At 70.3% G+C, this 112,663-nt stretch carries 109 protein-coding genes and 2 pseudogenes (1 of these 111 only partly in view); 47 read left to right on the forward strand and 64 right to left on the reverse strand.

Annotated features, from left to right (window positions below):
• A protein-coding gene (locus EAS64_RS13075; RefSeq protein ID WP_145853173.1) for a site-2 protease family protein crosses the window boundary here: on the reverse strand, positions 1-972 show its 5' portion. It extends 681 nt beyond the left edge of the window; only the first 972 of its 1,653 coding nucleotides appear in the window; it begins with the start codon at positions 970-972; the stop codon falls past the left edge of the window.
• 20 nt (positions 973-992) lie between these two features.
• On the opposite strand from EAS64_RS13075, the pseudogene EAS64_RS47430 reads away from it, so the two are divergent.
• A pseudogene (locus tag EAS64_RS47430) lies at positions 993-1,334 on the forward strand (hypothetical protein); the annotation flags it as partial.
• A 90-nt stretch (positions 1,335-1,424) separates the two neighbouring features.
• On the opposite strand, the pseudogene EAS64_RS47435 reads toward EAS64_RS47430, so the two are convergent.
• Positions 1,425-1,664 (reverse strand): annotated as a pseudogene (locus EAS64_RS47435) (FtsX-like permease family protein); the annotation flags it as partial.
• Positions 1,665-2,015: 351 nt separating this feature from the next.
• Between EAS64_RS47435 and EAS64_RS13085 the strand changes: the two are divergent.
• The 3 genes from EAS64_RS13085 to EAS64_RS13095 are packed head-to-tail and all read left to right on the forward strand — an operon-like array spanning position 2,016 to position 6,603.
• Complete coding sequence (locus EAS64_RS13085) at positions 2,016-3,641, forward strand: adenylate/guanylate cyclase domain-containing protein (protein WP_145853175.1); 1,626 nt, start codon at positions 2,016-2,018, stop codon at positions 3,639-3,641.
• Positions 3,614-4,351, forward strand: a complete 738-nt coding sequence (locus tag EAS64_RS13090) for an ABC transporter ATP-binding protein (protein ID WP_145853557.1) — start codon at positions 3,614-3,616, stop codon at positions 4,349-4,351. The genes EAS64_RS13085 and EAS64_RS13090 overlap by 28 nt, the downstream gene beginning before the upstream one ends.
• Positions 4,348-6,603, forward strand: a complete 2,256-nt coding sequence (locus EAS64_RS13095) for a sensor histidine kinase (RefSeq protein WP_222849272.1) — start codon at positions 4,348-4,350, stop codon at positions 6,601-6,603. Before EAS64_RS13090 ends, EAS64_RS13095 begins: the two co-directional genes overlap by 4 nt.
• 209 nt (positions 6,604-6,812) lie before the next feature.
• On the opposite strand, the gene EAS64_RS13100 is transcribed toward EAS64_RS13095, so the two are convergent.
• From EAS64_RS13100 to EAS64_RS13135, 9 genes are all read right to left on the reverse strand, one after another.
• Complete coding sequence (locus tag EAS64_RS13100; RefSeq protein WP_145853176.1) at positions 6,813-7,154, reverse strand: hydrogenase maturation nickel metallochaperone HypA; 342 nt, start codon at positions 7,152-7,154, stop codon at positions 6,813-6,815.
• A gap of 84 nt (positions 7,155-7,238) precedes the next feature.
• Positions 7,239-7,343 carry a DUF6893 family small protein gene (locus EAS64_RS47945; RefSeq protein ID WP_439333590.1) on the reverse strand — a complete coding sequence of 35 codons (105 nt, stop codon included), beginning with the start codon at positions 7,341-7,343 and terminating at the stop codon, positions 7,239-7,241.
• Positions 7,336-7,827, reverse strand: coding sequence for a hydrogenase maturation protease (locus tag EAS64_RS13105; protein WP_145853177.1), 492 nt, complete (start codon positions 7,825-7,827; stop codon positions 7,336-7,338). The genes EAS64_RS47945 and EAS64_RS13105 overlap by 8 nt, the downstream gene beginning before the upstream one ends.
• Positions 7,824-9,236 (reverse strand): hypothetical protein, encoded by a 1,413-nt coding sequence (locus EAS64_RS13110; RefSeq protein ID WP_145853178.1) that lies wholly within the window; start codon positions 9,234-9,236, stop codon positions 7,824-7,826. The genes EAS64_RS13105 and EAS64_RS13110 overlap by 4 nt, the downstream gene beginning before the upstream one ends.
• Complete coding sequence (locus EAS64_RS13115; RefSeq protein ID WP_145853179.1) at positions 9,233-9,931, reverse strand: DUF6084 family protein; 699 nt, start codon at positions 9,929-9,931, stop codon at positions 9,233-9,235. Before EAS64_RS13115 ends, EAS64_RS13110 begins: the two co-directional genes overlap by 4 nt.
• Positions 9,932-10,627 carry a DUF5947 family protein gene (locus EAS64_RS13120; protein ID WP_187365882.1) on the reverse strand — a complete coding sequence of 232 codons (696 nt, stop codon included), beginning with the start codon at positions 10,625-10,627 and terminating at the stop codon, positions 9,932-9,934.
• A complete protein-coding gene (locus tag EAS64_RS13125; RefSeq protein WP_145853180.1) occupies positions 10,624-11,139 on the reverse strand; it encodes a NifU-related iron-sulfur-binding protein in 516 nt (171 codons plus the stop codon). The genes EAS64_RS13120 and EAS64_RS13125 overlap by 4 nt, the downstream gene beginning before the upstream one ends.
• Before the next feature lies 1 nt (position 11,140).
• Entirely contained in the window at positions 11,141-12,952 is a 1,812-nt protein-coding gene (locus EAS64_RS13130) for a nickel-dependent hydrogenase large subunit (protein ID WP_145853181.1), read from the reverse strand.
• A gap of 6 nt (positions 12,953-12,958) precedes the next feature.
• Positions 12,959-14,002: an NADH-quinone oxidoreductase subunit B family protein gene (locus EAS64_RS13135; protein WP_145853182.1), complete on the reverse strand. Its 1,044-nt coding sequence runs from the start codon at positions 14,000-14,002 to the stop codon at positions 12,959-12,961.
• 361 nt (positions 14,003-14,363) lie between these two features.
• On the opposite strand from EAS64_RS13135, the gene EAS64_RS13140 reads away from it, so the two are divergent.
• From EAS64_RS13140 to hypF, 3 genes are all read left to right on the forward strand, one after another.
• On the forward strand, positions 14,364-14,969 hold the full coding sequence (locus tag EAS64_RS13140) for a helix-turn-helix domain-containing protein (protein ID WP_145853183.1): 606 nt from the start codon (positions 14,364-14,366) through the stop codon (positions 14,967-14,969).
• 95 nt (positions 14,970-15,064) lie between these two features.
• A complete protein-coding gene (locus tag EAS64_RS13145; protein WP_187365883.1) occupies positions 15,065-15,667 on the forward strand; it encodes a YceI family protein in 603 nt (200 codons plus the stop codon).
• Between the two features lie 13 nt (positions 15,668-15,680).
• Positions 15,681-18,086, forward strand: coding sequence for a carbamoyltransferase HypF (hypF, locus tag EAS64_RS13150; protein ID WP_187365884.1), 2,406 nt, complete (start codon positions 15,681-15,683; stop codon positions 18,084-18,086).
• Here hypF and hypE read toward each other — a convergent pair.
• The 10 genes from hypE to EAS64_RS13200 all read right to left on the reverse strand — a co-directional run bounded on the left by hypE (position 17,996) and on the right by EAS64_RS13200 (position 27,191).
• Positions 17,996-19,162 carry a hydrogenase expression/formation protein HypE gene (gene hypE / locus EAS64_RS13155; RefSeq protein WP_145853185.1) on the reverse strand — a complete coding sequence of 389 codons (1,167 nt, stop codon included), beginning with the start codon at positions 19,160-19,162 and terminating at the stop codon, positions 17,996-17,998. The two genes, hypF and hypE, sit on opposite strands and share 91 nt — an antisense overlap.
• A complete protein-coding gene (gene hypD, locus EAS64_RS13160) occupies positions 19,159-20,304 on the reverse strand; it encodes a hydrogenase formation protein HypD (protein ID WP_145853560.1) in 1,146 nt (381 codons plus the stop codon). Before hypD ends, hypE begins: the two co-directional genes overlap by 4 nt.
• Before the next feature lie 31 nt (positions 20,305-20,335).
• The gene (locus EAS64_RS13165; RefSeq protein WP_145853186.1) at positions 20,336-20,608 is read right to left on the reverse strand and encodes a HypC/HybG/HupF family hydrogenase formation chaperone; all 273 of its coding nucleotides are present in this window, start codon (positions 20,606-20,608) and stop codon (positions 20,336-20,338) included.
• Entirely contained in the window at positions 20,586-21,275 is a 690-nt protein-coding gene (locus tag EAS64_RS13170) for a D-sedoheptulose-7-phosphate isomerase (RefSeq protein WP_246115652.1), read from the reverse strand. The genes EAS64_RS13165 and EAS64_RS13170 overlap by 23 nt, the downstream gene beginning before the upstream one ends.
• Positions 21,276-21,279: 4 nt before the next feature.
• A complete protein-coding gene (locus EAS64_RS13175; protein ID WP_145853187.1) occupies positions 21,280-21,504 on the reverse strand; it encodes a HypC/HybG/HupF family hydrogenase formation chaperone in 225 nt (74 codons plus the stop codon).
• Positions 21,501-22,130: a D-sedoheptulose-7-phosphate isomerase gene (locus tag EAS64_RS13180; protein ID WP_246115653.1), complete on the reverse strand. Its 630-nt coding sequence runs from the start codon at positions 22,128-22,130 to the stop codon at positions 21,501-21,503. Before EAS64_RS13180 ends, EAS64_RS13175 begins: the two co-directional genes overlap by 4 nt.
• Positions 22,131-22,308: 178 nt before the next feature.
• A complete protein-coding gene (locus tag EAS64_RS13185) occupies positions 22,309-23,991 on the reverse strand; it encodes a serine/threonine-protein kinase (protein ID WP_145853188.1) in 1,683 nt (560 codons plus the stop codon).
• A 156-nt stretch (positions 23,992-24,147) separates the two neighbouring features.
• Entirely contained in the window at positions 24,148-25,863 is a 1,716-nt protein-coding gene (locus EAS64_RS13190) for an endo-1,4-beta-xylanase (protein ID WP_222849273.1), read from the reverse strand.
• 157 nt (positions 25,864-26,020) lie between these two features.
• The gene (locus EAS64_RS13195) at positions 26,021-26,422 is read right to left on the reverse strand and encodes a response regulator transcription factor (protein WP_145853189.1); all 402 of its coding nucleotides are present in this window, start codon (positions 26,420-26,422) and stop codon (positions 26,021-26,023) included.
• Between the two features lie 103 nt (positions 26,423-26,525).
• The gene (locus EAS64_RS13200) at positions 26,526-27,191 is read right to left on the reverse strand and encodes a response regulator transcription factor (protein ID WP_145853190.1); all 666 of its coding nucleotides are present in this window, start codon (positions 27,189-27,191) and stop codon (positions 26,526-26,528) included.
• 99 nt (positions 27,192-27,290) lie between these two features.
• Between EAS64_RS13200 and EAS64_RS13205 the strand changes: the two genes are divergently transcribed.
• Together EAS64_RS13205 and EAS64_RS13210 are read left to right on the forward strand one after the other, a co-directional pair.
• A complete protein-coding gene (locus EAS64_RS13205; RefSeq protein WP_145853191.1) occupies positions 27,291-28,310 on the forward strand; it encodes a cyclic nucleotide-binding domain-containing protein in 1,020 nt (339 codons plus the stop codon).
• Between the two features lie 33 nt (positions 28,311-28,343).
• Entirely contained in the window at positions 28,344-29,207 is an 864-nt protein-coding gene (locus EAS64_RS13210) for an MBL fold metallo-hydrolase (RefSeq protein ID WP_145853192.1), read from the forward strand.
• Positions 29,208-29,286: 79 nt separating this feature from the next.
• On the opposite strand, the gene EAS64_RS13215 is transcribed toward EAS64_RS13210, so the two are convergent.
• The 7 genes from EAS64_RS13215 to EAS64_RS13245 all read right to left on the reverse strand — a co-directional run bounded on the left by EAS64_RS13215 (position 29,287) and on the right by EAS64_RS13245 (position 37,987).
• Positions 29,287-30,498 carry an MGDG synthase family glycosyltransferase gene (locus EAS64_RS13215; protein WP_145853193.1) on the reverse strand — a complete coding sequence of 404 codons (1,212 nt, stop codon included), beginning with the start codon at positions 30,496-30,498 and terminating at the stop codon, positions 29,287-29,289.
• Entirely contained in the window at positions 30,491-31,822 is a 1,332-nt protein-coding gene (locus EAS64_RS13220; RefSeq protein WP_187365885.1) for a glycosyltransferase, read from the reverse strand. The genes EAS64_RS13215 and EAS64_RS13220 overlap by 8 nt, the downstream gene beginning before the upstream one ends.
• Positions 31,823-32,087: 265 nt before the next feature.
• Complete coding sequence (locus tag EAS64_RS13225; RefSeq protein ID WP_145853195.1) at positions 32,088-32,645, reverse strand: hypothetical protein; 558 nt, start codon at positions 32,643-32,645, stop codon at positions 32,088-32,090.
• An 81-nt stretch (positions 32,646-32,726) separates the two neighbouring features.
• Positions 32,727-33,755 (reverse strand): ester cyclase, encoded by a 1,029-nt coding sequence (locus tag EAS64_RS13230; RefSeq protein ID WP_187365886.1) that lies wholly within the window; start codon positions 33,753-33,755, stop codon positions 32,727-32,729.
• Between the two features lie 340 nt (positions 33,756-34,095).
• Complete coding sequence (locus EAS64_RS13235) at positions 34,096-36,666, reverse strand: FtsX-like permease family protein (protein ID WP_145853196.1); 2,571 nt, start codon at positions 36,664-36,666, stop codon at positions 34,096-34,098.
• The gene (locus tag EAS64_RS13240) at positions 36,663-37,379 is read right to left on the reverse strand and encodes an ABC transporter ATP-binding protein (RefSeq protein WP_145853197.1); all 717 of its coding nucleotides are present in this window, start codon (positions 37,377-37,379) and stop codon (positions 36,663-36,665) included. Before EAS64_RS13240 ends, EAS64_RS13235 begins: the two co-directional genes overlap by 4 nt.
• On the reverse strand, positions 37,376-37,987 hold the full coding sequence (locus EAS64_RS13245; protein WP_145853198.1) for a PadR family transcriptional regulator: 612 nt from the start codon (positions 37,985-37,987) through the stop codon (positions 37,376-37,378). The genes EAS64_RS13240 and EAS64_RS13245 overlap by 4 nt, the downstream gene beginning before the upstream one ends.
• 170 nt (positions 37,988-38,157) lie before the next feature.
• Here EAS64_RS13245 and EAS64_RS13250 point away from each other — a divergent pair, with 170 nt between their 5' ends.
• On the forward strand, positions 38,158-38,784 hold the full coding sequence (locus tag EAS64_RS13250) for a mycothiol-dependent nitroreductase Rv2466c family protein (RefSeq protein WP_145853199.1): 627 nt from the start codon (positions 38,158-38,160) through the stop codon (positions 38,782-38,784).
• Here EAS64_RS13250 and EAS64_RS13255 read toward each other — a convergent pair.
• Positions 38,744-39,355, reverse strand: a complete 612-nt coding sequence (locus tag EAS64_RS13255) for a GNAT family N-acetyltransferase (protein ID WP_145853200.1) — start codon at positions 39,353-39,355, stop codon at positions 38,744-38,746. The genes EAS64_RS13250 and EAS64_RS13255 overlap by 41 nt on opposite strands.
• Positions 39,352-40,212, reverse strand: a complete 861-nt coding sequence (locus EAS64_RS13260) for an SCO6745 family protein (protein WP_145853201.1) — start codon at positions 40,210-40,212, stop codon at positions 39,352-39,354. Before EAS64_RS13260 ends, EAS64_RS13255 begins: the two co-directional genes overlap by 4 nt.
• Positions 40,213-40,265: 53 nt before the next feature.
• Here EAS64_RS13260 and EAS64_RS13265 point away from each other — a divergent pair, with 53 nt between their 5' ends.
• Complete coding sequence (locus EAS64_RS13265) at positions 40,266-41,708, forward strand: aminotransferase-like domain-containing protein (RefSeq protein ID WP_145853202.1); 1,443 nt, start codon at positions 40,266-40,268, stop codon at positions 41,706-41,708.
• Between the two features lie 85 nt (positions 41,709-41,793).
• Positions 41,794-42,828, forward strand: coding sequence for a YdcF family protein (locus EAS64_RS13270; protein WP_145853203.1), 1,035 nt, complete (start codon positions 41,794-41,796; stop codon positions 42,826-42,828).
• A 216-nt stretch (positions 42,829-43,044) separates the two neighbouring features.
• On the opposite strand, the gene EAS64_RS13280 is transcribed toward EAS64_RS13270, so the two are convergent.
• A complete protein-coding gene (locus EAS64_RS13280) occupies positions 43,045-44,466 on the reverse strand; it encodes a phenylacetate--CoA ligase family protein (RefSeq protein ID WP_187365887.1) in 1,422 nt (473 codons plus the stop codon).
• A gap of 137 nt (positions 44,467-44,603) precedes the next feature.
• Between EAS64_RS13280 and EAS64_RS13285 the strand changes: the two genes are divergently transcribed.
• From EAS64_RS13285 to EAS64_RS13295, 3 genes are all read left to right on the forward strand, one after another.
• Entirely contained in the window at positions 44,604-45,104 is a 501-nt protein-coding gene (locus EAS64_RS13285) for a hypothetical protein (RefSeq protein WP_145853204.1), read from the forward strand.
• A 104-nt stretch (positions 45,105-45,208) separates the two neighbouring features.
• Positions 45,209-46,090 carry an alpha/beta fold hydrolase gene (locus tag EAS64_RS13290; protein WP_222849274.1) on the forward strand — a complete coding sequence of 294 codons (882 nt, stop codon included), beginning with the start codon at positions 45,209-45,211 and terminating at the stop codon, positions 46,088-46,090.
• A complete protein-coding gene (locus EAS64_RS13295) occupies positions 46,087-47,007 on the forward strand; it encodes a leucine-rich repeat domain-containing protein (RefSeq protein ID WP_145853206.1) in 921 nt (306 codons plus the stop codon). The genes EAS64_RS13290 and EAS64_RS13295 overlap by 4 nt, the downstream gene beginning before the upstream one ends.
• Positions 47,008-47,087: 80 nt before the next feature.
• Here EAS64_RS13295 and EAS64_RS13300 read toward each other — a convergent pair whose 3' ends face one another.
• A complete protein-coding gene (locus EAS64_RS13300) occupies positions 47,088-49,109 on the reverse strand; it encodes a DUF222 domain-containing protein (RefSeq protein WP_187365888.1) in 2,022 nt (673 codons plus the stop codon).
• A gap of 266 nt (positions 49,110-49,375) precedes the next feature.
• Here EAS64_RS13300 and EAS64_RS13305 point away from each other — a divergent pair, with 266 nt between their 5' ends.
• On the forward strand, positions 49,376-49,570 hold the full coding sequence (locus EAS64_RS13305) for a Rid family hydrolase (RefSeq protein WP_246115654.1): 195 nt from the start codon (positions 49,376-49,378) through the stop codon (positions 49,568-49,570).
• Positions 49,571-49,580: 10 nt separating this feature from the next.
• On the opposite strand, the gene EAS64_RS46700 is transcribed toward EAS64_RS13305, so the two are convergent.
• Complete coding sequence (locus EAS64_RS46700) at positions 49,581-51,170, reverse strand: ABC-F family ATP-binding cassette domain-containing protein (RefSeq protein WP_145853208.1); 1,590 nt, start codon at positions 51,168-51,170, stop codon at positions 49,581-49,583.
• 53 nt (positions 51,171-51,223) lie between these two features.
• The gene (locus tag EAS64_RS13315; protein ID WP_187365889.1) at positions 51,224-51,694 is read right to left on the reverse strand and encodes a hypothetical protein; all 471 of its coding nucleotides are present in this window, start codon (positions 51,692-51,694) and stop codon (positions 51,224-51,226) included.
• 76 nt (positions 51,695-51,770) lie between these two features.
• Here EAS64_RS13315 and EAS64_RS13320 point away from each other — a divergent pair, with 76 nt between their 5' ends.
• A complete protein-coding gene (locus tag EAS64_RS13320) occupies positions 51,771-52,577 on the forward strand; it encodes a class I SAM-dependent methyltransferase (protein WP_187365890.1) in 807 nt (268 codons plus the stop codon).
• A complete protein-coding gene (locus tag EAS64_RS13325) occupies positions 52,570-53,025 on the forward strand; it encodes an NUDIX domain-containing protein (protein ID WP_145853211.1) in 456 nt (151 codons plus the stop codon). Before EAS64_RS13320 ends, EAS64_RS13325 begins: the two co-directional genes overlap by 8 nt.
• Before the next feature lie 58 nt (positions 53,026-53,083).
• Here EAS64_RS13325 and EAS64_RS13330 read toward each other — a convergent pair whose 3' ends face one another.
• Positions 53,084-54,250, reverse strand: coding sequence for an oxidoreductase (locus tag EAS64_RS13330; RefSeq protein WP_246115655.1), 1,167 nt, complete (start codon positions 54,248-54,250; stop codon positions 53,084-53,086).
• 205 nt (positions 54,251-54,455) lie between these two features.
• Positions 54,456-55,397, reverse strand: coding sequence for an NAD(P)-dependent oxidoreductase (locus EAS64_RS13335; RefSeq protein ID WP_187365891.1), 942 nt, complete (start codon positions 55,395-55,397; stop codon positions 54,456-54,458).
• A gap of 298 nt (positions 55,398-55,695) precedes the next feature.
• On the opposite strand from EAS64_RS13335, the gene EAS64_RS13340 reads away from it, so the two are divergent.
• The 3 genes from EAS64_RS13340 (at position 55,696) to EAS64_RS13350 (ending at position 59,394) form a co-directional block, all read left to right on the forward strand.
• Entirely contained in the window at positions 55,696-56,772 is a 1,077-nt protein-coding gene (locus tag EAS64_RS13340; protein WP_187365892.1) for an expansin EXLX1 family cellulose-binding protein, read from the forward strand.
• Positions 56,773-56,877: 105 nt separating this feature from the next.
• Complete coding sequence (locus EAS64_RS13345; protein WP_222849275.1) at positions 56,878-58,563, forward strand: class I adenylate-forming enzyme family protein; 1,686 nt, start codon at positions 56,878-56,880, stop codon at positions 58,561-58,563.
• Between the two features lie 30 nt (positions 58,564-58,593).
• The gene (locus EAS64_RS13350) at positions 58,594-59,394 is read left to right on the forward strand and encodes a rhomboid family intramembrane serine protease (RefSeq protein WP_145853214.1); all 801 of its coding nucleotides are present in this window, start codon (positions 58,594-58,596) and stop codon (positions 59,392-59,394) included.
• 9 nt (positions 59,395-59,403) lie between these two features.
• On the opposite strand, the gene EAS64_RS13355 is transcribed toward EAS64_RS13350, so the two are convergent.
• From EAS64_RS13355 to EAS64_RS13365, 3 genes are read right to left on the reverse strand one after another with little or no spacing between them, the layout of a single operon-like run.
• A complete protein-coding gene (locus tag EAS64_RS13355) occupies positions 59,404-59,916 on the reverse strand; it encodes a DUF1003 domain-containing protein (protein WP_145853215.1) in 513 nt (170 codons plus the stop codon).
• Positions 59,916-61,157 (reverse strand): magnesium transporter MgtE N-terminal domain-containing protein, encoded by a 1,242-nt coding sequence (locus EAS64_RS13360; RefSeq protein WP_145853216.1) that lies wholly within the window; start codon positions 61,155-61,157, stop codon positions 59,916-59,918. The genes EAS64_RS13355 and EAS64_RS13360 overlap by 1 nt, the downstream gene beginning before the upstream one ends.
• Positions 61,158-61,210: 53 nt before the next feature.
• The gene (locus EAS64_RS13365) at positions 61,211-61,702 is read right to left on the reverse strand and encodes a hypothetical protein (protein ID WP_187365893.1); all 492 of its coding nucleotides are present in this window, start codon (positions 61,700-61,702) and stop codon (positions 61,211-61,213) included.
• 76 nt (positions 61,703-61,778) lie between these two features.
• Between EAS64_RS13365 and EAS64_RS13370 the strand changes: the two genes are divergently transcribed.
• From EAS64_RS13370 to EAS64_RS13410, 9 genes are all read left to right on the forward strand, one after another.
• Positions 61,779-63,191: an aminotransferase-like domain-containing protein gene (locus EAS64_RS13370; RefSeq protein ID WP_187365894.1), complete on the forward strand. Its 1,413-nt coding sequence runs from the start codon at positions 61,779-61,781 to the stop codon at positions 63,189-63,191.
• A gap of 106 nt (positions 63,192-63,297) precedes the next feature.
• Entirely contained in the window at positions 63,298-64,449 is a 1,152-nt protein-coding gene (locus tag EAS64_RS13375; protein WP_145853219.1) for an FHA domain-containing protein, read from the forward strand.
• Positions 64,450-64,532: 83 nt separating this feature from the next.
• On the forward strand, positions 64,533-65,729 hold the full coding sequence (locus EAS64_RS13380) for an acyl-CoA dehydrogenase family protein (protein WP_145853220.1): 1,197 nt from the start codon (positions 64,533-64,535) through the stop codon (positions 65,727-65,729).
• Between the two features lie 139 nt (positions 65,730-65,868).
• Entirely contained in the window at positions 65,869-66,441 is a 573-nt protein-coding gene (locus tag EAS64_RS13385; RefSeq protein WP_145853221.1) for a YbhB/YbcL family Raf kinase inhibitor-like protein, read from the forward strand.
• A gap of 232 nt (positions 66,442-66,673) precedes the next feature.
• Positions 66,674-68,989: a hypothetical protein gene (locus tag EAS64_RS13390; RefSeq protein ID WP_145853222.1), complete on the forward strand. Its 2,316-nt coding sequence runs from the start codon at positions 66,674-66,676 to the stop codon at positions 68,987-68,989.
• Between the two features lie 38 nt (positions 68,990-69,027).
• A complete protein-coding gene (locus EAS64_RS13395) occupies positions 69,028-69,816 on the forward strand; it encodes a DNA-formamidopyrimidine glycosylase family protein (protein ID WP_145853223.1) in 789 nt (262 codons plus the stop codon).
• Between the two features lie 134 nt (positions 69,817-69,950).
• Entirely contained in the window at positions 69,951-71,063 is a 1,113-nt protein-coding gene (locus EAS64_RS13400) for an undecaprenyl-diphosphate phosphatase (protein WP_187365895.1), read from the forward strand.
• A gap of 54 nt (positions 71,064-71,117) precedes the next feature.
• A complete protein-coding gene (locus EAS64_RS13405; protein WP_145853225.1) occupies positions 71,118-73,538 on the forward strand; it encodes a M1 family aminopeptidase in 2,421 nt (806 codons plus the stop codon).
• 36 nt (positions 73,539-73,574) lie between these two features.
• Positions 73,575-74,306 carry a haloacid dehalogenase type II gene (locus EAS64_RS13410; RefSeq protein WP_222849276.1) on the forward strand — a complete coding sequence of 244 codons (732 nt, stop codon included), beginning with the start codon at positions 73,575-73,577 and terminating at the stop codon, positions 74,304-74,306.
• A 35-nt stretch (positions 74,307-74,341) separates the two neighbouring features.
• On the opposite strand, the gene EAS64_RS13415 is transcribed toward EAS64_RS13410, so the two are convergent.
• The 3 genes from EAS64_RS13415 to EAS64_RS13425 all read right to left on the reverse strand — a co-directional run bounded on the left by EAS64_RS13415 (position 74,342) and on the right by EAS64_RS13425 (position 76,258).
• On the reverse strand, positions 74,342-75,460 hold the full coding sequence (locus EAS64_RS13415; RefSeq protein ID WP_145853226.1) for a hypothetical protein: 1,119 nt from the start codon (positions 75,458-75,460) through the stop codon (positions 74,342-74,344).
• Between the two features lie 146 nt (positions 75,461-75,606).
• Positions 75,607-75,972, reverse strand: a complete 366-nt coding sequence (locus tag EAS64_RS13420) for a CBS domain-containing protein (RefSeq protein WP_246115689.1) — start codon at positions 75,970-75,972, stop codon at positions 75,607-75,609.
• Positions 75,973-76,015: 43 nt separating this feature from the next.
• Positions 76,016-76,258, reverse strand: coding sequence for a hypothetical protein (locus EAS64_RS13425; protein WP_145853228.1), 243 nt, complete (start codon positions 76,256-76,258; stop codon positions 76,016-76,018).
• Positions 76,259-76,482: 224 nt separating this feature from the next.
• Here EAS64_RS13425 and EAS64_RS13430 point away from each other — a divergent pair, with 224 nt between their 5' ends.
• Complete coding sequence (locus EAS64_RS13430) at positions 76,483-77,163, forward strand: phosphatase PAP2 family protein (RefSeq protein ID WP_145853229.1); 681 nt, start codon at positions 76,483-76,485, stop codon at positions 77,161-77,163.
• Here the strand turns inward: EAS64_RS13430 and EAS64_RS13435 are convergent.
• Positions 77,160-78,230 (reverse strand): nitrilase-related carbon-nitrogen hydrolase, encoded by a 1,071-nt coding sequence (locus EAS64_RS13435; RefSeq protein ID WP_145853230.1) that lies wholly within the window; start codon positions 78,228-78,230, stop codon positions 77,160-77,162. The genes EAS64_RS13430 and EAS64_RS13435 overlap by 4 nt on opposite strands.
• A gap of 107 nt (positions 78,231-78,337) precedes the next feature.
• On the opposite strand from EAS64_RS13435, the gene EAS64_RS13440 reads away from it, so the two are divergent.
• On the forward strand, positions 78,338-78,961 hold the full coding sequence (locus EAS64_RS13440) for a hypothetical protein (RefSeq protein ID WP_145853231.1): 624 nt from the start codon (positions 78,338-78,340) through the stop codon (positions 78,959-78,961).
• Between the two features lie 9 nt (positions 78,962-78,970).
• Here EAS64_RS13440 and EAS64_RS44730 read toward each other — a convergent pair whose 3' ends face one another.
• Genes EAS64_RS44730 through EAS64_RS13450 form a run of 3 tightly spaced genes read right to left on the reverse strand, consistent with a single transcriptional unit; the run spans position 78,971 to position 79,736 of the window.
• Positions 78,971-79,162 carry a hypothetical protein gene (locus tag EAS64_RS44730; RefSeq protein ID WP_222849277.1) on the reverse strand — a complete coding sequence of 64 codons (192 nt, stop codon included), beginning with the start codon at positions 79,160-79,162 and terminating at the stop codon, positions 78,971-78,973.
• On the reverse strand, positions 79,159-79,425 hold the full coding sequence (locus EAS64_RS44735) for a hypothetical protein (protein ID WP_222849278.1): 267 nt from the start codon (positions 79,423-79,425) through the stop codon (positions 79,159-79,161). The genes EAS64_RS44730 and EAS64_RS44735 overlap by 4 nt, the downstream gene beginning before the upstream one ends.
• Complete coding sequence (locus EAS64_RS13450; RefSeq protein ID WP_145853232.1) at positions 79,422-79,736, reverse strand: hypothetical protein; 315 nt, start codon at positions 79,734-79,736, stop codon at positions 79,422-79,424. Before EAS64_RS13450 ends, EAS64_RS44735 begins: the two co-directional genes overlap by 4 nt.
• 55 nt (positions 79,737-79,791) lie before the next feature.
• On the opposite strand from EAS64_RS13450, the gene EAS64_RS13455 reads away from it, so the two are divergent.
• Positions 79,792-80,322, forward strand: coding sequence for a helix-turn-helix transcriptional regulator (locus EAS64_RS13455; protein ID WP_145853233.1), 531 nt, complete (start codon positions 79,792-79,794; stop codon positions 80,320-80,322).
• 19 nt (positions 80,323-80,341) lie between these two features.
• Here EAS64_RS13455 and EAS64_RS13460 read toward each other — a convergent pair whose 3' ends face one another.
• The 4 genes from EAS64_RS13460 to EAS64_RS13475 form a co-directional block, all read right to left on the reverse strand.
• Positions 80,342-82,162 (reverse strand): heparinase II/III domain-containing protein, encoded by a 1,821-nt coding sequence (locus tag EAS64_RS13460; protein ID WP_145853234.1) that lies wholly within the window; start codon positions 82,160-82,162, stop codon positions 80,342-80,344.
• Between the two features lie 4 nt (positions 82,163-82,166).
• On the reverse strand, positions 82,167-83,270 hold the full coding sequence (locus tag EAS64_RS13465; RefSeq protein WP_187365896.1) for a glycoside hydrolase family 27 protein: 1,104 nt from the start codon (positions 83,268-83,270) through the stop codon (positions 82,167-82,169).
• A gap of 102 nt (positions 83,271-83,372) precedes the next feature.
• Positions 83,373-84,356, reverse strand: coding sequence for a sigma-70 family RNA polymerase sigma factor (locus EAS64_RS13470; protein WP_145853236.1), 984 nt, complete (start codon positions 84,354-84,356; stop codon positions 83,373-83,375).
• Positions 84,357-84,379: 23 nt separating this feature from the next.
• The gene (locus EAS64_RS13475) at positions 84,380-85,378 is read right to left on the reverse strand and encodes a zinc-binding dehydrogenase (protein ID WP_145853237.1); all 999 of its coding nucleotides are present in this window, start codon (positions 85,376-85,378) and stop codon (positions 84,380-84,382) included.
• A 150-nt stretch (positions 85,379-85,528) separates the two neighbouring features.
• Here EAS64_RS13475 and EAS64_RS13480 point away from each other — a divergent pair, with 150 nt between their 5' ends.
• Positions 85,529-86,179 (forward strand): ATP-dependent endonuclease, encoded by a 651-nt coding sequence (locus EAS64_RS13480; protein WP_246115656.1) that lies wholly within the window; start codon positions 85,529-85,531, stop codon positions 86,177-86,179.
• Positions 86,180-86,286: 107 nt separating this feature from the next.
• On the forward strand, positions 86,287-86,694 hold the full coding sequence (locus tag EAS64_RS13485) for a nuclear transport factor 2 family protein (RefSeq protein ID WP_145853238.1): 408 nt from the start codon (positions 86,287-86,289) through the stop codon (positions 86,692-86,694).
• 8 nt (positions 86,695-86,702) lie between these two features.
• Here the strand turns inward: EAS64_RS13485 and EAS64_RS13490 are convergent, their stop codons facing one another.
• The 5 genes from EAS64_RS13490 to EAS64_RS13510 all read right to left on the reverse strand — a co-directional run bounded on the left by EAS64_RS13490 (position 86,703) and on the right by EAS64_RS13510 (position 94,999).
• Positions 86,703-87,077: a VOC family protein gene (locus EAS64_RS13490; protein WP_145853239.1), complete on the reverse strand. Its 375-nt coding sequence runs from the start codon at positions 87,075-87,077 to the stop codon at positions 86,703-86,705.
• A 17-nt stretch (positions 87,078-87,094) separates the two neighbouring features.
• Positions 87,095-88,468: an L-serine ammonia-lyase gene (locus EAS64_RS13495; RefSeq protein ID WP_145853240.1), complete on the reverse strand. Its 1,374-nt coding sequence runs from the start codon at positions 88,466-88,468 to the stop codon at positions 87,095-87,097.
• Between the two features lie 3 nt (positions 88,469-88,471).
• Positions 88,472-90,922, reverse strand: a complete 2,451-nt coding sequence (locus EAS64_RS13500; RefSeq protein WP_187365927.1) for a GcvT family protein — start codon at positions 90,920-90,922, stop codon at positions 88,472-88,474.
• A 2-nt stretch (positions 90,923-90,924) separates the two neighbouring features.
• Positions 90,925-92,496: an APC family permease gene (locus tag EAS64_RS13505; protein ID WP_145853242.1), complete on the reverse strand. Its 1,572-nt coding sequence runs from the start codon at positions 92,494-92,496 to the stop codon at positions 90,925-90,927.
• A gap of 88 nt (positions 92,497-92,584) precedes the next feature.
• On the reverse strand, positions 92,585-94,999 hold the full coding sequence (locus EAS64_RS13510) for a GcvT family protein (RefSeq protein ID WP_145853243.1): 2,415 nt from the start codon (positions 94,997-94,999) through the stop codon (positions 92,585-92,587).
• A 114-nt stretch (positions 95,000-95,113) separates the two neighbouring features.
• On the opposite strand from EAS64_RS13510, the gene EAS64_RS13515 reads away from it, so the two are divergent.
• Both EAS64_RS13515 and EAS64_RS13520 read left to right on the forward strand, forming a co-directional pair.
• Positions 95,114-95,851 (forward strand): gamma-glutamyl-gamma-aminobutyrate hydrolase family protein, encoded by a 738-nt coding sequence (locus tag EAS64_RS13515; protein ID WP_145853570.1) that lies wholly within the window; start codon positions 95,114-95,116, stop codon positions 95,849-95,851.
• A complete protein-coding gene (locus EAS64_RS13520; protein WP_145853244.1) occupies positions 95,848-97,218 on the forward strand; it encodes an aldehyde dehydrogenase family protein in 1,371 nt (456 codons plus the stop codon). The genes EAS64_RS13515 and EAS64_RS13520 overlap by 4 nt, the downstream gene beginning before the upstream one ends.
• A gap of 10 nt (positions 97,219-97,228) precedes the next feature.
• On the opposite strand, the gene EAS64_RS13525 is transcribed toward EAS64_RS13520, so the two are convergent.
• From EAS64_RS13525 to EAS64_RS13535, 3 genes are all read right to left on the reverse strand, one after another.
• Complete coding sequence (locus EAS64_RS13525; RefSeq protein WP_145853245.1) at positions 97,229-98,059, reverse strand: GntR family transcriptional regulator; 831 nt, start codon at positions 98,057-98,059, stop codon at positions 97,229-97,231.
• Entirely contained in the window at positions 98,056-99,033 is a 978-nt protein-coding gene (locus tag EAS64_RS13530) for a choline kinase family protein (protein ID WP_145853246.1), read from the reverse strand. Before EAS64_RS13530 ends, EAS64_RS13525 begins: the two co-directional genes overlap by 4 nt.
• A gap of 114 nt (positions 99,034-99,147) precedes the next feature.
• Complete coding sequence (locus tag EAS64_RS13535) at positions 99,148-99,840, reverse strand: DUF899 domain-containing protein (protein ID WP_145853247.1); 693 nt, start codon at positions 99,838-99,840, stop codon at positions 99,148-99,150.
• A 155-nt stretch (positions 99,841-99,995) separates the two neighbouring features.
• On the opposite strand from EAS64_RS13535, the gene EAS64_RS13540 reads away from it, so the two are divergent.
• Positions 99,996-100,907, forward strand: a complete 912-nt coding sequence (locus EAS64_RS13540; protein ID WP_145853248.1) for a class II glutamine amidotransferase — start codon at positions 99,996-99,998, stop codon at positions 100,905-100,907.
• 24 nt (positions 100,908-100,931) lie between these two features.
• Here EAS64_RS13540 and EAS64_RS13545 read toward each other — a convergent pair whose 3' ends face one another.
• A complete protein-coding gene (locus tag EAS64_RS13545) occupies positions 100,932-101,705 on the reverse strand; it encodes a DUF2127 domain-containing protein (RefSeq protein ID WP_145853249.1) in 774 nt (257 codons plus the stop codon).
• 295 nt (positions 101,706-102,000) lie between these two features.
• Between EAS64_RS13545 and EAS64_RS13550 the strand changes: the two genes are divergently transcribed.
• From EAS64_RS13550 to EAS64_RS13570, 5 genes are all read left to right on the forward strand, one after another.
• Positions 102,001-103,113, forward strand: a complete 1,113-nt coding sequence (locus tag EAS64_RS13550) for an NDMA-dependent alcohol dehydrogenase (RefSeq protein ID WP_145853250.1) — start codon at positions 102,001-102,003, stop codon at positions 103,111-103,113.
• Between the two features lie 16 nt (positions 103,114-103,129).
• Positions 103,130-104,263 carry an NDMA-dependent alcohol dehydrogenase gene (locus tag EAS64_RS13555; RefSeq protein ID WP_145853251.1) on the forward strand — a complete coding sequence of 378 codons (1,134 nt, stop codon included), beginning with the start codon at positions 103,130-103,132 and terminating at the stop codon, positions 104,261-104,263.
• A 194-nt stretch (positions 104,264-104,457) separates the two neighbouring features.
• Positions 104,458-105,135 carry a hypothetical protein gene (locus tag EAS64_RS13560; protein ID WP_145853252.1) on the forward strand — a complete coding sequence of 226 codons (678 nt, stop codon included), beginning with the start codon at positions 104,458-104,460 and terminating at the stop codon, positions 105,133-105,135.
• Between the two features lie 33 nt (positions 105,136-105,168).
• Entirely contained in the window at positions 105,169-105,756 is a 588-nt protein-coding gene (locus EAS64_RS13565; RefSeq protein ID WP_222849279.1) for a DUF6529 family protein, read from the forward strand.
• Complete coding sequence (locus EAS64_RS13570) at positions 105,753-106,262, forward strand: Rieske (2Fe-2S) protein (protein WP_145853253.1); 510 nt, start codon at positions 105,753-105,755, stop codon at positions 106,260-106,262. Before EAS64_RS13565 ends, EAS64_RS13570 begins: the two co-directional genes overlap by 4 nt.
• Before the next feature lie 26 nt (positions 106,263-106,288).
• Here EAS64_RS13570 and EAS64_RS13575 read toward each other — a convergent pair whose 3' ends face one another.
• From EAS64_RS13575 to EAS64_RS44740, 4 genes are all read right to left on the reverse strand, one after another.
• Positions 106,289-106,555, reverse strand: a complete 267-nt coding sequence (locus EAS64_RS13575; protein WP_222849280.1) for a hypothetical protein — start codon at positions 106,553-106,555, stop codon at positions 106,289-106,291.
• Between the two features lie 39 nt (positions 106,556-106,594).
• A complete protein-coding gene (locus EAS64_RS13580; protein ID WP_145853254.1) occupies positions 106,595-107,359 on the reverse strand; it encodes a class I SAM-dependent methyltransferase in 765 nt (254 codons plus the stop codon).
• Between the two features lie 91 nt (positions 107,360-107,450).
• Positions 107,451-108,011 (reverse strand): dihydrofolate reductase family protein, encoded by a 561-nt coding sequence (locus EAS64_RS13585; protein WP_145853255.1) that lies wholly within the window; start codon positions 108,009-108,011, stop codon positions 107,451-107,453.
• A 252-nt stretch (positions 108,012-108,263) separates the two neighbouring features.
• Positions 108,264-108,425 (reverse strand): Fic family protein, encoded by a 162-nt coding sequence (locus EAS64_RS44740; protein WP_222849281.1) that lies wholly within the window; start codon positions 108,423-108,425, stop codon positions 108,264-108,266.
• 664 nt (positions 108,426-109,089) lie between these two features.
• On the opposite strand from EAS64_RS44740, the gene EAS64_RS44745 reads away from it, so the two are divergent.
• Positions 109,090-109,317 carry a hypothetical protein gene (locus tag EAS64_RS44745; protein WP_222849282.1) on the forward strand — a complete coding sequence of 76 codons (228 nt, stop codon included), beginning with the start codon at positions 109,090-109,092 and terminating at the stop codon, positions 109,315-109,317.
• A gap of 469 nt (positions 109,318-109,786) precedes the next feature.
• Here the strand turns inward: EAS64_RS44745 and EAS64_RS13600 are convergent, their stop codons facing one another.
• Entirely contained in the window at positions 109,787-110,134 is a 348-nt protein-coding gene (locus EAS64_RS13600; RefSeq protein WP_145853256.1) for a GntR family transcriptional regulator, read from the reverse strand.
• 47 nt (positions 110,135-110,181) lie between these two features.
• Here EAS64_RS13600 and EAS64_RS13605 point away from each other — a divergent pair, with 47 nt between their 5' ends.
• The 3 genes from EAS64_RS13605 to EAS64_RS13615 all read left to right on the forward strand — a co-directional run bounded on the left by EAS64_RS13605 (position 110,182) and on the right by EAS64_RS13615 (position 112,556).
• Positions 110,182-111,402, forward strand: coding sequence for a hypothetical protein (locus EAS64_RS13605; protein ID WP_145853257.1), 1,221 nt, complete (start codon positions 110,182-110,184; stop codon positions 111,400-111,402).
• A 236-nt stretch (positions 111,403-111,638) separates the two neighbouring features.
• Complete coding sequence (locus EAS64_RS13610; RefSeq protein ID WP_145853258.1) at positions 111,639-112,022, forward strand: hypothetical protein; 384 nt, start codon at positions 111,639-111,641, stop codon at positions 112,020-112,022.
• Positions 112,023-112,178: 156 nt separating this feature from the next.
• Positions 112,179-112,556: a hypothetical protein gene (locus tag EAS64_RS13615; protein WP_145853259.1), complete on the forward strand. Its 378-nt coding sequence runs from the start codon at positions 112,179-112,181 to the stop codon at positions 112,554-112,556.
• The last annotated feature ends 107 nt before the right edge of the window (positions 112,557-112,663 follow it).

Consider the following 112,663-nt stretch of genomic DNA (forward strand, 5'->3'; position numbering starts at 1 on the left):
CTGCCTGGACATGATGACCGCGGCGAGGGCGGTGTGGCGGACGCCGTCGGTCAAGTCTTTCCTTGCCAGCACTCGCTCGCAGAGCCGTTCGGCCTCCTCCTGGCCATGCGCGTCGCCCTGCCTGAGCCGCAGCAGTGCCAGCGTTAGGCACGCGATTACTGCCGCAGGCTCCAGGTCTTGCCGCTGTGCCAGGGGCGAGACGCGGCGTTCGATCAGCCGCACCGCGTCATCGGGCAGTCGCCCGGGCAGCAGAGCCACACTGTGTTCAAGCGAGACGAGCTGGGCGGCCTGCGGCTCGGTCAGCCGCCCGCCAGGAACGTCCAGCCCTGCGTGCAGCTCAAGCAACTCCACCGTTCGTCCTGTGTTTAGCAGCTGGGATACGGTGAGCCGCGCCGCCTGCAACCTCGCCGCGCCAATGCCGGAACGCAGTTCAAGCAGCCGAGCGCCGTCGGTCGGTCTTCCAGAACGGGACCGGTATGGCAGCAGGCTAAGGAACCCCCCAAGCGCGAGCCCGTCGGCTGCGGAAACCGCCAGCGGCGGTGTGCCGTGTCTCGAAGCCACCGCCGAGCCCGCAAGCACCAGGCCGGCGAGCAGCAAGTCCACGAGCCCGCCGGCCAGCGTGATCACCGCCCGGCGCCACACGGAGTACGCGCCCGTATACGTGACCCGGCCCTGGTTCGGCCAGCCGAGCGACACCTGGACTGTCCCGGCGCGGAATCGGATCAAGGCCCGATTGCCCCCGATCCGGAACGCCGTCACCTGCGCGCCAAGTGCCCGGCAGGCCAGCAGGTGCCCGAACTCGTGCGCGATAACGCCGGCCATCCAGGCCAGGTAAATCGTCCCGAACAGCGCCGGGGGCTGCTCCTGCGCCCCGGATTCCCCGCCGTACGCCAGCACCGGCAAGCCGATTGCGACGAACGCGACGAGCACCGCAAGTGCTCGGCCGGCGGCGTACAGCGCGGACTTCAACACGCCCTAGATCATGACATGGAATGACATGGTCCGGCCCGGGTGAGCGACAAGCCGTCATAGTCCGTTATCCGCCTGCGGTGCCGGCTGACGCCGCGCGCCGGGAGACGCTGGGCCATACTGCTCCGGTGGACGACAAGACCGATGAGCTGCGGGCCGCGCACGATGTGCTCGCCGAGTTCTACGCGGAACGGCTGGCCGGCGATCTTGAGCGGTCGCCCGTGGACCGGGCGGTGCTCGGGGTGTTCTGCGACCTGGTCCTCGACGCCGGGGCCGGCGTCGAAGTCGCGGACGTCGGGTGCGGGACCGGGCGGCTCGAGCCGTTCCTCGCGGCACGCGGTCTTGAGCCGCGCGGCGCGGACCTGTCGCCCGCCATGATCCGGGTGGCGCGGCGCGACAATCCAGGCTTCGACTACCAGTGCCTGGGACGCGAACGCCTGCCAGGCCCAGCGGCCGGCCACCGCACCGAACGGTATCCCGATCACCAGGGCGGCGACAGTGACTGCCGAGGCCTGCCCGAGCGCCACCGCGCGCAGCTGCGCGCGGCGCAGGCCGAGGACCTTGAGTACCGCGTAGTCACGGCGCCTGCTACGGGCCGAGGCGACGGTGAACTGGGCGAGCACGCCGAGACCGAGCACCGCGAGCACACCGGCGAGCACGGCGGGCGTGCCATCGATGGCCGCGTAGTTGTTCACTGTGTTCGGCCGCTGGCTGGTGACCAGGCAGGTGGACTGCTGGATGCTGGCGCAGAACGAAGCCCAGCGGCGCTCCAGGGTCGCGAGCCCTGTCTGCTTCGCGGCGCCCGGGCCGAATGAGATCAATGCGAAGTTGTAGCCCGCGCCAGCCGGCGCGGAGCTTGTGCGTGGCGAGCCGGATCACCGGGCTCATGGGGCCGCCAGGACAAACATCATGGCGGCCAACGTTAGAGCAGGTGCACGCCCGGCCGCTAGGGAGGTGGCGCGCGGCCCCGGGTGTGCTAGTACCACCACGGTTCCGGGTGGCTCGCCCACTGGCGCCCACGTCTCCCATATAGGAAAACTTGGACCGTGGAGACGGGACATGCCATCGACGTCTTCCTCGCCGATGACAACCTGATCGTCCGCGAGGGAGTACGAGCGCTCATCGAGCGCAATACCGAACTGCGCGTGGTTGGCGTCGCTGCGGACTACGACGGCGTGGTTGACGGATGCGCCAAGTTCGAGCCCCATGTGCTGGTGACCGACGTGCGGATGCCGCCGTCGTTCCGCCGGGAGGGGATCGACGCCGCCCGCGAGGTGCGCTCGCGGCTGCCCGGCACCGGCGTGGTGGTGCTCTCGCAGTACGACGACCCGGAGTACGCGGTCTCGCTGCTCGCGTCCGGGTCGGCCGGCTACGGGTACCTGCTCAAGGACCGGGTCGCCGAGGGCACACAGCTGGCCGACGCGATCAGGTCGGTGGCGACCGGCGGCACCGCACTAGACCCGGCCATCGTGGAGGCGCTCGTCCGCCCGGTGGTGGCGCCCGGCGGCCTGACGCAGGACGAGGAACGGCTGCTCGGCCTAGTCGCGGAGGGCCGGACGATCAAGGCGATCGCGGCGTTGCGCGGCATACCGCCGTCGGTGGTGGACACGGCGGTCCAGGCGGTCTTCGTGAAGCTGGCCGCCGGGGTGTCCGCGGGCGACCAGCTGGCGCTGAACCGGCTCCGCCAGCTGCACCAGGCGATCGTCGACCGCGAGGAGCAGGGCGAGACCCTCTCCCGGCTGCTGCCGTCGGGCCTGGCGTCCAAGCTGCGCGAGTCCGCGCTGAGCATCGGGGAGACCGAACGGGTCGTCGTCACCGTGCTGATGAGCGACATCAGGTCCTACTCGACGATCGCCGAGCATGCCGATCCGACGCAGCTCGCCGGTCAGCTCAACACCCACCGGGCCGCGATGAACAAGGCGATACTCGGCGAGGGCGGCACGGTGATGCAGTTCGTCGGCGACGCGGTGATGGCCGTGTTCGGCGCGCCGTTCCCGCAGGCCGACCACGCCGACCGCGCGGTCGCCGCGGCGGCGGGCATGCACGCGCTGCAGGCGGAGATCAACGCAGCGTGGCTCGCGGCGGGGCTGCCCGAGTTCGGACTCGGCCTCGGGCTGTCCACCGGCGAGGCGGCGGCGGCGCTGCTCGGCTCGGCGGAACGCCTGGAGTACACGCTGGTCGGTGACACGGTCAACATGTCGCAGCGGCTGCAGCAGTTCGCCTCGGCCGGTGAGACTGTTATCTCTTCTGGCACCAGAAACGCCCTCACCACGCCTGTCCCGCTGACCGCGCTGCCTCCGCAGCTTGTCAAGGGTCGCGAAACCCCGGTGCTGTCCTTCAAGATTGACCCGGCCGGCACGCCCTGGCCGCCGGAAGGCGGCCAGCCGGAGCCGACGCAGGCGCCGTCGGCTCATGCGCTACCAGCGGAGCCGCCGGCAGCGGAGGTGCCGGCGGTGAAACCGCCGTCGGCGGGGAGCGGGACAGGAACGGGGGTAGCGGAGACGACAACGCCGGCACTAGTGACGGCGGCGGAAACACCGAACGCGGAGACTCCGCGGGCGAGCAGGGCGGCGGGGACGGCGGAACGCGAGTTCGCGCCGGCTGAGGCACCACAGAAGGCTGAAGGTAATCGGAAGTGGAAGATATGGAAATCACGGAGCGGGACGCGCTGACCGTCACCGGCCTGCGCAAGACCTTCGAGGCGGAGAACGCGCCGGTGCGGGCGCTGCGCGGCATTGACCTGACGGTGCGCGCCGGGGAGTTCGTCGCCGTGATGGGCCCGTCGGGCTGCGGCAAGTCGACGCTGCTTAACCTGGTGGCCGGCCTCGACGTGCCCGACGAGGGCACGATCACGGTGGCCGGCGAAACGGTGACCGGCCGCACCGAGGACGACCTGGCCCGGATGCGCCGCAAGCACATGGGCATTGTGTTCCAGTTCTTCAACCTGCTCGAGGGCATGACCGTGCTGGAGAACGTGGTGCTCCCCTCGGTCATCGCCGGGCGGCGCAGGAAGATGGCGGAAACGCGCGCCCGTGACCTGCTCGACCTGCTTGGCATCGGCGACAAGGCCGCGGCGGTGCCCGGCGTGCTTTCCGGCGGCCAGCGGCAGCGGCTCGCGATCGCCCGCGCGCTCGCCAACCAGCCCACGCTGCTGCTCGCCGACGAGCCGACAGGCGCGCTCGACTCGGCGGGCGGCGCGGAGATCATCGAGCTGCTGCGCCGGCTGCACCAGGCAGGCCAGACGATCATCCTGGTCACCCACGACCAGGCCGTCGCCGACGCCGCCAGCCGCATCGTCACGATGCGCGACGGCCGGATCGAGACCTCGACCGTCACCGCGGCCGGCACGCCGGCCAGCACCGCGCCCGCGCCAGCGCGATGAGCGAGCCCGCTGGGACCGGCGCGGTCGACAGGGTGCTCGGGGCCTACCTGGGCGCGACGGCGGACGGCCCGGTTGCCGCCTCCCGTCCCGCCCCGGCCAGCCCTGCCGGTAGCCGGACGCGCCTGGTCCTCGCGGGACTGCTCCTTCCGCTCGCCGCGACCGGGCTCGCCGTCGTCGGGCTCATGGTCCAGGCGCCCAGCGGCATCACCGGCACCGCCTGGGTAACGGCCGCGCTGATCGCCGTCTGGTCGGCGTGCTGCGCGGCGGCGGCGCTGGCTCCCGAGCGGACGCCGCTGTGGCCGCAGGCGGCCGGGGTGGCGCTCGGCGCGGTCGCGTTCGCCACCGACCGGCTCAGCGCTCGGTTCAATGCCGAGGCAGGTCACAAAGCGCTGCGCAGCGGAGCCCTGTCTCCGCAGGCCGCGCAGCACCTGGCGGTCGCGGTCGGCATGATCGCGGCCGGGCTCATGGTCGCGGTCTCTGTCCACCTGATGCTGTCGCCGCCCGACGGCAGGCTCCGCAGCCGGAGCAGGCGGGTGTGCGCGCTTGCCGCCTACGGGATCGGGCTCGCCGTCGGCGGGGCGCTGGGTGCTGCGGGCCAGGAGTTGCCTGCCTGGCTCGCCGTCGCGATCTGGGCGGGCGCGCTCCTCGTCGTCTTTCCCGCCACGCGAATGCGCTACGAGACCGCGTCGTCCAGGGACAGGGAGCGGATGCGGTGGGCGGCGATCGGCGGCGCCGCCGGCTGCAGCCTGGCGCTCGCGATCACCGTGCTTTCGCTGCTCATCGGCTGGCCGACGCCAACCGGGCCGATCGCGGAGGGCTTCCTGGTGTGCTTCCCGCTCGGCCTGGCCGCCGGAAACGTGCCGCGGCTCGGCGGGTACGGCGGCCGGCTGCTCGTGCAGGTCCTCGCCGTCGCCGGGTTCGCCGCCACGGTGTCGGTCATCTACCTGGTCGTCATCCTCGGCCTCGGCAGGCAGGCGTCCGACGCCGCCGACCAGCGGCTGCTCGGGCTGTCCATGGTCGCCGCGGCCGTCGCCGCGATCAGCTTCGCTCCCGCCAGGGAACGGCTCATCGACTGGGCCAACCGGCAGGTGTTCGGCGCGCGGCAGGCGCCAGACGAGGTACTGCGCACCTTCGGGTCCCGGATGACGCGCGCCATCGCCATGGACGAGCTGCTGCTGCAACTCGCCGAGTCGCTGCGCAAGACGATGACGCTGACCTCCGCCGAGGTGTACACCGGCCTCGGCGACGTGCTCGAGCGAACGGCCGCCGTGCCGGACACCGGTGCCAGATCGCTGATCATCGGCGAGCGGGAACGCCCGGTGATCGCGCGGGCCGGGGTGTCCGGCCACGCCTGGGCGTCGGTGTGGCTGCCCGCACTCCTCGAAGCCGAGGCGGGGGGCGCGGCCGCGGCCGGCGCGGCAGTGCTGCTGCGCGTCGCGCCGGTCAGCCACGCCGGCGAGCTGCTCGGCCTCATCGTGGTGCGCCGCCCGGCCACCGGCGACCCGTTCTCCGCCGAGGACGACCGGGTGCTCACCGAGCTTGCCCGTCAGGTCGGCCTCGCGCTGCACAACGCCCGGCTGGACACCGCGCTGCAGACCACCCTCGACGAGCTGCGCAAGCAGGCCGAAGAACTGCGCAAGTCCCGGGCCAGGATCGTGGCCAGCGCCGACGCGGAGCGGCGCAGGGTCGAGCGCGACCTGCACGACGGCGCGCAGCAGCACCTGGTCGCCCTCGCGGTCAACCTGCGGCTCACCAAGGAACTGCTCGCCGACGACCCGGAGACGGCGAGTGCGATGATCGACGAGCTCGCCGAGGAGGTCAAGGCCACCATCCAGGAGCTGCGCGACCTCGCGCACGGCATCTACCCGCCGCTGCTCGCCGACAGCGGCCTCGCGGAGGCGCTGCGGGCCGCGGGCCGGCGCTCGCCGCTTCCTGTCACCGTCAGCGCTCCTGGCATCGGCAGGTACCACCTGGACGTCGAGACCGCGGTGTACTTCTGCTGCCTTGAGGCGCTGCAGAACGCGGCCAAGCACGCCGCGGGCGCGGCGGTGGATGTGCGGCTGTGGGAGGAGTCCGGCGGGCTGCTGTTCTCCGTCTGCGACGACGGGCCCGGCTTCGACCCGGCCCCGGCCCGCGGCGGCCACGGCTACACGAACATGGCCGACCGGCTCGGCGCGATCGGCGGCACCGTCCGCTGGGATTCCGTCCCCGGCCAGGGCACCGTGATCGCCGGCTCGGTTCCGCTGCTGTAAGCCGCCCGGCTGCGTGGGTACGCCGTCCCGCCGGTACTGATGCCCAGGGTTCACGCCGGTGGATCTCAGCCGGCCACGCTGACCCCTGCGCTCTTCAGCGCCTGCAACAAGGGCTGAAGTTGTTCGTAGGCTGGCTCATCGACGGGGAGGGAATTGTCTGTCTCAGCCTGCGCGAAGGTACCAGGGACAGGAGGAGTTGCCAGGGCGGCTCAGCCGCCAGGCCCGTAACGGACCGACTCAAGCACCAGCTCGTCGCCGCCGCTTATGTCGACGTCGCTGCCCTTGCAGCGCGGGCACACGGCCAGGACGTCGTTGCTTTCGCTGGCGGTGCCGCAGTCGCGGCAGTGCACGGTGACCGGCACCGTCACGACTTCCACGGCGGCGCCGTCCGCCTCCGTCCCAGCCGCGACGAAGCTGAACGCCTGCGCCATCGACTCGGGATCCACCGCGTGCCTGACCCCGCAACGCACCCGTATCCCGCTGACCGGCCGCCCGGCCGCCCGGGTCCTAACCGCCTCAAGCACGCCCTCACACAAACCAAACTCGTGCACGTGGTCCTCCCATCCTGAGGCCGCGCCGCTGCCGTGTACCGCCCCAGTAACCGACCGCGAATCCGACGAGCGCTTTCATGGCGGCTACATCGCCCTCATTTTCAGGTAGCGCTTGATTTCCGGCAGCGAGGTGATCACCGCTGCCAGGATCGCCGCCACGATCGCCGCCTTAATCAGCCTGCTAACCATCGCGTGCACCTTCTTCCTGCTGGATTCGGTCAAGAATTTCCTCCACCGCGCGAACCGCCTGCGGCAAGGCGTTGCGCACCGGGTCCGACAGACCCATCCCCGCGCTCACGTCGGCGGGTTCGCACGCGACGACGAGGCTGCGGCCGGGGCGGCTGCCCATCGAGGCGAGCATCGCGAAGATCTCGTCCGGTGCCAGCCCGTGCGCGTCCATGACCGCCGCACGTGGTGCCGTATCCCCGGGCTCGACCTCGAGCACCGTGACGGTGCCCGGCTCGCACCCGCGCCGCGCGGCGTCGACGAGCACCAACAGGTCGCAGCCGTTGAGCAGCTCGTAGACGAGGTGAACGCCGCGGATGCCGAAGTCCGCGATCTCGACGCCGGCCGGCCGGGGCCGGTCCGCGAGGAGCCTTATCACCTCGACGCCAAACGCGTCGTCCCGCTGGAAGACGTTGCCGACCCCGGCAACCAGCGTCCGCCCAGTCATTGGCTCGCACCGCCCGGTTCGGTATCGGGAGCGGGTCGGGTATGACCAGCGGCAGGCTCCGCCTCGCAGGGCTCGACCTCATCCGGTGCAAAGTAGCGGAACCGGCCGTGCGCGGACTGGAGGTCCGCCGCTGGGTCGTCGGCGAGCGTCACCGCCAGGTAGACCGTGTCGTCGACGTCGAGCAGGACCGCCTCGACGAGCGCGGGCCGCCCAGCGAGGAACATGTCCTGAGCATCCGCGCGGCGGGAACCTGGGCGCAGTATCACCCGGCTGCCGCGGGCCACCCGCTGGCCGGCCACCAGGACGGCGTCAGTGGCCGGCGACACGGATGCGTCCGCGCCGGGATCCCACCACGGAACGTCCAGGCCGCCGGCACCGGGCCCGTCAGCAGCCCCGGCGCCCGACCCTGCCGAGGGAGGCCCAGCCGCGGAACGGGGTTTTCTCATGGCGCGGATAGTGCCGTGCAGCCGTTGCATGGTCGGCGCGTCCATCGCGTCCACCCGGTCGATCAACGCCGCGGCGCGCGGGTCGGTGGCCCGGGCGGCGGCCTTCTCCTCGTCAGAAAGGGCGAGCGTGCGGAGGGTGAGAATCTCGTCGATCTCGGTCCCGTCATATAGTTCGCCCGGGCTTTCCCGCGCGACCTCTGGATGATCAGGCAGGATGATCGGCGCGGCCAGCATGACCTGGCGGCCATCCCCCGGGGCGGCGAGCACAGGCCAGCAGCCGGTGTTCTGGCACGCGCCGACCTCCTGGCTGGCCCACTCCGGCGGATCGGTCATCGAGAGGAACGCGCCGCCGGACACCGTGATGATCATGTGGGCCGCGACCAGGGCCGCGGGCAGCGCCTCGTCTCTGCTCTGCGCAGCATCACTTCCTGCCGCGCTGTCGGATTCGTTGGTCACCCGCACGGTCAGCCTGGCGGCCTGCCAGGGACCAGGCAAGGGCGTCGCGTGCACCGATACGGACCCGGCCAGTGGCGCACGGCGGCGGACGACGCGCGCGCCGCGCACCGTCTCGGTCTCTTCGCCGCCCGGGATGCTGAAGGGGGCGACGATGCCGTCGCCGAGCAGCGCCTGGCTTGCCGCGGTCACCGCGACTTCCCGCTCGACGGCCTCGTCCCACACGGACGGTACCGCTGGGACGGACGCGAGGGAGCCTGCCGTATGCCGGCGCTGCACTTGAAGGAAGCGGACGGTGACCTCCACCGCGGGCCCGCCGTCGTGCTCGAAGACGCATTCCGCTTGCAGCGTCGCGGGTTCCGACGGGTCCGCCGCGGCGTAGCCGGGCGGCATCAGCACGCCGAACTGCCAGCGGCTGCGGTTCTTCTGCGCGGACGCCCGGTAGGGGTAAAGGATGTAGCCCTCGTAGAGCACCGCGTCGGCGATGCGGCGCACCTCGTCGAGGCTCATGACTCCCCCGCCCGCCAAGCCGGGGCAGAGGGTGCGGGCCCGGCCTGAGCTCCGCTGGCCTCGGCTGAGCGGGCCGCCGCAAGCAGCGCGGACAACGTGGCGTCCCACGTCGGCAGCGCGTGTTCCGCCTTGAAGACGGACAGCGCGTCGAGGGTCTCCCTGGTGCACCGCAGCCAGGCACTGCCGGGGAAGTGCTCGTTGACCACGTCCTGCCAGACGCGCACCGGCATCCGGTAGGAAGCCTCGGAGCTCCACGGGATCAGCTGCACGCTGTACGACTCGCCCTTGGCAACGAAGACCGTGCCGCTGAACAGCAACAGCAGCGGGATAGTGCCGTCGTCAAGCCCTTGGAGATAGCGAGCCGACGCGACCTCGAGGTCGTAGGTGCACGGCACCTGGAGCTCGGTCTCGGTTACCGACGTGAACCCCTTCACCATGGTGGACACCGTGGCGAGCTGGATGGGCTTGACCGTTTCCGCCCAGCGCGAGGTTTCGCCGAACAGGTCGTTCAGCCGCCGCGCCTCGTCGGCCGAGTACCTGCGGCGGTGCGGCTCAATGCGAATCTGGCAGCGCAGTGCGATGGCGTGCACGCGCACGCCGGTGCTCTCGGTGATGGTCAGCGCGAACGACAGCGTCGGTGTCGCGGCGTACCGCTGCGCGTGCGCTTCGGTGCAGCCAAAGGTCAGTTCCGCCATCTATGCCTCCGGACCGGTCATCGCGGGAGCGGCCTGCGCGGCAGGCAACGTGCGAGCGCGCTCGCGGAGGCCTTCGAGTAGCTCCTCCAGGATGCGCCTCACCTCGGCCCCGCCGTCGAATCCGTGCCATTCCAGCCGCAGAGCGCCGGCTAGCGAATAGCAGATGTCGATGGGAACAAGGAACGTCTCGATGGGCCTGGCCTCCCGCGGTGCGCCCCCAACCACAAGGATCGCCTCCACGTCGGGTTCCGGAGCGCGCAGCAGCGGGTGGCGGGCGGCGAGGCTGTCCCAGGCGGCGAGGTCGAGCTCGCATTCGGTCACCCCGGCGGGGCTGGGATAGCTCGCGATGACGCGGCCGAGCGCCGAGTTGACGAACAAGAACGCGATCGCGACGGGGATCTGGAGCTCTGCCCACTCGGCACTGGTCAGCGGTGAGCGCGGATCATGGCACACCCGGTCGGGCACCGTGCGATAGCGGCCGCCTGGCCGGGTGAACAGCAGCGCGCACGCCCGGCATGCGCAGGCGATCGACCGGCGTTGCAGGTCCACCATGTGCGAGTGCTGGCTCCCGATCTGCTCGCCGCACAGTTCGCAGCGCTCGTCCGCTGTCCCGCTCCCTGCTGTCCCGCCCGGCCGCCGAGCCGGACGGGCGAAGCGGCGCAGCCCGGATGACGGGCCGTTAGCAGTGCCTGTCATGTCGTTCCTGCCTGGCTCGTTCCGGCTGGCCGGCTGATGATCTGCAGCAGCGGTGCCTCGCGCGGCGCGAACTCCACTCCGGTCGTTTCCGGCGCGGCGTCGGTGATCGCCTGCTCCACGACTTCGGTGGTGGAGCCGCAGCCGTGGCCGAGGCGGACATGCACGACGCCCGCGCTGTCGACGCCGAGGAACTCGGCGCCCGTCCCCATCCGGCCCAGGGCGCGCTTGATCCTGGCGCTCGGATCGAGCGGGTGCAGGTCATGGACCAGCAGCAGGCTCTCCACGAGCGGGTCGGCGATGAGCAGTGCCTGCAGGCGGGAGTCGTCGCCGATGGTGCGCATGATCGTCTCAAGCCCGGCACCGTACAGCCGGACAAGGCAGCTGACGAGCTCCTCGGCGGCACCGGCCGCCTCAGGGCCCGCTCGGGCCCTGAGTTCGGCCAGCAGCGCCTCGACCCGCTCCCCGGTTTCGCGGGCGTCGCTGGTTGCCCCGTAGTTCGCGACAGGGCCCACGTCAGATCGCCAGCGTCACGCCGGTCGGCGAGTGCGCCGTGTTGAGAACCCGGCCACCGCCCAGGTACATGTGCACGCCGCAGGGCAGGCACGGGTCGAAGCTGCGCACCGCCCGCATGATGTCGATGCCCTTGAAGCGCTCAGGCGGGTTCTCCTCGAAGATCGGCGTGTTCTGCACCGCGTCCTCGTAAGGCCCAGGCGTTCCGTACACGTCACGCACGCTGCCGTTCCATGGCGTTGGTGGATACGGGTGATAGTTCGCGATCTTCCCGCCCCTGACGACCATGTGGTGGGACAGCACGCCGCGCACCGCCTCGGTGAAGCCGCAGCTCACCGACTCGTCAGGCACCTTGAAGGACTCCCATGTCTTGGTCCGGCCCGCGCGCACCTCCGCCAGCGCCTGCTCGGTGAAGTACAGGGCACACGCGGCGGCGTACGCCTGGAAGTAGGTCCTGGCGCGATCCCGCTCGATCGCGTTGGACAGCGGCTTCCCTTCCTTGTCCGCCGGCGGCTTCCATTCGAACGTGACCGCGGGCCGGGACACGGTTCTCGGCAGATTGATCTGCACGCTGTGCCCGGTGGACTTCACGTAGCCGCAGTCCACCAGGCCCGCCAGCGCGGTCGCCCAGAGCCGGGCGATGGGGCCGCCGCCGGTGTCGAGCGGCAGGTAGTCCTTGCCGTCGAACCAGCGCGGTGACATCGTCCAGCTGTACTTGTCGTCAAAGTCCCGCTTGGCGGGGCGCGGGATGGTGTGCTGATTCCACGGATGCCTGCGGTCGACCGGGTTGCCGAGCGGGTCGTGGGTGACGAACATCTCCTGGTCTTCCCAGTCCTCGTAGAACGAGTGGCCGAGCAGGATCCTGATGCCGAGGTTGATGTCGAGGAGGCTGGTAGTGACGAGCTTGCCGTCGACCACCACGCCGGGGGTGACGAACATCTTGCGGCCCCAGTCGGCCATGTTGCGGTAGGTGAAGTCGCAGTACTCCGGATTGTTCAGGCTGCCCCAGCAGCCGAGCAGCACCCGTCGCCTGCCGACCTCCTCGTACCCGGGCAGCGCCTCATAGAAGAAGTCGAACAGGTCATCGTGCATCGGCACGACGCGCTTCATGAACTCCACGTAGCGCATCAGCCGGGTGAGGTAGTCGGTGAAAAGTTGCACGGTGGCGACCGTGCCCACGCCGCCGGGGTACAGCGTGGAGGGGTGCACGTGGCGCCCTTCCATCAGGCAGAACATCTCGCGCGTCGACCGGGACACCTGGAGTGCCTCGCGGTAGAACTCGCCCTCAAGGGGGTTGAGCGAGCGCATGATGTCACCGATAGTCCGGTAGCCGTGCTCGGCCGCGTGCGGCGCCTCGGTGGCGTTGGCGCGTTCAAGCACGCCCGGGTTGGTCTCGCCGACCATCTTCTCGCAGAAGTCGACCCCGACCAGGTTCTCCTGGAAGATGTTGTGGTCGAACATGTACTCGGCGGCCTCGCCGAGGTTGATGATCCACTCGCCGAGGTGCGGCGGCCGGACGCCATAGGCCATGTTCTGGTTGTAGACCGAGCACGTCGCGTGGTTGTCACCGCATATGCCGCAAATACGGCTGGTGATGAAGTGCGCGTCGCGCGGGTCCTTGCCCTTCATGAAGATGCTGTAGCCGCGGAAGATCGACGAGGTGCTGTGGCATTCGGCGACCCGCTTGGCCTTAAAGTCGATCTTCGTGTAGATGCCGAGACTGCCCACGATTCTGGTGATCGGGTCCCAGGCCATCTCGGTGAGCTCGGTGTCCTTGGCCGATGCCCTCGCGGGGCCCTTGTCGGTCGCTGTCATCTCAGATCACCACGTCTTCTGGTAGCCGGTACGCAGCTGGCTGCCCTTGACACGCCACTTGGGCTCCTTGTCGGCCGTGCGCTGGGTGAAGCCGCGCAGCGTGCGGATGACCGTGCCGTAGGCGCCACTGGCCGACGTAGACACCCGGGCGCCCGGCGGCTCGTCCATGAACGGCATGAACTTGTCGGGGAATCCCGGCATCGTGCAGGCGATGCAGATGCCGCCCACGTTGGGGCAGCCGCCGACCCCGTTGATCCAGCCCCGCTTCGGGACGTTGCACTTGACGACCGGTCCCCAGCAGCCCAGCTTGACCAGGCACTCGGGGGTACCGTACTCGCTCGCGAAGGTGCCTTCCTCGTAGTAGCCGGCCCGGTCGCAGCCCTGGTGCACCGTGGCCTCGAACAGCCAGCGTGGCCGCAGGGCCTCATCGAGCGGAATCATCGGCGCCTGGCCCGCCACCTGGTAGAGCAGGTAAAGGATTGTCTCTGACAGGTTGTCGGGGTGGATCGGGCAGCCGGGCACGCAGACGATCGGCAGGCCTGCCTTGGACGTCCAGTCCCAGCCCAGGTAGTCGGGCACGCCCATCGCGCCGGTCGGGTTGCCCGCCATCGCGTGGATGCCGCCGTAGGTGGCGCAGGTGCCGACGGCCAAGATCGCGGTGGCCTTCGGCGCGAGCCGGTCGAGCCATTCGCTGGTGGTCATCGGCTGGCCCGTCGCCGGATTGTTGCCGAAGCCGCACCAGTAGCCCTCCGACTTGATCGCCTCGTTGGGGATAGACCCCTCGACGACCAGGACGAACGGGTCCAGTTCCCCGCGGTCGGCCTTGTGCCACCACTCGATGAACGTGTCCGCCCCCTGCTCGGGCCCGCACTCGAAGTCGATCAGCGGCCAGTGCACGGCCACCTTGGGCAGTCCGGGCAGTGCGCCGAGCACTATCTCCTCGATGCTCGGCTGGGTCGCGGCGGTCAGCGCCACCGAGTCCCCGTCGCAGCCGAGCCCGCCGTTCATCCAGAGAATGTGTACAGCAGGATCCTCGTCGGCGTGTGTCATGGAACGCCACCCTTCGGTTGGCAGCCCGAAGCCGTGGCGGCGTGCCACCAGATCCGGGCCGGACGGTACCTGGGGGTGGAGGCGAGTTCCTGCTCGCCCAGCCCCGGGCTGTGCCGGACGCAGACGCCGGCTTGCTCACCGCTCATCGTTGATACCCGCCCGGCTCCTGGCCCCGTGGGCTGCGCCGGTTTCCCCAGCGTATTCCCGCCCTGAACCGAGTACAAGACAGAAGAGTCGTCCAGTTGGACATATCTGTCCGCTCGCTCCACTCGCCAGGCATCGATTTGTCCACGTACTCTGATGCATAGGGTGATGGCGTTGCGCTGTCCTGATTTGCGGATTTACCTCAGGAAAAGGTGCGATGGACACAGCTGACGACACGATCAGCGACAACATCGAAGTCGTACCGGTCGTGGTCGTGTCGCAGACATTTCCCGCCAGGCCTTCGGCGATTCCTGACATCCGCGACTTCGTCCGCAGATGCCTGGCGCATTCACCGCTGTCCGAGCAGGACACCCGCGAGGTAGGCGAGACCGTTTCCCGCGCGCTGCTCGACGCGGCGGGACCCACCGGGGCCATCAGCGTCTCGTTCCGCATCTTCCCCGATCACGTCGAGGTGGACGTGCTCAAGTCAGGCGCGCAGATCACCGAGCCCGCCGGGATCGACGCGCTGACATCGCTACTGCGTGCGCACGGCGCGACTGGGGCGGTCGGGCAGCCGTCCGTGACGGTAGACCCCGTAACCGGGAGCCCGGAGCGCCAGCTCACCCCGGGCGGGGACGCGGAGTCGTTCGCCGACTGGATGGCCGGAGTGCTGCGCAGGGAAGGCCTGACGATGGAGGCCGCCGCGAAACAGCTCGGCGTGTCGGTCAAGACCGTGAGCCGCTGGGTCGGCGGCGCCACTGAGCCGCGACTGCGTGACCTGCGCCGGATACGCGATTTGTTCGGCGAGATCCCGTTCGACTAACGCGCCTCTGCTGACCGCTCCCCCTGACGGGCCCCCCTGACCGCGGGCCTGCCGGGACGCTAGACCTCGCCCAGGTTCGTGCATACGGTGGTGCCGTGGCTGACTTCACTGGGACGCACGAGCTACGCCCGGGATCCGGCCGGGTCCTCGTTAAGACAGGGCGCGCGGGACTCGCCGCCAGGGCGGGCCACGACCTGACGCTTGAGATCGTCCGGTGGTCGGCGCGGGTCACGGTCCCGGACGCGGAAGGCGGCGGCCTCTCGGCGGCGACGGTGACCGCCGAGCTCGACCTCGGCTCGCTGGCCGTCCGCGAGGGCACTGGAGGCGCCAAACCGCTCACCGAGCGGGACCGCAGGGACATCCAGGGCACCGCAGGCAAGATCCTGGGCGAGGCGGCGAAGGCGACCTTCACCTCCTCCCGGGTGATCCCTTCATCCTCCGCTTCCGCTGCGCCCGCCGGGGGTACGCCTGCCGGGGGGGCGATCGAGGGCATGCTCACCATGCGCGGCACGTCGCGGCCGTTGCGCCTCCAGGTGGTCAGCCCTGCCCCTGGCCAGTACCGAGGGAGCGCCACCGTCAAGCAGACGGACTTCGGCATCACGCCGTACTCGGGGTTCTTCGGCACGCTCAAGCTCAAGGACGAGATCGGCGTCGAGTTCGAAGTCACGATCGAGGAGATCCCGAACGGAAGCGCCTGACTCCGCCGCCTCCATGGCACCCGTCGTCCGGGTGGCCATCCGGGTCGAGGGCATCGTCCAGGGAGTGGGCTTCCGGCCCTTCGTGTACTCGCTGGCGACCAGGCTCGGCCTCGCGGGGCTGGTCGGTAATGATGTCGACGGAGTTTTCGCCGAGGCAGAAGGCCCTCCGGCAGCGGTGCGCGAGTTCCTTGGAGCGCTGCAGCGGGACGCGCCGCCACTGGCCAGAGTCGAGCGGGTCACCGCGACCGCCAAAGCACCCATCGGGACGGCGACCTTCGCGATCGTCGCCAGTGACCCCGCCGGGCGGCGCAGCACCCTGATCGCCGCGGACACCGCGACCTGCGCCGACTGCCTGCGCGAGCTCGCCCACCCGGCCGACAGGAGATTCCAGTATCCGTTCATCAACTGCACCAACTGCGGGCCGCGGTTCACCATCATCCGCGACGTGCCCTATGACCGGCCGCTGACGACCATGGCCGGGTTCCCGATGTGCGACCCGTGCGCCGCCGAGTACCACGACCCAGGCAACCGCCGCTTCCACGCCCAGCCAACCTGCTGCCCGGCCTGCGGTCCCCGGCTGACGCTGCTCGACCGGACGGGAAAGCCACTGTCCGATCCGGCACTCGACGAGGCAGCCGCGCTGCTGCGGCGGGGTGCGATCGTCGCGGTCAAGGGCCTTGGCGGATATCACCTAGCGGCGGACGCGACCTGCGAGCCGGCGGTCGCCGCGCTGCGCGCCCGCAAGCACCGGGCGGACAAGCCGTTCGCGGTGATGACTTCCGACCTGGCGGCCGTAGCGCAGCTCTGCCGGGTGAGTGCTGCTGAGGCGGCCCTGCTGACCAGCCAGGCAAGACCGGTTGTCCTGCTCACGCGTTTGCCGGGAGCGGCTGTCGCCTCGTCGGCGGCACCAGGCAACCGCCAGCTTGGCGTCATGCTGCCGTACACACCGCTGCACCACATGCTGCTCGCCGCGGCGAGCCGCCCGCTGGTCCTGACCAGCGGCAACGTCTCCGACGAGCCGATTGCCTACCGTGACGAGGACGCCCTGGAGCGGCTGGGCGAGATCGCCGACGCGTTCGTCGTCCACGATCGGGCGATCCACATCAGGACCGACGACTCGGTGGCCCGCGCCTTCGCCGGCCGCCCGATGCTGGTCCGCCGCTCGCGCGGCTACGTTCCGGAACCCATGACAGTGCGGGGCGGCTTCGCACGCCCGGTCCTGGCCTGCGGCGCCGAACTGAAGAACACGTTCTGCCTGGCTAAGGACCGGTACGCGTTCGTCTCCCACCACATCGGCGACCTGGAGAACGCGGAAACCCTCCGCTCGTTCGCTGAGGGCATCGCGCACTTCAGCCGCCTCTTCGACATCGCCCCGCAGGTCGTCGCCCATGACCTGCACCCGGAATATCTGTCGACGAAGTACGCGGTCGAACTCGACGGCGTGGACCTGGTGGGCGTGCAGCACCACCACGCCCACATCGCCTCCTGCCTCGCCGACAACGGGGCCGACGGCCCGGTGATCGGCGTCGCGTTCGACGGCACGGGCTACGGCACCGACGGCACGATCTGGGGCGGCGAGTTCCTGATCGCGGATGTGGCTGGCTTCGCGCGCGGCGGCCACCTCGCCACGGTTCGGATGCCGGGCGGTGCCGCCGCGATCAGGCAGCCCTGGCGGATGGCGGCGGCCCACCTGCACGAGGCCGGCTTGGATGTGGCAGGCCTCGGTGTCGTACGGCGTAACGCCGCCCGCTGGGATGCGATCGTCAGCATGGTCCGCCGCCAGGTCAACGCCCCGCTCACGTCAAGCGCGGGCCGCTTGTTCGACGCCATCGCCGCGATCCTGGACGTGCGGGACGAGATCAGCTATGAGGGCCAGGCGGCAATCGAGCTTGAACAACGCGCCGATCCGGCAGAAGGTGGCGCGTACCGCGCGGGCATCGAGTCCGGCGCACCCTTCCGCGCGAACGGTTCCGACCTGATCGCCGCGGCCGTCGGGGACCTCATGGCAGGCGTCCCGACGGAGCTCATCGCGGCCCGCTTCCACCACGGCATGGCCATATTGATCCTGGATGGCTGCGTCCTGCTGCGCGAGCGGCACGGCCTGAACACGGTGGCCCTCTCGGGCGGCGTCTTCCAGAATCTCCTGCTGCTGGGCAGCACAGTCACCCGTTTGGAGGCGCACGGCTTTACTGTCCTGACGCACTCTCGGGTACCTTGCAACGACGCAGGCATCAGCCTCGGTCAGGCGGTCGTGGCAGCCGCGGGACAACGGGGGCCCGCTGTCTCGAGCGAACCCGGCTTATGGGCGGCTAAAGCCACGGCTCAGTTTCAGCAGATGCGGGGAAGCGGATCGCCAACAAGCAGGTCCACGATCCGCGTCCCGCCGAACGCCGTCTTCAGCCGGACGATCCCCGGCTGATCAGCGACAACCTCGCCAATAACCGCCGCCCCGGCACCGAGCGGATGCCCGCGCATCGCCCGTACCGCCGCCTCAGCGCTTTCACCGGGGACCACGGCTACAAGCCGCCCCTCGCACGCGACGTACATGGGATCGATGCCGAGCAACTCGGATGCCCCGCGCACCTCGTCCCGCACCGGAATGTCATCCTCGCTGGCCAGCACCCCCACGTCGGCAGCCTTGGCGATCTCGTTGAGAATCGTCGCCACTCCGCCCCGGGTGGCGTCGCGCATTGCGCGTACTCCGGGAACGGCGGCCAGCAAGGATGCGACCAGCCCGTTCAGCGGCGCGGTGTCCGAAATAATGTCAGCCTCGATGTCAAGCTCACCCCGCGCCAGCATGATCGTGATGCCGTGGTCCCCGATCGGCCCGGACACGATGATCGCGTCCCCCGGCTGGGCGCACGCGACGCTCAGGGAGATATCACCCAAGAGAACCCCGACCCCGGCGGTGTTGATGTAGCACCCGTCAGCCTTGCCCCGCTGGACGACCTTCGTGTCCCCGGTGACGATGCTGACCCCCGCAGCCACGGCAGCCTCTTGCATGGACGAAACGACCCGCGTTAGGTCGGCGACAGGGAAACCCTCCTCCAGGATGAACCCGGCCGTCAGGTACAGCGGTGTCGCGCCAGACACCGACAGGTCGTTGACCGTCCCGTTCACCGCCAGGTCCCCGATGTTCCCGCCGGGGAAGAACAGTGGCGACACCACGTACGAGTCGGTGGTCAGCGCAACCCGCGGCCCGGCCACCGAAAAGAGGGCGGCATCCTCCAGCGGCTCAAGCAGCGGATTGCGGAACGCGTCGAGGAACACCGCCTCGATCAGCGTCTGGGTCGCCTTCCCCCCGGCGCCGTGCGACATGGTGATGCGCTCTTCCCGCACCCGCGGGCGCCGCCGCCGAGCCCGGTCGATGCGGTCGAGGACCTGCTGCTCCCGGTCGGTAACCGGGAGTTCCGTCCGCCCGCCCGGCACTTCCGGCCGGTCAGCGTGCTCATGTTCCCGCAGCGCGTCGGAGATCCACCCCGACCCCGCGGTCATGCCCGCCCCGCAGACCCCGCCGCACTAGCCTCAGCAACCCGGGTCCGGTTCATCCGCCCGTAGTTGTAGTAGGCCGCGCAGGCCCCCTCCGGTGACACCATGCAGGTCCCGATCGGCGTCTCCGGCGTGCAGGCGGTGCCGAACACCTTGCATTCCCAGGGCTTCAGCACGCCCTTGAGCACCTCGCCGCACTGGCAGGCCTTCGGGTCGGCGACCCGGACCCCCGGCACGGAGAACAGCCGCTCGGCGTCCATCGCCGCGTACTCGTCTCGCACCCGAAGCGCGGAGTGCGAGATGAAGCCGAGTCCGCGCCACTCGAAGTAGGGCCGCAGTTCCATCGTCTGCCCGATGGCCCTCAGCGCGACCAGGTTCCCGTCCCAGGGCACCACGCGCGAGTACTGGTTCTCCACCTCGGACCGGCGCTGCGAGAGCTGGAGCATGAGCATGTAGATGGACTGGAGGATGTCTAGCGGCTCGAACCCGGCCACCACGACCGGCTTGCCGTAGTCGCGGGCGATGAACTCATACGGCCGGCAGCCGATCACGGTGGACACGTGCCCCGGTCCGATGAACCCGTCGAGCCGCAGGTCGGGTGAGTCGAGGATGGCCTTGATCGCCGGGATGATCGTGACGTGGTTGCAGAACACCGAGAAGTTCGAAAGCCCCTCCGCGGCCGCGCGCAGCATCGTCATCGCGGTGGACGGCGCCGTGGTCTCGAAGCCGATGGCCATAAACACGACCTGGCGGTCGGGGTTCTGCCGGGCGATCTTCAGCGAGTCGAGCGGCGAGTACACCATGCGGATGTCGGTGCCGGCCGCCTTCGCGTCGAAGAACGACCCGCTGCTGCCCGGCACCCGCATCATGTCGCCGAACGAGGTCATGATCACCTCCGGCCGCGACGCCAGGTGCATGGCGTCGTCGACGCGCCCCATCGGGATCACGCACACCGGGCAGCCCGGGCCATGTACCAGCGTGACCGCCTCGGGAAGGTAGTCCTCGAGGCCGTGCTTGTAGATCGTGTGGGTGTGGCCGCCGCACACCTCCATGAACTTGTACTCGCGGCCCGGCTCGCACAGCGCCGCGATCTTCGCGGCGAGCGCGTGTGCCTTGTCCGCGTCACGGAATTCGTCGACGAACCGCATCGTCCACACGCCTCTCTCCGGTGGAGCCGGGTTATTCGATCAATGACTCGCGCATTGCCGCGATCTCGTCCTCGTAGGCCTGGCCGATGCTCTCCAGGAACTCCATCGCCGCGGCCGCCTCGTGCTCGTCGATCTTGGATAGGGCGAAGCCGACATGGATAAGCACCCACTCGCCCGGCTTCGGCGGATCGTCGGACAGCAGGCCGATGTTGATCAGCCGACGGACGCCGCTCACGTTGACCTTGGCGAGGTCCGGAGTTTCGGCGTGGATCTCGACAACCTCACCCGGTATACCGAGGCACACGGGACACCTCCTGAACGGTAAGTTCCCAGAGCACCTGGTAGATGGTGGTCTGGGCTTCCTGTATCCGGTGGATCGAGGCCGATGGGGCCACGAAGAGGTAGTCGATGGTGTCGAGCTCGGCCATCTTCCCGCCCTCGTAGCCGGCCAGGCCGATGGTCAGCATCCCGCGAGGGCCGGCCTCACCGAAGGCGCGCACCAGGTTCGCGGAGTTGCCGCTCGTGGACAGCCCCACGGCGATGTCACGGGAATGTCCGAACGCGCCGAGCTGCCGCGAGAACACCACCTCGACACCGATGTCGTTGCACAGCGCCGTCACCACGGACGTGTCGTTTGCCAGGCCGAAGGCCGGCAACGGCCGGAACCCGCCGCCGGGATGCAGGAACAGCGTGGCGATCTGCTGGGCGTCGGTGGCGCTGCCTCCGTTACCGAACGCGAACAGCCGCCCTCCTGCCGCGAACCTGGCCGCCATCTCGCGCGCGCACTGCGCCAGCCGCGCCCCGTCGCGCCTGGCGATCACGCGCCTGAGCTCACGGATCTCCGCGGCCTTGGCGACCGTGGACGTGCGGACCTGCTCAAGCACGGCGGGCAGGTCGCTCGTGTCGGCATAAAGGAATGGGTACAGCGACTCCATCGCCCCCGCGCCGCCGTCATCGGGCCGACTGGTCACCAGATCACTTCCCCACGACGGCGATCGCCTCGCCAGCGTGCACCAGGAGGGTGTCGCCCGCCGCGGCGCTCACCAGGGCGACGCTGACCTGCTCCTGGCCCGCGCCGGTGTCCACGACGGCCAGCTCATCGGGCAGCAGCCGCACGACCCGCACCTCGACCGCGACATCCCCGCACGTTATGCACTGATGGCTGGCGCAGGCCTGGCCCGACGGCTGCTCCGGAGTCATGTCACGATTCCGGGGTCAAGCACACCCGGCTGCTCGAAGAACACGTGCACCAGTTCCCAGAGGATGTGGTACGTGGTCACATGTATTTCCTTGACCACGCGCGGGTCATCCGACGTCGCGGCCAGCAGGTGGTCCACCGCGTTGCTCGTCGCGATTCGGCCGCCGCGCCCGCCGACCAAGGCGATGGTGAGCAGGCCGAGCGACTTGGCCGTCTCCAGGCCAGCGAGCACACTGCCGCTATCGCCGTCGGCGGAGATCCCGAGCGCGATGTCCGCGGGCCCGGCCAGATAGCGGAGCTGGTGGGCGAAGATCGCGTCGATGCCTTCGCGCTCGGCTATGCCGGTCACCGTGGCCACGTCAGCCGTCAGCGAGATGGCCGGCAGCGCGCGCTTGCCGACGATCACCGGGTGGACGAACTCGACCGCCACATGCTGGGCGTCGGCACTAGGGCCACCGGCACCGAACACCACGAGCGTGCCTCCGCGGTGGAACCGGACCGCCATGGCGTGGCACGCGTGAGCGACTGCGCCGGCCTGGTTGGCCAGCTCACGGACGGGATCGCTGCGCAGCTCGAACAGGCGGGTGACCTCCGGGCTGTCGCGCGCGACCTGCCCCGGCACGGTCACCGGCCGCAGCCAAGCCGGGCTATAGGCGTCACCATCGAGGCCATAGCAGCACCGTAGGACAGTTATGGGGGGGTGTCCAGGCCTGACCGGACAGTTTTGGTCAGCCGAGCCTCGCTCAGCCTAGCCAACCTGTCTGCGGTGCTCAGCCAGCGACGCGTCCCTGAGGCTCCCGGGAGGATTACTGCGCGGGACGGAATGTGGCCGCGAAAGCCTGGAAGACGTGGTAGTAGGAGTTCCAGCTGCTTTCCGGTACAGACCAGTAGAGCGCGTAGGCGTGGTGCGCGTTCGCGAGCACGTTCCTGTTCAGGATGTGTACCAGGATGCCGTCTCTGACGTAGGTGAACTCCCAGTCTGCGGCTTTCTCGGCCTGCGGGTAGGACACGGACTCCAGGCGGATCAGGTGGTAGCCCGGGTACGAGCTCGCGCGGTTGGCCGCCTGTTGCCGCCAGTCCGCGAGCGGGTCCGGCTGCGGGGTGTCTGACTGGTCGATGAGCAGGAAGATGCCGCTGTTGGCGGGGTCGGTGATGTAGACGTAGTGACCAACGTGGGAGATCGGCCAGCCGTCGGGAACGCCGATCGAGAAGCCCGTGGAGTTCGTGAAGCGGTGGTAACCGGCGGGCAGTGCACCGTATCCGGCGCTTCCGCTGCTGGTGGAGCCACCCGCCGAACCGGACGATGCCGGGGCACTCGCAGCACCGCTTGCGGGCGTTGGCGCGGGCGACGCTGACGAGTTGGCCGCTGCTGTGGCACCGGATGACGCGGCGCTTGGCGTGCCGGGCGAGGCGGCCGGATGGCTGGCGGAGCGCGAGCTTACTGCGGGCGAGGCGGCTGGGCGGCCGGGCGAGTTGGTCAGGGCGAGCGCCACGACGGTGACGACCGCGGACACCCCGGCTAGCGCGGCCAGCGCGATCGCCGAGCGGCGAGGCCGGCGCGGGCGTCGAGAGGCGGGCGCAGCGAAATAACCAGGCTCGCGGGGTGCGGTCGTGTCAGGTTCCCTGGGCGCGACGGCCGCGCCCGGAGCCGTGGGCGCCGCCTCGTCGTTGCCAGCGACCTCGCGCAGCAGCCGCTCGGTCTGCGCCGCGTCGAGCCGCTCGTCCGGATCCTTGCGAAGCAGCGCGCTGATGACCGGCCATAGCGGTCCCGCGTGTACGGCTTCTTCTGGGTCGTCGGCGACCACGGCGGTGAGAGTCGCGAGCGGTGCGTCCCGCTCGAACGGCGGGTGCCCCTCCACCGCCGCGTACAGGCAGGCGCCGAGCCCCCACAGGTCCCCTGCGGGGGTCGACTGCCCGCCTCTTGCCCGTTCCGGCGCGATGTACGACGGCGATCCGACCAGGGTGCCGAGGGTGGTGAACGTCGGGCTGTCGACGGCCCTGGCGATGCCGAAGTCCGTGAGGACGACCCGGCCGTCGGGCGCCACGAGGATGTTCGCCGGCTTTACGTCCCTGTGCAGCACGCCGCGCGCGTGCGCGGCACCAAGCGCCGCGAGGACACCGAGACCGACTCGCGCCGCCCGGGCCGGGGTCAACGGTCCCTCCTCCCGCACCAGGTCACGCAGCGACTGGTACGGCAGCAGCTCCATGATGATCCACGGGTGGCCGTCTTCCTCGAGTATGTCGTAGATGCGCACCACATTCGGGTGAGCAAGGCGGCCGGCCATCTGGGCTTCCCTGACGGCCCGCTGGCAGGCGACCTGCTGCTCGGCCTCGGTGAAGTGCGGCGGCCAGACCACCTCCTTCACCGCTACGTCGCGGTTGAGCAGCTCGTCGCGAGCCTGCCAGACCACACCCATCCCGCCGCGGCCGATGTCGGCACTGAGCCGGTAGCGCCCGGAGAGCAGACGTCCCGCTTCAGTCAGCTCCATGCCGCTGCGGCTACCCGCGGAACATGAAGTCTAACGATTTATCGCGTTATGGCCTGTGGCACCGGACGCCCGGATGACCCGGGGCTTTACTGGCCCCGGGCCATCCGGATCGTCGCGGCCGCCAGCGGGACGGACCGCGGTTATCCCCTGAACGGCTTAGTTACATGCCGTGCCGTTGATGGAGAAGCTAGCCGGGTTGGTGTCGTTGCTGGTCCAGGTGCCCTGGAAGCCGTCGGTGATGTTGGCGCCTGGCGCGATGGCGCCGTTGTAGCTGGCGTTGGTGAGGGTCGCGTTCTTGCCGGACTGGGAGAAGCCGCCGTTGAAGTTGCTGGTGATCTTCTGGTCGCCCGGGAAGGTGAAGGTCAGCGACCATCCGTTGATCGCGGTCGTCCCGGTGTTGGCGATGACCACCTGGGCGGTGAATCCGCCGGCCCATTCAGCGGTCTTGGTGTAGGTGACGTGGCAGGTGCCGCCGCCACCGCCGCCGCTCCCGCTGATGTTCCAGGCGAAGCTGGCGGTGCCGGCGGCGCCCGTGGTGTCCTTCACCGTGACGGTCACGGTGTTGTTGGCCGCCGTCGTCGGCGTGCCGGAGATCAGCCCGGTGGAGGCGTTGATCGCCAGCCCGGCGGGCAGGCCGGTCGCGGAGTAGGACAGGGTCTGTCCCGACGCCGAGTCGGTTGCCTGGATCTGCAGGCTGGCAGCGGTGCCGACGGTCCCGGTCCGCGTGCCCGGGTTGGTCACCGTCACCGTGTTCTGGCCACCGCCGCCGGCCGCGGCCAGCGTGTTCTGCACCGCGGTGAAGGCGGGCTTGGGGTTGTAGCTCTGGTCGAACATGGTGGCGGCGCCCTGCCCGGAGAAGAAGCCCGGGATCCACGAGTCGGCGTCGCCGACGGCCCACTGGGTCACGCCGACGCAGCGGGTGACCCCCAGGCAGTCCTTGACCACGGCCGTGAAGTCGCTGGCCTGCTGCTGCAGGTTGGCGGCGGTCGCCGGGAGCGTGATGCGGTCATCAAGCTCGGTGACCGCGACGTCCAGGCCGAGGTTGGCGAACCGCTGCATGTTCGCCTGCATGTCGGACGGGATCCCGCCGAGGGTGAAGTGGCTCTCGAAGCCGATGCCGTTGAGCGGGACGCCCTGCGCGAGCAGCGACTGCGCCAGGCTGAACATCGCGTTGCTCTTGGCGTTCATGCCCTCGATGTTGTAGTCGTTCAGGTACAGCTTCGCGTTCGGGTCGGCGGCGTGCGCCGTCCGCAGCGCGTCGGCGATGTAGCCGATGCCCATCGCGTTGAAGAAGACGTCCGCACGGGGGGTGGCGGTGGCATCATCGTTGAACGGCTCGTTGACCACGTCCCACGCGTAACACTTGCCCTTGTAGTGGGTGGCCTCGGTGGTGATGTGGGTCTCCATCGCCGCCTGCACCTGGTTGGCCGGCAGGCTGCCCACCCAGGACGGGAGCTGGCTGTGCCAGACGAGGTTGTGACAGCGCACCCGCTCGCTGTTCGACGTGGCGTAGTTGACGATCTGGTCGCCAGGGCCGAAGTTGAACGTGCCGTTGGACGGCTCGGTGGTGTCCCACTTCATCTCGTTGCCGGGCGTGACCATGTTGAACTGCTGGGCCTGGAGCTGGGTAACCGTCGAGTTGGACAGCAGGTCTGCGGTCATGTCACTGCCGAAGTACCTGCCGCCTGCCGCCTGGGCGAGCGTCTTCAGTGGCGTCCCTGGCGCCAGCGCCGCCTGCGCGGCACTGCCCATCGTGAGCGGTGCCACGGCTGCCGCGATCGCGGTCGCGGCACCGATTGCGAACACCCGGCGGCGCGGCGACGGGCCAGGGGATCTGGTCGTGTCTTGGGCTCTGCGGGATTGCCACATCATTATGGCCTCCTCATCGAAAGTTATCGGAGGGGTTGCGATAACAATACGAATTGAAAGCCGCCATACGCCGGCCTACAAGAGGGCTAGGGCAATTAATTGCGGAATTACTGGTAGTTTGATTGCGAAAATATTTCGGCCATTGCCGAAAATTTCGAAACTAACGGGAGACGAACGCCCCCGACTGCCTGGCTTCCCACAGCTCGCGGATGGTGGCCGCGGACAGGTGCTCCTTGGAGACGTACGCGATGGCACCGCTCGCGGCGGCGTCGGCGGGCAGGTCCTTGGGGTCGTGCGTGGAGCAGAGGATCACCGCGACGTCCGGATGCTCGGCCATGATGCGACGAGTCGCCTCGATGCCGCTCATCAACGGCATGTGGATATCCATCAGGATCAGGGCCGGGTGCAGCGCCGCCACCAGGTCGATCGCCTCGGGGCCACTTCTGGCCTCGCCGGCGAACTCGAATCCGTCGAGCCGGCGCAGTACTGCACGGGCGGCAAGGCGGAACGGTGCCTGGTCGTCAACGACGAGCACGGACCGGGGATGGCTCGCGTCGCTCACCTAACTAGCCTCCCATCGAGGGCGGCAGCTGACCAGGGTGGTGCCATCCAGCACCGGGTGTAGCCAACCACCCTCCTCCTGGTCCCACCTGCCTCACTGGTCACTAGCCCTCGGAGTGGCTCAGGTAGACGAGCACGGCCTTGACCCGCCGGTTGACGTCGCGCTCCTCGGACAGGCCGAGCTTCGCGAAGATCGAGTTGGTGTGCTTTTCCACCGCTCGCTCGGTCACGAACAGTGAGCCGGCGATCGCCGAGTTCGACTTGCCCTGCGCCATCTCGGCGAGGATCTCCGTCTCCCTGGCGGTGAGCAGCGAAAGGCCGGAAGAGCGCTGCGCGGAGCGGGCCTTGACCAGCTCGTCGACGACCTGCGGGTCGATGACCGAGCCGCCGACCGCGACCGCCCTGATCGCGCGGGCCAGCTCGTCCACGCTGGCCACCCGCTCCTTCAGCAGGTAGGCGCGGCCCGCCGAGCCCTGCTCGAGTAGGGCGAGCGCGTACTGCGGCGCCACGTACTGGCTCAGCACCACCACGCCGGTCTTCGGCAGGTTCTCGCGCAGCCAGGCCGCCGCCTGGATGCCCTCGTCCGTCCCGGTGGGCGGCATGCGGATGTCGGTGACCACGACGTCCGGCTCCTGCTCCCTGGCGAGCGCGAGCAACTGCGGCAGGTCGGCGGCGACGCCGACCAGCTCGAAGTCATCGTTGGCGGCGACCAGGCGCGAGATCCCCTCGCGTAGCAGCACGTTGTCCTCGGCGAGGGCGACCCGGATCATGGCAACACCATATTCAGTCGAAAAAGGTAGTGGTAGGCACACCGCGAAGCACGCGTGAGTACCCTCGTAGGTCCAAAGCCGTCATTCTACGGTCCTGGTATGCGATACGAGAGCACCGTAACCTCATTGTCCTGGATACCCTCTGAGGCTGTCACCGGCAGCACGAAAGCCGCGTTCGAAGGCGGCATCGCGCACTACGACCAGCCGCCGCCCGGCGAGATAGGCCACCAGGCCGCCGACGGTGACGTCCTCGCGCTGCAGGCCGCGGACCGGTTCCGGTTCGCCAACGTGCTTTCTGCGTGGATCGAGACCGACGACGACGGGCGGATCACCGCGGCGGGCTACGACGGCGACAGCCGCGGCCTGATGGGCGCGACCACGGTCAAAGTCGGTGCGGCGCGGCGCACCTTCCAGGCGATCGCCCTGCCCGACCTGCGCCGCGAGACTGAGCACGGCGACGGCTGGGTGCGTTTCACCCAGACCACTGGCGGCAAGACCGGCGTGCCCGCGCCGCGGCGCGTCGCGCACCCGCCGTTCGTGCAGTGGCAGGCGCCGACGGTGTGGACCACGCTGACGCTGACCCTGCACGCCTCCGGGCAGGTGGAGATCGGCGCGCCTGGCGCCAGCCGGTTCCCCAGGCACTGGGTCTACGACAACGACGGCAAGCTGGCGCGCAAGTCGGGTCTCACCGACTTCAACGAGTGGTACCGCAAGTCGTTCGGCAAGCACACCCCGTGGGGCGAGGAGGACTCCTCGGCCATGGTGGTCGCGGTGGAATCCGCGCTCGAGCGGTCGCTCTCCGTCGAGCTCATGCACGGCGCGGGCAAGCCGCGGATCGCCAGCTACCCGGCGGGCGCGACGCTGCTGCGCCAGGGCGCGACGGGCACCGAGGTCTTCCTGGTGCTCGACGGCGTGGTCCGGGTGGAGCGCAACGGCGAGCCGCTCGCCGACTACGGGCCAGGCGCGATGCTCGGCGAGCGCGCCCACCTGGAGGGCGGCGTGCGGACCGCGAGCATCGTGGCCGTCACGCCGTGCAAGGTGGCGTCGGTGGACGGTGCACAGCTCGAGCGCTCGGCCCTGGCCGAGCTGTCCGGGATGCACCGGCGGGAAGAGGCCTGATCCGGTGTATGCAGTGCGAGGAGCTCTGAACCGGTGCTGATCACCTTCTGCGGGGTGCGCGGGTCGACGCCCGCCCCCGGCGCTCCGTACCTGCGGTACGGGGGCAACACCTCGTGCGTCGCGGTGGCGCAGGGACCCGGCGAGGCGCCGGTGCTCGCGCTTGACGCGGGGACCGGCGTCGCCAACCTCAACGAGCTGCTCGGCGGCGCCGCGTTCACCGGCACGATCCTGCTGACGCACCTGCACTGGGACCACTGCCTCGGGCTGCCGTTCTTCCGTGGCGGCGACAGGGAGGACGCGCGGGTGACGCTGCTGCTGCCCGAACAGGGCGACGGGCCAGCGAGCGACGCGGCGGCGGGGGGCGCGGAGCGGCTGCTCGCCCAGGTGATGTCGCCGCCGTTCTTCCCGATCAGGCCCGCCCAGCTGCGGGGCAACTGGGAGTTCGACGCCATCGCGCCCGGCCAGCTCAAGGCCGAGGGGTTCACCGTGGAGGCCCGCGAGATCCCGCACAAGGGCGGCAGGACGCTCGGCTACCGGGTCAGCGACGGCCGGGCGTCCATCGCCTACGTCACCGACCACTGCCCCACCAGCCTCGGGCCGGGACCCGACGGGCTCGGCGCCTACCACGAGGCGGCCGTCGAGCTCGCCCGCGGCGCGGACCTCCTCATCCACGACGCTCAGCTGACCGCCGAGGAGGTGCCCGCCGAGGCCGCCTGGGGGCACGCGGCCGCCGAGTATGCGGTCGGGCTCGCGGTCTGCGCCGGGGCGCGGCGGGTGGCGCTCACCCATCACAAGCCGTCTCGCACCGACGACCAGCTCGACGCGCTCGCGGGGCGGTTCGCCGGCGCGCCGGTGCCGGTGCTCGTCGCCGCCGAGGGCCTGTCCATAGAGCTGTGAGCGCGCAGAACGCTGAGCCCGTAGAACCTCTGAGCCCATAGAACTTGAGAGCACGGTGCCGGTGACGGCCGGCGCACGCTCAGTCGGCGATCAGGGTGGGCAGCAGGTCGCGGCCGGTGTCCCTGCCGAGCTGCTCGCCTGACATGCCCGCCAGGAAGCGGGCGATGTCGGCGGCCGCGCGCGGGCGGCTCACCCGGACCGACGCCGCGCGCATCGCGGCGAGCGCGTCCGGATCGCGGCGCAGCCGGCCGATCTCCGCGGCGAGCTGACGTGGCCGCGGCGCAAAGACTCCCGCACCGGCGCCGGTGACGAACTGCGCGTTGCCCTTCTCCTGGCCGGGCACGTACGAGGTGAGCACGAGCGGCGCGCCGCAGCAGGTCGCCTCGGCGATCGTGCCGGGTCCCGCCTTGCCGACCACGACGTCGGCGCAGCGCAGCCAGTCCGGCATGTTGCCGACGAAGCCGTGCGCGGTGAGCCGCCCGCCGCCCGAGCGCCCGGCCATCCGTGCGACCCGCCGCTTGAGCGAACGGTTGCGCCCGCAGATGACGGCGACGTCGACGTTGTCCACCTGCCGCAAGATCGCGGCGGCCCGGCGGCGCAGCCCGCCTGAGCCCTCGGCGCCGCCGGTTAGCACGACGAGAAAATCCCCCTGGACACCGAGTTCCCGCTTGAGCTCCTTGCGCTCCGCCTCATCGAGCGGCGGCTGGCAGAACTCGGCGGCGACCGGCAGTCCGAGCGGCACGAAACGGTCGGGCTCGGCGTCGTCCTTGGCGCAGCGCGCGGCCATCTCCTCGGACGGCACCACGACCCGGTCGACGGGGGCGTCCCGCCAGGACAGGTGCGCGGTGATCAGGTCGGTGATGACGGTGACCACCGGGGGCAGCACGCCGCCGCGGTCGCGCGCGCGGACCGCGGGGTCGGCGGTCATCGGGTGGAACGCCACGATGAGCGCGGGCCTGCACGACTCGGCCGCCCTGGCGACGCTGCCGTACACCGGGGCCATGATCGTGTGGCGGACCGCGGCGAGCACCCGCGGTGAGTCGCTTGTCCGCCAGAACAGCCACCACAGCCAGGGCGTGAGCCGGATGCACGGGCCGTAGAGCCCGGCGAACCAGCGCAGCGGGCGGGCCACGTCGGGTCCGCGCAGCGGGTCCCAGATGACGGGGACGAACCGGCCGGGCAGCGCCCGCTCCAGCGCCTGCGCGACGGCCGCCGCGGCGCTGCGGTGCCCGCCGCCGGTGTCGCCGATGAGAAAGAGCAACGGCTGGGGCGGCTGTTCAGGGCTAGCCATCACTCACCTTCACGTGTTCTGCTATGCCGCGGCGCGCGAGCCCGCGGTAGATGGATTCCCACCGGGCGAGCAGGAGATGCCGGTCGTGGTCGGCGATGATGCGCGCCGACGCCTTGCCCATGCGCGCCCGCAGCGCCCGGTCGCGGCAGAGCAGGTCGAGGCAGTCGGCGACGTGCGCGGCCCGTCCCGGCCTGGCGAGGAAGCCGTTCTCCCCCGCGTGCACCAGTTCGGCGAGCGCGCCCGCCTCGACCGCGACGACCGGCAGCCCGCTCGCCATCGCCGCCATGGTGGCAAGCGATTGCAGTTCGGCCTGCGACGCGATCGCGAACACGTCGGCAAGCCGGTACAGGCCGGGCAGGTCCTCGTCGGGCACGAAGCCGAGAAACCGCACCCGGCCGGCCACCCCGTAGTGGCGGGCGAGCGAGCGCAGCCCGCTGTCCTCGGGGCCGGTGCCCGCGAGGGCGAGCACCGGGGCGGCGCCGTCGGAGCTGCCGCCTTCGTTGCTGGCCCAGTCAATGTCGCCGGCGCCGAGCCTGGCGAGCGCGGCGATGAGCACATCAGCCCGCTTCTCCGGGCTGAGCCTGCCGACCGACAGGATGACGGGACGGTCCGCGGGCAGCGCGTACCGCGACCGCAGCTCCTCATCGCGGGCACCCGGCGAGAACCGCGCCAGGTCGACGCCGTTCGACACGGCCTGCGACGGCACCCGCAGCCCGTGCTCGCGCAGCAGCCGCAGCGCCGTCGCGGTCGGCGCGGTGACCAGGTCGCAGCGGTTCGCGAACCCGGTGACGAAGCCGTAAAACGCGGCGTCCCTGGCACGCGAGCCCAGCCGCGCGGCCGGGCTCACCGTCCCGGTCCCCGTGCCCTCGGCGGTGCGCGCCATCGCGGGCCAGACGTTGAGCGGCAGGTAGTGGTTGGTGTAGATCACCGGGACGCCGTGCCGCCGCGCCCCACGCCTGGCCGCGACGCCGAGCGTCAGCGGCGAGTGCAGGTGCAGCACGTCGGGGGCGAACTCGTCGATCGCCTGGCCGGCCACCGCCGGCGACAGCAGCCCGAGCCGCTGGCCCTCGTACCAGGGCCACGGCAGCGAGCCGCGGTAGTCCACGGCAGGCTGGCCGGCGGACGGCTCGCCCGCAGACGGCTTCGCGCCGTCACCGGCCGAGGTGCCCGCGGTGCCGCCGGCCGAGGTGCCTGCGCCGCGCATGCTGGCGCCCGGGGCGATGACCGCGACGGCGTGCCCGCGCTCCGCCAGCCCGCGCGCGAGTTCCTCCGTCACGGTCGGCACGCCGCCGACCATCGGCTGGTACTGGTCCGTCACGATCATGACGCGCAGCCCACCAGCCCGCGCGCCGGTGCTCAACGCCGGTTCCTGCGGGTGTGGCCGGTGACGGACCCACGGCCGGCGCCCATCACGTTGCCTTCCATGTACATCGCACATGATGCCAGCGTTGAGGTAGTAGCGATAGTTGTCATCGCCCGGAAGGATGGTGGATCTCCGCGACGTGCCGGTGAACTCAGGGCCAATGCCCGCCCGCCACGCGGTGACGTTCCGCCTTTGGTCGTGCCGGGCCCCCGCCGCGGGGCCCCGCTCACAGCAGCCGCAGCCAGCTGTCGTGCAGCGGCCAGGTGGCGCGCAGCGTGCCGCCGACCGGGAGCGCGGCCCAGTCGCGGTAGAGCCGGCGCACCCCGGCGCCCGCCACCCTGATCTGCTCGTCGTCGAGCCGGGCGGCCAGTGCGGCGGCCCCGGTGCGGCGCAGTCGGTCGCGCACCCCGTCGGGGGTGTCGGGCCCGTCGCCCCAGCGGTTCAGTATGGCGTTGACGGCGGCCTTGGCGACCTTGTGACCGGGCCAGGTGGTCTCGGCGAGGTCATCGAACGGTGCATCGGTGACCAGCCGGATCCGGCCATTGCGCCTGGTCACCGCCCGGTTCGCCGGCGCGAACCCGCCGGCCGCGAGCGTGCCCCACAGGCCGTCGTCCAAGCCGAGCACCGACTCGACCACCAGGTGCGGCAGGTCATGGATGACATGGACCGCCGCGCGGTGCGCGGACCCGTCCGGGAACGACAGCCAGGTCCGGTCGCCGGCCGGCGTCTCACCCTTCACGATCGCGACATCCGCCACCACGCTGAACGTCGGCGCCTCCGTCACGAAATGACACGATAGCGTCACGACCGCCGGAAAGCCGGGATTTCGCGGGTGTGTCGGGCATTCGCTCGCGGTGCCTGGCGGTCAGCTCCCGGCGGTCAGCCCGAGCTGTCGAAGTAGCTCCGTCTGGTCGAAGAAGAGGTGGACGCTGGTGATCTTGCCTCCATCGCACTCGTAGACGTCGCAGGCGTCCATCCGCACGGTCCTGCCAGTCGCCGGTATCTCGCCGGCCGGGCCGCGCAGCGTGCCGGTGTGCGTGCCGGTGGCGCGGAACTCGTGCACGCCGCCCCGGTCGTCGGCATGGATGGCGAGGGTCTCGAGCTGATTGTCCGGGAACGCCTGCTGCCAGGTGTTCCAGATCGTCTCCGCCGCCTCCCTGCCTGTCATACGCATTCCGCCGGGCGCTTGCGTCGACATCCGGAACAGGTCCATCCCGGCCATCCAGCCTTCGTAGTCCTTGGTGTTCCAGAGCTCGACGTCGCGCTCGATCAGCGACCTGGTGTCCCCGTCGCGGATCGAGGTGAATACGAGTTCGTACTCCTCGACGGCGCGGACCTGCAGGTGCATAACCGCCGCCGCGTCGGCGCGGAGCCGGGCGCTGGCCGCGCGGCTCGTGGCGAGGGCGGCCATGTCCTGCCAGGCGGTAATGACGATGCAGCGCCCGCTGGTGCGGTCGGTCAGCATATGCGCGCTTGCCAGCCCCGGCAGGTCCATCAGCTCCGGTGCCGCGCTGTTACGGAACTCCTCGATGAACGCGTCAATGTTCCCGGGAGCGCATTCGACGCGGGCGAGGCGAACGCCAGCGCCGCGTGCTGGGCGGCTGCGCCGGACGAAGACGGGTACCTCGTAGTGCTCGATCGTCACCGAGCCGCGCACCATTTCGGCCATCTCCTTGCGGGCGACCTGGACGGCCTGCTCGCTGGCCGTCATGGCGTCGGCGCTGTCCCAGTAGGAGGCGACGATGCAGGTGCCGAGGTCGGCGTTGACAAGGCAGGCGAGGCCCCGGTTGCCGTGCTGGCCCTCGACGTCCGGCCGGACGGTTCCCTCCAGGTAGCGGGTGGCCTCACCGAGCATGGCCGGGTCCCCGGCCAGCATGTTGATTCGGGCATGCATGATCGTTGTCCTTTCGGCAGACTCCGTTCTCTCGCCGTGGTCTCGCGCACGGCGGCTTGTTCCAGACAACCCGAGTCAGGCGCCTTGCGGGACGACCTAACAGGCGGAGATCCATCGAAAATCGCCATGGTTCTCCGGGATCGCGACGCCTCGCGCATAAGAACCGCTTTCAACAAGCGCGCAGCGAGGAGCGGCGTGCCGGCGAGATTGGAGGCGCTGACGGTGGCCGGGCATGGCATGAACCCGTTCCGGCTCATGTCTTTGATCATCCGGAACGGGTTCATGCTTCGCCGTCAGCGGGGAACTGCTGCGCGCTTCGCGCGCTTGTTGCTGTTATCCCCTATTCGAGTGGCTGGCCTGAGACGGCGGACGGCGCGCGGCCGCCGAGCAGCCAGCCCGCGATCGCGGCGATCAGCGGCATGCCGATGACCAGCAGTCCGATGTCCTGCCAGGGGACGTTACCGAAGGTCTGGATGAGGCTCGAGTGCGCCCAGACGACCCCGGCGAGGATGGCGGCGACGGCACCGAGGCCGGCGCCGAGCAGGCCGAGCACCCCGGCGGTGACCCCGGTCAGCGCCCGCCTGGTGCGCGCGCTCGCCCCGGCGGCGGTGAGCGTCCGCAGGTCGCGGGCGGTCTCGCTGCGGATGAGGCCGACGGTCATCGACAGCACGCCGAGGGCGAGCAGCAGGCCGCCGAGTGTGGCGCCGTTGCTGATCTCCCCGAGGCTGAGCTGCCCGTTCTTGGTCTCCACGGTGGCACCGGCGGACAGCGCAGCCTGGCGGGCTCCGTTGATCTGCGCCGGGGTGAGCGCGGCAGGCGCCTGGATCAGCCAGCCGACGGGGACGGGCGTCTCGTGCAGCGCCCTGACCGCCCGCTCGGTGATTACGGTGTTCGGCATCGAGGTGCCTGCAGGCAGCTTGCTTACCTCCTGGATGACCGGGCTGAGTATGCACAGGCCCGCCGGGCACGGCTCGTTCGGCGGATTGCCCAGGTACGCGCCGTTGACCAGCGCGAGGCCGCCCGTCGAGGGCAGCCCGGCGCGCACGGTGAGCACGTCAGCCCGCGGGTCAACCTCGCCCGGGCTGATGCCGAACGCCTTGAGCAGCGCCGGCGTGGCCACCCACGTCGTGCCGCCGAAGCCGCGGCCGTGCAGCGAGATGATCGTGCCGAACTGGTTCTGCGTCGGCTGGCCGGGCATCGACACGTGGACGCTGACCGGCACGTCGAGCTCGAGCGGCGCCGGGGCGTGCAGTTGCGCCGCGAGGGTGTCCGCCTGCGCCTTGGCGGCGGCCAGCTTGGCGGCCGGGGTGAACTGCCCGGGACTGACCTGGGTCAGGTCGTTGCCAGGCGTGTAGAAGATGAGCTGGCTCGAGGTCATGTTCGGCGCGGTGTAGTCGAGCGCGTCGTCGAACCTGACGCTGGCGATGATGATCGCGATGGTGGCGATGAAGACCGCGAACGACACCGCCGCCATCGCCGCGCCCGACCGTGACCGGTACCGTTCCAGGTCGCGGACGGCGAGCCTGCTCGCCAGCGGCGCGCGCCAGGCCAGCCGGGCAAGCCGGTCCACCAGGAACGGCGCGAGCAGCGCGGAGGCGATCTCGCAGCAGATCAGGCCGGCCAGGATGGCGTACCTGCCGCTGTTGCCGCCGCCGTCGTCCCAGCCGCCGGAAACGAACAGCAGGAACAGGCCGCCGACGAGGAACAGGATGCCAGGCCGCAGCGACCTGGTGATCAGCTGCGGCGGGTCGACCCGGCCGGAGATCGCGGAGACCACGGGCACCTTGGCCACCGCGCGGCCCGGCCACACGGCGGCGATGACCGACGTGGCGACCGCGAGCAGCAGGCCAATGATGATCGCCGGCCAGGGCAGCGCGAGCGGATCGGTGCGGTGCGCGGTGGCGGTCTCCAGGTGCGGGTAGTACCAGAACCACGCGCCGGCCGCCGCGGCCGCGCCGATGGCCGCGCCCGCCAGGCCGGCCAGCAGGCCGTCGGCGATCAGCACGAACCGCACGTCGGCCTCGGTCGCGCCGAGCGAAGAGAGCATGCCGAGCGCCCGCTGCCTGCGCTGCGCCATGACGGTGAACGCGGCCGTGGCGACCAGGCCGATGAAGACCAGGCCGAGCACTGAGACCACGAGCACCACGGTCGCCGGGGACACCAGAGCGTTACTTGGCTCGGGCGCGGAGACGATCGCGCTTCTCGGTATGACGTTGCCCGCTGCTGACGCGGCGGCGGAGTCCATTGAGATGCCGAGGAAGATCCGCACGTCGCCCGGGCTGGCAAGCTGGCCAGGCGCGACGAGCGCGAACTCGTCGAGCAGGTTGGATGGGTCCTCCACGATGCCGGTCACCGCGAAGATCCGGCCTGCCGCTGCGCCCGCCCCCGGGGGCACGTGCCAGGCCGAACCCACGCGGAGGCTGTAGAGCCGCGCAAGCCCGGCGGTAACCGCCACCTGTCCCGCACTTGCCGGGTAATGCCCGGAGTCGAGTGCGAGCAGCGGCCTGGTGTAGGGCGCCGACGGGTCCTGCGCGCGCAGGTCGGCGCCGCCTGCCTGCCCGGTGGTTATCGGCAGGTCCTCGATGACGCTCCCGGCGCCGTAGGCCTTCTCGATCCTGGCGATGACGCTGGCCAGGTGCGGGGTGCTGCCAGGCAGCTCGACCCTGGTCCGCGCGGTGCCGAACGTCCCGGCGTTCGGAGTGCCCGGCGTCGCGGAGCCGACCGCGATGCCGAGCAGCGTCGCGGCGGTGGCCACCGCGATCAGCACCACGATCAGGACCCGCTGCCGCCATTCGCGCAGCGCGAGGCGCAGGGCCCAGCGGGACAGCGCGCGGCGCGCCCCCGCGGCGCGGCGTGGGTCCTCGGGCTCGCGGGCCTGCCGGTCCTCGCGCGCGTACGTGCTCATGCTCATGACGACTGCTCAAGCAGCGATTCCGGGCCGGCCGGCGCGGCCGTCTGGTCGACGAAGCGACCGTCGCGCAGGAACACGATCCGGTCCGCCCAGGAGGCGAGCTGCGCGTCGTGGGTGACCACCACGGCGGCCACGCCGCGCTTGCAGTAGCTGTGGATGAGCCGCATCACCGACTCGCCGTTCACCGAGTCGAGCGCGCCGGACGGCTCGTCGGCGAGCAGCAGCGTCCGCTCCCCGACGACCGCGCGGGCGATCGCGACCCGCTGCCGCTCGCCGCCAGACATCTGGTCGGGGAAGTGGCGGGCCCGGTCGGCGAGGCCGAGTTCCTCAAGGGCCTTCAGCGCGGCCAGGTGCGCCTTGCGCATGGAGGTGCCGTCGAGCTCGAGCGGCAGCGACACATTCTCCGCCGCGGTGAGGCCTGGCAGCAGGTTGAAGTCCTGGAAGACGTAGCCGATAGCGCGGCGGCGTATCCGCGACTTCGCGCCAGGGGACATCCGCAGCGTGTCCTCGCCGTTGACGAGGACCACGCCGGAAGTCGGCTCCTCCAGCGTGCCCGCGATCGTCAGCAGGGAAGACTTACCCGACCCGGAGGGGCCCATGACGGCGACCATCTCGCCGGCGGCGACGGTCAGCGACACGTCGCGCAGCGCCTGCACCTCGGCGGCGCCGCGGCCGTGCACCTTGGATACGGATCGTAGTTCGAGAACGCTCATCGCCTTACTCCCATCGTGGGTCGGGTAGGCAGCCCGGCGGCGCCCTTGAGGGCCGTCACCGCCCGGGCGGGGTTCCATCCGTCGGCCAGGGCGCGGCGCAGCCGGGCCTCCGCGGCGTCGAGCCAGCGGACGACGGAGTCAAGCCGGAACAGCTCGGAGTCGACGACCAGGGAGAACGCGACGTCGTTGCCGTTGTCGTCCTCCTTCAGCCTGGTCCACTCCTGCATCAGCTGGATCAGGTAACGGCGGTGCGCCTGGATGACCTCGGACACGTCGGTGTCCGGCACCCGCACCGCGATCAGCACCTTCATCACCAGGTCGTCGCGCGGCGGGGTGGACAGGTCGGGCGGCACGCGCAGCCAGTGCGCTAGCTCGGTCGTCCCCGCCTCGGTGATCCGGTAGGCCTTCTGCGGCCCGGGCTCCAGCTCTTCTGTGTCTGTCAGAGCCGTGACCAGGCCGTCGCGCTCGAGCCGCTGCAGCGTCGTGTAGACCTGCCCGACGTTGAGCGGCCACACCTGGCCGGTGTTGGCCTCGAATTCCTCGCGCAGCTGAAGGCCGTACTTCGGGCCATCGCTGAGCAGCGCGAGCAGCGCGTGACGGACGCTCATGCAGTCCCCTTCTCCGCTATAGAACCCCGTATAACTGCGAGTAGCATACTCGGTATATAGGTCGGGAGGCCACCGCCTGGCGGCACTTCGGGGACATCTCAGGGTTAACCCTGAGCCGGCGGGCGACTGCGGCGTCTTGCGTCTTGTGGCGCCCGAATAGAGTGGGTGACATGACAGCTACTTCTCCCGCAAAGCCTGTTGTCGACTTCTACTTCGACCCGGCCTGCCCGTTCGCCTGGGTCAGCTCGCGCTGGATCCTGGAGGTGGAGAAGGACCGCGACATCGACCTGACGTTCCGCGTGATGTCGCTTTCCGTGCTCAACTCCGGCCGCGAGAACCTCCCCGAGCAGTACAAGGCGATGCTCGCGAAGAACTGGGGGCCGGTCCGCATCTGCATCGCCGCGGAGCAGAAATACGGCACCGCCGTGCTGCGCGACCTGTACACCGCGCTCGGCACCAAGCGGCACATCGAAAAGCGTGACTTCGGCCACGACCTGTACGTCGAGGCACTGACCGAATGCGGTCTGGACCCGGCGCTCGCCGAGGCGGCGGACTCCACGTCGTACGACGAGGCGCTGATCGCGTCGCACCACCGCGGCATGGACCCGGTCGGCGACGAGGTCGGCACGCCGACCATCCACATCGACGGCGTGGCGTTCTTCGGCCCGGTGATCACCCGGGTGCCGCGGGGCGAGGAGGCGGTCCGGATGTTCGACGGCGCACTGATGCTCGCATCGAACCCGTTCTTCTTCGAGCTCAAGCGGACGCGGACCGAGTCGCCGCAGGTCGACAGCTGAGCCGCGGTCCGGCTGGTGCCCCGCGTGGCGCATCGCCTGGCGCCAGCCGGACCGTTACCGTGACGACGCCGCGCGACGCGGGGCTCCGCTTGATGGGCCCGTAACGGGCCAGCATGCCCGCCGTCCATGCCTGTTCGGTGAGCAGCTGCGCGGTGAGCGCGCGCAGCCCGATGGCTTTCGCGTGGGCGGCGAGCTCGTCGAGCAGGGCGGAGCCGACGCCGTGCCGCTGCCAGGTGTCCTCGACGAGGATGCCGACCTCGGCCATGCCCTCCTCGACCACGCGGCAGCTTGCCAGGGCGACGATGGTCTGCCCAGCGGGGTCCTCCACTGTGCTGTCCGTCATATCGCCCGTCCCATCGCGCGCGGATGCGATGAGCGCGTGGTGCACCGGGCTGCGCGACAGCGCCTCGGCGAGGTAGCGCCGCGGGAATACCGTGACGCCGCCGTGGAACCTGCGGTACCTGGTCTGCGCCGTGCACCGGTCGAACATCTCGGTCAGCGCGTCGCGGTCGCCCGGCGCGGCCTGACGGATGGTGACAAGGCCTGCCTGGGCCCCGCCCGTCGCGATCATGGCCGCGGCGCGCCGATCGGGTTCGGCAGCGGGATGAGCCCGGTGTCCATCAGGTGGCGGCTGACCGGCGTGGCCAGCTCGATGGCCAGCTCCACGCCGGTCGAGCCAAGCCGTTCCACCGGACCGGCGGCCAGCCGGTCAGTTAGGTCCTCCACCTCGCGGCGGAGCGCGCCGCCGGTCTTGGTGAGCCGGCCGCCGGAGTCGAGCAGTCCGCGGGCGGCGAGCCGTCGCGATGACTGTGCCCAGTCCTCATCGGTCCAGCCGCGGGTCGGCTGGATCATGGCGCGGGTGATCGCCCCGGTCGCCGCGAACGTCACCGTCGCGTCGAGCCCGCGCAGCCCGTGCGCGACGCCCGCGAGCACGTGACCGTCGCCGCGGTGCTCGCGCAGCACCGTGGTGGCCAGCCACAGCGCGCCGACCTGATCGGCCGGGCGCGGCACGCCCGCCCACGCGGCGGCGAGCGGCCTGCCGTCGAACCGGCAGCCCTCCACCGCCTGCCACAGCAGGTCGGCCAGCTCGCCGGCCCTGGCAAGCAGCGGGCCGTCCACGTGCCGCCGCAGCGCCTCGGGAGCGCTTTCCAGCCGCGCCGCGAGCACCGACTCCGCCGAGGCGAACTTCCACGCGTCGGGGATGGCACGGGACACGATGGCAGGCGAGAACCCGTAGGTCATCGCCTCCACGGCCGGGGCGGGCAGCGGCCCCAGCGGCGCGACCCTGCCCGCGAAATAGCTCATCCAGAAGCCGCGCAGACCGGTCTTGCGCGCCGCCTCCAGGGGCTCGGGCGCGAAGTAGACGACGGAATGGATCGGCTCGATCGCCGCCCAGAAGCGGCGGGCCAGAGTGACGGTCGGTTCCATGACAACCACACTGCCGCACCCTTTCCGTCTGGCGACAGTGCCAATATAGAGAAATGGACCAGGATCTGAGCTGGTGGGCCGAGGTGGTCTTCGCGGGCTGGCGCGGCCGGCCCGGCCCCAGGTACGCCAGGCTCGCCGCCGCCCTGCTCGAGGCGGTCGACCAGCAGACGCTTCCCCGCGGCACCCGGGTGCCCGCCGAGCGGACGCTGGCCGCGGTGACCGGCACCTCCCGCGGCACCGTCGTCGCCTGCTTCGATCAGCTCGTCGAGGCCGGGGTGCTGACGCGCCGCCAGGGCGCGGGCACCTTCGTGGCGGGCCGGCCGTCGTGGGCAGCCAGGCCCGCGGCGGGCAGCGTCGCCACCATGCTGCTGCGCCGGGTCGCCGAAGACCGGGAGACCATCGACCTGTCGGTGTCCGCGCCCGGCGACCTGCGGCACCTGCCCCCGGTGGACCTGGACGCCGCCTGGGGCGCTCTCGACGGCCACGGCCTGGATCCGGTCGGCCTGCCCGCGTTGCGCGCCGAGGTGGCGCGGCACCTGACCGAGCGCCAGGGCCTGCCCACGGATCCGGACCAGCTCATCGTCACCTCCGGCGCGCAGGAGGCGCTGTGGCTGCTCGGCCGGGTCTTGCCGGGCAACAGGGTGCTGGTGAGCTGCCCGCTGTATCCCGGGCTGCGCGCCGCCATGGCAGGCACGCGGGCGCAGCTCGTGACGGTGCCCGCGGACGCGGCGGGCGAGGACGCGAACGCGATCGAACGGGCGGGCCGGGTGCCAGGCGGCGTCGCCTTCGTCATGCCGACCGGACACAACCCGGCGGGGACGGTGATGCCGTGGCTGCGGCGCCAGGCGATCGCCGCGATCGCCGACGCGGGCCGGGTCACCGTGGTGGAGGACCTGACGCTCGCCGACCTGGTGCTCGGCGCGGCTGCGCACGGCGGCCCCGGCGCGCCACCGCCGCTCGCCGCCCTGTCCACCCGGGTGATCGCGGTCGGCTCTGTCTCCAAGGTGCTCTGGGGCGGACTGCGTGTCGGCTGGATCCGTGCGGGCGAGCCGGTGCGGTCCGCCGTCATCGCGCGCAAGTCCGCGCTCAACCTGGGCACCCCGGTGCTCACCCAGGCGCTCGCCGCCCAGCTCCTGGCCGGCATCGACGCCGGCTGGCTCGCCGCGCACCGCGCCGCGCTCACCCACCGCCGCGACCTGGTCGTCGCGCTGCTCGCGGCGCACCTGCCCGCCTGGCGCGTCCGGCCGCCGGAGGCCGGCCTGTCCCTGTGGGCCAAGCTCCCCCTCGACAGCGCCGACGCCTTCGCGCTCGCCGCGGCACGGCACGGCGTGACCGTGATGGCAGGCGGCGCGGCGTGCGCCGACGGGCGGCACGGTCAATTTGTCCGGCTGTCGTTCGCGGAGCAGCCGAGCACGCTCGAGTTGGCCGCGGAACGCCTCGCTGTCGCCTGGGAGGCGCACGCGGAGACGCTGGCCGCCAGCCCGGCCCGTGGCTGACGCGAGGACGGCACGACCCCGGCGCGTCGCGGTGTGGAGCGGCTAATCTCAGCAACCGTTCAGTGGATATGGATACGGTGGTGGAGTGGTCACGCTTGGGCTCGCCGGCCTTGTTTTCCTCGTGTTCCTCGCGGGGGTGGTCCGCGAGCCGCGGGCCTTCGGCAACGCCGTGCTGCTGGGTCTCGCGCTGGCGCTCGGCGCGCTCGGCCTCGCGGAACGGCTCGCGGACACGCCGGGCAGGACCCCGCATCACCTGCTGTTCGCCCTGGTCGTCGCCGTGGCGCTGGTGCCGTTCGTGATCGGCTGCTATCTGCTGGTCAACGGGATGACCATGATCAGGCGGGAGAGCCTGCGGCCAGCGAACCTGCTGTCCCTGCTCGCCGGAGCGTCTGTCTTCGTGGTGATCGGGCTCGACGTGGTGGCCGCCCGCGCCGAGAACATCAAGCTGTCGTTGTTCGCCACGGTCGCCAACCTGGTATTCGCCTACGTGTCGTTCCTGCTCGTGTCCTACGTCTGCTACGCGTTCGTGTATGGGCTCGTCGCACGGACGGGCGGTTCGGATTTCGTGATCGTGCTCGGCGCGGGCCTCGGCGCTGGCGGGAAGGTGCCGCCGTTGCTCGCCAGCCGGCTCGACCGGGGACACGAGCTCTGGAACTCCCTCAACCGGCGGGCCAGCGGGCCGGGTCCGCTGCTGATCGTGTCCGGCGGCAAGGGGGACGACGAGCGGGTGCCCGAGGCCACCGCGATGGCCGCTTACCTGGTGGAGCGCGGGTTTTCCGCCGACCACCTGCTGCTCGAGGAGCGGTCGCGGAACACCGAGGAGAACCTGCTGTTCAGCAAGGCGATCATGGACCAGGTCCAGCCTCGCGCCCGGTGCACGATCGTGACCAGCGACTTCCACGCCTTCCGGGCTGCGATGATCGCGCGCCGCCTCGGCATCCGCGGGCAGGTCACCGGGGCGCGAGTGGCCGGCTACTACCGGCCGAGCGGGATGCTGCGGGAGTTCGCGGCGGTGTTCCTGCGGTACTGGGCGGTGAACCTGGCGATCTGCGCGGTGCTCGTCGGCGTGCCAGTCGGCTACGCGGCACTGCGCTTCGTCGTGCCGGCGCTGCACGGCTGAGAGCCCGGCGGCGTCTGACCCGCGCGCCTGACCCGCGCGTCTGACCTGAGCGAAAACCACCCCACATGGCGGAGATGCACCGTCGCAAGCCGGGGGCGGCGGCGGTGCCCGTCACCGTCGGGGACATGGCCACCACCCGGGTACCCGGCGAGTTCAGCCTGGTGTACCTGGTCTACCCCGGCGCGCACACGGCGTCACGCCAGTGCCCGCCCGCGCTCATCGCCGGCCCCGGCGAGGAGAAACCTCACCGGGATGTGAACCGTAGGCGATCGCGCCGGGGCATCGGGACTTGTCGCTGTCAGGCGCGGAGGTGGGGGCGGGGACGTCCGGGTCGATCACGGCATTCTTCAGCTTGCCGTCGCGGGTTCTCGGGATGGCGTCGACGACGCGGACAGTGACGGCTTGTCCCGGCCCGAAGTAGCGGTCTACGTTCGCCCGGACCTGGGCGGTCAGCGCCTGAAGGTCGGAGCCTGCTGTCGGCACTACCCTGACCTCGAAGCGGCCGGGTGCCCGCTGGGCTATCTGGGCCGCGCGGACATTTGCGAGGTCGGTGGTCACTATCGAGGGCATCGGGAGGGGGCGGCCGTCGGCGCTGGTGAAGCAGTCCGAGACTCTTCCGTCGATGCGTCCCAGGGCCGGGTAGGCGCGGCCGCACAGGCACCGGCACGGGCCGGGGCCGGTGGACCTTACATGGTCGCCGGTGCGGTACCGGAACAGCGGGAATCCCCAGTTGTGCAGGGCCGTCCCGACGATCTCCCAGCTGTCGCTGGTCCCGGGCACGGGCAGCAGTTCCACGATGCCGTAGTCGGGGAACACGTGGTACCCGCCGGCCTCACAGCTTCCGGCCATGGCGACCCGTTCAGCCTGCCCGTAATGATCGACGACCGGCCCCCGGAACACCGCGCGCATCAGCTCCTCCTGCGCCGCGGAGGTCACCTCCGACGACGTGATGACGGCCCGGACCGGCACGGTCAGCCCCTGATCATGCAGCAGCGATGCCAGCACCGTGATCGCCGACGGCCATCCCTCGATGGCGTCGGGACGGAAGCTGCGGATGGCCTCGACCACGGCCGGCAGCGTCCGCGGGGTCAGCCCGAAACTCCACACCAGCAGCTGGCGGGCACCCGGCAGCAGCTTCGCCGGCGGCTCGCCCGGTCCGGCGGAGAAGGCCCCCCTCAGGATGACACGGCGCGGGCTGCGGTCCAGACCGAACCAGCCCCACTGCCGCTCCAGGACACTGAGCTCGAAAACCGACGACCCCGCAGTCCGGTAGCAGGTAACCGGAGCCCCGGAGGTACCGCTCGAATGAGCCTTCCACACCAGTCGGTCCGGGTAGACCAGAAACCGCTCCGCTCCCGTGACGAGGTGACTGCGGTCCAGCAGCGGCAGCCGGGCAAGATCGGCCACCGTCCGGACGGACCCTGGGTCCAGCCCGGCCTCCCGGAACCACTCGCGGTAGAACGGCGAGCGGGCCGCCGCCAGGCGAACCAGCAGCCGCAGCCGCCGGTCCTGGTAACGGGCAATCGTCTCCTCATCCGCATGGTCCAGCACAGCCAGCGACTGCATCATCGCCGGCCGCAGCGGATGCCAGCGGCGAATACGGTGCTTCAGGTCCAGTCCGGACCCCGGTGGCGCCATCCCTGCATCCCCCCGGCTGAGCGAATGGTGGCCGCCGGCATATGACTACCACGATCGCGTCACCGGCGACCAGGCGTCGTGCCTAGGCTGATCGTTTACATGACTCGCCAGCCCCGATCGGTGATACGCAGGCCGGGGTGGCGACCGCGTCTGCGCTGGCCCCGGCGCTGTGCCGCGCCACGCCAGAGCCCGCCATCGCTGCCGACCATGGCGGAAGCATGCCAGCCATCGCGCGGGGCGAGAACCTGACCACGCAGGACGAGCAGGTCGCCGTCTTCGCCAACGCCGCCGCTCACCTGCGGCCGGGCGGCCGGTTCGTCCTCGAGGTGGAGGTGCCGTCCGCGCCGCGGATCGCGCCAGGCGAGCAGGGACGGATCTTCGACCTGTCCCCCGGCCACGTCGGGATCGACACGCACGACGACCCGGTCGGCCAGCTGTTGTCCTCGCATCACTGCACCCTCCTCGACGGGCAGTGGGTCCAGGCGTCGGGTCAGTACCGCTACGTGTGGCCGTCCGAGCTTGACCTGATGGCGCGGCTGGCCGGGCTCCGGGTGGAAGCCCGCTGGGCCGGCTGGGACCGCTCGCCGTTCACCGCGGCGAGCCCGAGCCAGGTCGTCGTGTACGCGAAGCCAGCCTGACGACTCGCGGCGGGTGGGGCGCGGCAGCGTGCCGCACGGGGCGCGGGCGGGTCTGCGACGATGGGCACGGCAGGCAGTACGTCGAGCGGCGGGAGGTTCGTATCGTGGCGGTCGATGGGTTTTCGCTCGCATATGACCTGGCGGGCAGCGGACCCGCGGTGGTGCTGCTGCACGGGTGGCCAGGCGACAGGACCGACTACCGTGACCTGGTGCCGCTGCTGTCCGGCTGCCGGGTGCTCGTCCCGGACCTGCGCGGCTTCGGCGCGTCGGACAAGCACGTCGTCGAGGACCCGGCGGAGCAGTACAGCGGCGCGGCCCAGGCGCGCGGCGTCGCGGACCTGATCACCACGCTCGGGCTGGAACCCGCGGTCGTGGTCGGCTACGACATCGGCAGCCGGATCGCACAGGAGCTCGCCCGGGCTCGCCCGGACCTGGTCCGGGCGATGGTGATCTGCCCGCCGCTGCCCGGGGTCGGCGCGCGCGTGTTCGGGCCGAGACCGTTGCGGGAGTTCTGGTATCAGTCGTTCCACCGGCTGCCGCTGTCCGAGGCGCTCGTCGACGGGAAGCCGGACGCGGTACGCGCATACCTGCGGCACTTCTGGGAGCACTGGTCCGGGCCGTCGTTCACGGTTTCCGATGAGCACCTCGACCACCTGGTCTCCGTCTACGGCCCGCCCGGCGCGTTCACCGCGTCGGTCCAGTGGTACCGGGCGGGCGCGGGGACAGCCGCGCGGGCCGCCGCCGAGACCACGCCCGCGCCGGAGGACCGGCTCGCCACGCCCACTGCCGTGCTGTGGCCCGAGCATGACCCGTTGTTCCCCCGGGAGTGGTCGGACCGGGTCGGCGAGTTCTTCAGCCAGGCCCGGCTGCGTTTCGTGGACGGCGTTGGACACTACGCCCCGCTCGAATACCCCGCGGTGATCGCCGAAGAGGTGCACGCCTTCCTCGCCAACGAGGGTCCCGCGAGCGACGAGGGAGCCTGGTGACCGTGCTGCGGTTTCCCCCCGGGATCGCGGTGGGCGAGGTCTTCTGGGATCCTGCGGATCCGGGCGAGTGGGGTCATCTGCTCGCCATCGGCGCGGTTGAAGTGCCGGACGGAACGGCGGTGAGCCTCACGGTGTACCCGGTCGCCGAGGTCAGCGTCTTCAGCGGCGATCAGCCGGTGGGCCCCTTCGAAGTCGAGGCGACCCCGGCCGGATCCGGGCCGCAGCCGGCGGTGCCGCTGAGCCAGCGTCTCCTGCGGCGCGCGCGTCCCGCCAGGCACGAATGGCGGGTTACCTGGCACCATGAAATGCCCGACCGCGCGCTCCGTAACACCAGGAGCATCTGGGGAGACGCCGGCTACAGCGTCGCGGCGGGCAACGACCCCGTGGACCTGGAGTTCATCCGCGGGCTACCGGTGGATAGCGTGTATAGCCTTAGCGTGGGAAACACCGTCCCGGCTTCCTTCGCCACGGTGGCTCATCTCGCGCCGGGCCTGCTGCGCCTTGACCTTTACATCGACAACCTCGATGAAGCCGTACCGTCCGTGATCGCGAAACTGAGGGCACTCGAATCGCTGGCCCTTTACGGCGACTCGGCCATCGAGGACGGTCCCGGGCTCCTCAACGACCACGCGCTGTCCCTGATCGCGGACCTGCCGAACCTCGAATACCTGTCACTCATGGACGGGTCATACACCGAGCATGGCCTGCGGCAGCTGATCCGCCTGCCGAAGCTGCGCCACCTGCACATCGAAAGAGCAGGGCTGACCGCACCGATGTTCCGGTTCGCGGCCGACATGCCAGCACTCACCAACCTGACGGGCTTGGATGAATTCGGCGACGATGGCCCGATGCCTCCGGCGGAGGTCGCTCAGGTCCAGGCGATGCTCCCGCATATCAGCATGGATGCGCCCGGGTGAGCTGTTGCCCGGGTCAGCCGTTGCCTGGGTGAGCCGTTGCCCGGGTGAGCGCTGCCCGGGTGAGCCGTCCGGGTGAGCCGTCAGGCCGGATACCGCTTGGGTTCTTGCGTGTAGGTCCGGCCGCTTGGCGCGCTCCACTGGTGCCAGCCGGGCTTCGGCTGGGTGACGTTCCAGCCTGGTGATTGCTTGACGCGATGGCATTTCCTTGAGCGGGCGCCCGCGTTGCATGCGCAGGTTCGGCCGCCCTGGTCATACGGGAGGGCGTGCTCGAAGTCGGTGTCCCGTGCGTGGCGGGAGCAAGACGGGAACGTACAGGTGCCGTCGCGGACCTGTACGAGGTGGCGGAGGCTGTCGTTCGGCTGATAGGCGTTCGACTCGCGGGCGTGGTCGCACGCGTAGGTGGCCACCTGTTCGAACGTCACGGTCAGCGTGCGACCGCCGGGCAGGGTGAGCGTCCAGGAGGTTCCCAGGGTGGCGCCGGGCCCAGGCGGGCTCTTGATTCCCGGCGGGCATGTCCCGTCTCCGTTCCCGTCACCGTTCGCGTCACCGTGTCCACGGCGGGGAGCGAACGCCCAGCCGGGGGGCGGGCGTGACGACGGATCGTCAGTGTGAGGCGCGGAGCCTTGGGCCGCGAGGCTGCTCAGCGCGCTGGCCGAGATCGTCAGGTTCACCCGGGACGGCAGCACCGTCAGGCTCCCGGCCGTCGGGTCCGGCTGGCCTGGCCACGACTTCCAGGTTGCCTTGTCGCCCCGTGCCAGGCGGGCGCAGCCATGCCCAATCGCGAAGCCGTGCTCGTCCAGGATGGTCACGCACCATCCGCTGCGGAGGCTGTTGGCGGCGGTGACGGCAAGATCGCGGCACAGGGCGGCATCGATGGGGCCGAGGCTGTGACATTCACCGGGCAGGCTGGCCAGGCCGAGAAGCGTCGACAGCGGGATTACCAGTTCCGTCGGGCGGGGTGGCTCGGCCTGCTTGGCGCGGCCGAAGCGGCCGGGATCACCGGGACCGCCAGGACCGGCAGGAACGCCAGGACCGGCGGGACCGGCGGGACCGGCGGGGCCGTCCGGCGGGATCTCATCGTCGCGCCGGGCATCGGCCGTGGCATCGCTTTCACCGGCGCCGTCCCTGCTACGTTCGGCGTCGGCTGTGCCGTCGCTTTCACCGGCGCTGTCCCTGTCACCTTCGGCGGTCGCCTGCGCCTGCGCGATGCGGTCGTGTGCTGCGACGCCGTTGAGCAGGTCGAGATAGGCCATCGCGCGGAGTTGGTCAGTCGTGGCATCGGGGAACGCCTTCGACGCCTGGTACTCAGCCGTTCGGGCGGCGACGCTGGCGTACGCGGCCAGTGCCTCATCGGTGGGGAGATTGCGTCCGGCGAGGGCGGCGGCGCCGGACTGCTCGCGCCACAGCCGGACGCGGATGTCGAGCTTTTCCGCCGTCTCCCTGCGGCGCTCGGCGCCATCGGGGTCGACGGCAACCGCCGTCTCGGCGGCAAGCCTCGCAAGCTGGCCGGGAGTCAGCGCCGGTGTCTCGGCGAGGCGGCCGAGAACCAGCGCCTCGGCGGTCGCCGCGTCGTCCTCGGTGAGCACGCTGAGCTCCTTGGCGATGAGCATCGCCTTGACGTAGCTGAGAGTGCCGTCTGCCAGTTTCGCACCGATGCCGGGGAGTCGCGCCTGCAGGTCCCAGGCCAGCTGCGCGGTGGCGCTCACCGACTGGACCGAGACGGCGAGCGCGGCGGCCACCTCGTACTCCAGCGATTCGCTCCACGCGTCAGGCAGGTCGCCGTGCCTGTTGCCCGGGAGGCCAGGCGTGTCCTCGCGGCGCATCATCTCCCTGATCACGCCAAGACGGCCGGCCGTTGCCCACGACTCGAGCGCCGCCCACCGGCGCAGCAGCCCGACGAGCTGGTCATCGGTCGTGCCGGGACAGCGCCACTCAGGGCCAGAGGCCCCCTCCGCCGCGGCGGCGAGCGCGGCCGACGGCGGGCAGGTGTCCCACTCTCCGCCGTCCCCGAATCCGATGATCGGCGAGTCAGGCACATGCGGAGCGGCGTCACGGTCGGGCTCCTCGCCCTCGCCGTGAGTTTCACCCGACCGCCCGTCCATTCCGCCTCCCATCTGCACTTATGTACTACTTTTCTTGATACTCGAACTCTACTACTATTTATTATTCAGCGCTGCTCAGACAGGCTGTCCTTACGGTTACACTTTCCTACCCAGACGACTTCCGGTCGGCCACGATCACGCGGCAGGCAGACTGATGTGGCCGTCTGCGCGGTGCCATCATGGGCGTGGAAGTTGGGCTGGAGCCGCCGGCAAGGAGGCCTGGCGATGGCGCGAGAGAATAGTGAGCCGCACAGGGCGGTCGGGACGTGGTCCGCACCCGGATGTACCTGACCGGCGCGGAGCACTGGCAGGGGGTCGCCCGGGCGCACGGCGCGGTGTTCGGTGAGATCCGGCCCGCCGCGACCGCGGTCATCGTGGCCGGTTTGCTCGACCCGGCCTGGGTGGTCGAGATCGAGGCGGAAGCCGTGCTGCCGACTGAGTCAGCCGCACCCGTTCCGTAGATCCTTGATCTCAGTCCCAGACCGGGTCCGTGGACTCCTTGACGGTGCCGTCGGGGGCGAAGACGAGGAAGCGGTCGAACGACGCGGCGAACCAGCGGTCGTGGGTGACCGCGAGCACCGTGCCCTGGTAGGCGTCGAGGCCAGCCTGCAGCGCGTCGGCTGACGGGAGGTCCAGGTTGTCCGTCGGCTCGTCGAGCAGCAGCAGGGTCGCGCCGCCGAGTTCGAGCAGCAGGATCTGCAGGCGCGCCTGCTGGCCGCCGGACAGGGTGCCGAACGGCTGCTTGGCACACTTGTGCAGCTCGTAGCGCGCCAGGGCCTTCATCGCCTCGGTCATCAGCTGCGCGTGCTCGGTCATCACGATCTCGACCGGGCTGCGGCCGGCCAGGTCCGGGCGTGAATGGGTCTGCGCGAACATGCCTGGCACCACACGGGCGCCGAGCCTGGCGCTGCCCTCGTGCGGCAGCGGCTCACCGCCGAGCAGGCGCAGGAAGGTGGACTTTCCGCTGCCGTTCCCGCCGAGAATCGCCACCCGGTCGCCGTACCAGATCTCAGCACCGAACGGGGTCGTGGTCCCATTGACCGCGAGCCGTTCCACCATGACGGCGCGGCGGCCCGTCCGCGAGCCTTTCAGCCTGACCTTGATGTGCTGCTCGCGTGGCGGTTCCTCGGGAGGGCCGATCTCCTCGAACTTGGCGAGCCTGGTCATCGCGGCCTGCAGGCGTGAGGCCATGGCGTCGTTGTGGCTGGCCTTGATCCGGTACATGCGGACCAGTTCCTTGATCTTCTCGTGCTCCTCGTCCCAGCGGCGGCGCAGCTCCTCGAGGCGCTCGATGCGGTCGAGGCGGGCCTGCGCGTAGGTCTTGAAGCCGCCGCCGTGCACCCAGGTCTTGCTGTCCTCGACGGTCACGATGCGCTGCGCGCAGGCGTTGAGGAGCTCGCGGTCGTGGCTGACGAGCAGCACCGTCTTGGGCGTGCTTGCGAGCTGGCCCTCAAGCCAGCGCTTGCCCGGCACGTCGAGGTAGTTGTCAGGCTCGTCGAGCAGCAGCGTGCCGAACGTGCCGCTGCGCAGCAGCGACTCAAGAACGAGGCGTTTTTGCTGGCCGCCGGACAGGGTGTCGACCTCGCGCCACTTGACCGCGTCGTAGGGCTGCTTGATGGCGGCGACGCAGCACTCGTCCCAGTGGACCTCCTGGTCGTAGCCGCCGGCCTCGGCGTAGTCGTTGAGTGCGCTGGCGTAGCGGAGCTGCGTCGGCTCGTCGTCGCGCTCCATCATCGCGAGCTCGGTGTCGTCGAGCCGCTGCGCTGCCTCCTGCACCTGCTTCGGCGAGACCGAAAGCAGCAGGTCGCGGACTGTGGTGCCCTGGGCCTGCGGGCCGCCGACGAACTGGCGCATGACGCCGAGGCCGCCGCTGACCGCCACCGTGCCCTCGGCCGGGGTGAGGTCGCCGGCGATCATCCGCAGCAGGGTCGTCTTGCCCGCGCCGTTAGGCCCGACGATGGCCGCGGTCGCCCCGTCGGGGATCTTGAATGAGGCGTCGTCTAGCAGCAGCCGGCCGTCCGGGAGAACGTGGCTGACGTGCGCCACCTCGACATGTCCCACGCGCGGGAACGGTACCCGGCGGCCTGCCTGGTGGCAACGTCTTTTCCTGCGGCCTACTCCCCTGAGCTGCCGACGTTGGTGTTCCTGAACAGATAGACGCCCACCGTGACGCCGGTGATCGCGGTGGACTGGCCGGTTGCCATGAAGTGGTCGGTGCTCGACTCCCTGGTGATCATGAAGAAGTAGCTGGCGTGCTCGAGATGCCAGCCGAGCTTCTCGATCTCCTCAAGCGTCGCCGCGGAGCTCGACGCGCTGCGGCGGCTTGTCGTGCTGCCGAAGCCCGCGGTGCCCTCGTGCCCGCCGACCTGAAGCTGGACCTCGAAGAAGCGGTGACCCGCCTTCTTCGCCGCCGTGGCCGAGCCTACCGGGGTCGCCAGGAACGCGGCGCGCTTGCGCTGTTCCTCGGCCACCCGCGCCTCCTCCGCCCGTTCGGCCTCCTCGCGCACCCTTTCCGCCTCGCGTTCCTTCCGCTCGGCTTCCTTTTCCTCGCTGCTCTTGAACATCGCGCCTCCGTCCGCCGGCATCTCTGCGACGTTTCCCGCCGTCGCAAAACGGAGCGTACCGACCGGGGAACTCAGCGCACCAGTGCATGATGGACGCGTGCCTGCCGAGGAAGCTGAGGATGAGACCGAACGGAACAAGCGGCGCTACCAGCGGGCGCTGTTCGACGACGTGGCCCAGCTGTACCAGGCGACTCGGCCCGGCTACCCGCCAGAGCTGACCGGCTTCGTCGCGGCGACTGCCTCGGTCGGCGCAGGCGATCCGGTCCTTGAGGTGGGGTGCGGAACCGGCCAGCTCACGCAGGCGCTGCTGCCGTTCGGGTTCGCGCTGACCGCCATCGACCTCGGCGCGGCGATGATCGAGGTCGTGAGCGAACGCATCGGTGCGGGCCGCGTCACGTTCCGTGCCGTCGCGTTCGAGGAGCTTGACGCGGCGCCGGGAACCTTCGGCCTTGTCATCGCCGGGGCGGCGTTCCACTGGATCGATCCCGAAGTCCGGTTCCGCAAGGCGGCCCGGCTGCTGCGGCCGGGCGGCTGGCTGGCGGTGGCGGGCTACGACGAGCGGTACGACGAGCCGCTCGGGTCCGCGCTCGACGCGATGTGGCTGGCCCGGGCCGGCACTGCCGGGGCCTGGGTGACCAGGTCGGCGGACAGCGCGGCGATCGGCGGCAGCGGCCTGTTCGGCCCGGCTGCCGAGCGGACGTTCCCGCACCGGATCACGCGGCAGGCGCAGGACGTGATCGGCGTGGAGAACACCAGGGCCACCTCGCTCAGCTGGCCGGCGGCGGAACGCGGCGCGTTCAACGCGGAACTGCGCGAACGGCTACGCGATCTGCCCGAGGTCGGCGTCACGGTGGAGGCGTCGGTGACCATGGCGCCCGTCCTCCCGGCGGCCGCCGGTGCGTGACCTGCTTGTGCGGGCCTGGCATGCAGCAGGGCCGCTTCAGGGGTGGCTCGCCTACCGGCTGCACGCGCGGTTCGCGGTCGGTGTCACCGGGGTGGTCAGGGCCGATGGCGGGCGGGTGCTGCTGCTGCGCCACCGGCTCTGGACGGCGGACGCCCCGTGGGGGTTCCCCAGCGGGTTCGCCAGGCGGGGCGAGCGGTTCCAGGACACGGTGGTGCGCGAGGTCCGCGAGGAGACCGGGCTGACGGTTCGCGTCGGGCGGCTCGTGGAGGTGCGCAGCGGCTTCAGGTACAAGGCCGAGGTGTACTTCGAGGCGACCCTCGACGGCGGCATCGACGGTCTCGTGCTCGACGAGCAGGAGATCCTCGAGGCGCGGCTGTTCACCCTGGACGAACTCCCGGCGGCGATGCCGCCGCTGCACAGGAAGCTGGCGCGCGCGGCCGTCCGGTAAGGATGTATCGGTGAGCCGGCCCTGGACGGCCCTACGGCACATCCTTAGCGCCGGGCGGTCAGAAGAGGGAAGAGTCGGCGGACTTGTCGTACAGGCGGATCTCCGAGAGCTGGCCGTCGGCGAGCTTGGCGGCCCAGGCGTGGTCGGCGAGCACGGCGCGGCCCATCGCCACCAGGTCGAACTCGCCGCGCTCGATCAGGCCGACGAGCGGCGCGAGTGACAGGCTCCGCTGCCGCTCGGCCTGCGTCTTGCCGTCGTCGGAGACGCCGAGGAACGGGGCCTGGACGCCGACCGAGCCGACCGCGATCACCGGCAGGCCGGTCAGGTGCCTGGTCCAGCCGGCTAGGGTGCGCCGGCTGCCGTCGAAGGCGGGCAGCCAGTAGCGGCGACTGGAGACGTGGAATATCGACACCCCGGCCGTGGCGAGCGGCGCGAGGAACGCCTCGAGTTCGGCCGGGTCCCCGGCGATCCGCGCGTCGTAGTGACCCCCCTTCCACTGGGAAAACCGGAACGCCACCGGGAACTCGGGCCCGACCGCGTCCCTGACGGCAGCGGCCACCTCGGCGCTGAACCTGACCCGGCCGGCGACGCCGCCGCCGTAGCCGTCCGTCCGCCGGTTGGTGTGCGGCCAGTGGAACTGGTCGAGCAGGTAACCGTGCGCGCCATGCAGTTCCACCCCGTCGAAGCCGAGGTCCCGCGCCGCGGCCGCGGCGCGGGCGAAGGAGGCGGCGACCGCCTCCAGTGCCGCGGGAGTGGCCGGCTCCCCCACTGTGTCGCCGGCTGCGCTGATGCCCGACGGGGAGATCACCGGCGCGTCGGGAAAGGGGCCGGTGCCCGGCCTGCGCTGCGATCCGATGTGCCACAGTTGCGGGAAGATCGCGCCGCCCTCGGCGTGCACGGCGGCGGCCACGTTCCGCCAGCCGGCCAGTTGCCGCTCGCCGAAGAACCGCGGCACCTCGCGGGAGCCGCCCGCTGTCTCATCCACGTAGGTGCCCTCGGTGATCAGCAGTCCTAGTGACGCGGCCCGGCGGGCGTAGTAGGCGGCCACGTCCTCGCCGGGGACGCCGTCCGGAGAGAACTGCCGGGTCATCGGGGCCATCACCAAGCGGTTACGTAGCTTCAGGCCCGCCACCTCGACCGGGGACAACAGCGGGGTCGCGTCGGTCCCGTCAAGCAGCGTCAGCGGGAGTCCTGCCTCGTCGGCACTGAGTTCAGTCACGAGCACGTGAACCACCGGACCAGGCGGACTATTCCGGCATATGGGGCATCGCAGCACGGATAAGGTGCGCGACATTATTTCGCGGGCCGAATTCATCCCGTGCCGTTTACCCGCACAATTGCTTGCTAGGATCTCGCTAATTCACCGGGCGAAGTGCCGCCAGTTTCTGCATCTCAGGGGAATGTCCCGGCAATTTCGTCAGGTGTTCCTGTTATGCTCCCACCTTGGCCTGCCCTGGCACCAGGTGATCGGGGACGCCTCCGCCGAGCAGGGTTGCGATGGCGGCGGCGGCCATCTCGTAGGAGGCGAACTCCGATTCCGGTGAGAGCCAGGCAAGGTGCGGGGTGATGATCGTCCGCGGCAGGCCGAGTGCGGGGTGGTCCGGCGGCGGCGGTTCGGTGTCGAGGACGTCGAGCGCCGCGCCGGACAGGTGACCGGAGTCGAGGGCGGCGCGCAGCGCCGCGTCGTCGACGAGGCCGCCGCGTCCGCAGTTGACCAGGGCCGCGCCCGGGCGCATCAGGGCTAGTGCGTCAGCGTTGATGAGGTGCTTGGTGTCCGGGGTGAGCGGGACGTGCAGGGTGACGACGTCGCTGGCCGCGAGGAGCTCCGCCAGGGTCGCGACGGGCTGGGCGCCGAGCGCGCTGGCCTTGTCAGCCGGGGTGCGCGGCGCCCAGGCGATGACGCGCATGCCGAGGCCCGCGGCCCGCTGCGCGACCAGGGCGCCGGTGCGGCCGAGCCCGACGATGCCGAGGGTGGCGCCGGTGATGCGCCTGGCGTGGACCGCGCGCGACGACCAGCCGCCCGCCCTGACGTGCGCGTCGCCTGCCTGCAGGTTGCGCAGCAGCGCGCAGGCCATCGCGATCGCGTGGTCGGCCACCTCGATGTCGCAGTAGCCGGGCGTGTGGGTCATCGGGATGGCGCGGGCGGCGAGGCCGGCGGCGTCCACGTGGTCGTAGCCGGCCGACGCGACCGCGGCGATCCGCAGGTCGGGCAGCGCTGCCAGGTGCGCCGCGGTGAGCGTGACCGGCGGGGCGATGGCGATGCCGACGATGCCCGGGCCGACCGGGGTCTCGTGGGCGAAGTCGACGTCGTAAGCGGTGGCGTCGCTTCCGGTGAACGCCCTGGCGAAGGCGGCGCGGAAGCGGGGCAGCACGTCCGCGTCCTCCGCGAGGGAGACTAGGAATACGCGCTGCCGTGCGGTGCGGGAATCGGGCTCGGTGATGGCGGTCAGTCCTTGTCATCCGGGTAACGGCGCTCGACGAGGCGGAGCATAGCGTCCCAGGCGAGCCGATCGCGGACGCGGAGCCCGGGCTGCGGCGCCGGCGCCATGGCGGGCACCCGCTCGTCCGCGGCTACCTTTGTCCGCCAAAACCGGACATTCGTTATGATTTTTCCAGTCAATGCCGCCAATGCCGCATGTTACGGAATTATCTCTCCCTAGAATCCGGGTCATGCTTGGTGAGCAATGGGACGGATCCGGCGAAGACGGAACTGGGCGTCAGGGGTACGGCCAGCACCGTCGCCCGCGGCGGGGGCTGCTGCGGCGCTGGCCGCTCTTCGGCATCGGCGTCACCGGGGCCGGCCTCGCGGCCGTGGTGCTCGCCGTGACGGTCAGCCTGGGTCAGGTGACCGGGGGCACGGCGTGCGCGGCCGAGCTCGCGCCGGGGCAGCCCGCGGGGTCCGGGCAGATCGCCACGCACTACGTGCTTACCGGGCTGCCGAACTGCTCCTACCCGAACCCGCCGGCCGACCAGCTGTTCGTCGCGCTGTCGCCGTCGGAGTACAACAGCGCCGGCGGGTGCGGCGGGTACCTGGAGGTGCACGGGCCCAACGGGTCGGTGCGGGTCAAGGTCATCGACCAGTGCCCGGAGTGCGCCACCGGGCACATCGACCTCAGCGAGACCGCGTTCGCCAAGCTCGCGCCGCTGTCGGCGGGGCTGATCAACATCAGCTACACCTACCTGGCCAACCCCGCGCTGCCCGGCCCGATCTCCATGAAGGTCAAGGACGGCTCGTCGCAGTACTGGCTCGCGCTGCTCCCCGACAACACCGGCAACCCGCTCGCGTCGGTCCAGGTGCGCACGTCGTCCGGGTGGCAGTCCCTGTCACACGTCAACTACAACTACTGGATCGCCCGGAGCGGAGCGGGCTCGGGACCGTTCACCGTCCGGCTGACCGATACCCAGGGCAACACGGCGACCGTGTCCGGCATCACGCTGAGCCCCGGATCGGTGCAGACCACCGGCACCTACATGTACGGGGCGGGCAGCGCGCCTGCTCCGGTCACCCAGACGCCGACGACACCTGCCGTGAAGACGTCCTCGGCCGCGCCTTCCGTGTCCGCGTCACGGTCAGCTTCGGCCTCGCGCTCACCGTCGCCGTCGGCGTCGCGGACCAAGCCGAAGAAGTCGGCGTCCGCCAAGCACGCCGGGAAGTCGCCTACTCCGAGCCACCTGCAGGCGATACCGGCCGTGCCGTCGGCGACCGAGCCTGCGCAGTCGCCGACACCGCGGTCGACCTGCGGCTAGGCCGGCATCGGTTACCCGGAATGGAAGTGTTGCTTACCGGATAGGCACCATCCGCGTACTGTGAGCGTCAGAAGCCGACCCGCCGACTGCCCCCCGGAGCGTGCCGTGCCCGACTTCCACCCGCAGTTCGTCTCGCCCGCTCAGGCACTCCCGCTGACCAGCGCCCACTGGGCCGGCGACCATTCAGCTGACTGGGCCGAACTGGTCCGGGAGACCACCATTGGTTCCGTCCTTCGCGACGCCGCCTCGCGTGTCCCCGACGCGGTCGCGCTTGTCGACGGCGACCCCGACCCCGCCCTGCGGCGCCAGTGGACGTTCGCCGGGCTGCTCGCCGACGCCGAGCGGGCGGCGCGGGCGCTGCTCACCCGGTTTTCACCCGGCGAGCGCATCGCCGTCTGGTCGCCGAACCGGCCCGAGTGGGTCGTACTCGAGTTCGCTGTGGCGCTCGCCGGGCTGACCCTGGTCACCGTTAACCCGGCCTACCAGGGCGAGGAGCTCGCGCACGTGCTCGGGCACTCCGAGGCTGACGGCCTGTTCCATTCCGGCGGCCAGCAGGTCGCCATCCTCGCCGAGATCCGCGGCCGGCTGCCGAAGCTCCGCGAGGTGCTTTCCTTCGAGCGCTGGGCCGCGTTCACCGCGGCGGGCGACGCCGGCCTGGTCGCGGCGCGACTGCTGCCCCACGTCGACCCGTCCAGCGCCGCCCAGGTCCTGTACACGTCGGGGACCACCGGGCGGCCCAAGGGCGCGGTGCTCAGCCACCGGGGCCTGACCAACAACGCGCGGATCGCCTTCCAGACCGCGGGCATCGGGGCCGGCGATGTCGAGCTCAACCCGATGCCGATGTTCCACGTGGGCGGCAGCGCGCTCTTCACGCTCGGCGCGGTGCAGGCGTCCGCCACTCATGTGCTCATGCCCCGCTTCTCCCCCGCCCTCGAACTCGAGCTGATCGAGGCCTACCGGGCCACCGTGCTGTGCGGCGTGCCGACCATGCTGCTCGCCCTGCTCAGCCACCCCGACCTGGCCACGCGGGACGTCTCCTCACTGCGGATGATCTTCACCGGCGGTGCGGTGTCACCGCCCGCGCTTGTCCGCCGGGCCGAGGCAGAACTCGACGTCATTTACACGATCGGGTACGCGCAGACCGAGGCCGGCTGCGTGCTCAGCATGACGACGGCCGCCGACTCCGCTGGCGACCGCGAGCAGACGCTCGGACTGCCGCTGCCCGGCACCGCACTGCGGATCGCGAACCCGCGCACCGGCGAGACGGCCGCCTGCGGGGAGACCGGTGAGATCTGCGCGCGCGGTTACTTCGTGATGAACGGCTATCTCAACGCGCCCAAGGAAACCGCCGCCGCGATCGACGCGGGCGGCTGGCTGCACACCGGAGACCTCGGCTCGCTTGACGAGCGTGGCTACCTGCGGATCGCCGGCCGCCTGAAGGAGATGATCATCAGGGGCGGCGAGAACATCTACCCGCGCGAGATCGAGGAGGTGCTCGTCAGCCACCCGGCCGTGGCGGACGCTGCTGTCGTCGGCGTCCCCGACGATTACTACGGTGAGGTGGTCGGCGCGGCGATACGCCCGGTCGACGGCGGTGCCTCCCCAGACAGCGGTGCCTCCCCACATCACAGGTCGCTGGCGAGCGAGCTTGACGCCTTCTGCCGCGCCCGGCTCGCGGCCGAGAAGGTGCCCGCGCGCTGGCTGATCACCGCCGCCTTCCCGATGACCCCCTCCGGCAAGATCCGCAAGGACGAACTGCGCGACCAGCTGGCCGCCGACGCCGCGTCCTGAATCCCGGTCACGCTGAGCTAGATTATTGCCGTGGTCATCCCGGTTCATGACATTAACCCGGTACGCCGGACCCCGTGGGTCACCTACCTGATCGTCGCGGTCAACGTCGTCGTGCTGCTGCTGACACCGGTGGCGGCGACCTCGCTGACCGGGGCAGCGGCGAGCACGGCGCAGGCATGCAAGGAGGCGGCGTTCCTCGACGAGCACGCGGCCATCCCGCACGAGATGATCACCGACAAGCCGCTGCGCCTCGTGGTGACCGGGCAGCTCGGCTCCCGGCCGGGTACCTGCGTGGTCGCGCCGCCTGCCTACCGCAAGAACCCGGTGCTGTCGGTGCTCGAGGCGATGTTCATCCACTCCGGCTGGCTGCACCTGCTCGGCAACATGCTGTTCCTCGTCATCTTCGGCAACAACATCGAGGACCGGTTCCGCAAGCTGCCCTACCTGGTGTTCTATCTGTTCTGCGGCTACGTCGCCGCCTACGGCTACGCCTGGGCATTCCAGACATCCGTCCAGCCACTGGTCGGCGCGTCCGGCGCGATTGCCGGCGTGCTCGGCGCGTACCTCATGCTCTATCCGAGGGCGCGGGTGTGGTCGCTGGTGCCGTTCCTGTTCTTCATCCCGCTGCGCATCCCGGCGTGGCTGGTGCTCGGATCGTGGTTCGTACTGCAATGGCTGTACGCGGCCGGCTACGCCGCCTCGGGCGAGGCCGGCGTGGCGTACATGGCGCACGTGTTCGGCTTCCTCGCCGGGGCCATCGTCGGGCTGCTCGTCCGCGCCGCCTCGTCGCCGCCGCAGTATCCGGTGCACCCGCGCTACAACGCGAGCTGACGGCGCGCGCTAGTCGTCTTCCAGCTTTTCCGGTACGCGGTCGACGATCAGCTTGGACAAACGTTCCAGGTGCTCGGACAGGTCCTGGAGGGTCACCACGTTCTCCAAGGCGAGGCGGACGGAGGCGAGCTCGCGAGCGAGGAACTCGGTGTCGGCCTGGGTCCGGGCGGCGACCTGGCGGTCGCGGTCGATGTTGGCGCGGTCCCGCTCGTCCTGACGGTTCTGCGCCAGCAGGATCAGCGGTGCCGCGTACGCGGCCTGGGTGGAGAAGGCCAGGTTGAGCAGGATGAACGGGTAGGGGTCCCAGTGGTTGATGATGCCGGCGGTGTTGAGTGAGATCCAGAAGATGACGAACAGCGTCTGGCCGAACAGGTACTTGCCCGTGCCGAGAAACCGGGCGAGCGCCTCCGAGTACCGGCCGAAGGCGTCGGCGTCGTAGAGCGAGCCGCGGACGCGCGCGCCGCGCGGCACCGACAGGTCGTTGCGCTCGCCGATCGAGCGGAGCCGGGTGAACCACGCCATCAGGCGTTCCCGCCGATTCTGCGCCAGCCGACGGGAAGCAACCGGTCGAGCACGTCGTCGACGGTGACCGCGCCGAGCAGGCGGCCCAGGCTGTCGCAGACCGCGACGCCGATGAAGTTGTAGGCGGCGAGCCGCGCGGCGAGCTCGCGCTCGGGCAGGTCGGGCTGCACGTAGACGCGCGCCTCGATGCACTCGCCCACGGGGATCGACGGCGCGCGGCGCAGCAGCCGCTGGAAGCCGACGCTGCCCAGGTAACGGCCGGTCGGCGTGAGCATTGGCGGCTCGCACACGTAGACCTGCGCGGCCGTGGTCGCCGGCAGGTCGCGGTCGCGCACCCGGGCGAGCACCTCGGCGACCGGCGCATTCGGCGGAAAGACCAACGGCTGCGAGGTCATCATGCCGCCGGCGGTGGCCTTGTCGTAGCGGAGCAGCCGGCGCAGTTCCTCGGCCTGCACGCTCTGCATCGCAGTCAGCAGCCGCTCCCGCTGCTCGGGAGGCATCTCGCCGAGCAGGTCGGCCGCGTCGTCCGGCTGCATCTCCTCGACGACGTCGGCGCTGCGCTCGATGCTGCCCAGGCTGTTGAGCAGCCTGATCTGGTCTTGCTCCGGCATCTCCTCGAGCAGGTCGGCCAGTTCCTCGTCATCGAGGACCGCGGCGAGCTGGCTGCGCCTGGCCGCGGGCAGCGACTCGAACGCGGACGCCAGGTCGGCCGGCGCCATCTCGCGCAGGCTGGTCAGCTGCTCGGCGAGCGGCCCAGGCTCGAACAGCTCACGGCACTCCTGCCACGGGATGATCTCCGGCCCGTGCGAGCGCAGGCCGCGTCCCTTGGTGACCGCGAGCGAGGTCACCTGCCAGCGGCCGTGCGCCAGCTCGCGCTGCGCGATGGCCACATCGGCGATAGTGCCGACGGGAGTGCGGCGGCCGTAGAGGCTGCTCGCGAGGATTTCCCCGGTGCGCTTGGTGAACGGATCGAGGTCGACCGTGCCGCCGAGCAGCTGCGCGCCTTCCGCGGACACCTCTCTGATCCGGCCGAATGGCACGAAGATCGTCCGCCGCCGCAGCGCCACGACGAGTCCGAGCGCGCGCGGCGGCTCACTGCCCGCGACCGGCCAGATGACCACGTCACGGACCCTGCCCAGGGAGGTGCCGTCGGTGTCGAGCAGCGGCCGTCCAGTGAGGCGGGCCGTGAACACCGTGCTCTCAAGCCCGGCGAATCCATGCGGCCCCGTGGTAGTGGTCACGCGACCATTATGATTTCCCGTACCCCATCTCTCACAAGCGGGCAACGCGCCGACTATACGAGCGGCGCGTGCACCTCGCCGCTGCCGAGGAAGATGTCGGCCCCCGCCAGCCGCAGCCGGTACACCCGCAGGCGGCCGCCCTGCTGCCCGACGGCGATGGTGAGCACGTAGCGGTACGCCGGCTCAGCCACCGGCACCGGGAACTCCGTCGCCCCGCCCGCCGGAACCACGCCGACGGTCTCGTAGGCGCCGGGCCGGAACCTGCGGCCCTTCGTCCACCGCGGCACCCGGACGGTGAACTTCCCGATGAGCGACCCCGGGACGAATCCGCGGCGAACCCGGAGCGCGGTCAGCGCCGGCGTGCCCGACGGGTTGCGCACGGTCGCGAAGATCACCGGATTCCCGTCCGACGCGTCCGACCCGACGAGCGCGCTCACCCGCGCGTCCCCCGGATGGTCGCCGTTGCGCGCGCCGACGATCCCGCACCAGCCCAGTAGGACTATCGCGCATGCCCCCATGAAAATCACCAAAAAGTAGATCACCACGGTCCCCCAACCTGGCATCATTGGCACTGTCATGGTAGAGCCAATTAACACGGAAGTGGCTCGCGGGGCCGGCCCTTTGATCAGCGCCCACGAGCTCGCCGATCTGCTTGGCCGCTGGCCGACCGCGGACGGCGCGCTGTACCGGCTGCTGGCCGCCCGTATCGGGCGGCTCGCGGACACCGGAGAGCTGCCGCCGGGCGTCCGGCTGCCGCCCGAGCGGGTTCTAGCGGCGTCGCTGTCGGTCAGCAGGAACACCGTCGCCCTCGCCTACCAGGTGCTGCGCGACGAGGGCATGGCGGCCAGCCGCCAGGGCTCGGGCACCAGGCTCGTCCCGCACCGCACCACCCCGGCGGCGGTGCACCGCGCGAACGGGTTCTTCACCGGCATGCTGTCCGGCACGCCCGCCTACGACCTTGCCGTCGCCGCCGTCGACTGCGCTCCCCAGGTCGCGGACGCGCTCGCCGACCCGGACACCGTGACGGACCGGTCCGAACGGATGCGGCTTACACTCGGCACCGGCTATCTTCCCTACGGGCTGCCAGAACTACGGTCGGCGATCGCCTGGATGCTCACCACCGTGCACGGCATCCCCACCACGCAGGACCAGGTGCTCGTCACAACCGGCGCGCAGCAGGCCCTTGACCTGCTGCTGCGCTGCGAGGTCGCGCCCGGGCAGCCGGTCGTCACCGAGGATCCCACCTATCCGGGCTTCATCGACGCGCTGTACCGCTGCGGCGCACGCCCGGTCGGCGTGCCGCCAGGCGACATGGCGCGGCTGTCCGACGCGGTGGCCACGCACCGGCCGGCGCTCGCCTTCCTCGTCCCGACACACCAGAACCCGACCGGCCTGGTGCTCCCGGCCGCCGAACGGCACGAGATCGTGGCGCTCGCGGAACGGCACCCCGGCGTCACGTTCGTCGACGACATGACCGTGGCCGAGATCTCGCTGGCCGGCCCCTACACCGAGCCGCAGCCGCCGCCGCTCGCCGCGCTCGCGTCCCGGCTGCCGAACGTGGTGACCGTCGGGTCGCTGTCCAAGACGTACTGGGGCGGGCTGCGCACCGGCTGGGTGCGGGCCCCGGCGGGCATCATCGACCGGCTCGCCGCCGCGAAGGCGGCCGGCGACCTGGGCTCGCCGCCGCACGCGCAGGGCCTCATCGCGAACGTGATGCTCTCCTCGCACGAGGAGATCCTCGCCTACCGTGCCGACTGGGCCAGGCAGCGCTACGCCGCCGCGGCGGCGGCCCTTGCCTCGGCCCTGCCGGACTGGGAGTGGACGCCGCCGTGCGGCGGGCTGACCATCTGGGCGCGACGGCCCGGCCACGCGGACTCGAGCGGGTTCGCCCAGGCGGCGCTGCGCCGCGGCGTCGCCGTCGTGCCCGGCAGGCTGACGTCGGTCTCGACCGACCGGTCCCCGTGGATGAGGCTCGCCTTCGCCCTCCCGCCCGACGACTTGACCACCGCCATCAAGACGCTCGCCACCGTCTGACAAGACGATCCGCACTGCCTGAATGGCCGGCCAGGGCATATCAAATCGGGGGAAAGCGGTCTAGACCGCTGGCGCACGACGCCAGCGGGGTCATACGATTTTCCGGGTGGGAAGCTGGAACGCGGTCATCGACGTGTCGAACGTGTGCTGGTCTCCCTACCTGCCGCCGCTCGGTCAGCGGGCGCCCGTCTGGGAACGGCTCGCCATCGTCATGGCGGCATGGCTGGAGCAGCACGGCGACGACGCGCGCTTCGAGCTGGTCGCCGACGACTCGCTCGAGCGGGTGCTCGGCCCGGACACCAGGTATTTCCTCGATCTCAAGCGCACCGGGGAGATAAGGAGCGTCTCCGTCGCCGACGGCGAGATCCTGCGGCTGGCCGCCGAGGGCGGCCTGCACGTCATCACCCGCGACCACTACACCGACTACCGCGCCGCGCACCGGTGGATCGAGCGGTCGCCGGAACGGTTCCACGCCTGGGACACCGGCGTCGACGGGACCGTCCGGCTCGCACCGCTCGGCATCAGGACGCGCAGCGCGCAGGACGTATCGCAGGCCCGCGAGGTGAAGGTGCTGCGCTGGTCCGCCAAGCTCGACGCGCGGAACCAGGCGCACCGCAAGATCCTGCAGACGCGCTGGCGCTGCCCCAACGTCTCCTGCCGGCAGGCCGCGCAGTGGCAGGGGCAGCTGCTCGCCTGGCCGCGGATCTCGCCGGAGGGCGCCGCGATCTGCCCGTCCTGCCGCCGACCGCTCGTCGCACTCGGCCCGCGCTCGGCGCTGCACGAGGTCGTCGTCGCCGACCTGGAGTCGCAGGCGGAGATCATGCGCTTCCCGCTCGAGGTGGACTGCCCGGTGATCGTCGGCCGCGGCGCCGCCGTCAAGGGCATCGACCTGGCCATGTACACCAACGGCGAGCGGTCGGCAATCGACACGGTGAGCAGGCAGCACCTGATGATGCGGCTCACCAGCGCGGGCGACGCCAACTGGCGGCTGTCGGCACTCGATCTCAACTCCACGAACGGCACGACGGTGGAGCGGTGGACCGGCAGCGACTTCGGCCAGGCTCGGCCGGTCCCCGCCGACACCGAGACCTACCTGGGCACCAGGGACCGGCTAATCCTCGGCGACGCGGTGCTGCTGCGCCTGTCCGGCAAGCGGTACCTCGCCGAGCCGACCACCATGCAGAACGAGCAGCCCAAGCGCGTCATACCGCCAGGGGAGACCGCCGTCGTCCGGCGGCCGCCGCTGTCGGCCGGCTAGCCAGCCCAGCCAAGATAGATTGATGGCACGGCGGATGGCATCACCGCCACATGTAGTCGCCACTGCAAGGAAGCTGGAACGCGATGAGCTCTGCACCAACGTCACGGCCGCGGCTTGATCCGCACGACCCAGCCGGCATCGACGCGCTGCTGTCGGAGGAGGAGCTCGCCGTCCGGCAGACCGTGCGGGACTTCTGCGCCGACAAGATCCTGCCGCACGTGGCTGACTGGTACGAGAAGGGCGAGCTGCCCGGCGTCCGCGAGCTCAGCCGCGAACTCGGCAAGATCGGCCTGCTCGGCATGCACCTGACCGGCTACGGGTGCGCCGGCATGTCGTCGGTCGATTACGGCCTGGCCTGCCTGGAGCTCGAGGCCGCCGACTCCGGGCTGCGCTCGCTGGTGTCCGTGCAGGGCTCGCTCGCGATGTACGCGATCTGGCGGTTCGGCAGCGAGGCGCACAAGACCGAATGGCTGCCGCGGATGGCGGCGGGCGAGGCGCTCGGCTGCTTCGGCCTCACCGAGCCAGACGCCGGCTCCGACCCGGCATCGATGCGCACGGCGGCCCGCCGCGACGGCGCCGACTGGGTGCTCAACGGGCGCAAGATGTGGATCACCAACGGCACCGTCGCCGACGTGGCCGTCGTCTGGGCGCGCACCGACGAGGGCGTCCGCGGCTTCGTCGTGCCCGCGGGCACGCCGGGGTTCTCCGCGCCGGAGATCAAGCACAAGGGATCGCTGCGCGCCTCCATCACCGCCGAGCTTGTGCTGGACGGCGTGCGGCTGCCAGGGGACGCGGTGCTGCCCGAGGTGACCGGGCTGCGCGGCCCGTTGTCCTGCCTGAACGAGGCGCGGTACGGGATCTTCTGGGGCGCGCTCGGCGCGGCGCGGTCCTGCTACGAGACCGCCCTCGACTACGCGAAGACGCGGGTGCAGTTCGGCGAGCCGATCGGCGCCTACCAGCTCACCCAGGAGAAGCTCGCCAATATGGCCATCGAGCTGGCCAAGGGACAGCTGCTGGCGCTGCACTTCGGCCGGATGAAGGACCAGGGCAGGCTCGCGCCGGAGCACGTCTCCATCGCCAAGCTGAACAGCACGCGGGAAGCGCTGGAGATCTGCCGCACCGCCCGCACGATTCTGGGCGGCAACGGCATCTCCTACGAGTTCCCGATCATGCGGCACATGGCCAACCTGGAGTCCGTCCTCACCTACGAGGGGACGCCGGAAATGCACACCCTGGTCGTGGGCCAGGCCCTCACCGGCCTCAGCGCTTTCCGCAGGTAGACGCCTGGCGCTGAGGGCGTGGGCGTCAAGTCGAAGCACTGAACCGTTCGGGATAATCCTTGATGTTCTTCTCGCGTGCGATCAGCCGCGCACCCCCAGCCGCGCACCCCAACCGCCGTCAGGCCCTAAGATCGGGCGCGTGAGGGACGTGACATCGCGGCGGGGGCTTGCCGCACGGGTGGCGCGGGCTGCCGTCGCGCTTGGCTGCGCGGTGCCGCTTGCCGGGTGCGGGCTGTTCTCGTCGGGGGTCACCATCACCTCGCCGAGCGTGATGACGGTGACCTCAGGCACGTTCGAGCACGGCTCGATCATGCCCGGGCGGTTCACCTGCGACGGACCCCACCGGCTGACCCCGCCGCTGACCTGGACCGGCGCGCCGGCCGGCACCAAGTCGATCGCGATCGTCTTCGACGACGCGGACGCCCCCATCACGCCGTACGTGTACTGGGTGGTGTTCGACATCGGCCCTGGGACGTCAGCGATGCTCGAGGGGAAACTGCCGCCTGGCGCCCGCCAGGCGCGCGGTACCGCCGGCTACGACAAGTACGACGCGCCGTGCCCGGGAAGCGGCGGGCATGGCTACCGCTTCACCGTTTACGCGCTGAATACCGTACTTAACCTACCAAACGGGACATCGCTCCAGTCGGCATGGCGGGCGATCGCCGCGGCGACCATCGGCCGTGGCCGGCTCCCCGTAAGCGCAACGTCATAGATTGTTCGAGACGTGTCGGGAATTTTGCCCATCAGTGTCCCGTATTGGGGCTATCGGTGATGAAGTTTCGCGATTCGCGAGACAGGTCGGCATAGCGTTGGTAACAATCTTACGAACCAGTGCCGGTTAGGGTGCTCGCGGCAACGGGGGCAGGCTCGCGTCGATGGCCGCGCGCGCCTCGCAAGCACCAACGCGTGGCCGTTGTAGTGCCGGGTGGTGTTGCATGTCGTTCTTGAGTCGTAAGCCTGTACGTCCGGGTGGTCGCGGTGACGATGCCGGACGTGATGACGAGTACGGCGACGACTACGACTACGCCGCAGACGGTTACCAGGGCGAAGACGAGGCGTGGTCGCCAGGCGAGTACTTCTCCCCCGAGGGCATCAAGGGCCGCTGGGCAGGCCACCAGCCGGAAGGCCGCTCCGGCGGCCGTGGACGCGGCGACGGCGGGCGCGACGACAGCTTCGACGGCGCCGGCTACTCCCGTGGTGATTCCGGGCCGAACAGTGACTCCTACCGCAGCGACGGATACGGCGGCTACGGCGCCGACGAGTACGCCACCGGCGCCTACGACCTGCCGGAAGGCGCCGACGATGAGCCGCAGGAGCGCAGCCGCCGCCGGCGCAAGGACCGCGAGGACAGCGGCGAGCGCACCGGCATCTTCCGGCTGCGCCGCGACCGCGGCGAAGACATCTGGCCGGACGACGGCATCTCTGACGAGGACTACTGGGCCTCGGTCGCGGCCGACCGGCCGCTCAACGCCGGAAACTCGCCGCTCGACGACGACCCGCTATCCCGGCCGCCCGCCGGCGGCAGCCGGCTCGGCGGTGACCGGCTCGCCGGCGACCGTGGCCTCGAGCGCGCTGGTGCCGATCGCTCCGCGCTTGACCGTCCCGCACTCGACCGGCCTGGCCTCGAACGCAGTGGTGAGCCGCGCGGGGTGACCGGGCGACTCGGCCCAGCGCCCGGCCTGGCCGCCGGCACCAGCCGCCCGGCGACGGGGCCGACCCCCACCGTCGGCGTGACCGCCTCACGGCCGCCCACCGGGCCCACCCCTGCCTGGCAGGGGCCGGCCAGGACCGGCGCGAGCTCCGGCGGCTTCCAGGCCGCGCAGACAGGACCTCGGCCGTCGTTCCAGCCAAGCGGCTACCAGGGCGGCAGCCCGGCGAGCGGGCGCCAGCAGGACCGCGGCGACTGGGGCGAGCGGACCGAACGGATCGAGCGGGTCAACGCGGCCGGCTACCCCGAGCCGCGGCCATCCGGACGCGGCCCAGGCACTGGTGCGACCGGAACCTTCGGGTCCGCGGGCCAGACGTATAACTCCCCCGGGCGGCATGGCACTCCTGGTGCAAACGGTTCCAGCGGGGCTGCTGGGGCTCTGGGTTCGTCGGGACCGATGCGTTCGTCAGGCCCCATGCGGTCAGCGGGGTCAGCGGGGGCGCTGCGCGCCTCGGGACCGATGCGGTCGGCTGGGGCACCAGGTTCGCGGTCATCGGGACCGCTCGGCCCGGCCGGCGCGCCGGGACGCGGCCGCGGTGAGGTCGGGCGGGGTGACAGCGGCGAGTGGCGCAGCCAGGAACGGCGTGACATCAACGGGCGTGACATCAACGGGCGTGACATCAACGGCCGTGACATCAACGGCAGTGGCACCTGGCCCGCACAGGGACGTGGCGGCGCACCGGCCAGGACCGGCGGCGACGACCCGCTGACAAGCACCGCCTACTCACGTTCCTCGCACGCCGAGACCGACGGCCGCTCCTACCGGGTCGCGGCGCGGCGCTCTCAGGCACAGGCCCAGCTCACCGAGCACGCCGAGACGTTCCTCACCGGTGGCCAGTACCAGTCCGGCCAGTATCAGTCCGGCCAGTACACCGGCGAATACCCGGCCTACCAGGCCGCGGACCAGCGGCCCTCGGATCAGCGAGGCTCCGACCAGCGGACCGGCGAGTACCGGCAGTTCCGCGGCGACGCCCCCGCCGCTGCCGCGCCAAGCGGACGCTACCCCGCACAAGGCGGCCAGCCGGGACAGCCCGGCGGATCGTCGCAGCACAGCCAGTCCGGTCAGCACAGCCAGCCGTCGCAGCCGGCGCGCAACTCCGGCCGGGTCAACATCCCCGGCACGGGGGGCTTCCCCGCGGCGCCGTCCTACGAGCCGCAGCCGCGCCCGGCACAGCCGCGCCAGCAGGGGCAGCACCGCCAGCCCCAGCTTCCCCCGGCGAGCGCGAACGGCTACTCCGCTGGCATGCCCGCAAACGCGGCGCCGCTCAGCGCACCCGTCGGCGGGCCAGCCGCCGGGCCATCAGGCCCCCGGATGACCGCGAGCGGCGGACTCAACCCCTATGACTCCGCGGTCACCGGCTCCTACCCGTACCCGGGCCAGCCCTTCCCGTCCCGCCCGGCCCCGCCATCAGGCAGCGCGCAGGACGCCGCGGAAGGCCGGTACTACCGGCCGGCGCCCGACGGCTACCCGGCGAGCGGGAACGACCAGAACCGGCCCAGTTACACCCCAGGCAACGGGCACGCCGCTCCTAGGGACGGCGGCCGCTACTAACGGCCGCGTTACCCACGGCAGTCGGGCAGACTTGAACCGTGCCCGAAGGTGACGTCGTCTGGTCCACCGCCCAGCGCCTGCACGCTGCCCTCGCCGGGCAGGTGCTGACCCGCAGCGACTTCCGGGTCCCCAGGTACGCGACGGTCAACCTCACCGGCCAGCTCGTCACCGAGGCCACCGCGCGCGGCAAGCACCTGCTCATCCGCACCGGGGGCGGCCTGACCGTCCACACGCACCTCAAGATGGAGGGCTACTGGCGGATCGTCGCCGCGGGCGAGCGGCCGCCGGGACGTTCGTTCCAGCTTCGACTGCTGCTCGGGAACTCGCAGTGGCTCGCCGCCGGGTTCCTGCTCGGCATCACCGAGGTGCTGCGCACCGCACACGAGGACCAGGTGGTCGGGTACCTCGGGCCCGACCTGCTCGGGCAGGACTGGAACGCGGCGGCCGCCGCGGTCGCGGCCGAGCGGCTCGCCCGCGAGCCGGCCCGGCCCATCGGTGAGGCGCTGCTCGACCAGCGGAACCTGGCGGGCCTTGGGACCATCTACACGGCGGAGACGCTCTTCCTGTCCGGCGTCGACCCATGGCGGCCCGCCGGGTCGGTCGAAGACCTGCACGCCATGGCGGACCTCGGGCACCGGCTGCTCGACGCAAACAAGGCGCGAGCGGGGCATGCGACGACCGGAGACACCAGGCCGGGCATGGAGACCTGGGTGTACGGGCGGGCGGGGCGGCCGTGCCGACGCTGCGGGACGCCGATCAGGAAGGGTGAGCAGGGTGCGCCCGGCCAGGAACGCATCAGGTACTGGTGCCCGAACTGCCAGCGGTAGAACCACCTTTGGTGGGTGCGCACGGCCGCCGCATGGCATAACATCTACACGTCTGTAGAAATACTACGCTGTATAGATCCCGGGGGTCTGCGGACAGCCTGCTAACTGTACCCCTGAGCGGACGAGGAGCCGGTGTGACGTACCTTCAGGCAGTTGTGATCGCGCTGATCCAGGGCGTCACCGAACTGTTCCCCATTTCGAGCCTCGGCCATTCGGTGCTGGTGCCGGCCTGGTTCGGCGGCTCCTGGGAGTCTCTGGTCACCCAGTCATCCGAGGCGAACAGCGAGAGCTCGTTCTACCTGGCTTACATCGTGGCACTGCACTGCGCGACGGCGCTTGCGCTGCTGTGGTTCTTCCGCGCCGACTGGGTCAGGATCATCCGGGGCTTCCTGCGCAGCCTGCCGGCGAGCGTGCGGCTGAGCATGCGGGCGCGGCGACCGCGCCTGTCGGTCCAGGACAAGGACGAGCGGCTCGCGTGGATGATCATCTTCGCGACGATCCCCGTCGGGCTGACCGGCATCCTGCTTGAGCACGCGTTCCGTACCCTGTTCGCCAAACCACTGGCCGCCGCGATCTTCTTGTTCATCAACGGGCTGATCCTGCTCGGCGCGGAGGTGCTGCGCCGCTCCACCGCCCGGCGGAAGCAGGCGGGCGTCCCGGCCGTCGCCACGAGCTCCGTGCAGCCCCATGCGCCGGCATACGCCGCGGACCCGGGTTACCCCGGTGCCCCGTCGCACGCCGCTGGTCCGCCGCACGCCCCCGCGTTCCCGCACGAGCCAGCCGACCGGGGGGCGCCGGCGTCGCACCGTGGGCCGTCCGGTGGACGGGCCGCCGCCGACATCGCAGCGGCGGAAAGGTCCGACGAGCGCATCTCCGGGCTTTCCTACAAGGACGCCACCGTGATCGGGGCCGCGCAGATCCTCGCGCTGCTCGCCGGGATCAGCCGCTCCGGGGTGACCATGGCCGGCGGGCTGTGGCGTGGCCTCGACAACGAGGATGCCGCCCGGTTCGCGTTCCTGCTGGCCACCCCCGTCATCCTCGCGGCCGGCCTGCTCAAGGTCCCCTCGCTGGCCGGGCCGGCCGGCGCGCACATCCATGGCCAGGTCGCCATCGGCTTCATCGTCTGCGGCATCGCCGCCTACGCGTCGGTCCGGTTTCTCGTCCGCTGGTTCCAGACCCGCACCCTGACCCCGTTCGCCATCTACTGCCTGGCCTTCGGCCTGCTCAGCATCCTTCGGTTCGGCTGAGCCGTCCCGGTGTGAGACCAGCGGAGCCCGCCTGTCCGGCGTTAGGCTCGCCAAGTGGCTGATCTGACTCAGGATGAGGCGAGTGACCGGGCCCGGACCATCGAGGTCAAGTCGTATGACATTCTTCTCGACCTGACGGCCGAGCCGGTAGTTTCCAGGACCAAGGTCCGATTCCGGTGGCTGCGGCCGGACGCGAGCACGTTTGCCGAGCTGCGCACCCAGGGCGTGCGCGGTGTGACGCTCGATGGGGTGAGCCTGCCGCCGCCGCAAGACGGCCGGTTGTACCTGAGCCGGGCAGGCGACGCTGACCAGGCGGTCCTGGTGGCGGAGGCCGAGGCCGGGTTCTCGCTCGAGGGACACGGGCTGAGCAGGTTCACGGACCCGGCTGACGGCGCGAGTTACCTCATGGCGATGTGCTACCCGGACTGCGGACCGGAGTTGTTCTGCTGCTTTGACCAGCCGGACCTGACCGCGACGTTCCGGTTCGCGGTACGGCTCCCCGACGGCTGGGAGTGCGTGGCGAACGGCCAGCTGGCTAGACGCGAGGGCGATGTGGTCACGTTCATGCCGGTCAGCGGGATGCGGCCATACGACATGACGTTCTGCGCCGGGCCGTTCCCCGCAGCGGCGCGTACTCAGGCGGGCGGGACGGAAGTGACCGTCAGGCACCGCCACTCGCTGCTCGGCCAGCCGGCGGTGGCCTCCCTGCCCCGGTTCATGAGCAATGCCCGCGATGCCGTCGCTTGGTACGCGGATAACCTCGGCGTACCGTGCCCTTACCCCGCGTACGACATCGTGTTCATGCCGGACCTGGCCGCCATGGCGCTTTCGGTCCCCGGCCTGATGGTGGTGAACGAGAGGCTGCTCGGGCGGTCGGCCGCCGGTGACCAGTTCGGCGCGATGATCTGCGCGCATGAGGTGGCACACCTGTGGTTCGGCTGCCTGGTCGGGCCGCGGTGGTGGGACGACGTGTGGCTGGACGAAGCGATCGCCACCTACCTGTCGTACGCCGCGCTCGCCGCGATCTCCGGGGTCAGCGAATCGGCGTCGTGGACCGGATTCGCTTACACAGACAAGCCGAGGGCCTACGAGGCGGACGGCCTGCCGAGCCGGCAGCCGGTGTGGTCTGCGGTCAGCACGGCCACGCAGGGCCGGGACAAGCCGTACGGCATCCTGTACGTGAAGGGCGCTAGCGTCATCCGCTCCCTCGCCGCGCTGATCGGCGATGACGCGCTGCGGCTGGGACTGAACGACTACCTGAGCAGGTTCGCATTCGGCAGCGCGACGCTGGATGACCTGGTCGGCTGCTGGTCCCGGGCCAGCGGGCAGGACCTGGCAGGCTGGGCGGATCAGTGGCTGCGCACCGAGGGCGCGACCACGATCCTCCTCGACGGCGATGACGCCGTGGTCCAGGACGTGCCGCGCCGTCAGCGAATCGGCATCGGACTTTACGACCTGGACCGCGACGGCAGGCTGCGCCGACGCAGCCTGATGCATGCCGAACTCGACGCGGAGCGGACCGTGGTGGGCGGGCTGACTTCCGCGGACGCGATCGTCCTCAACGACCAGGACCTCTCCTACACGCGGACCGGGTTCGACGCAGGATCCCTGCGGGTGCTCACTGCGGCCGCCTGCCAGGTGGGCGACCCGCTCAGCGAGGCGGTGTGCTGGAACGGGTTCTGGCTGCTCGTCACCGGCGGCGAGCTGCCGGCCCTGCAGTTCACTGACATGGCATGCAGGCGTCTGCAGGCCGGCGGTCTGCCCGAGTCAGGCGTCGAGACGCTGCTCAGCCGCGCCGTCGAGGCCGCCGACGCGTGGGCTCCGCCCGGCCAGCGAGCCGGCCTGCGTGAACAGATCGCGAACGCGACACGGACCGCGGCCGGGGACGCGCGCAAGCTCGCGATCGGCTTCGCCGCCGCCGCGCAGTCTGACGATCAGCTCGCCTTGCTCGGCGCATGGCTCGCCGGAAAGGACCTGCCGGACGGAGTCGGCATCGATGCCGAGTTGCGGGCGCGGATCTTGTTCACGCTCGCGGCACGCGGGCTGGCGCGCGAGGAGGACATCGACGCGCTGCCGCGACTCGACCCGGTCACCGGCGAGGTGAACCGCGCGACCTGCCTGGCCATGCGGCCGGAACTGACGGCGAAGGAGGCCGCCTGGGCCGTGTCACTCTCCCGTAGCGAGCCGGCCAGGATCGCACAGGCGTCCGCCGCCGGCATCTGGGTGCCCGGGCAGGAGGAGCTGATGGCCGGCTACCGCGACCGGTACTTCACCGAGGCCCTCACCGCGCTCGTCGGCAGGAAGCCGTGGCCGAAGGCGCGGCTGAGCCGACTGGTGTTCCCGGTAACGCTCGTTTCCGAGGCAACCATCGAAGCGGCTGATGCCGCCGTGCTGGCGGATAACGTCCTGCGGCTCGCCGTCGCCGAACAGGCCACGATCATGCGCCGCCGCCTTGCCGCCCGCCGGCAGCGTTAGACGGCGGTACCGCTGCCAGGATGGGATGCTTGCCCGGTGACATTCATCTCCGCGTCTACCGCCAGGCCCGTGCAGGCCGTGTTGTTCGACGTGTTCGGCACGGTGGTCGACTGGCGGACGGGGGTCGCGGCGGCGGTTCGCCGTTTCGCCGGCGAGCATGGCCTCGAACTCGACGCCGGGGCGTTCGCCGACGCCTGGCGGTCACGGTACGTGCCAGCGATGCGCCGGGTCAGCACCGGAGAGCGGCCCTTCGCGCCGCTGGACGTGCTGCACCGCGAGAACCTCGATGGCGTGCTTGCGGACCTGGGGCTCGGTCCGGGCGATTTCGGCCCGGCGGCGCTTGATGATCTCAACCGCGCCTGGCACTTCCTGCCACCGTGGCCCGACAGCGCGGCGGGCATCACCGCACTGAAGCGGAATTACATCGTGGGACCGCTGTCGAACGGGAACACGTCCCTGCTGCTCGACATGGCGAAGGCGGGCGGGCTGCCCTGGGACGTGATCCTTGGCTCGGACGTGTCGATGGCGTACAAGCCGGCCATGGAGGCATACCTGCGGCCGGCCGCCATGCTCGGCCTCGAGCCGGGAGAAATCATGCTGGCCGCGGCGCACGAGGCCGACCTCGCGGCCGCCCGCGAGGCGGGCCTGGCGGCGGCGTTCATCTCCAGGCCGCTGGAGCGAGGGCCGGGGATTCCCGGGGCCGGCGTCGCCACCGGATCATGGGACCTGTCCGTGTCGTCCATCACCGAACTCGCCGACTTGATGTGATCGGGCCGCGCCGCAGCCTCAGGTCCGCTGGGCGGTTACGGGACTGCGGCGTCGCCGACGGTGGTCAGTGTCCGCTTCCTTACCTCCGCGACGACGGCCCGGTGGGGGCTGCGGGCACCGGGCTTGCCTGGCGCCTCGGCGACGGCGGATGCGACCAGGTCGGTGTAGGCATCTTGGCGGAGCCTGCTCAGCAGCCCCTGCGCGGTGGTCTTTAGTCCGGCCTGAATACTGGCGGCTGACAGGCCGACCACTCCGACAACACCGAAGATCGCCTTGAGGACCGCGTTGGCCGAACCGCTGAGGATCAAGGTGATGAGTGCGATCACCAGGCCGATGCTGATCGCCGCGGTGACGATCTGAATCCACAGGGCCCGCGCGGCGTGAAAGGCCGCCCGCCAGTCCTTAAGGAGCGCGTAGGGCGGGATAAGCGTTGAGGGATCCTGACCGAGGATCAGCAGTTCATACCAGCGGCGCAGCTGCCGGTAGAGATGGTCCTGGGCGCCCTTCCGCCACTCCTGGTCACTGGCAACCGACTGCCACAGGCGGAGTGTGCCGGCCACGGCGGGAGCGCAGTACGGGTTGAAGTATCCGCTCAGGCGGCCAGCCAGCCTCGCCAGTTCTTGGCACCGCTGCTCCCCGAGCAGGAATGCCCAGCACTGCGGCATCAGCGGAGCGCAGGCCGCGTCCGGGTCCAGGGCCCAGTACGCCTCGGCGAGCCCGCGCCCGAGCTGGTAGGCGGCGGCACGCATATCGGACTGGGCCGCCAGAGTGTCCTGGGCGTGCGCATCCAGCTGGTAGATGGCGGCAGAAAGGGCATCCCACGCCGCCACGGCCGCCGGGGTCTCCGGTTCGGCCGCCGCAAGGACACGCGCCATTCGCTCGATGACGGCCGTCCTGCTCTGCTGCTGGCCATTGACCAAGACCGTATCCACCTGCAGATCGCCGGCCAGCTTGCACAAGACTGCCTGGGCTTCCGCCCGCTGCTCAGCGGCCGAGCGCTCGATGCGCAGCGGCAGGAAATGACTGCCGCGGCGGGAAAACTCATTTCCTGGGGGCTGCGGTCCCGCGGGCCGGTTCCGGCCGCGGACCTCAGCTAGATACCAGCCCAGGCGCAAAGCGCAGACTACTTCGAGCGCATCGGCAGGCGCCGGCATGTTCCCTCCCCCTTACGGCGGGTGAGCCACCGCAGGAGAGCAGGATAATCACGCGTTTGCGCCTGGACAAGACGAAATGCGGACCTGTTAACGGCGGCTGGAAACCGCCGTTTCCCAGCAGAATTACACCTCCGCTCATCCGCGTCTTAGGTGGCGGAGTGCCGGGTGATCCGGGAGGCGGCCAAGTCACGGAGGCTGACGACGCCGCGCACTTCACGTGCTTCGAGCACGGGGAGGTGCCGGAAGCCATTGAGCAGCATGATCTGCAGGGCGTCCTCGACCGTGGTATCCGGTGAGGCCTGCTCCGGGTCCTTGGTCATCCAGGCGGACACGGGGGAATTCGTCAGGTCGGTGCCGGATGCCGCGGCCCGCAGCACGTCACGCTCGGTGAGAATGCCGGCCAGGAGGCGTCCCTGCATGATGAGCGCCGATCCGGTCCTCTGGCTGACCATGGCGGCGGCGGCGTCCGCGACGGGGTCGTCGGGACTGGTCGTGACCACGCGGGTGGTCATCACATCGCCGACGGTCGTAGCCCTGCCGGGGCGGCTGGAAGGGTCAGCCACTTTCGCCGACCTCGTCTAGTTCCGGGTCGATGTGCGGAGAGGACGGGCCGGACAGCTCCTCGGACAGCAGGCGCCACAGCGACCCGGCCCAGGCGGACATCTGCGGCCATTGCATCCAGAACAGCTGCAGGGTTGTCTCGTCGAGTTCGGCATGCGCTTGCTCGGGAGAGACCGCGTCGGTGAAGTCCTCGAACTGGTGAATGAGTTCGAGGAAGCTGTCTGCGTTAGCTTCCATCTGACTACCTTCGGCTGGCGGCGGGCGGGCGGGCTGGGCAGTGCCGTAAAACGACTGTTTGCGCCGAGTGCGAGGGTGTATACCCGCAAGGAGCACGGCCGAAAAGCGGACAAGCCAAGCGATGTGACCTGTCTCACGACTAGGGCGCTATTGTCGGTGTGTGGCGCAGAGACCATTCTGGAACGGGAGCTCCTCCGTGCTGACCAGCTAGCAGGCAGGCGACGATGAGGCAGGACGGAAGGCCGCTGCTGAGGGACCTGAGGCAAAGCCGGGCCTGGCCAGTGCTTGCCACGTGCCTGGTCGCCATCGCCACGCTCGGCCTGCTGCTCAGGGGGCAGGCGCGACCGGACGGGTTTGATTCCGTCGTCGACACCACGATGGTCGCGTCCCTCGGCGGTCACCGGGGCATCCTGGCCTGGTTCGCGCAGCCTGGGTCGACCATCCCGCTCATCGCGGTCAGCGCCGCCATTGCCGCCGGTTGCCTCATCGCCAGGCGGCCCAATGGCGCGGTGCTGGCGGTGACCGCCGTTCCGGTGACCGCGTTTCTCAATGACACGGTGCTCAAGCACCTTGTCGGCCGGACGCATCTGGGTCAGCTGTCCTTCCCCAGCGGGCATACGGCGTCCGCCATGACCCTGGCCACGGTGCTCGGCGTGCTGCTTCATGACCCGGCACGGCGGACCGCGACCCGGGTGGTACGCACCGCGTTCGTGGTCGTCGCCTGCGCGGTCACGGCCCTCGTGGCGGTCGGAGTCATCGGCCTGCGCTGGCACTATTTCACCGACACGGTGGGCGGGGTCGCCCTCGGCACGGGAACTGTCCTGGCCCTTGCCCTGCTCATCGACCTTGTCCCGGCTGCGCTGCGGCGGTTTTCCAGCTGGCGGGCCATGCACGGCGCGTCTTAGCTCTTGTCGGGGCGGCGCCAGACGTCGCGTTCGTGCATGAGCTCGATCTGCCGCTCGGTGACCTCGCGCCGGTACTCCTGGTGATCGTAGGGGGCGCGTTCGAGATACAGGTTCTTGGGATAGACGGGCTGCTCGTAGATGAGCTGGTACTGCTCGGTCGTGAGGTCCTTGATCCAGTTGTCCCATTGCGCCGTGGCCCGGAAGTGGCGTAGCGCCGTGATGTCGACGGTGCCGGCCACCCAGGAGGATCCCGCGCTGTAGTTGTGCCGGCCGACGATCTGGCCGCGATAGTCGATCACGGCAGAGCCCCCACCGAAGGTGTCGATGGGTATGTCGGATTCGGCGTGCAGGTAGTACGTGCCGACGTTGCAGGCGATCAGGTAGAAGTTGTTGTCGAGGGCGCGGGCGCGGTTCTGCACCTCGAACAGGCCGTTGCCCACGTGCGGGTGCGGGTACGGGCCCCGGTAGACGACCTCGGCGCCGTTCATGGCGAGGCCGCGGGCGTTCTCCGGGTAGGAGCCCTCGTTGGCCATCAGGAACCCGAGGCGGCCGATCTCGGTGTCGGCCACGGGGTAGAACGCGTCGAGGTTGCGGCCGTACAGCTCGATCCATTTGTCCCAGACATTGTGCGGGGTTACCGAGTGCTCCACCGGCAGCAGCGGCACCACCTTGTGGTGGCGCAGGATGACCTCGCCCGCTGGCGACAGGATGAAGCCGACGTTGAAGAATCGCCCGGGGAACTCCGGATGGCGCGCCTTGGCCTGGGCCATCAGGTACGCGTTCCACTGCCGTGCCAGCGCGCCGAGTGCGTCGGTCTCTGGCCCGGGGATGTCGATGGCGCACTCGCGGGCGAACTCCTCGTGGTTGAGGTCAAGGACCTCGTCGTTGAACCCCTGCAGTGCGCCTTCGGGTATAGCGATGAGCCTGACCGGCAGGTCCAGGCTGGACAGCCACGACGCGGCCTTGATCAGGTGTGACAGGTGCTCGATGTTCCTGCTGATCTCTTCGCGGCGCCGGATGCCCCGCATCGTGGGCACCAGGCCCAGCGCCTGATACGGCTCGATCACGGCTCACTCCCCTTCGGCCTGACGGTAACTGTGCCGCCGTTAGCGTGAGGGTCTCGCGGACCGTGGGCTGCCGCAAGAGGACGGCGGTCCGCGTGGAGAATGTCGTCATGGGAAACGATGAGCTTGCGCTGACGCGCCGGAGTCTGCACGGGGTGGCCGAACTGGTCCTCGCGGGCCCGCAGTACCGAGCCACGGGCAGGCTGCGGCTTGGCGTCGTCCCCGGCGGCTTCGCGACCACGCTGATGCCCAGGCTGCGGGTTGACGGCTCCGGTGTCTCGGACTCCGAAGGGGCGACGGCCGCCATTCACGGCCGCACCCCGCGTGAACTCGGAGCGGAGCTGGGAGTGGCGGCGGGCAGGCCGGAGGGCGCCTACGAGGGCGGCTCCGGGGTCGAGCCCGATGAGACGCTGGCCGTTGACCCTGGCCAGGCCGGCCTCATCCTGGAGGCACTGGCGCTCGGCCACGACGCGCTTGTGGCCTTCGCCGCGGGCGAGTCACCGGTGCTGTGGCCGGAGCACTTCGATGTGGCGATCCGGGTGCATGAGATGAACTTCGGCGTGTCGCCGGGCGACGGCTTCATCGAGGAGCCCTATGCGTACGTGGGCGTGGCGTCCCCGCCCGCGGGCGAGTTCTGGAACGCCCCGTTTGGCGCCGCCGTGCCGCTGCGGGACCTGCCCGACGCGCTTGCCGTCGCCGGGTTCTTCACCGAGGGCCGCGAGCGGGCCGGGTAAGTTCGATCGTTAGCCGGTCCGGCTGAGGTCCATGTACCAGTTCGTCTCCCAGGTCTTCCCGTCATCCGGCGACAGCGCCTGCTCCCACTGGCACTTGTCCGGGCCAAGCACGGCCCACCGGTACCGGACGACCACGGGAATGCCGTTGTGCGTGTCTGGTCCGAGAAAGTCCCCGGTCGTGCCGGCGAACCGCCCGGTCACCGGGGCTCGATCGTGGCTCCTGTGGCGCTGGTTATCCAGTACAGCGACCATGAACCCGATTCGGGATCGTGGAGTCGCAGCGTGATGGCGTGATAGCCGCGCAGCTCGCCCTCGTCCATGTTGCCGGCGCCGCCGAGGATGGGCCAGCAGCGCGTGCTGGATTCGAAGGTGTCCCACTCGTCGCACCCGGTGAGCCGTTCCCGCAGGCGGCGGTGCGAGATCTGCCAGCTGCCGTGCAGGAAGTCGAAGTCGTGCGCGCTCATCCCATCCTCCCCGTGGTGCCCTCGGGCATTGTGTCGCCCAGGTAGCCGGCGAGGTCGGCCACATCGGGCATCAGCATGTGCCGCACCCAGGCGTCACGCTCGTGCTGGATTGGCGGCAGTTCCCAGACGCACCCGATCCACGGCCGGTCCAGCGGCATGAAGTGCGTCGGGTCTTCGTCGGTGCACCCGAGCGCCGCCTCGGCGGCGGCCGCACCGCGCATGTGCAGCACGTTGTCCCAGACCCAGTTGTAGTGACGGCCGCCCGCCTCGATCGGCGGCGGGCTCGACAGCAGCTTCTCCTTGAATGCCATGTCTGGCAGCGTAGATCCGCTTCACTGACACGTTCTGTCAGTAGATGATGGAGACATGCGCGCCAGCCGGCTGATCTCCATCCTCCTGCTGCTCCAGGCCCGTGGCCGCCTGACCGCGGCCGAGCTCGCCTACGAGCTCGAGGTGTCGGTCCGCACGATCTACCGAGACGTCGAGTCGCTGCACACCGCCGGCATCCCGCTGTACGGCGACGCCGGGCATCGTGGCGGCTACCAGCTGGTGGACGGCTACCGGACCAGGCTGACCGGGCTCAGCGCGGACGAGGCGAAGGCGCTTAGCCTGTCCGGTCTCCCCGGCCCCGCGGCCGAGCTCGGTCTCGGTTCCGTTCTTGCCGCGGCCCAGCTCAAGATCCGTGCCGCGCTGCCGCCCGCGCTCGCCGACCAGGTCGGCCAGGTCCAGTCCCGGTTTCACCTGGACGCGTCCGCCTGGTACGGAGTGAGCGACGAGGTTCCGTTCCTGCCGGCCGTCGCCGACGCGGTCTGGCACGGCCGCGCGCTGAGCGTCCGCTATCGCCGGTGGAAGGAGCCCACCGACGTCGACCGGCGCCTTCTCGGCTGGCCGCGATGATTCACAGCGCCGCCGCCCTCTACTGATGCCCCGGGCCATGCCTGACCACCATGCTGAGTGAGCCGCGCTGCCCGGGCAGTGCCAGAGTGATCCGGTACAGGTGATCACCCCAGACGGCCCGCAGCTGCGGGTCGTCCAAGTCGCGGCGCTCGACGCTGATGGCGCCCGCGCTCATGCCATCCACTGTGGCATCGACGTCAATCACGAGTCCGAACGGGAGCAGGATCCTCCCGTCGGCCACCCGAGGCTCCGCTGGCGTGATGAGGTAGCACGCCGTCCGTTCGGATGACTGGATTAGCTCCCAGCGGTCGTGGATAGCGATCAGCGGCGCGACGCGGTCCAGCCGCAGCGTGCGGCACCAGGAGCGGACACCTGCCGTGGCGGGGTAGGCGGCGGCGAGGTCTAGCGCGAGCTCGGCGGCGGTCACCGACAGGGACGCGCTGACGTCCATGGCGCGGTGCGCGCGGCCCGCGGCCTGGGTGTGCCCGGCAGGGGCCGGGGTGTTATGCCACGAGCTCTGCATGGTCCAGATCTGGTAGCGGTCTGGGCCGAACGTCTGCCTGGTGTAGACGCCGGCCCCGGGGTCGACCAGCAGCGGGCGGCCGTTGTAGGCGATGACGAACGAGCCGACGTCGTTATGGTTGTGCGACTCGTCGTTGTGGCCGGCTTTCGCAGCCAGGTAGAGGCCCGCCGTGTCGCCTTCGCGTTCCCGGGCGGTCAGCACTCCGGTGGCCGGCAGCCAGGTCTGTCGCGGCGCGGGGAACCGCGCGGGCGGCAGCGCGGTCCACTCGTCGTCGGTGATCGCGGCGAGGACGCGGCCCAGCGAGCCGTTGGGGCCGGTGATCAGGCTGGCGTGCTCCGGTTGCATCGCCCGGGCGTGCTGCCGCAGTTGGGCATCGCCGGTACGGACGGCGAAGCGGTACAGCAGGTGCGGGACGGTTCCCGGCGGGCGGATCGGGCCGTCCGCGAAGTTGACGTGCACGTCGCCGGCGATATGCGCGGCCATCGGGTAGCGGGCGACAGCCATCACCTTGGGCAGATGGAAGGCGCCGAAGTCGTTCCCGCAGGCCTCGGTGAGCGTCTGCAGGCACTCGAACAGCGAGGCGCCGGCCCGCCACCAGTAGCTGGCGCCCTCGTCGCAGCCGCCGTCATCGGGCACCACGTCGAGGTAACGGTCGAGGGCGGCGACGGCACGGGCCGCGGTGGCGTGCGGCTGGTCGTCGAGCAGAAGGCTGGCGATGAGAAGGTTCGCGTGGATCCAGGGTGTCCAGTTGTTCAGGTGGGCGGGGTCACCCAGGCCGAGCCACCGCCAGTCGTCGCGGGCCCGGTAGGGGTCAAGGACGCGGATCTTCACCTCACGGCGGATGCGCGCCTCGTGCTCGCCGGTCAGCAGGACGGTCCAGGCGAGCAGCGCGGCAGTCTCGGCGGCGAACAGGTCAACGTGGGGGTTATCCGGGTCGGGCAGGCCGCCAGGCTGGTGCGCGGGCAGGCACCAGGTGCTCTCCTCGCACAGCAGCCACACGCCGTCCGTGATGTCCGCGTCAGACGTGTCGCCCGTGAGGACCGCGGTGACGACAGCGGCGATGAGCTTGTCGCGGCGGGCGAAGTACGGGCGCTCGTACGCCTGGCGGTCGCCGTCAGCGCTGAACCGGCCGTAGGTGGTGGCGGTGAGCAGCGGCCACGGCCGCTGGCTGACGGGCCCGGCCTGGGCCAGGAGGCGCTCGCGGGTTTCTGTGGGCACGCGGTCCCAGAACCGGCGGTCGGCGGCCGGCGGGTACGGGCGCCAGGGCCTCAGGTGCTCCGCGAGCCGGGCGGCGGTAAAGCAGTCCGCTAGCGGCATGACGTCATCCGGTGCTCTTGACCTGAAGGAGCACGGTCTGTTCCTCCTCGAGGGTGACGGACACTTCGCTGAAGGTTGTCGTTTCCCCCGTCCACACGTCGTGGCCGCTGGCCCTGGCGGCGGTGATGCCAAGCTGCGGCAGCGAGAACCGCCCGGTAACGGTGCCCACCCCCAGGTTGACGAACAGGACGGCGATCCCTCCTTCCGGATCGAGCTTCATGAGCGCCTCGACGGGCCCGTTCATGACCACCGTGGAGCACTGCTCTCCGCTCTGGTCGATCGCTATCATGTGCGGGTTCTTCAGGGCGGCTAGCGCGTCAGGGGGCAGCGCGCCGATGTCCGCCGAGATGAGCAACGGGCTGGCTTCCATCGCCCATACCGACAGCTGGTTACGCAGGTCCGCCAGCGTCCAGCCGCTCTCAGGATAGGCCGGGGCAACCATGTCGAGGTCATTCCAGTGGCCCGGCCCTGCGAAGGAATGCAAATCCCGGACGGCCGCCAGGTGGCCCAGGATCATCGCGGACGCATAGTCATGACTCAGCGGTGATTCGTCGTGGGCGACTCTCCACATGTGCGCGATTTCAGCCGAGGCCCGGACGGACGAGCGGAAGCTAGGCTTGCCGATCTGGTGAATGGGCAGCTCCTGGGAGTACACGACGTCCGGGTTATGTTGCCTCAGGCACGCGCCGAACTGGCGGAAGTGCTCCGTCAGCGCCGCCACGCTGGTCCCGGGGGGCATGCCGCCGCAGTCGTCGACCTTGACGAAGTCGACATCCCAGGATGCGAACGTGCGCGCGTCCTGGTCGTAGTGTCCCCAGCTCCCTGGCAGGGACTGGCAGGTCCGCGCGCCGATCGCCGTGTAGAGGCCGAACCTCAGGCCGAGAGCGTGAACCTGGTCGGCCAGCCAGGGCATCCCCCGCGGGAACTTCGCAGCATCCCCGGTGAGTTCACCGTTGGCGGCCCGCTGCGCGGCCATCCACCCGTCATCGAGGTTGACGCAGTTGTATCCCGCAGCGGCCAGCCCCGAGCTGACCAGCAGTTCCGCCTGCCTGACAACGGCGGACTCGGTGATGCTTGTCCGGAAGTGGTACCAGGTGTTGTATCCCATGACCGGCCGCGACGGCGGCCAGTCACTTGTTGGGGCGGCGCCAGACATCGCGTTCGTGCATGAGCTCGATCTCCCGTTCGGTGACCTCCAAGTTGGGCATGGTCACGGGAGGAGTCCCTTCCCTGCGAGGCTAGGGCCGAACCCGAACAGGGTGACGAGGGCGGGTTCTCCGAAGGACCTGACCTGGCGGATGCCTTCACTGGTGACGGTGAGCACGCAGACGCCGTACGGCTGGTAGGTCCCGTGCTCGTCCCGGGTCCAGGCCGCCGCCGCGGGCTGCCCGTTGGCGCCGGTGGCCAGCATGCGCCAGTCACCGGGCGATCCCATCAGGTTGCGCAGGAATGGCACGCAGGTCTTGCGGCCGGCGAACCAGGTCCGCATCGGCGTCGCCTCGATGGTGGCGTCCTCGAGCAGTAGCCGTTCCAGTTCGGTGGCGTCGGCGTTCTCGAACGCCGAGATGTACTGGTCGAGGAGCGCGCGGGCCCGCGACTCGGTCGGCTCGGTGATCTGATCGGCTGCCGGGGCCGCCTCCTTCAGCCGGGCGCGGGCGCGCTGCAGCACGCTCTTGACCGACACCGTCGTCGTGCCGAGCATGACCGCGACCTCGGTGGCGGGGAAGGCCAGCACGTCCCGCAGCACCAGGACGGCACGCTGCCTGGGCGGGAGGTACTGCAGGCTGGCGATGAGCGCCAGCCGCAGTCCCGCACGCGCGGCGACGATCACCGCTGGATCACCCGAGTCGGGAGTCACCAGCGCGTCCGGCACCGGCTGCAGCCAGCTCACCACTGACCCGGCGTCATCCGGGTACACCCCGGGATCCTGTTCGGGGTCGCCGAGGCCGGACGGCAGCATTCGCCGGCTGCGCTTAGCCAGTTCGGTCAGGCACCCGTTGGTGGCGATCTGGTACAGCCAGGTACGCACCGAGGACCGGCCCTCGAACCCGCCATAGGACCGCCAGGCCCGCAGGTACGTCTCCTGGACCAGGTCCTCCGCATCCTGGAACGAGCCGAGCATGCGATAGCAGTGCGCGAGCAGCTCGCGCCGGAACGGCTCGGTGTCCTCGACGAATCCCGTGCTATCTGGCACGCCGCGCGATCCTCCTGGTCAGCTCAGGGCAGCAGAGCCAGCTTGCCGACGGTCGCCCGGGCTGCCAGCTCCGCGAGCGCCTTCGGGCCGTCGGCGAGCTCATACACAGTGGGCTGGCCGGGAGTGACCACCCCGGCGGCCATCAGCGCCGGCATCTCCCCCATCATCTCGCCGGCGATCTGCGGTGCGGACTGCATCAGCACGCCGATGTTCAGCCCGATGATGTGGACCTGGTGCCGGTATATCAGTTCCCAGTTGGTCACCGTGGCTTCGCCGCCCGCGGTGCCATAAACGACGACCCGGCCGGTGACCCGCTTGGCCGCGGCCAGGCTGGCGCCGAACGTGGCGCCGCCCGCCGCTTCAAGCACCAGGTCGGCGCCGGCGCCGCCGGTCAGCCGCAGCACCTCGCGCGCGAGATCGGCGCTGCGTGAGTCGAGCACGTGGTCGGCGCCCAGCGCCCGCACCGTCTCGTGCTTGCCCGGCGAGGCGGTGGCGATAGCCGTCGCACCGTAGTACTTGGCCAGCTGCACCGCCGCCTGGCCAGTCGCGCCGGCCGCGGCCGGGATCAGCACGATCTGCCCCGCGGTGATGCCGCCAAGCGGCCTGAGCGCGGCGAGCGCGGTGAGCCAGTTCACCATCAGGCCAAGGGCCTCCTGTTCTGTCCAGCCCGGCGGCAGCGGCATCGCCGAGACCGCCGGCAGCGCGGTGTACTCGGCGAAGGCGCCGCAGCCGAGGCCGACGCCGATGACGCGGGTTCCTGGTTCAAGACCGGTCACCCCCTCGCCCGTCGCGACGATCTCGCCTGCCGCCTCGAAGCCCGCCAGGTACGGCGGCTGCGGGCCGCCGAGGAACGTGCCGTGCGGCTGCGCGATGTCGCCGAAGTTGACGCCGGCGGCGGCCACCCGGATCAGGACCTCGCCTGGGCGCGCGGCCGGGACTCTGGCATCGGTGATCAGCCGCAGGTCCCGCGGGCCGTTCAGTGACGTCTGCTGGAGGGCGCGCATAGTCGCGGGGATGCTCATGGCAACCGGATTCCTTTCCTTGGCTTGCGTGATCGAGGTCGGTCAACCTGCAACCAGGAAGACTCGGCGAGTTCGGGAAAGGAATCGCCGGACGGTCAACCGCGGGGAAACCGGCTGGCGCTCGCCGCGGTCATGGCCGACAGTGGGCCTATGGGAGCGGGCGACGGCGAGGATCTGCTGGCCGGTTACGTCACCGGGCCGGCGGCCGCGACCGAGGCGACCGCTCAGGCGCTGGCGCGGGCGGACGGCGCTCGCATCGTTGTGCTCGTCGAGGGAGTCAGCGACCAGATCGCCGTCGAGACCCTGGCAAGGCGGCACGGCAGGAACCTGGCCGCCGAGGGCGTGACAGTCCTGCCGATCGGCGGCGCCCACGGCGCTGCCCGCTACCTGCGGCGCTTCGGAACCGAGGGAACCGGTGCACGGATCATCGGACTTTGCGATCACGCCGAGGCGCACATCGTCCGCCGCGGGCTCGCCACGGCCGGCTTCGGCGTGGCCGCCTCGATCGGCGACCTGGAGCGGCTCGGGTTCTACGTCTGCGTCGAGGACCTCGAGGACGAACTGATCAGGGCGGCCGGGCCCGCGCTGGTCACGGAAGTCTTTGCGGCGCACGGGGATCTCACCGCGTTCCGCACTATCCAGCGGCAGCCGGCCTGGCGGGGAAAGGACGAGGCGGCGCAGCTGCGGCGATTCCTCGGCGCGGGCGCGCAGCGGAAGGCGCGCTACGCGCGGCTGCTGACCGAGGCGGTCGAGCCTGACCGGATACCGCGGCCGCTCACCGCCCTGCTCGCCGCCATCTGATGCCCCAGCACGACAGCCGCGCTGCCGACCGCCGCACAGCGATCAGGGTCTCACGGGAAGCCTAGGATTCGGGTGTAAGCGAGACCGGGCACGGCTAGGAGACCTTCATGCCAGGCGATATCAATGCGGGCGCGGAACCGGGCACGCTCGCCGCGCGGGTCAGGCACGCCCTGGAGTCCGGCGATCTTGACGCCATGCGGGACCTGCTTGCCCCCGGTGCCCGCTGGGGGGCGCCGGAAGGTCCAGGCGACTTTGACTGCCGCAACCGCGACGAGGTCATCGCCTGGTGGGCCAGGGCGCAGGCGGCCGGCGCGCGCGCCACGGTCGTCGAGGTCGCCGCCGCCGCCGATGCCCTGCTCGTGGGACTGGACGTGACCGGCACGCCGGGCGCCGCCGAGGAGGGCGGAACCGCGAGGCGCTGGCAGGTCCTGCGGGTGAGCGGCGGCCGCGTCACCGACATTCGCGGTTTCGACGACCGCGCCGAAGCCGTGGCCCGTGCCGGGCTACCAGCCTGAGCCGGCGATCAGCCAGCCGATGCCGGCTGTGCGATCCGCTCGCCGAGCGCCAGCCGGTGGCCGCCGGGCATCTCGACCACGAAATCCCGCAGGCCCCACGGGTGGTCCTCAAGGCCGGTGACGATCCGCGCGCCGCGCGCGACGCACGCATCGTGCAGCTCATCGACGCCGGTGACGCCGATGTAGGCGGTGGTGGTGGCGTTGACGCCAGGGGTCGCGGACCGGACGAGTGCCAGCCCCACGGCGTCGCGCGACAGCAGCATCAGCCCCATGCCCGGCTCGTCGACCTCCACCTCGAACCCGAGCACCTCGCGCAGGAACGCGGCGGCTGGGGCGAGATCGGCGACCTCCAGGTTAGGCCGGCAGCTCAGGAACTCCGTCATCGCCCCATGCTAGAGGCTCAGCATTCGACCACGTTGAGCGCCAGGCCGCCGCGCGCGGTCTCCTTGTACTTGTCCTTCATGTCAGCGCCGGTCTCGCGCATCGTCTTGATCGCCTTGTCCAGCGACACGTGATGCGTGCCGTCGCCGCGCACCGCCAAGCGGGCGGCGGTGATCGCCTTGATCGACGCGATCGCGTTCCGCTCGATGCACGGGATCTGCACCAGGCCGCCGACCGGGTCGCAGGTGAGGCCGAGGTTGTGCTCGATGCCGATCTCCGCGGCGTTCTCGACCTGCCGCGGTGACCCGCCGAGCACCTCGGCGAGCGCGCCCGCGGCCATCGAGCATGCCGACCCGACCTCGCCCTGGCAGCCCACCTCGGCGCCGCTGATCGAGGCGTTCTCCTTGAACAGGATGCCGATGCCCGCGGCGACGAGCAGGAACCTGACGATCCCGTCGTCGTCGGCTCCGGGAATGAACTCCTGGTAGTAGCGAAGCACGGCCGGGATGATGCCCGCCGCGCCGTTGGTCGGCGCGGTGACGACCCGGCCTCCCGCGGCGTTCTCCTCGTTCACCGCCAGGGCGTAGAGGGTCACCCAGTCCGCCGGTTCGACGAGGCCGGTTTCCTCGGTGAGCTGCCGGCGCAGCGCGCCGGCGCGGCGGCGCACCTTCAGGCCGCCGGGGAGCACGCCGTCGGCGCGCATGCCCGCCTCGGTGCACTGCCGCATGACCCGCCAGATGTCAAGCAGGCCTTCGCGCACCTGCGATTCTGGCCGTCTGGCGCACTCGTTGTGCAGCACGATGTCGCTGATCGCGAGCCCGGTGCGCTCGGCGTGCGCGAGCAGTTCCGCGCCGGTGGTAAACGGGAACGGCACCGGCAGCGGGTCGGGGACGAGGCCGGGACCCTCCGTGAGCGACCGCGCGGCCTCGTCGACCACGAAACCGCCGCCGACGGAGTAGTAGGTGCCGCGCGCCAGCTCGGTCCCGTCGTCCGCGATGGCGAGGAACGTCATGGCGTTGGAGTGGAACTCCAGGCGCTTGCGCCGGTGCAGCACGATGTCCTGGCCGGGGTCGAAGCCGATCTCATGCTTACCGAGCACTGCGAGACTGCCCGTCGCGAGGGAGTCATCGAGCAACCGTTGTGCGTGCTCCGGGTCTACCGTGTCGGGCATCTGCCCGGCAAGACCGGCGGTCACCGCCTTGACCGTGCCGTGACCGTGCCCGGTGGCGCCGAGGGAGCCGAAAAGCTCCACGCGGACCGCGGCGGTGGCGCCGAGCGCGCCCTCGCCGTCAAGGCGGCGGGCGAACAGGCAGGCTGCTCGCATCGGGCCAACCGTGTGCGAACTGGAAGGACCGATACCGACCTTGAAAAGGTCGAAGGCGCTGATCGTCATTGTTCAGGCTCGGATCTTGTGCCCCGCCGGGTCATACGGCGGCTTGGTGCTGACCGTGACAGGGTATACGTCGCCGCCGACGCTCACCGCGTAGGAGCCCTCGCCGATCCACCTGGTGTCGATCGGGCCGCCGTCCGGGTCCCACAGGTAGGCCAGGCCGGCGCAGCGGCCGAGCGTTTCGCCCCACGCGCCCGAGGTGACCTGGCCGGCGGCCACCCCGTCGCGCAGGACGAGCTCGCCGCCCCACAGCATCGGGTCCTCGCTGCCGACCGCGAAGGATACGAGCCTGTTCCGCGCGCCGCCAGCCTTCGCCTTCTCGACCGCCTCGCGGCCGAGGAACGGGATGTCGGTGGCGAGCTTGCAGGTGAACAGCAGCCCGGCCTCGACCGGGTTGTAGTCAGGTGTCAGTTCGCGGCCGAACGCCCGGTAGCCCTTCTCGAGCCGCAGTGACTCGATGGCGTAGTACCCGGCGTTGCGCACGCCGAGGTCAGCCCCGGCGCGCATGAGGTCCTCGTACACGCCGACCGCGAACTCGGCGGGGACGTACAGCTCCCAGCCGAGCTCGCCGACGTAGGTGATCCTGGTGGCCCGGACGGTCGCGTACCCGAGGTCAATTTCCCGGCTGGTACCGAACGGGTGCGCTTCGTTGCGCAGGTCCGCCCGCGTCAGCCGGGACAGCAGGTCACGGGAGCGCGGGCCCATGACGCCGAAGACGGCGTACTGGGAGGTGACGTCCGCCAGGGTGGCGCGCTGGTCGGGGCGGATGCGGCGGCGGATGTGATCGGCGTCCCGCACGGTCGTCGCGGAGCTGCTCACGATGAGGTACTCCTGGGCGGACAGCCGGGTGAGCGTTACGTCCGACTCGTAGGTGCCGCGCTCGTTGAGCATGCCGGTGTACACGGTCCTGCCGGGTGGCACCGCCGCGTCGGCGGTGCACAGCCACTGCAGCACGCTTTCCGCGTCCGGGCCGGTCAGCAGGAACTTGGAGAACGAGGTCTGGTCGAATACGGCGACCGCCTCGCGGGTGGCGCGCTGCTCGGCCGCGGACCAGGGCAGCCAGTTCTGCTTGCCCCAGGAGTACTCGATCTCGGCCTTCTCGCCGGGCGGCGCGAAGAAGTTGGCCCGTTCCCAGCCCATCCGGCTGCCGAAGTCGGCGTTCGCCTCCCGCAGCAGGTGGTAGACCGGCGAGCGGCGAAAGGGCCGGGCGGTGCGCATCTCGCGGTTCGGCCAGGGGATCTCGTAGTGCAGGCCGAGGATCTCCGCGACCCGGTCGTGCAGCCACTGGTTGTTGCCGTTGAAGGCGGCGAAGCGCCTGATGTCCACGGCGGTGAGGTCCATCGTCGGCCCGCCGCCGACGATCCACTCCGCCAGCGCCCGGCCCGCTCCCCCGGCGCAGGCGATGCCGACCGAGTTGAGTCCGGCCGCGACGAAGAAGTTGCGGACCTCGGGCGCCTCGCCCAGGATGAACTGGTTGTCCGGGGTGAAGCTCTCCGGCCCGTTGTAGAACTTCTTGATGCCGATGGTGTGCAGCGCGGGGATGCGCAGCAGAGCATTCTCCATCAACACGGTGAAGTGGTCCCAGTCCTCGTCGAGCAGCTTGAACTCGAACGGGTAGGGGATCCGGTCCGGCGCGACCCAGGGCTTGGCCTCCGGCTCGAAGCCGCCGACCACCAGGCCGCCCACCTCCTCCTTGAAGTAGGTGTAGCCGTCGGGATCGCGCAGCACCGGCAGGTCGGTGTGCACCCCGTCGATGGGGTCGGTCACCACGTAGAAGTGCTCCGCCGAGTGCAGCGGCACGTTCACCCCGGCGAGCGCGCCCACCTGCTTGGCCCACTGCCCGGCGCAGTTCACCACGACCTCGGCCGCGATGTCGCCCGCGTCGGTCGTGACGCCGGTGACCCGCCCGTCGCGGACGCCGATGCCGAGGGCGCGGGTGCGCTCGAAGATCCGCGCGCCGCCCCGCCGCGCCCCCCTGGCCAGGGACGCGGTGAGGTCGGTCGGGTTGGCCTTGCCGTCGCCCGGCAGCCAGATCGCGCCCACCAGGTCGTCGGTCCGCATGACTGGGTAGCGGTCCGCCGCCTGCGCCGGTCTGAGCAGCTCGCATTCCAGGCCGAACGCCGCGGCGGTGGCGGCGGTGCGCCGTAGCTGGGTCATCCGCGCCTGCGTTCTGGCTACCGTGACGCCGCCGCATTGCTTGTAGCCGGTCGCCAGGCCGGTCTCGCTTTCCAGCTCGCGGTACAGCTCCGTCGAGTACTGGACGAGGCGCGTGCCGCCCTGCGTCGACCTGAGCTGGCCAACGAGGCCCGCGGCGTGCCAGGTGGTGCCGCAAGACAGCTGGCCCTGCTCGAGGAGGACCACATCAGTCCAGCCGAGCTTGGCCAGGTGATAGGCAACGCTAGTCCCGATGACGCCGCCGCCGATGACGACGACCTGCGCCTGCGATGGGAGTGGCATCGTCACGCGCGAGAGTCCTGTCCGCCGAGGTCATCGGACATGGTCCCGCCCACGACGGCCAGCGTCGCGACGCGGTGCTCGTCTGCCACCTCGTGGTCCCTCCCGTGCTGGCGCCACCGGTAGTAGCCGGCGCCGAGGACCATGAGAGCGGCGACGAAGATGACGCCGCCCCAGGCGTAGGCGCCGCTCCCGTAGATCGCCGAGCGCGGCCAGATCAGGTTCAGCGCCATGAGGGCGCCGTAGCCGATGGCGGTGCCGTTGATGAGGAGCCCGCGCCTGCGGCCGAGGAAGAACCACCCGGTGCGGCCCTGGTCCTCGGGCCAGCCGTTGCGGCGCCGCTGCAGCATCGCCGGGACGGTGACGAGCAGGTAGGCGATGTAGACGATCACGATCGACACGCTCGTCACGACGAGGAAGATCTGCGCGTTGCCGAGGTTGACGATGAGGATCGCGATCGCGACCGCGCCGCTGACGATGGCCGGGAGGGCCGGCGACTTCCGGTGCTCGGAGACGTGCGACAGGTGGTCGCCGAACGGCAGCGCGTGGTCGCGGGCCATGGAGAACGCGAGCCTGATCGAGGCGGCGTGGATCGCGAGGCAGCAGATGAAGATCGCGAACGCCACGTCCGCGAGCAGGACCTTCCCGACCCCGGAGCCGAGCGCGTCCTCAAGGACGCTCGGCAGGCCGCCGACGCCGAGCGTGGCGGGGGCGAGCGACTTGGCGGTGAGCAGCGCCATCAGCAGCAGCAGGGCGCCCGCCACGCCGGCCGCGCCGAGGGCGCGCAGCAGCGCGCGGGGGGTGGTCCTGCGCGGGTCCTTGGTCTCCTCAGAAAGTGAGCCGGCCGTGTCGAAGCCGAACATGACGTAGGCGGGCATGACGATGCACAAGAGCAGCGGTGCCAGGTAGCCGAGCGCGGCCCAGCCGGGCAGTCCTGGCCCGGCCCCCTGGGCGGTGAAGATCACCGCGGGCGAGCGGTGGATGTGGAACAGCAGCAGCACGATGATCAGCGCGACGCCGGTGAGCTCCGCCGCCACCCCGATGTTGTTGATGAACGCCATCACCCGCACGCCGAGCACGTTGATGATCGTGGTGAGGACGATGGCGCAGCAGCCGAGGAGAATCGCGTTCTGCGTCGAGTTGTGGACGAAGGTGAAGCCGGACCAGATCTGCGGCAGCACGATCTGCAGCGCGATCGACACGGCGGCGACCGTGACCACGGAGCCGGCCAGCATGGCCCAGCCGGCGAACCAGGCGCCGGTCGGGTTGCTGACCTTCTTCGACCACTGGTAGACCGAGCCGGCGATCGGGTAGCGGGCGCTGAGCTCGGCGAAGACGAGCGCGACGCAGAACTGGCCGCCGAAGACGATGAGCCACGCCCAGAACAGGATCGGCCCGCCGAAGCCGTAGCCGAAGCCGAAGAGCTGGAACATGCCGGTGAGGATGGAGATGTAGCTGAAGCCTGCGGCGAATGAGCTGAAGCTGCCGAGGCTGCGGTTGAGCCGCTGCCGGTAGCCGTGCTCGGCGAGTTCTGCGTCGTCGCCCGCGTGCGGGTGCTCTTGTTGGGTGGCCGACATGGGTTCCTCTCCGACCTAGATTTCTTGTTGCGGATTGTCGTGGCGTGCGGGCGAGGCCCGCGAAGCTTTTTGGGGGGCTGACGTGTGCTCAGCAGCGGACGCGAGCGCCCTTGGGGTCGTAGAGCGGGAGGTCGTGCCTGGTCGCGGCGAACCGCTGGTTCATGACCTCGACCTCGAAGTCACGTTCCCCGGCGATCGCGGCCGGGAGGTAGGCGGAGAAGATGGTGCGCCGGACCGTGAAGCCGAACCCGGCGCTGCGGACGGATGCCTGGATGCCTGAGCCCGGATGGGCGAGGAGCTCGCCGCCGTGCGTGGTGACATCAGCGTTGGTGGAGAACCAGCACAGCCGCTGCGCGGGGCCGGCCTCCCTGATCGCCCGCAGCGCGGGTCCTGCCAGCAGGGCGGGCTTGTCCGGCTTGACCGCGAAGCCGAGCCCTGCCTCGTAGGGGTTGTTGTCTGACCTGATGTCACCCGCCCAGGCGAGGTACTGCTTTTCCAGGCGCAGCGATTCGATGGCCCGGTAGCCGACGTCGCGCAGGCCGAGATCCTCCCCGGCGGCGACGATCTTGTCGTAAAGGTCGCGCAGGTATTCGCTCGGCACGTGCAGCTCCCAGCCGAGCTCGCCCGCGTAGGTGGCGCGCAAGGCGAGGACCGGCGCCCAGCCCAGGTCGATGTGCTGGGCGGTCATGTAGCGGAACGCCTCGTTGCCGAGGTCGCAGGAGCTGAGCGACTGCAGTAGCCCGCGCGAGCGCGGGCCGCAGACGTTGAGCACGCCCCACGCGGAGCTCACGTCGTCGACGGTCAGCGACCCGTCGTCGGGTGCGTGCTGGAGCAGGAAGGTGATGTCGTGCCTGCCGAAGCCGCTGCCGGTAACCAGGTAGAAGTCGTCCTCGCCGAGCCGGGTGACGGTGACGTCCGCCTCGATGCCGCCGCGCGCGTTGAGCAGCTGCGTGTAGACGACCTTCCCGACCGCGACGTCCATCTCGGCCCCGGCGACCCGCTGCAGCGTCGCGAGCGCGCCGCGGCCGCGGATGCGGAACTTCACGAACGAGCTCTGGTCGATGACGCCGACGGCCTCGCGGACCGCCGTGTGCTCGGCCTCGATGAACGGCCAGGCCTCGCTGCGCCCGAAGGTGGGCGTCTCGTGCCGGCTCGCATCCCCGGTCGCGAACCAGTTGGCCCGCTCGAACCCGAACTTGGCGCCGAAGACGGCGCCGCGCGCGTCGAGCCGGTCGTAGATAGTGCTGCGGCGCTGGCCGCGCGGCGGGTGCGCCGGCCGGTTGGGATAGGCGACGTCGTAGTAGTGGCCGTAGGCCTGCACCGACAGCGTCTCGAGGACCGCGGGCACGTTGTGCGGCGCGCCGAACCGGCGCACGTCGAACGGCCACAGGTCCATGCCAGGGTCGCCGTCGATGATCCAGCTGGCCATCGCGTCGCCCGCGCCGCCCGCCGCCGCGATGCCCGCCGAGAACCCGCAGCAGTGAAACAGGTTGTCCAGGTCCTCGGTCAGCCCCATGACCGGCTCGGCGTCGGGCGAGAACGGGATCGGCCCGTTGACCCAGGTGTGGATGCCCAGGTCGCCGAAGAGCGGCACCCGGTGCGCCGCGCCCTCGGCGAGGCACTCGAACCGCTCGTGATCCGGCTTGAACAGCTCGGGCCCCAGGTCGTACGGGATGGTGCGCCAGCAGGCGCGGGTGCCCTCCTCCCAGCCGCCGATCACCAGCGCGCCGGCCTCCGGCTTGAGATAGAACCTGGCATCGGGGTCGCGGAACGTCGGCAGGTCGCGCGGGATGCCGTCGCTCTTCTCGGTGACGACGTACTGGTGCTCCACGGCGTTGACCGCGAGGTGCACTTCGGCCAGCCGAGCCGTCTCCGCGCCCCACATGCCGGTCGCGTTGACCGCGACGTCGCATTCGATCCGGCCCTGTTCGGTGTGCACCGCCGTGACGCGCCGGCCCGCGCGCTCGACGCCGGTCACCCGGCAGTCCTGGATGACCCGCACCCCGGCCGCCCGCGCGCCGGTGATGAAGGAGAAGGTGAGCTGGTTCGGGTCGACGTAGCCGTCCGTCGGCGTCCAGGTGGCCCCGTAGATGCCCGCGGTGTTCAGCAGCGGGAAGAGCTCACCAGCCTCGGCGGCGGAGACCAGGTGGATGTCGAAGCCGTAGCTTTTGCCCTGGGTGTAGACGCGCTGCAGTTCCTCCCAGCGCCCGGGGCTCGAGGCGACGCGCAGTCCGCCGACTCCGCGCCAGCCGGTGGCGTATCCCGTCTTGGCCTCAAGCGTCTGATAGATCTCGACGCTCTTGCGCATGAGCTGGGTGAGGCTGCTGCTGCTCCGGAGCTGGCCGACCAGTCCGGCCGCGTGCCAGGTGCTGCCATTGGTGAGACGCTTGCGCTCCACCAGCGTCACGTCCGTCTTCCCGCGCTCAGCGAGGTGATAGGCGATACTTGCGCCTACCACGCCCCCGCCCACGACGACGATCTCGCTGCGCTGAGGAACGCTCATGGTCCCGGCTCACCTCTCGGGTTCGTCGCCGTGGCCAGCGCGGTCGAGACCGCTGGTTGTTAAAAGACTAGACGATTGACTCCATCTAGTGTCAATGGTTGACTTTTGGCCATCATGAACCAGGACCGCCGCCCGGTAATCGGGCTCTCCACCTACTCCGAGACCGCGCGCATGCTGGTCTGGGAGCGTGAGTTCGCCATGCTGCACGCGTCCTACATCGGGGCGGTGCGCCGGGCGGGCGGCATCGCCGTCCTGCTGCCGCCGCAGGACGGCGGCGCGGACGAGGTGCTGTCCCGGGTCGACGGGCTCGTCCTGGCGGGCGGCGCGGACGTGGACCCGCGGCGATACGGGCAGGCGCCGGACGAGCGGACCTCACGGCCGCGCACGCTGCGCGACGAGTGGGAATTCGCCCTGGCCAGGGCGGCGCTGGACCGCGACCTGCCGCTGCTCGCCGTCTGCCGCGGACTGCAGATACTCAACGTCGCGCTCGGCGGCTCGCTGCACCAGCACCTGCCCGACCTCACCGGCGACGAACGCCACCAGCCGGGGCCCGGCACCTTCGGCACGGTCGAGGTGAACCTCGAGCCGGAGACGTGCACCGCCGCGCTGCTTGGCTCACGGACGCAGGTCCGCTGCTACCACCATCAGGCTCTCGCGGATCTCGCCCCGGCCCTGCGGGTCACCGGGCGGGCGGACGACGGGACCGTGGAGGCGGCGGAGGTCCACGGCAAGCTTTTCGCCGTCGGCGTGCAATGGCACCCTGAAGAGGACAGTGAGGACACCCGCCTGTTCGCGGGGCTCGTCACCGAGGCCCGGCGCTACGCCGGGCGCCGCGAGAAGGGTGCGCCATGACAGTCACGCCGTTCGACGTGATCAGCCCGGTCGATGAGACGATCGTGGAAACGGTGCCACTGGCCGGCCGCGAAGAGGTTGACGAGCGGGTCGACCGCGCGCACCGCGCTTTCGAGACGTGGCGGCGGGTGGCACCGGGGGACCGGGCCAGGCTGCTGCGGCGCTTCGCGGAGGCGGTGGACGCGGACATCGAGACGCTTGCCGCCCTCGAGGTGCGCAACGCCGGCCACACCATCGGCAACGCCCGCTGGGAGGCGGGCAACGTCCGCGACGTGCTTAACTACTACGCCGCGGCACCGGAGCGCCTGTCCGGAAGGCAGATCCCGGTGGCTGGGGGGATCGACGTGACCTTCCATGAACCGCTCGGGGTCGTCGGCGTCATCGTGCCGTGGAACTTCCCTATGCCGATCGCCTCGTGGGGGTTCGCGCCTGCCCTGGCTGCCGGCAACACGGTGATCGTCAAGCCGGCCCAGTACACCCCGCTGAGTGCGCTGCGGCTCGAGCGGCTCGCGCGGGACGCAGGCATACCGGAAGACGTCTTCCAAGTTGTCCCGGGCACCGGGGCGGAGGCAGGCGAGCGCCTCATCGGGCACCCTCTCGTGCGCAAGATCGTCTTCACCGGCTCCACCGAGGTGGGGAAGCGGATCATGCGGCTGTGCGCCGACCAGGTGAAGCGGCTGACGCTCGAACTTGGCGGGAAGAACGCCAACATCGTATTCGCCGACGCCGACCTGGAACGTGCCGCGGCAAGCGCGCCAGGCGCCGCGTTCGACAACGCCGGCCAGGACTGCTGCTCCAGGTCGCGGGTCCTGGTGCAGCGCGGCGCGTTCAAGCGGTTCATGGAACTCCTTGAGCCCGCCGTCAAGAACTTCACCGTCGGCGACCCCGACAACCCGGCCTCCGCCATGGGGCCGCTGATCTCAGCGCGGCACCGCGAGACGGTCAGCTCCTACATCGACGAGCAGACGGCCGTGGCGTTCCGCGGCACGGCACCGGACGGGCCGGGCTACTGGTTCCCGCCCACCGTGCTCGCCCCGGTCTCCGCACAGGACCGGCAGTGGCGCGAGGAGATCTTCGGCCCGGTGATCGCCGTCATGCCGTTCGAGGACGAGGCCGACGCCATCCGGCTGGCCAACGACACGGAGTACGGTCTTTCCGGGTCGCTGTGGACCAGGGACCTGGGGCGGGCGCTGCGGGTCGCCCGCGCCTGGGAGACCGGGAACCTTTCGGTGAACTCGCACTCGTCGGTCCGGTACTGGACGCCCTTCGGCGGGTTCAAGCAGTCGGGGCTCGGCCGGGAACTCGGGCCGGACGCCGTCCAGGCCTTCACCGAGACCAAGAACGTCTTCATCGCCACCGAAGAATAGGTCGCGGGAACTACGAACGCTCGGTCCGGTCCCGAACGGTGGCGGTCTCCACCTCGGCGCGCGGGGCTCCGTCCGCCTGCGTGCGCAGCGTGATCCGGATCCGGTCCGGGCGGAAGTAGTCAAACGAATGCTCGACCGGACGGCCCTCCTTGTCGTAGGCCGTCCGCTGCACCAGCATCAGGGGCGAGCCCTCTTCCATCCACAGCAGGTTGGCGTACTCCGCCGAGGCGATGACCGGTTCGAGCACCTCGGTCGCCGAGAACGGCGCGTGGCCGGACTTGCGCAGCAGCGCGTAGAGCGAACCGGTCAGCGACTCGCCAAGGAGGCCGGGGAACAGCGCCGCGGGATAGCTGTTCACCTCCACCGCGACCGGCTCGCGGTTGGCCGACCGCACCCGGACGATGCGGTGGACCTTCTGCCCGCGGGCCAGCTGCAGCGCGTGCCGCACCTCAGGTTCTGGCCGCACCGTGGCGGCCTCGGTCACCCGCGCGCCCGCCAGCGCGTTGGAGCGGCGCATCTGCTCGGTGAAGCCGGGCAGCCCGGACAGCTCGTACTCCAGCCGCGGCCTGGCGACGAAGCTGCCGCCCCAGCGGCCCCGCTTGCGGACGAGCAGGCCCTTGGACTCGAGGCCGTTCAGCGCCTGGCGCAGCGTCATTCGGCTCACCCCGAGCGCGCCGGCCATCTCCACCTCGGATGGCAGCCGGTCCTCCAGCTTGAGCTGGCCGGAGTGGATGAGCCGCTCGAGCCACTCCTCGATCCTGGAATGAGCGGGCCTGTCGTCCCCGGCGTCGAGCACCTGATAGGAGCTCAGTACCGGATCACCCATCTCAAGCGCGGTCACGGGGCCATTGTAATGTCGGGCCCGCCGGCGGCCGCGTCGTCAAGGAGCCGGGCGAACGCGGGCCCGTCGAACTCGGCGGCCGCCCGTTCGTACTTCTCCATCGCCCACTCCCAGAAGTCGAAGTCGATGCTGCTGACCGACGCCTGGATCGACCCCCACAGGGTCCAGCCGAATTTCGACATCAGGCCCCACAGGCGCGCCCGTGCCACCCGGTGGCGGAGCAGGCGGCCGTCGTAGGCCTCCATGAGCTCCTCGAGCTGCTCGAGCGACAGGTTGGCCTCGCTCCAGATGTTGCCGAGCTCGAAGCAGGGATCATTGTTGCCGGAATACTCGTAGTCGATCAGCCAGATCTTGCGGCCGTCGTCGATGAAGTTCCCGGCGAGCAGGTCGTTGTTGCACGGCACGGTCGGCTGCGGACGGGTGTGGAAGGCGCTTTCTATCCTTGCCGCCTGCGGCATGAAATCGAGGTAGCGCGCCGGGAGGCGAAACCCCTCGCGTTGGACGATATCCAGGTAGCCGCGCTGGATATCAAACATGTTGAAGTCGCTGACGAAGCGCGGCCCGCCGTGCAGCTGACGGCAGGCGGCGGCGATTCGCGACAGGTGAGCGCCACCGCGAATGTCGTCGTCGGTGAAGGCCCGGCCGTCGATGAAGCCGACGACAAGCAGCCCAGGGTCGGCGATGTACTCGAGCACCGGCGCGCCGACGCCGGCCTGCGCGGCCGCCGTCGAGTTCAGGTGCTCCGCCTTGCGGTCGATGGCGAGCAGTTCGCTACCCGGCTGGGCAATCCGCACCACCACCGCGCCCTCGGCGTGGCTGACCTTGAGGTTGATATTGGTGAGCCCGCCGGTCAGCACTTCTACCTGGTACGGCTTTCCGGGTAGGCACGTTACCCTGTCGAGCACGGAGTCCCATTCGCTGGCGCCCGGGCCTGCCGGAACGTCGGACGCATGCTCTCGGGACCCTGCGCTCATAACGAATCCTCCGACGTGCGGCCGCGCTCGTTAAGTGCACAAAAGTCTAGATCTTAGGGACGCTAAACCTCTAGTCCTTTGACCATGGCACGGATGATGTGAGCAGGTACGCGGTCACTTGGCCGCGTCGTGCACGTCGTGGTAGTTCCACCACTGGTACGGCGGTGTTTGCGGGTAGTCCGCCGGCGAGTCCTCCCATGTCTCCTGGCGGCCGAGAGCGGTGATGTCGAGGTAGTTCCAGGTGTTCCCCATCTGCTCGTCGCCGCGATTGTTGATGAAGTAGGTCCGGAAGACCCGGTCGCCCTCGCGGAAGAAGGCGTTGGTGCCGTGCCACTCGTCGACGTCGAAGTCCCTGTCGAAGTCATCGGTGATCGTGTACCAGGGGATGTGATTCCATCCGTGGCGCTCCTTCAGGCGCCGGATCTCGTCCTGGGGGGCGCGGGAGACGAAGGCGAGCGACGTGTTCCGCGCGTGCAGGTGCCCGGGATGTGCCACCTGGTCCGCCCCGAGAGAGCAGCCCACGCAGGCCCGCTCCGGGTACGAGCCGCCCTCGGCGTACGTCGTCACCTCCGGTCCGTAGAAGGCGCGGTAGACGATCAGCTGGCGGCGCCCCTCGAACAGGCCGGCGAGGCTCACCCGGCCGGCCGGGCCCTCGAACCAGTACTCCTTGTCGACCGCTAGCCAGGGCATTCGCCGGCGTTCCGCCGCCAGCGCGTCACGGGCGCGGGCTACCTCCTTTTCCCTGACGAGGAGCTGTTCGCGCGCGGCGTGCCATTCCTCCGGCGAGACGATCGGTGGTGTCTTCATTCGGTCCTCCTCCTTCGTGGTCAGGACTTTGGCGCCCTTACGAATACTGACCCTGCAGCCGCGCCAGACTCACCGGCCCGGCCTGGCCCGGTACCGAACAAAGCGAGCGGTCGGCGTGACGCTAGGGTGATCCTTACGCGGAACGGAGTTGCGTCATGTGCAGGCTGCTCGGGCTCAACGCGGGACGACATCCGGTTAGCGCGTCATTCTGGCTGGTCGAAGCGCCGGACTCGCTGGAGGTGCAGAGCCACCGCAACGTGGACGGCAGCGGCATCGGCTTCTTCGACTCCTCCGGGGCACCCGTCGTTGACAAGCAGCCCGAGCCCGCGTTCGCCGACGAGGAGTTCGTCAGGGAGGCGAAGCAGGCGCGGTCGGTGACGTTCGTCGCGCACGTTCGCTACGCGACCGCGGGGAACCGGACTGTGGCCAACACCCATCCGTTCACCATGGGCGGCCGGATAATGGCGCACAACGGCGGGTTCGGTGAACTTCGCAGGCTGGACGAACAGCTGGGCCGCTACCGGGAACTGGTGCAGGGCGACACCGACTCCGAACGGTACTTCGCGCTGATCACCCAGCAGACCGACGCTCACGGCGGCGACGTCGGCGCGGGCATCGCGGCCGCGGCCAGGTGGATCGGGGAACGGCTGCCGCTCTCTTCGCTGAACACCATCGTGGCCACGGCCGGGGAACTGTGGGCGCTGCGCTACCCCGGGCAGCACGCGCTGCACATCCTCGAGCGGGCCGCCGGGGCGAGCAGCCCGCCCGCACCCAGCACCCCAGCCGCAGCCGGCACCCGCGCCACGACAGGCAGCCCGCCCGGCACCGCCACCGGGTTGCACGCTCGCAGCTCGACCTCGTCGGTGCACGCTCCGGCACTGCATACGCTGCCCTCGGTGGTCGTGGCATCGGAGCGGCTCGACGGAGAGCAGGGCTGGCGAATGCTGGCATCAGGCGAGCTGGTCCACGTGCGCCCCGACCTCACCGTGGAGTCCGCCATGGTGATCCCCGAGGCCCCGGCCCACCTGGTCCCGCTTCCGCCCGGCAATCCCAACATCGACACCTGACGGGCGCGGAAGTCGCGCCTTGACCTAGCCGTGTCCGGGCTGCGCGGCCAGCACCGCCGCCTGCTCCACTTCTATGACCGATTCGGCGCGCAGCCGAGCGTCGTATGCCCGCTTGCCGCCGCGCACACCGAAAAGCCGCTTCGTCCAGACCAGGTAGATAACGAGCAGCAGGTTGACCGCGAACGCCCCAACCCGCAGCCAGGTGATCTTCACCGTGAGGTCGTAAATTTCATAGGGCAGGAAAACCGAAGTCGCGACCATGGCGAAATACTCGCCCCAGCGCTTGCCCAGCCACAGCCCGACGGCTTCAACCAACTCGATAACCGCGTACACGGCCAGGCCGATGGCTAGATACAGCAGCACGCGCGGATTGAGCGTGAACGAATGCTGGATGAACCCAAGCAGCTTGGAGTGCGTGACATCGAACCCGAGGCCCCGGTATAGGTCACGGATGGCCGGCAGGGCATCGTTGAACGCGCGCTGGACACCGGCTTTGTCGTACCGGAACCGCCATACGCCGTAGGCGGCAGCACCCAAGACGAGGAACCGGAACAAGCGCTCAACGGCGAAGACCCGCAGAAGCAGCTCGCTGCGCAGCTCCTTACCCCGGCGGACCAGCGGGGCCTCCGCCGCCGGACCGCTGCTGTGCTGCCCGTCAGTCGCGTACGCGCCGCAGCGCAGGCACCGCCAGGCCTGCCCCGCCGGGGTCGGAGCCACCAGCCGCTCCCGCAACTCCGGCTCGCTCGGCGCGTATGTCACGTGACCCTTGCGGGCACAGCCGAACAGGCTCCAGTCCATGTTCCTAGACTATCCAGTCGGCCACGCTGAGGCTCTGACGCGCGACGCGAGGAGATTGGCCGGGACAGCACACGTCCGGGTAACGCTCGGCAAGGGGCGCGACGGGTGACGCTGGGAACGTCGGCAAAGTTTGTCGCCGGCAGCCAAGTTTTTTTGCTTTGATCTGAACGAATGCATGGTGGCGCGGTCGCGGCCCGTCCCGGATGATGGATTAGCCCGTGGGCCTGCTGCCCGTCAGTTCCGCGTGCCGTCAGACGTTGTTAGCCTGCTGTACCACCCGAGAGAAGAGGTCCCTATGGGCATCACCACGCGAGCCGCGGTCTGCCGCGTGCCCGGCCAGCCGTGGGAGATCACCGAGCTCGAACTGGATGACCCGAAGACCAATGAGATCAGGATCAAGTTCTTCGCGGCCGGCCTGTGTCACTCCGACGACCACATCCAGAAGGGCGACGCGCCGATGCGCTTGCCCGTGGTCGGCGGGCACGAGGGTGCGGGCATCGTGGAGGCGGTCGGCCCGTCCGTCACCCGGGTCAAGGTCGGCGACCACGTGACCTGCTCGTTCATCCCGGCTTGCGGTAAGTGCCGGTACTGCGCGACCGGCCGCCAGCAACTCTGCGACGCCGGCCTGAACGCCGCTGTCGGCTGCTTCCCCGACGGCACGTTCCGGTTCCACCAGGGCGGCGAGGACTTCGGCGGCCTGTGCGTGCTCGGCACGTTCTCCCAGTACGCGGTGGTGCACGAGTACTCGGTCATCAAGATCCCCGACGAGATCGGCTTCGACGTCGCCGCCCTGGTGGCCTGCGGCGTGCCGACCGGCTGGGGCTCGGCGGTCCGCGCGAGCGGCGTGCGCGCCGGTCAGACCGTGGTGATCTACGGCACCGGCGGCGTCGGCATGAACGCGGTGCAGGGCGCCAGCCTTGCGGGCGCCAAGAACGTCGTCGTGGTCGACCCGGTGGAGTTCAAGCGGGACCAGGCCCTGAGCGTATTCGGCGCGACGCACGCGTTCGCCACCGCCAAGGAGGCGCACGACTTCGTCGTGGAGACTACCTGGGGCGAGCTCGCCGACGTGGCCATCATCACCGTCGGCATCCTGCACGACGAGGTGATCGCGAACGCCATCAAGGTCATCGGCAAGTCGGGCCAGGTAACGATCACCGCCGTGGGCAACGGCTGGATCAACGAGAACCCGGGCATGCTCATCGGCTACCAGCGGCGGATCCAGGGCTCCATCTACGGCGGCTGCAGCCCGCTTGTCGACGTGCCCGCGCTGATCGGCCTCTACCAGGCGGGCAAGCTCAAGCTCGATGAGCTCATCACCCGCCGGTACAAGCTGGACGAGATCAACGATGGCTACCAGGACATGCTCGACGGCAAGAACATCCGCGGCGTCATCATCCACGAGCACTGAGAAGGAAGCGCAGACGATGAGCACCATCACCACTCGCGCCGCGATCGCCAGGGGTCCGTACCTCGGCTGGGAACTTGTCGACTTGCAGCTTGACCCGCCGAAGGCGCACGAGGTCCGGGTCAAGATCATGGCCGCAGGCCTGTGCCACTCCGACGACCACATCACCGCCGGCGACGCCCCCGTCCGGATGCCGGTTGTCGGCGGCCACGAGGGCTCAGGCGTCGTCGAGTCCGTCGGTCCCGACGTGCAGCGCGTGAAGCCGGGCGACAAGGTCGTCCTGTCCTACATCCCCGCCTGCGGCGCCTGCCGGCCGTGCTCCACCGGGCACTCCAACATGTGTGTGAAGGGCCTGAACGCGGGCACCGGCATGTTCGAGGACGGCACCTGGCGGTTCCACGAGGGCGAGACGGACATCGGCGGGTTCTGCTCGCTCGGCACGTTCTCTCAGTACGCGGTCGTGTCGGAGTACGCAACCGTTCCGCTGCGTGAGGATTTTCAGGACATACCGTTCGAGCTGCTGTGCCTGGTCGGCTGCGGCGTGCCGACCGGCTTCGGGTCCGCGGTGCACGCGGCCGGGGTGCAGGTCGGCGACACCGTGGTGATCTTCGGCGCCGGCGGCGTCGGCAGCAACGCGGTGCAGGGCGCCCGGTTCGCCGGGGCGAAGAACGTCGTCGTGGTCGACCCGGTGGAGTTCAAGCGGGAGATGGCCACCACGGTGTTCGGTGCCACGCACGCCTTCGCCACCGCCAAGGAGGCGCACGAGTTCGTCAGGGAGACCACCTGGGGCCAGCTCGCCGACCACTGCATCATGACGCCCAACGCGGTCACCGAGGAGATGGTGAACGCCGCGGTGCAGATGACCGGCAAGGGCGGCAAGGTGACGATCACCGCGGTCGGCCACCTCACCGAGCGCGCCGTGCACCTGCACGCGGGTGCGCTGATCGGCTACATGCGGCAGATCCAGGGTGCGCTGGCCGGCGGCAGCAACCTGCTGTACGACATTCCGATGCTGCTCGGCCTGTACAAGTCGGGCCAGCTCAAGCTGGACGAGCTGGTTACCAGGAAGTACTCGCTCGACCAGGTCAACCAGGCCTACCAGGACATGAACGAGGGCAAGAACATCCGCGGGGTCATCATCCACGAGCACTAGGACTCGCTTGCGAGCAGCCCCGAGATTCCCTGATTCCGGGCAGCTTGCTCTGGCTTGCCTGAATTTTCCGAAACCGTTGAACCCTCCGCGAGCAGCGCCGCGTACTACGCAACATGAGGATCCCAACGCCTGTCATCACACTGATTGCCGGCGTGGCCTTGTTCGCCGGCCTTCTTGCTGCCAGCGTTCACCAGGTGTCTAACAAGAAGGCCGCGCTCGCCGCGGCCTCGGCGAGCGCCGCCGCGAGCCCCACGACGAGCACCGCAGCGACCGCTTCGGTGAGCGCGGCGCAGTCACCGGCCGCCGGGGCTTCCACGACCACCGCGCTCTCGCCCTCGGCATCGCCGTCGCCCACCGCGTCGCGCGGGTTCGTGGTGCCGCCGCACGCCAACTACGTGGGCAAGGTACAGGGCAACCTTGGCTCGGTCGCGATCGTTGTGCACGACACCTTCGCGATCGCCTACTTCTGCAATGGCAGCACGCAGGAGGCCTGGCTCAAGGGCACGCCGCACGACGGGAAACTGTCTATGACGGGCAAGAACCACGCCACCCTCACCGCCAACTACGCGCTCGGGCACGCACGCGGCACGGTGGTTGTGGACGGCATCGCCCACGTCTTCTCCATCATCGCGGTGCACCGGCCGTCGGGGCTCTTCCAGTCGATCGCCGTCGTGCGCGGCGCCACCGTCAAGGCCGGCTGGATCGTCCTAGCCGACGGAACGCAGGTCGGTTCACTCGAACCGGATTCCACCTCCGCGGACCCGGCCGCGCAGACGGCACCGAAGCTGGACCTGTCCACCCTGACGGCCCAGGACGGCAGCACCACGCTCCACGCCACGCCGATCGACGCGGAAACAGGTAGCGGGTTCTGACATCGCACCCGCTGACTGAGAAGGGGACAGCACATGGCAGCACAGTTTGAGCCGCCCGCCCCGACGAGGCTGGATCCGGTCCAGCCTGCCACGTCGGCCGGGCTGCTCGTCGTACCCGCGCTTGTCGGCTGCCTGGTGGCGCTGACGCTTGGCATCTATGGACGGCTGCACTCCCCGACCGGGGTGGCCGTGGACATCGCGGGTTTCTCAAGCCCGGGCACGGTCAAGGCGTGGCTCGCCTCGGCAGCGGTCGTGTTCGCGCTCGTCCAGGTTGGCTCCTCCCTGGTGATGTACGGGAAGGTGCCGTGGATCGCCGCGCCGTCCTGGATCGGCGTCCTGCACCGCTGGTCGGGACGGATCGCGTTCATCCTGACCGTGCCGGTCGTGGTGCACTGCCTGTACGCGCTCGGGTTCCAGACCTATAACGTCAGGGTCCTCGTGCACTCGATCGCCGGCTGCCTGTTCTTCGGCACGTTCACGGTCAAGATGCTGTCGCTGACCAGGCGCGGGATGCCCGGGTGGGTACTGCCCTTGCTCGGCGGCGCAGTTTTCGCGCTCCTGGTCCTCCTGTGGTTCACCTCGGCCTTCTGGTTCTTCTCTGTCTTTGGATTCAGGCGATGAGCGAGCCTGCTGACGCGGGGACGGCCCAAGGCCTTGAGCCGCCCCCGAGCCGCCGGGCGGTGCTGCTCGGGGCGGGCGTTACCTGCGTCGCCGCGCTGGCGGGCTGTAGCACGTATGACGCCAACAACGGTGGGGTAGCGGGACCGCCGCCATCCGCGCCGGCCACCAGTGCGGCCGCAAGCTCCGGCGGCGGTACGGCCACGGGCACTGCGCCCGCGTCCAATGCCCTGGCAAGCACCGCACAGGTTCCTGAAGGCGGCGGCACGATCATCAGCGGCAAGAACATCGTGATCACGCAGCCGCAGGCCGGCTCGTTCAAGGCCTTCACCGCGGTGTGCACGCACCAGGGATGCATCGTAAGCAGCGTTTCCGGCGGAACGATCAACTGCCCGTGCCATGGCAGCAAGTTCAGCATCAAGGACGGTTCCGTCGTTAACGGCCCCGCTGCCAGTCCGCTCTCCCCCATCACCATCGAAGTCGAAGGCAGCTCGATCATTCAGGGCTGAGGCGGGCACGGGCTGCCACAGTAACTTCAGTTTTGTGCCGTGTCTTGCCATGCCAGGTCGGCGCCGAGTGCTCCGGCAAGCCGGGTGATTGCGTCGCGGGTGGCCTGGTCATTGACGCGATCGGGAAGCCAGGCGCAGGCGATGCAGGCGCCTTTCACGTCGGTGGTGGCGCAGACGGCGGCGAGGCATTCCTCGATCTGGGTGACTGCGGGTCCGGGGCCAGAGGGGAAGCGAGGGCCGGGCAGCTGCGCGCTGTCGATTACGTCCACGTCGAGGTGCAGGTAGACCGGCATGCGGCCAAGCCCGGCGAGAGCCGATGTGGGACAGCCGTATTAGGGGTTGGTAGCGACGGCCAGTACTCGGCGGAGCAGGGCGGCCCACTGCAGGGACCTCACAGCCTCTTGGTGGAGGGACCACAGCGCGGGGTCGTCGCCAGGGTCGAGCGCGGTGGCCTCTTCCCACAGCGCGTGCTCGCAGGCCAGCCAGGACGGGCGGTCCTGGACCTCGACGTCCGTGAAGCCCGCCTGGCGCAGGCCGGCGGCGAGGTTCGCCCGGCGCAGCCGGGGACTGAGCCGCTCGTCGGCGCGATCGAACGGCTCCCAACAGGTCAGCGCTATCCGGCCGCCGGGCTTGAGCACCCTGCGGATCTCCTCGTAGGCGATGGCCGGCTCATCGGGAAACTGGATGGCGTCGGTGCACAGCACGGCGTCAACGCTGGCATCGGGCAGGCCCGTCGCCGTGAGCTCGCCGACGCGGAAGCTCGCGCTGCTCACGCCCATGCGCGCGGCCTGCTCCCGCGCCTCAGCGAGGGCCTGCGCGGAGAAGTCCACGCCGATGAGGAGCGCCCCGCCTTGCTTCGCAGCCAGCAGGCCATAGGCACCTCGGCCGCACGCGAGGTCAAGCAGCGTGCTCCCGGGCCTGAGCCGGAGCTCTTCGGCCAGCTCCGGGATGGCATCGGCGGGGACCACTCCCGCCCGCGTGCCGGGCGGGAAGCCCGTGTGCCGGTTCATCATTTCGGCCACGGCCGGCATCGCGGACTGGTCCGCGTACCATCCGTCGAAATACTCGGCGGACAGCGGTTTCGGGGGATGGGCCAAGAGTAGGCGTCGCCTGGGCCGTCCTGAAGCGCTGAACGGCACCGGCTGGCTTCGGCCAAGTGCTCTTGGCCCGGCCGCCCAACAAGGCGTCTCAGACCCGGCCGTAGCGCGAGTAGGTGATGCCGGAGCGGAAGATCTTGGCCTCGAGCAGCCTCAGCGCCGGTAGCTCAAACCCGTTGGGAAAAAGCCGGCGGCCACGGCCCTGCACGATTGGATAGACGAACAGGCGGTACTCGTCGACCAATCCCGCGACGATCAAGGCGTGGCACAGCGTGATGCTGCCGGTGATCACGATGTCCTTGCCCGGCTGATCCTTGAGCGCACGGACCTCCGTGACCGGGTCACCTGACAAGACGGCGGAGTTCTGCCACCCCGGGTCGGCCAAGGTGGAAGAGACGACGTACTTGCGCACCCGGTTGAGGTAATCCGAGATGCCCGTGCCGTCGTCTGCCTGCTTAGGCCAGTAGCCGCGGAGATCTTCGAAAGTCTTCCGGCCGGTAAGGAACCCGTCGGCCGCAGCATCCTGACGGTGCAGCTCCTCAAGCAGATCCGAGTTGTCCGCACCCCCCTGACCCTGCGGATCGAACCAGTTACCCAGCATCTCGATCGATCCATCGACGGTGATGTTCTGGGTAATCGCAAGGGTGCGCAACGGTGTCCTCCTCGGCGTCAGCGCTTCCGCCTACGTCATGGCCTGGATTAGACCCAGGTCACATGGGAAACTCATCGGTCCCTCCATCGGAGCCTCACCTGGCAAGGGACTCCGAACAGTTGCAGGGGCTCAACCCGGACTCAGAGGCATCCAAGACCCTAGAGCAGGATCCAGGGGTGGCCCCACTTTTGCATCGTGAATCTTCGCTGCGAGGGCGTTAGTCCCACCAGGTTCATCTGGTCCTCCCTCCTGTCAAGGCCGGCCTCTGATCCACTCCTTGTCGGCCACGACGACGTAGCCGTCATCGCTGGCCAGCTGCTCGAAGAAGGCGCGCTGGGCTCGGCCGTTGCCGTCGCGGAACGGGTGGATCGCGTCGACCTCACCCAGGTAGTAGGCCAGCCGCTCGGTGAACACGTCCCGGGAAGGCCGCGCAGGAGGCTCTCGCCGTGCAGCGCCAGCAAGGTCTCCGCCGCTGCGGACTCGATGTACTGCGGCAGGCAGAACCAGCTTCCCTTGGCAATGGCGACGGTCCGCAGCCGCGGCCTGCGACCACGTCGCCTGGCGGGCGAGTTCCATCACGACGAAGCCCTCAAGCAGCAGCCCGAAGGGACCGCCTGGCCGGATCACCGACCTTGGCGTCCGCGCCGAGCAGGTTGGCCGCGATCCCGGAATCGACGAACGCGGCCTTCGGATATTCGGTCGCTGTGGATGGCTGATCGAGGTAGAAACGGGGGGTGACCGAACAGAGGCTGCCCGGTGGGCGCAGTTTCGGGGCCGTACGGGTCGGCGGTGAAGTCCGCCGCCCGGCGCAGCCGTGGACGGCAACCGTCCACTCGGTGCTGCGGCACCTGGAGGACGCGGGCTTTGACGGCGCTCCGCGACCCCGCGGCTTCGATGAACAGGGCCGCGAGCGCCTGACGTTCCTGCCCGGCCAGACCTTGGGCGAGACCCGGCCTTGCCCGGATTGGCTGCGCTCCGGCGACGCACTCGGGCAGGTCGGTGCGTGGCTTCGCAGGCTGCACGATGCGACCTCGGCATTCCGGCCGGCCGCGGGCGCCGTCTGGTTCACCGGCCGGCCGTGGCTGCCGGGACTTATGATCGCCCATCTGGGTACACCGGCGACCGAACCGCGATCCGCGGCGCGATCATCGGGCGAGTCGAGCGCAACGTCGCGATGATCCGGCAGCTCGCCGACGGCGGCGAGCCGACCTTCCAGCGCATGCTGCCATGGGCCGCGGACCTGGAACGCTCCGGCAGCCAGGTAGCCGAGTTGCCGGACGCGTTCTGGCAGAGGCCGGGCCGCTGAGGAACCGGGATCGGCCGAAAGCGTGGCACCGGGTGGCCTGACGACAGCGCCAGCATGGCCAGTTCTCGCGGCGCCCGGCTAAGGTGATCCCCCGCGTGCCCGCGTCTGCGCGGGCCCGGATCAGACAGGCGCGCGAGGAACTTGCAGGCGTGACTACAGTTTTGTGTCGCGGGCCGGCAGGACGGCCCGCTGCCGGGCTTCGAGCCGGTAACTCTGCGGCAGCCCGCCCGCATCACAAGCAACTCCGGGCGGCACCGCAGGCCCCGTCGGCCGCATCGACGGTCCAGACCTTGATGACCGACTGAACGGCTGGCCTTTGGTGGCGGTCCCGTTGATCATCGGGCGGTGTTCACCGTTTGACGGTAGCGGACGGTACTGGCATTTCCTGAAGCGCCTTCGAGTGCGTGCGAGCGCTCACGGGGTGGCGGAGGGCCGTGCCTTGCCGGGTAGGGCTTTGCGCCCATTCCCGTCAGGGAAGGCTTTCGATGATCTGGATGACCTCGTCGCGCCCGAAGCCGTGGTGCCGTGCGTATTCGAGGAGGTCCCGTGCCCGGGCGACGACGGCGCCGCGCTGGGGGGTGCCGGCCACGGTGATGCCGCGCCCGCGCCGGAACTCCAGCAGGCCTTCGTCCCTGAGGATGTGCAGCGCGCGAAGGACGGTGTTCTTGTTCACGCCCAGCACCGCCGCGAGGTCCCTGGCCAGGGGCAGGCGCTCGCCCGGGCGTGCCTCGCCGTCCGCGATGGCGCGGCGGATCTGCGCGGCGACCTGGTCGTGGAGCGGGACGGGGCGTGCGCGGTCGATGTTGACATCCAGCATGGTCCTAGTGATAGTAGTTCCATGATGCGAGGTTGGCAATGACGGGAATGAGCCGCACGATCGCCCGGCAGGCACCGCCCGCGCCCGGCGCGGCCGAAGCCCTCTTCGCGCAGGCGAGGCGCCGGCGCCGCCGCCTGAGGCTGGCCGGTGCGGTGGTGATCCTCGCGCTTGCTGTCTCCGTGGCCGTCGCGTTCGCTGTGACCCGGCCGCATCGTGCTGCCGTGGCCAGGGACGCCGGCACCGGTGGGGCGGGCCCGGCCGGCGCCGCCGCTGCCGGGCGGGTGGCCTGGGTCGACTACCACGGGCGCGTGCACCTGGGCGACCTGGCCACCTCGGCCCAGCGTGTGATCGCCAAAATCAACGCCGACCCGGCCCTTCCCCTGGTCCAGGCCGGCGGGCGCCTCTACTGGGTGAACTGGGCAGGCGCCGGCGTCCCGGTCGCGGGCCATCGGCCGCAGGTGGTCCGGGAACTGAACCCGGCGACCGGCAAGATCCGGGATGTGGGGCCTGGTCAGTGGGTCTTCCCGTCCGCAGACGGGCGGCACCTGTTTATCTCCCCCGCGGACAACCGCCTCACTGAGCTGCCCGCGGGCGGTCCTGGCGCGCCCCGCGCGCTGACGCTCCCGGACGGCTGGTATGTGCCTTACGGCCAGAGCCTCGGCGTGGCCGGCGGCGTCCTGGTCCAGTCGGACCGCAAGACAAGGGCACGCACCGTTACCGCTGTGTGGAACCCGGAGACCGGGGCGTTGAAGGCGGTCGGCAGGGGCTATCAGGTCATCACCGCCTACACCCCGCCGGGCGGCCGCTACAGCCTGCTGGCCTGGCTGCCGGCGGCCTGTACGGAAGGCCAGGACTGCCCGCTGGAGATCACCAGCACCGCGACTCTGTCCACGAGGACGGTGCGCAGCCCGCTACGGCACGGCTTCGCCCTCGGTGGTGCGTTCTCGCCCGACGGCACCCGGCTTGTCGTGTTCGCGGACACCAACCCGGACGCCACCGGCGCGGCGCGGCTGGCGATGGTCAGCACCGGAACCGGGGCCCTGCGCCTGGCCGGCTCGGTGCGCCTGGAAGTCGGCGCCCCCGTCGCCTGGGCCCTGTGGCTGCCCGATGGCAGGCATTTCCTCACCGGAGGACTCAAGGCGAGCTACGTCGTGAACCAGGCGACACTTTCCGCAGGGCCTTTGTTCTTCATCCGCGGCACGGATCACTACATCGAAGACAGCCAGGACCTCAACTACTCTGCCGTGGTCGTTCCGCTTCGCCGGTGATCTCTCCGGCCGCGGTCAAGACCCCGGCCGGGGTTGGCAGGAGCGCTCCCTTCGGTGTTGCCGCCGCATCCGTCGCGGCCGCAGACGCGGGGCAGCGGCGCGCAGGGGTGACTCCAGTTTTGCGTCGTGGACTTAGCCGCCGGATGGTTGCAGACCACGCACTATGGGTCTCGTGCGTTGAGGCGCGATATCTTCGTTACGTACAGGGAGCTTCCGCAGACGCGAGAGGAGCGGCCGTGGCCACCTATCAGCCCATGACCGTTGCCGATCTGGCGGCGCACCTGGCACAGACGGCCGGTGAAAAGACTCGGTGGAAGATCTTCTGGGAGTTCCTCGAGGAGTACCGGTGGGAGTCACCAGATACCCAGATCGCCTTGCTCGTGGACGAGCCGCCTTCTGTGGGTGACGAGCGATGGGATGCTTTGCTGGCAGCCCTGGCCGAGCATCTTGCGGCAAAGCATGATCTCGCCCCGCCGGGCTGGGCTGAGCTGAGGGTTCTCGGACGGCCGTGGTTCCCTGCAGAGCTTCGGGTTCAGCGGGCCGATGCGCTCGTGCACGCGCCGGCCGCCTTCCGCAAGCACGGCGTGTACCTAGCGGCCGCTGATCTGGAAGCAGCGTGACCGATCCGGGCAATGTCCTACTCGACCGGGCACAGCTCGAAAGAGCGTTCACTGCTCTCGGGGACCGCCTGGTACGCCGGGGCGTGGTCGCCGACGTGTTCATCGTGGGCGGAGCAGCGATGGCCCTCGCCTATGACGCCACCCGCGTGACTCGCGATGTCGACTCGCTTTTCGTGCCGCACGGTGTCGTCCTGGAAGAAGCAAGAAGAAGCAAGAAGCGTTGCGCAGGAACTCGGGCTGCCACCGTGGTGGCTCAACGAGCAGGCGAGCGTCTACATCTCGGGAAAGGACGACCCTGGCAAGCGCCGCGTGTTCGACCACCCTGGCCTGCGTGTTACCGCGGCCTCACCGCGGCACATCTTCGCGATGAAGGCGCTTGCGGCCAGGACCCGCGACATCGACGACCTGCGCTTGCTGGCCGAGATGATCGGCGTGGACTCAGCCGTAACCGCAGTTCAGATATGTGCAGAGTTCTTCCCCGAAGAGGACATCCCTCCGAGGTCTGCCGCTGTCCTCCAAGAGCTCTTCGGCTGACCTGCGAACGTCCGAACCATCCGGCACGCCGCCCGGTCCAGGAGCAGGCAGACGCGGGGCAGCGGAGCACAGGGGTGGCTCCACTCTTGCGTCGTGAATTTGCTCGG

Origin of the sequence: Trebonia kvetii, from assembly GCF_007827045.1 — a bacterium.
GTDB lineage: Bacteria > Actinomycetota > Actinomycetes > Streptosporangiales > Streptosporangiaceae > Trebonia > Trebonia kvetii.

Excerpts from the sequence above, each read along its gene's own strand:
- EAS64_RS13090 (WP_145853557.1), top strand. The coding sequence starts at position 3,614 with ATGGAAATCACGGAGCGGGACGCGCTGACCGTCACCGGCCTGCGCAAG.
- EAS64_RS13095 (WP_222849272.1), top strand. The coding sequence starts at position 4,348 with ATGAGCGAGCCCGCTGGGACCGGCGCGGTCGACAGGGTGCTCGGGGCC.
- EAS64_RS47945 (WP_439333590.1), bottom strand. The coding sequence starts at position 7,343 with ATGGTTAGCAGGCTGATTAAGGCGGCGATCGTGGCGGCGATCCTGGCA.
- EAS64_RS13105 (WP_145853177.1), bottom strand. The coding sequence starts at position 7,827 with ATGACTGGGCGGACGCTGGTTGCCGGGGTCGGCAACGTCTTCCAGCGG.
- EAS64_RS13110 (WP_145853178.1), bottom strand. The coding sequence starts at position 9,236 with ATGAGCCTCGACGAGGTGCGCCGCATCGCCGACGCGGTGCTCTACGAG.
- EAS64_RS13115 (WP_145853179.1), bottom strand. The coding sequence starts at position 9,931 with ATGGCGGAACTGACCTTTGGCTGCACCGAAGCGCACGCGCAGCGGTAC.
- EAS64_RS13120 (WP_187365882.1), bottom strand. The coding sequence starts at position 10,627 with ATGACAGGCACTGCTAACGGCCCGTCATCCGGGCTGCGCCGCTTCGCC.
- EAS64_RS13130 (WP_145853181.1), bottom strand. The coding sequence starts at position 12,952 with ATGACAGCGACCGACAAGGGCCCCGCGAGGGCATCGGCCAAGGACACC.
- EAS64_RS13135 (WP_145853182.1), bottom strand. The coding sequence starts at position 14,002 with ATGACACACGCCGACGAGGATCCTGCTGTACACATTCTCTGGATGAAC.
- EAS64_RS13140 (WP_145853183.1), top strand. The coding sequence starts at position 14,364 with ATGGACACAGCTGACGACACGATCAGCGACAACATCGAAGTCGTACCG.
- hypF (WP_187365884.1), top strand. The coding sequence starts at position 15,681 with ATGGCACCCGTCGTCCGGGTGGCCATCCGGGTCGAGGGCATCGTCCAG.
- hypE (WP_145853185.1), bottom strand. The coding sequence starts at position 19,162 with ATGACCGCGGGGTCGGGGTGGATCTCCGACGCGCTGCGGGAACATGAG.
- hypD (WP_145853560.1), bottom strand. The coding sequence starts at position 20,304 with ATGCGGTTCGTCGACGAATTCCGTGACGCGGACAAGGCACACGCGCTC.
- EAS64_RS13175 (WP_145853187.1), bottom strand. The coding sequence starts at position 21,504 with ATGACTCCGGAGCAGCCGTCGGGCCAGGCCTGCGCCAGCCATCAGTGC.
- EAS64_RS13185 (WP_145853188.1), bottom strand. The coding sequence starts at position 23,991 with ATGGAGCTGACTGAAGCGGGACGTCTGCTCTCCGGGCGCTACCGGCTC.
- EAS64_RS13190 (WP_222849273.1), bottom strand. The coding sequence starts at position 25,863 with ATGATGTGGCAATCCCGCAGAGCCCAAGACACGACCAGATCCCCTGGC.
- EAS64_RS13200 (WP_145853190.1), bottom strand. The coding sequence starts at position 27,191 with ATGATCCGGGTCGCCCTCGCCGAGGACAACGTGCTGCTACGCGAGGGG.
- EAS64_RS13205 (WP_145853191.1), top strand. The coding sequence starts at position 27,291 with ATGCGATACGAGAGCACCGTAACCTCATTGTCCTGGATACCCTCTGAG.
- EAS64_RS13215 (WP_145853193.1), bottom strand. The coding sequence starts at position 30,498 with ATGGCTAGCCCTGAACAGCCGCCCCAGCCGTTGCTCTTTCTCATCGGC.
- EAS64_RS13220 (WP_187365885.1), bottom strand. The coding sequence starts at position 31,822 with ATGATCGTGACGGACCAGTACCAGCCGATGGTCGGCGGCGTGCCGACC.
- EAS64_RS13230 (WP_187365886.1), bottom strand. The coding sequence starts at position 33,755 with ATGCATGCCCGAATCAACATGCTGGCCGGGGACCCGGCCATGCTCGGT.
- EAS64_RS13235 (WP_145853196.1), bottom strand. The coding sequence starts at position 36,666 with ATGAGCATGAGCACGTACGCGCGCGAGGACCGGCAGGCCCGCGAGCCC.
- EAS64_RS13240 (WP_145853197.1), bottom strand. The coding sequence starts at position 37,379 with ATGAGCGTTCTCGAACTACGATCCGTATCCAAGGTGCACGGCCGCGGC.
- EAS64_RS13245 (WP_145853198.1), bottom strand. The coding sequence starts at position 37,987 with ATGAGCGTCCGTCACGCGCTGCTCGCGCTGCTCAGCGATGGCCCGAAG.
- EAS64_RS13250 (WP_145853199.1), top strand. The coding sequence starts at position 38,158 with ATGACAGCTACTTCTCCCGCAAAGCCTGTTGTCGACTTCTACTTCGAC.
- EAS64_RS13255 (WP_145853200.1), bottom strand. The coding sequence starts at position 39,355 with ATGATCGCGACGGGCGGGGCCCAGGCAGGCCTTGTCACCATCCGTCAG.
- EAS64_RS13260 (WP_145853201.1), bottom strand. The coding sequence starts at position 40,212 with ATGGAACCGACCGTCACTCTGGCCCGCCGCTTCTGGGCGGCGATCGAG.
- EAS64_RS13265 (WP_145853202.1), top strand. The coding sequence starts at position 40,266 with ATGGACCAGGATCTGAGCTGGTGGGCCGAGGTGGTCTTCGCGGGCTGG.
- EAS64_RS13280 (WP_187365887.1), bottom strand. The coding sequence starts at position 44,466 with ATGGCGCCACCGGGGTCCGGACTGGACCTGAAGCACCGTATTCGCCGC.
- EAS64_RS13300 (WP_187365888.1), bottom strand. The coding sequence starts at position 49,109 with ATGGACGGGCGGTCGGGTGAAACTCACGGCGAGGGCGAGGAGCCCGAC.
- EAS64_RS13315 (WP_187365889.1), bottom strand. The coding sequence starts at position 51,694 with ATGCCGGCGGACGGAGGCGCGATGTTCAAGAGCAGCGAGGAAAAGGAA.
- EAS64_RS13340 (WP_187365892.1), top strand. The coding sequence starts at position 55,696 with ATGCTTGGTGAGCAATGGGACGGATCCGGCGAAGACGGAACTGGGCGT.
- EAS64_RS13355 (WP_145853215.1), bottom strand. The coding sequence starts at position 59,916 with ATGGCGTGGTTCACCCGGCTCCGCTCGATCGGCGAGCGCAACGACCTG.
- EAS64_RS13380 (WP_145853220.1), top strand. The coding sequence starts at position 64,533 with ATGAGCTCTGCACCAACGTCACGGCCGCGGCTTGATCCGCACGACCCA.
- EAS64_RS13415 (WP_145853226.1), bottom strand. The coding sequence starts at position 75,460 with ATGCCGGCGCCTGCCGATGCGCTCGAAGTAGTCTGCGCTTTGCGCCTG.
- EAS64_RS13420 (WP_246115689.1), bottom strand. The coding sequence starts at position 75,972 with ATGACCACCCGCGTGGTCACGACCAGTCCCGACGACCCCGTCGCGGAC.
- EAS64_RS13425 (WP_145853228.1), bottom strand. The coding sequence starts at position 76,258 with ATGGAAGCTAACGCAGACAGCTTCCTCGAACTCATTCACCAGTTCGAG.
- EAS64_RS13430 (WP_145853229.1), top strand. The coding sequence starts at position 76,483 with ATGAGGCAGGACGGAAGGCCGCTGCTGAGGGACCTGAGGCAAAGCCGG.
- EAS64_RS13440 (WP_145853231.1), top strand. The coding sequence starts at position 78,338 with ATGGGAAACGATGAGCTTGCGCTGACGCGCCGGAGTCTGCACGGGGTG.
- EAS64_RS44735 (WP_222849278.1), bottom strand. The coding sequence starts at position 79,425 with ATGAGCGCGCACGACTTCGACTTCCTGCACGGCAGCTGGCAGATCTCG.
- EAS64_RS13450 (WP_145853232.1), bottom strand. The coding sequence starts at position 79,736 with ATGGCATTCAAGGAGAAGCTGCTGTCGAGCCCGCCGCCGATCGAGGCG.
- EAS64_RS13455 (WP_145853233.1), top strand. The coding sequence starts at position 79,792 with ATGCGCGCCAGCCGGCTGATCTCCATCCTCCTGCTGCTCCAGGCCCGT.
- EAS64_RS13460 (WP_145853234.1), bottom strand. The coding sequence starts at position 82,162 with ATGCCGCTAGCGGACTGCTTTACCGCCGCCCGGCTCGCGGAGCACCTG.
- EAS64_RS13465 (WP_187365896.1), bottom strand. The coding sequence starts at position 83,270 with ATGGGATACAACACCTGGTACCACTTCCGGACAAGCATCACCGAGTCC.
- EAS64_RS13475 (WP_145853237.1), bottom strand. The coding sequence starts at position 85,378 with ATGAGCATCCCCGCGACTATGCGCGCCCTCCAGCAGACGTCACTGAAC.
- EAS64_RS13480 (WP_246115656.1), top strand. The coding sequence starts at position 85,529 with ATGGGAGCGGGCGACGGCGAGGATCTGCTGGCCGGTTACGTCACCGGG.
- EAS64_RS13485 (WP_145853238.1), top strand. The coding sequence starts at position 86,287 with ATGCCAGGCGATATCAATGCGGGCGCGGAACCGGGCACGCTCGCCGCG.
- EAS64_RS13490 (WP_145853239.1), bottom strand. The coding sequence starts at position 87,077 with ATGACGGAGTTCCTGAGCTGCCGGCCTAACCTGGAGGTCGCCGATCTC.
- EAS64_RS13495 (WP_145853240.1), bottom strand. The coding sequence starts at position 88,468 with ATGACGATCAGCGCCTTCGACCTTTTCAAGGTCGGTATCGGTCCTTCC.
- EAS64_RS13500 (WP_187365927.1), bottom strand. The coding sequence starts at position 90,922 with ATGCCACTCCCATCGCAGGCGCAGGTCGTCGTCATCGGCGGCGGCGTC.
- EAS64_RS13505 (WP_145853242.1), bottom strand. The coding sequence starts at position 92,496 with ATGTCGGCCACCCAACAAGAGCACCCGCACGCGGGCGACGACGCAGAA.
- EAS64_RS13510 (WP_145853243.1), bottom strand. The coding sequence starts at position 94,999 with ATGAGCGTTCCTCAGCGCAGCGAGATCGTCGTCGTGGGCGGGGGCGTG.
- EAS64_RS13515 (WP_145853570.1), top strand. The coding sequence starts at position 95,114 with ATGAACCAGGACCGCCGCCCGGTAATCGGGCTCTCCACCTACTCCGAG.
- EAS64_RS13520 (WP_145853244.1), top strand. The coding sequence starts at position 95,848 with ATGACAGTCACGCCGTTCGACGTGATCAGCCCGGTCGATGAGACGATC.
- EAS64_RS13530 (WP_145853246.1), bottom strand. The coding sequence starts at position 99,033 with ATGAGCGCAGGGTCCCGAGAGCATGCGTCCGACGTTCCGGCAGGCCCG.
- EAS64_RS13535 (WP_145853247.1), bottom strand. The coding sequence starts at position 99,840 with ATGAAGACACCACCGATCGTCTCGCCGGAGGAATGGCACGCCGCGCGC.
- EAS64_RS13540 (WP_145853248.1), top strand. The coding sequence starts at position 99,996 with ATGTGCAGGCTGCTCGGGCTCAACGCGGGACGACATCCGGTTAGCGCG.
- EAS64_RS13545 (WP_145853249.1), bottom strand. The coding sequence starts at position 101,705 with ATGGACTGGAGCCTGTTCGGCTGTGCCCGCAAGGGTCACGTGACATAC.
- EAS64_RS13550 (WP_145853250.1), top strand. The coding sequence starts at position 102,001 with ATGGGCATCACCACGCGAGCCGCGGTCTGCCGCGTGCCCGGCCAGCCG.
- EAS64_RS13555 (WP_145853251.1), top strand. The coding sequence starts at position 103,130 with ATGAGCACCATCACCACTCGCGCCGCGATCGCCAGGGGTCCGTACCTC.
- EAS64_RS13565 (WP_222849279.1), top strand. The coding sequence starts at position 105,169 with ATGGCAGCACAGTTTGAGCCGCCCGCCCCGACGAGGCTGGATCCGGTC.
- EAS64_RS13570 (WP_145853253.1), top strand. The coding sequence starts at position 105,753 with ATGAGCGAGCCTGCTGACGCGGGGACGGCCCAAGGCCTTGAGCCGCCC.
- EAS64_RS13575 (WP_222849280.1), bottom strand. The coding sequence starts at position 106,555 with ATGCCGGTCTACCTGCACCTCGACGTGGACGTAATCGACAGCGCGCAG.
- EAS64_RS13600 (WP_145853256.1), bottom strand. The coding sequence starts at position 110,134 with ATGCTGGATGTCAACATCGACCGCGCACGCCCCGTCCCGCTCCACGAC.
- EAS64_RS13605 (WP_145853257.1), top strand. The coding sequence starts at position 110,182 with ATGAGCCGCACGATCGCCCGGCAGGCACCGCCCGCGCCCGGCGCGGCC.
- EAS64_RS13615 (WP_145853259.1), top strand. The coding sequence starts at position 112,179 with ATGTCGACTCGCTTTTCGTGCCGCACGGTGTCGTCCTGGAAGAAGCAA.